Origin of the sequence: Sphaerotilus hippei (genome assembly GCF_003201595.1) — a bacterium.
Classification (GTDB): domain Bacteria; phylum Pseudomonadota; class Gammaproteobacteria; order Burkholderiales; family Burkholderiaceae_C; genus Sphaerotilus; species Sphaerotilus hippei.
In genome coordinates, this window is the sequence record NZ_QJJS01000005.1 from 56,273 (window position 1) to 165,267 (window position 108,995).

A 108,995-nucleotide genomic window follows, 5' to 3' on the forward strand; every position below is an offset into this window, starting at 1 on the left:
TCTCGACCAGCGGGGCGGCCGGGCGGGCCGCCTGCACCGGCCAGGCCAGCACGCCGAACAGGGCGGCCGAGCCGGCGCGCAGCAGGCGGCGCCGTGAAGCCGTCGGGGGGATCGCCACGGCGCAGGGGGTGGTGGGGTGGGTCATCGTGGGCTCACCTGGATCTGGCCGACCATGCCGGCCTGGTAATGCCCGGCCATCAGGCAGGCAAACTGGAAATCACCGGGGCGGTTGAAGGTCCAGACGATTTCGGCCGAGCCGCCGGGGGCCACGTGGGCCATGTAGGGCTCGTCGTGCTCCATGTCCGGGAACTTCAGCATCAGCGCCGCATGCTGCTCCAGCGCGGTCGGCGTGCCGATCACCGCCTCGTGCTGGAGCCGGCCGGCGTTGCGGATCACCAGGCGCAGCGTCTCGCCTTCCTTCACCTCGATGCGGTCGGGGTGGAAGCGCATGTCGTCGCCCATGCGGATCTGCAGCGTGCGGCGGGCCTCGCGGCGCTCGCCGGCGATGCCCCAGTCGGTCTGTTCCTTGCGGACCGGTCCGCCCGCGTGGGTCTTCTCGCCATGGGCCCGGGCGTCGGGGCCGAAGGCCAGGCCACCCAGCAGGGTGCCGCAGAGGGCCGCCGCGCCGAGGCGGGAGCCGAAACGGGTCAGGTTTCGAGAGGTCATCGGGGGACTCCTGTGTGATTCAGTGCTGCGAGTGATCGGTCGGCTTGCGGGCGCGCACGCTGGCATCCCCGGCCGGGGCGGTGGCCTTGACCGGTTCGGGCAGCGGGGCGCCGGTCCATTCCCGGGCGACCGTGCCGGGCGGGTGCCTGAACCAGCCGGGGTCGCTGTAGTCGCCCGGTTTCTGGTCGCGCCTCACCTTCAGCACGCTGAACATGCCGCCCATCTCGACGCCGCCGAACGGGCCCTGGCCGGTCATCATCGGCGCGGTGTTGTCGGGCAGCGGCATCTCCATCTCGCCCATGTCGGCCATGCCACGTTCGCCCATCACCATGTAGTCGGGGATCAGCTTCGTGATCTTCTTTGCCAGGCCGCTGTGGTCCACGCCGATCATCGTCGGCACGCCGTGGCCCATCGCGTTCATCGTGTGGTGGCTCTTGTGGCAGTGGAAGGCCCAGTCGCCTTCTTCGCTGGCGATGAACTCGACCTGGCGCATCTGGCCGACGGCAACGTCGGTGGTCACCTCCGGCCAGCGCGCCGACTTCGGCACCGGCCCGCCGTCGGTGCCGGTCACCGTGAACTCGTGGCCGTGCAGGTGGATCGGGTGGTTGGTCATCGTCAGGTTGCCCACGCGGATGCGCACGCGGTCGCCCTGGCGCACGTTGAGCGTGTCGATGCCCGGGAAGACGCGGCTGTTCCAGGCCCACAGGTTGAAGTCGAGCATGGTCATGACCTTCGGCGTCGCGCTGCCGGGCTCGATGTCGAAGGCGTTGAGCAGGAAGCAGAAGTCGCGGTCGACCTCGTCGATCAGCGGGTGCCGCGCCTTCGGGTGCGTGATCCACAGGCCGTACATGCCCATGGCCATCTGCACCATCTCGTCGGCGTGCGGGTGGTACATGAAGGTGCCGGGGCGGCGGGCCTCGAACTCGTAGACGAAGGTCTTGCCCGGCGGGATGGAGGGCTGGGTCAGGCCGGCCACGCCGTCCATGCCGTTGGGCAGGCGCTGGCCGTGCCAGTGCACCGCGTGGTGCTCGGGCAGCCGGTTGGTGACGAAGATGCGCACCCGGTCGCCTTCGACCACCTCGATCGTCGGGCCGGGCGACTGGCCGTTGTAGCCCCACAGGTGGGCGTTGAAGCCGGGGCTCATCTCGCGCACCACGGGTTCGGCCACCAGGTGGAACTCCTTGACGCCGGCGTTCATGCGCCAGGGCAGGGTCCAGCCATTGAGGGTCAGCACCGGGCGGTAGGGCCGGCCGTCGGGGGGCAGCAGCGGCGGGGCGGTCTGCGCGCCGGCCCGCAGCACCGGCTCGGGCAGCGCGGCCAGCGCCACGCGGCTGACCGAGGCCGCGGCCACGGCGGCGCCCGCCTGGAAGAAGTTGCGTCGGGAGACCATGTCAGGTTCCTGTTCGGGGATTCAGTGGCCGGCGCCGGAATCGGCGGCGGCGGACGAGGGGGACGGGGCGCTGCCGCCGGCCAGCGCGGGGCGGCCCAGCATCGCCATCTGCAGGTCGGCGTCGGCCAGCCAGAAGTCGCGCCGCGCGTCGATCGCGCCGCTGACGCTGGTGATCTGCGAGCGGGCATCGGCCAGCAGCTCGAACACGCCGATCAGCATGCCGTTGTAGCGCAGCAGGTTCTCGCCGCTGATGCGCTGCTTCAGCGGCACGATGCCGGCCTGCACATGGCGGGCGATCTCCCAGGCGTGGTGCCAGTTCCGGTAGGCCTCGCGCACCTCGGAGCGGGCGTCGATCGCGATCGACGCGGTGCGGTGCAGGCTCGCGGTGTAGACCGCCTGCGAGCGGGCCACGCGGGCATCCCCCCAGTCGAACAGCGGCAGCTCCAGGCTCACTTCCCAGGCGCGGCTGCGGTGGCTGTCGCTGGTGTTGGCGCGGGTCAGGCCGAGCTCGAGCACGTTGACGAAACGGGTCGTGCGCGTCAGGCCCAGGCTGCGGGCGGTCTGCCCGGTGGCCACCTTGGCGGCCTGCACATCGAGGCGCTGGGCGAGCGCACGCGCCTCGATGTCGGGCTGTTCGAGCGGCTGGGCCGGCAGGTCGGGCAGGCGCTCGGGCAGGGCGACGTCGAGCTGCTCGCCCCACAGGCCCAGCGCACGGTTCATCCGTTCGCGGGCGGCGTCCCGGGCGCGTTCGCCGCGGGCGACCGCCAGCACCGCCTCGGCCTCGAAAGCCTGCTCGCGGGCCAGGGCCAGCCGGTTGAAGTTGCCGGCCAGGGCCATGCGGCGGGCCAGTTCGGCGCCGGCCTCGGCCGCTTCATGCACCTGCCGCAGGTAGCGCAGGCCTTCTTCGGCGGCCACCGCCTCGACCCAGGCGCGGCGCGCCGTGGCGAGGTGCTCGATGACCTGCAGCGTGGTCTGCGCCTGCTGCGCGGCCAGGCGCTGGTTCTCCAGCGACTTCGCCAGCGGCATCAGCAGCAGCCGACCCAGGCCGAAGTGCAGGCCGCGCTCCCACTCGATCTCGTCGCCGCTGTTCGTGCGGCTGAACGAGAAGCCGAGGTTGGGCAGCCGGGTGACCTGGGCGAGCTCGGCCTGGGTCACGCCCAGGTCGGCCAGCGAGGCCTGCAGCCCCCGGTGGTTGAGCAGCGTGACCTCGACGGCGGCCTCCATCGTCAGCGGGGCGGCGAGCAGCGTGCGCAGCCGCTGGCGCGCTTCGGGCGAGGGCGCCTGGGCGTCGGGCCAGCGGCTCAGCGCTGCTCCGGTGTGCTGCTGCAGTCGCTGCTGCACCGGCTCGATCGCCGCGTCGGGCGAGGTGCTGGCGCAGCCGGCCAGCGTGGCCGCCGCGATCAGGCCCAGCAGCAGAGGGGTCGATCTCATCGTGCCCCCTCCGGTGCCTGCACCTGCTTCAGGTAGGCCTTCCAGCCACCGACGCGCATCACCTGCTCGTTGGCGGCACGCCAGTCGCCGGTCGGCGTGTCGACCGGGGCCGTGCGCGCCTGCAGCGTCGAGCGGTGGTGCAGCGGGCGCACGCCGGCCCGGGGGTCGGTCGGGTGGGTGGCGCCGGCGTCGGTGCCGTGGTGGGCCGCATGGTGGGTGGCGTGATGGGTCGGCTCGGCGCTGGCCGCGGTCGCCGGCGTGGCGGGGGTGGCCTGGGCGCCTGACGGGGTCTGCGCGAGGGCCAGTGCCGACGCGAGCAGCGCCGGCACCAGCGCAGGCAATGACCCCACCTGCCGTTGGCAGGGGTCTGGACGATGGGACATGGCGGATCCTGATGCACCGGGCGCGATCACGCCCGGCGGCTCACCGCAGTGAGCGGGTGATGACGGCAGGCGGGCGCGAGCGCACCTCGCCTGCGGTGGACCGGATCAGGTCAGGGGGCGCGGTGGGCGGAACGGTTCGGAAGGCGGCCCGTCGGGCAGGCCGAGGGGGGTGGCGGCGCAGGGGGCCGCCTCGGGCAGCGGCGCCAGGTTCAACTCGACCGGTGCCGCCAGGCCCAGGCTGGCGTGGCACACGTCGCACAGCGAGCAGCTGCCATGTCCGGCCGCGGCGGCCTCGGGCACCTCGTCGTGGCGGTCCGTCGTGTGGCAGGGGGCGGGCGTGGCGTCCGCCGGCAGCCCGGCGTGGTCGCTGGCGTGGGCCACGACCGTGAGGGGCGCGCCTGCCGGCAGGCTCATCTGCGTCAGCGTCCACCCGCGCAGCGGCAGCAGCGCGATCACCAGCCAGAGCAGCCAGTGCAGGGTGGGGCGAGGCAGAGTTCGCATGGCCGCAGTATAGAAGGGAGCCGGGCCCGCGGGCATTCCCTAGAATCGCCGGATTGCATCCCGACCCCCACCTTCCGGAGTCCGCCCCATGACCCAAGCGCCCACCGACCTGTCGCACATCGCCCCGCGTGACCAGGCCGAGATCCTGGCCCAGGCCCTGCCCTACATCCGCAAGTTCCACGGCAAGACGCTGGTGATCAAGTACGGCGGCAACGCGATGACCGACCCGGCGCTGCAGCAGGACTTCGCCGAGGACATCGTGCTGCTCAAGCTGGTGGGCATGAACCCGATCGTCGTGCACGGCGGCGGCCCGCAGATCGACTCGGCGCTGGCCAGGATCGGCAAGAAGGGCACCTTCATCCAGGGCATGCGCGTCACCGACGAGGAGACCATGGACGTGGTCGAGTGGGTGCTGGGCGGCGAGGTGCAGCAGGACATCGTCGGCCTGATCAACGCCGTGGGTGGCAAGGCCGTGGGCCTGACCGGCCGCGACGGCGCGATGATCCGCGCCCGCAAGCTCAAGCTGATGGACAAGGACGACCCGACCAAGGAACACGACATCGGCCAGGTCGGCGAGATCGTCTCCATCGACCCCAGCGTGGTCAAGGCGCTGCAGGACGATGCCTTCATCCCCGTCATCAGCCCGATCGGCTTCGGCGAGAACAACGAGAGCTACAACATCAACGCCGACCTGGTCGCCTCCAAGCTGGCCGAGGTGCTCAAGGCCGAGAAGCTGATGCTGCTGACCAACATCCGCGGCGTGCTCGACAAGGCCGGCAACCTGCTGACCGACCTGACTGCCCGCCGCATCGACGAGCTGGTCGCGGACGGCACGATCAGCGGCGGCATGCTGCCCAAGATCGCCGGCGCGCTGGACGCGGCCAAGAGCGGCGTCAACGCGGTGCACATCGTCGACGGTCGCGTGCCGCACGCGATGCTGCTGGAGATCCTGAGCGATCAGGCCTACGGCACGATGATCCGCTCGCACTGATGGGGTCCCCAGGCGGGTCGCGGCGCGACGTCGCCCCTGCCCGAGGGCGCGCGCGCCGGGCGCCGCCGGTGTGGCTGTTCGATCTGGACAATACGCTGCACAACGCCTCGCGCTCGGCCTTCGGCCCCATCAACCAGGCGATGACCGACTACATCGAGCGGGAGCTCGCGGTCGACCGGTCCGAGGCCGACCGGCTGCGGGGCCACTACTGGCAGCGCTACGGCGCCACGCTGCTCGGGCTGATGCGCCACCACGGCGTGGCGGCGCGCCATTTCCTGCACCACACCCACGTGCTGCCGGGGCTGGAGGCGGCGCTGCAGGCCCATCCGCACGACGTCGCGGTGCTCGCCCGCCTGCCCGGGCGCAAGTTCGTGCTGACCAATGCACCGCGGGCCTATGCCGAGCGGGTGCTGCAGGCGCTCGGGCTGGCGCGGGCCTTCGACGGTGTCATCGCGATCGAGCAGATGCGCATGTTCGGCCACCTGCGGCCCAAGCCCGATGCCCGCATGCTGCGCCAGCTGGTGGCGCGCCTGCGCGTGCCGGCCTCGCGCTGCGTGCTGGTCGAGGACACGCTGGAGCATCAGAAGGCCGCCCGGCGCGTGGGCATGCGCACCGTGTGGATGCAGCGCTGGGTGCGCCGTCAGTCGTTCGGCCCCGAGGCCGGTGCCCGGCTGCACCGCCGGCCGGTGTATGTGTGTGACAGAATCCGCAGCCTGCGCATGCTGGACCGGTACGGCAGCGCCCCGTCCTGAAACTGCTTGATGACAGCCACTTCCCCTGCTGACCCCGATCTGGACCTCGCGCCCGAACCGACCTCCGCCGAGGCGGCGGCGGTCGACGAGGCCGCGCCATCGGCACCCCCTGCGCGCAAGCGGCCACGACCGGGCGAGCGGCGCGCGCAGATCCTGCAGACGCTGGCCCACATGCTCGAGCAGCCGGGCACCGACCGCATCACCACCGCGGCGCTGGCGGCCCGCATCGGCGTCAGCGAGGCGGCGCTGTACCGCCACTTCGCCAGCAAGGCGCAGATGTTCGAGGGGCTGATCGAGTTCGTCGAGACCAGCGTCTTCTCGCTGATCAACCAGATCGTCGCCCGCGAGGCCGATGGCCGCGTGCAGGCCGCCCGCGCGATCGCGGTGCTGCTGCAGTTCGGCGACCGCAACCCGGGCATGACCCGGGTGATGGTCGGGGACGCGCTGGTGTTCGAGCACGACCGGCTGCAGGCGCGCATGAACCTGTTCTTCGACCGGATCGAGTCGACCTGCCGCCAGAGCCTGCGCCAGGCCGCCGAGCTGCGTGGCTCCAGCACGCCGACGGTCGACGCCACGGCGCAGGCCTCGGTGCTGGTGAGCTTCGCGCTGGGCCGGCTGCAGCGTTACGCCCGCTCCGACTTCAAGCGCAGCCCGATCGAACACCTCGAACCCGCCCTGCAGCTGCTGCTGGGCTGACCTTCACCATGTCCCTGCCTGAACTGACCTCCCTGCTGGTGCGTGCCGAGGCGCTGCTGTCGCGCCTCGAGTCCGTGCTGCCGCGGCGCCTGGAAGCGCCGGACTGGGGCGCCGCCGTCGCCTTCCGCTACCGGCAGCGCCGCAGCGGGCCGGTGCTCGAGCCGGTGCGCCACCTGGCGGCGATGTCGCTGCAGGCGCTGCGCGAGGTCGATGCGCAGAAGGAGCGCCTGCGCCGCAACACCGCCCAGTTCGTCGCCGGCCAGCCGGCCAACAACGTGCTGCTGACCGGCGCTCGGGGCACCGGCAAGAGCTCGCTGATCAAGGCCTGCCTGGCCGAGTTCGCCGCCCAGGGCCTGCGCCTGATCGAGGTCGACAAGGCCGACCTGACCGACCTGCCCGACATCGTCGAGCTGGTGGCCGAGCGGCCCGAGCGTTTCATCATCTACTGCGACGACCTGAGCTTCGAGGAGGGTGAGGCGGGCTACAAGGCGCTGAAGTCCATCCTCGACGGCACGGTGGCGCAGGCCAGCGACAACCTGCTGATCTACGCGACCAGCAACCGCCGCCACCTGCTGCCCGAGCAGGCCCGCGACAACCTGTCGGTCCGCTACACCGACGATGGTGAACTGCATCCCGGCGAGGCGATCGAGGAGAAGATCTCGCTGTCCGAGCGCTTCGGCCTGTGGATCAGCTTCTACCCCTTCAGCCAGAACGAGTACCTGGCCATCGTGGGCCAGTGGCTGGGCCACTTCGGCCTGTCGCCGGCGGCGATCGCGGCGGCCCGGCCCGAGGCGCTGGTCTGGGCGCTCGAGCGCGGTTCCCGCTCCGGCCGGGTGGCGCAGCAGTTCGCCCGCGACTTCGCGGCCCGCCACGGCACCGAGGCGTTCACGCCGGCCGCCCCCGAGGCCTTGGCGCCGGCGGCTCGGGCCGTGCCCGACGGGCTGGACCATGTCTGAGGGCCGGGTCGACCGGGTGGCCCCCGGCGCCGAGGACCTGCCGCCGCGCCCGGCGGTCGACGTGGCCGTCGGCGTGCTGATCCGCCGCGATCCGCAGGGCCGCGAGGGGCAGTTCCTCGTCACCTCGCGCCCGCAGGGCAAGGTCTACGCCGACTACTGGGAGTTCCCCGGCGGCAAGCTCGAGGCGGGTGAGACCGTCGAGCAGGCGCTGCGGCGCGAGCTGGTCGAGGAGATCGGCGTGACCATCGGGGCGGTCCTGCCGTGGCGCGAGCTGGTGATGGACTACCCGCACGCCCGGGTGCGGCTGCATTTCTGCAAGGTCTTCGACTGGAGCGGCGAGTTCGAGATGCGCGAGGCCCAGCAGATGGCCTGGCAGGACCTGCCGGTCGAGGTGACGCCCGTGCTGCCCGGCACGGTGCCGGTGCTCGAATGGCTGGCCGAGGAGCGTGGCCATTCGGGCCGGACCCACACGCCGGTGGCGGACGGCACCGGCACCTGAGGCGCTTCAGCCCTCGATGCCGTCGTCCGGCGGCTCGACCGCCTGGACCCGGTAGCTCTCGCTGGCCCAGGCGCCGAAGTCGCGGGTCTTGCAGCGCTCGCTGCAGAACGGCCGCCACGGGTTGGCGGGCTCGAAACGGGTCTTCGTGCCGCAGGCCGGGCAGGGCACGACCGGCGTCGGCCGGGACGGCGACGGGTCGTCGCTGGGGCGGGGTTCGTGGTTCATGCGCACAAGGTCATTTCAAGTCGGACATCCTCGGGCACCGGCTTGAGGCGCCGGTCCGCGTCGGCCCGCATCAGCCGCACCGACACCAGCAGCCGGTTGCCGCTGACCTCGGGCACCAGGCGCCGGGCCGGATCGACGGCGATGCGCACCAGCTGGAAGCTGCGGCTGTTGCCCAGGCTCTGCTGGAACTGGCCCCCGTGCACGACGATGTACTGCGGCACGCCCCCTTCACGCAGCAGCGCCAGGCAGACCGTCAGCGCGTCGGCCAGCGGGTCCAGCGTGGTGATCCAGCGCTGCAGGTCCTCGCGCCGCACCTCGGGCGCCTCGTGCTGCCAGGCGAAATAACCGGGCAGGTCGAAGGAACAGGTGCCCCCGGGAATGCTGATGCGGCTGCGCACGTTCATCAGCCACTCGTTGCCGGCCAGGGACTGGCCGGCCTTGCCGGGCAGCCGCAGCAGCTGCTGGTGGGCGTGGTCGATCTGGCCGATTGCGCGCTCGAGCACCTGTTCGGCGATCGACGGGTTGCCGCGGTAGGTGCTCAGCTGCTGGCGCTGGCGGTCGAGCTCGAGCAGCAGGTCGCTCTTGAGGTCCGCCCGCGACGCCACGTCGAGGATCTCGAACAGCGTCACCAGCGCATGGTGGTGGTCCAGCGCGGCCTCGCGGGGCAGCAGCGCGGCCAGGCGCGCCAGCAGGTGTTCGAGCCGAAGCATCGTGCGGATGCCTTCGTTGAACGGATATTCGTAGAAGATCAAGGCTGGGGCTCCATGGCGGCCGGAGGCTGTGAATCACAGCGGCCGGATTGTTTCACAGCCCCGTGCCGCGCGCGATGCCTGGATGGCGGCGGGGTCGCCGGCGAGCCGGCTTTTTCAGCCGACCGTGCCGTCCGTCGCACCGGCGGCCTGCCAGCGCCGCCAGAGGGCGTGCACCTCGTCGCGCAGCGTGTCCAGCGTCCGGGCGTCGTTGAAGATCACGTCGTGAGCCACCGCCAGGCGCTGCTCGCGGCGGGCCTGCTGGTCGATGACGCGGCGCACGGCAGCCTCGTCCCAGCCGTTGCGCTGCATCACCCGCCGCACCTGGGTCTCGACCGGGCAGTCGACCACCAGCACGCGGTCGACCCGATCGAGCCAGCGACCGGACTCGACCAGCAGCGGCACGTCGAACACCAGCAGCGCCCCGGCCGGCGCCGCCCGGGCGGCCGCTTCGGTCTGCGCACCGATCATCGGGTGCAGGATGGCCTCGAGCCGCTGCCGTGCCGCGGGGTCGGCAAAGACCTGCTCGCGCATGCGGGCGCGATCCATCGCGCCGCGGGCGTCGATCATGCCGTCGCCGAACTGCCGGCGGATCGCCTCGATCGCCGCGCCCCCCGGGGCGGTCAGCCCGTGGGCGATCGCGTCGGTGTCGATGACGTGGGCGCCCAGGTCGCGCAGCAGGCCGGCGACCGTGCTCTTGCCGCTGCCGATGCCCCCGGTCAGGCCGATGCGCATCTCAGGCCCAGCCCATCCAGCGCAGCACCTGCTGCTCGCCCGCCAGCAGCACCATCGCGCCGCCGCCGGCGAGGAAGGGGCCGAAGGGCACGTAGCGCCCCTCGCGCAGCGAGCCCTGCAGCTTCATGCCGATGCCCACCACCGCGCCGCACAGCGAGGCCGCCAGCACGACCGGCAGCAGCATGCCCGCCCCCAGCCACGCCCCGAGCGCGGCCAGCAGCTTGAAGTCGCCTTCGCCCATGCCGTCCTTGCCGGTGGCGAGCTTGAAGGTGGCGGTGATCAGGTAGAGGCTGAGGTAGCCCGCCACCGCGCCCCACAGGGCGTCGGCCAGCGGCTGGGTCCAGCCCAGCGCCGCGGCGATCAGCCCGGCCCACAGCAGCGGCTGGGTCAGGCTGTCGGGCAGCAGCGTGGTGTCCCAGTCGATCAGCGCCAGCGTCAGCAGCATCGCGGCGAAGCCGCACCAGGCCAGCGCGGCCGGCTGGGCACCGAAGTGCTGGCCGATCCAGGCGAACAGCGCCGCGCAGCCCAGCTCCACCAGCGGGTAGCGCAGCGCGATGCCGGCGTGGCAGGCCGAGCAGCGTCCGCGCAGCAGCAGCCAGCTGAGCACGGGCAGGTTCTCGAACCAGCGGATCCGGTGGCCGCAGTGCGGGCAGCGCGAGCGCGGCGAGGCCAGGCTCAGCGCCGCGGTCTCCGGCGTCTCGGCCGGGGCTTCGGTGCCGAGGATCGCGGCGCTGTCCTGGCGCCACTGCCGCTCCAGCATGATGGGCAGGCGGTGCACCACCACGTTGATGAAACTGCCGATGCACAGGCCCAGCAGGCCGAGCGTCCACGGGGAGAACCAGAGCGCGGACAGCTCCGTCGTCGATGCCATGCCCACGTTCAGACCACCTGACCCAGCTTGAAGATCGGCAGGTACATCGCCACGACGATGCCGCCGATGATCGTGCCCAGCAGCACGATGATGAACGGCTCCATCAGCGTGGACAGCCCCTTGACCGCGTCGTCGACCTCGGTCTCGTAGAAGTCGGCCACCTTGCCCAGCATCTGGTCGAGCGAGCCCGACTCCTCGCCGATCGAGCTCATCTGCAGCACCATGTTCGGGAACACGCCGGTGGTCTGCATCGAGCTGGTCAGCGCCGAGCCGGTCGCCACGTCCCGCTGGATCTGCTCGGTGGCCTTGGCGAAGACGGCGTTGCCGGCCGCCCCGCCCACCGAATCCAGCGCCTCGACCAGCGGCACGCCGGCGGCGAACATGGTCGACAGCGTGCGGCTCCAGCGCGCCACCGCCGCCTTGTGCACCAGCGGGCCGAACACCGGCACCCTCAGCAGCAGCTTGTCCATCGTCATCTGCAGCGACGGCGAGCGCCGCCAGCTCTGGATGAAGGTGTAGATGCCCAGCCCCAGGCCGCCGAAGATGGCCCACCAGTACTGCACGAACAGGCCCGACAGCGCGATCACCAGCAGCGTGGGGGCGGGCAGGTCGGCGCCGAAGGACTTGAAGATGTCCTGGAACGAGGGCACGACGAAGATCATGATGATCGCGATCACCACGAAGGCCACCGCCAGCACCGCCACCGGATAGACCAGCGCCGCGCGGATCTTGCCCTGCAGCTCGATGCTCTTTTCCTGGTAGGTGGCCAGGCGGTCGAGCAGCGTCTCCAGGATGCCGGCGGCTTCGCCGGCCTCGACCAGGTTGCAGTACAGCGCGTCGAACTGCAGCGGATGCTTGCGGAACGAGGCCGACAGGCTGGTGCCGGTCTCGACGTCGTTGCGGATGTCGGTGAGCATGCGGGTCAGCCGCGGGTTCGAGCTGCCGCGCGCGACGATGTCGAAGGACTGCAGCAGCGGCACGCCCGCGCGCAGCATCGTCGAGAGCTGGCGGGTGAAGACGGCGATGTCCTTGCCCCGGATGCTGCGCCCGCCCGAGCTGCGGCGCTTGCGCACCTTGGTGACCAGCACGCCCTGGCGGCGCAGGCTGGCGTTGACCATGGCCTCGCCGCCGGCGCGCAGCTCGCCCCGCACGATGCGGCCGTTGCGGTCCTTGCCTTCCCATTCGAAGACATAGTCCTTGATCTTCTTCGCCGCTGCCGCGCCTGCTGTGGCCATTGCGCCTCCTGTAGCCGTGTCCGTCCGCGGATCGCGGCGTTCACTGGTTGGTCACTGAAATCACTTCCTCGAGCGTGGTCACGCCCAGCCGCACCTTGATCAGCCCCGACTGGCGCAGGTCGCGCACGCCTTCGCGCGCGGCCTGCTCGGCGATGTCCATCGCCGTGCCCTGCGAGAGGATGCAGCGCTGCAGCGCCTCGGTGATCGGCATGACCTGGTAGAGGCCGAGCCGCCCGCGGTAGCCGTTGCTGCAGGCCGAGCAGCCCACGGCACGGTAGGGCTTCCAGGAGCCGTCCACGTCCTCGGGCCGGAAACCGGCGCGCAGCAGCGCCTCGCGAGGGTAGTCGGCGGGCGCCTTGCAGTTCTCGCACAGGCGCCGCGCCAGCCGCTGGGCCGTGATCAGGATCACGCTGGCGGCGATGTTGAACGGCGGCACGCCCATGTTCAGCAGCCGGGTCAGCGTCGTCGGCGCGTCGTTGGTGTGCAGCGTCGACAGCACCAGGTGGCCGGTCTGGGCGGCCTTGATGGCGATGTCGGCCGTCTCCAGGTCGCGGATCTCGCCGACCATGATCACGTCCGGATCCTGCCGCAGGAAGGCCTTCAGCGCGGTGGCGAAGTTCATCCCCGCCTTGTCGTTGACGTTGACCTGGTTGATGCCCGGCAGGTTGATTTCGGCCGGATCCTCGACCGTCGAGATGTTGATGCCCGGCTGGTTGAGGATGTTCAGGCAGGTGTAGAGCGACACCGTCTTGCCCGAACCGGTCGGGCCGGTCACCAGGATCATGCCGTAGGGGCGCCGGATCGCCTGCATCAGGCGATCCTTCTCCTCGCGCTCGTAGCCCAGCGCGTCGACGCCCAGCTTGGCCGAGGACGAGTCCAGGATCCGGATCACGATCTTCTCGCCGAACAGCGTGGGCAGGGTGCTGACGCGGAAGTCGATCGACTTGCTGCCGAACTTCAGCTTCATACGGCCGTCCTGCGGCACCCGCTTCTCGGCGATGTCCAGCCGGCTGATGACCTTGATGCGCGACGCCAGCTTGTCCTTGATCACCACCGGCGGCTGCGTGATCTCGCGCAGCTCGCCGTCGATGCGGAAACGCACCCGGTAGGTCTGCTCGTAGGGCTCGAAGTGCAAATCCGACGCACGCATGTTGATCGCGTCGATCAGCATCTTCTGCAGGAAGCGCACCACAGGCGCGTCCTCGACGTCGGAGGTCACCTCCTCGTCGGGCCGGGCGCCGGTGTCGGGCTCCTCGACGTCGAAGTCGAAGTCGCCCGAGACGATCGACTCCAGCGCCTCGGCGGCCGAGGTCGACTTGGCGTCGACGATCTTCTGCAGCTTGTCGTACTCGACGATCACCCACTCGGGCGTGAGCTGCGTGGCGAACTTGATGCGGTCGACCGCCTCCTGGTCGGTCGGGTCGGCCCCGCCGATGAACAGCCGGTTGCCGCGCCGCCCCAGCACCAGCACCTGGTACTGCGACAGCGTGCGCGCGTCGACCAGGTTCTGCGGCAGCTTCTGGGTGTCGACGGCGTCGAGGTCCAGCAGTGGCACCGACAGCGCCTGCGACAGCGTGTGCGCCAGCGCACTGGGGGTCAGCGCATTCGTGCCGATCAGCGCCGCGACGAAGCTGCGGCGCTGGTCCCGGGAGGTGCGCACCAGCTCCTCGGCCACCCGCGTGCTGAGCTGGCCGGAGTGGACAAGGATGCGAGCCACCCCCGAGAGGGTGTTCTGCGGGACATCTGCAACGGAGTCGGCGGCCACGTCTTCTCGGGATGGAGGGTTCAATGGAAAGGGATCCGGCCGGCCACCGCGGCGGCCACCGGGCGCCAATGGCGCAGGGGGCTCTATTGTGTGACGTTCTGCCGCCTCCGGTGCCCGCTGATTGGGCAGGAAACCGCGCCGTATTGGCCCGATGTCGGGCACCCCGCCGCATGGCAGGCCGTGGCCGCACAAGGTGATTCGTGCACCGGGGCCGCCCCGTGCCCCGGCATCGCCTCTGGCGGCTGGTTTCATTTTCTTACCAAGCCGGAGCCCGCCGACCCGTCACGACCGGGGCATGCCTGCCCTTGAATCCTCGCGCAGGCCCCCCATCTCTGGCCCATCCGGGGGATGGGCGGTGCTCCGCTCCCCCTGTTTCCCTTGAACTTCCTCTTGCGTGCGCACATGGAAAAACAGACCCTGTCCTTCCAGGCCGAAGTGAAGCAGCTGCTTCATCTCGTGACCCATTCGCTGTATTCGAACAAGGAAATCTTCCTGCGCGAGCTGGTCTCCAACGCGTCGGACGCCTGCGACAAGCTGCGTTTCGAGGCGCTCAACGACAACACGCTGTTCGAGGACCAGCCCGATCTGGCCATCCGCGTCAGCTACGACAAGGCCGCCCGCCGCATCGTCATCAGCGACAACGGCATCGGCCTGTCGGCCCAGGAAGCCATCGACCACCTCGGCACGATCGCCAAGAGCGGCACCAAGGAGTTCATGAGCAAGCTCGAGGGCGAGAAGGCCAAGGACGCGAACCTGATCGGCCAGTTCGGCGTCGGCTTCTACTCGGGCTACATCGTCGCCGACCGCATCACGGTCGAGTCGCGCCGCGCGGGCGCCGCGATCACCGAAGGCGTGCGCTGGAGCAGCGAGGGCACCGGCGACTTCGAGGTCGAGACCATCCGCCGCGAGAGCCGCGGCACCGACGTCATCCTGCACCTGCGCGAGGGCGAGGACGAGTTCCTCAGCACCTGGAAGCTCAAGTCCGTCATCAGCAAGTACAGCGACCACATCTCGCTGCCGGTGCTGATGCGCAAGGAGTCGTGGGACGCCGAGAAGAGCGAGAACGTCATCTCCGACGAGTGGGAGTCGGTCAACAAGGCCGCCGCCCTGTGGGCGCGCAGCAAGAGCGAGGTCACCGACGCCGAGTACAAGGCGTTCTACGAGCAGCTGACCTACGACACCACGCCGCCGCTGGCCTACACCCACAACCGCGTCGAGGGCCGCACCGAATACACCCAGCTGCTCTACCTGCCGGCCAAGGCGCCGATGGACCTGTGGAACCGCGACAAGCGCGGCGGCGTCAAGCTCTATGTGAAGCGCGTCTTCATCATGGACGACGCCGAGGCGCTGATGCCCACCTACCTGCGCTTCGTCAAGGGCGTGATCGACTCGGCCGACCTGCCGCTGAACGTCAGCCGCGAGCTGCTGCAGGAAAGCCGCGACGTGAAGGCCATCCGCGAAGGCTCGACCAAGCGCGTGCTGAGCATGCTCGAATCACTGGCCGACAGCGAGAGCGCCGACGACAAGGCCAAGTACGCCGATTTCTGGAAGGAATTCGGCACGGTGCTCAAGGAAGGTGTCGGCGAGGACCACACCAACCAGGAGCGCCTGGCCAAGCTGCTGCGCTTCGCCTCCACGCACGCCGACGAGGGGGTCTCCTTCGCCGACTACGTCTCGCGCATGAAGGAAGGCCAGGAGGCGATCTACTACATCACCGCCGACACGCTGGCGGCCGCGAAGAACAGCCCGCAGCTCGAGATCTTCAAGAAGAAGGGCATCGAGGTCCTGCTGTTCACCGACCGGGTCGACGAGTGGATGCTGGGCCACCTCTACGAGTTCGAGGGCAAGAGCCTGCAGAGCGTCGCCAAGGGGGCGGTCGACCTGGGCAAGCTCCAGGACGAGGAGGAGAAGAAGCAGGCCGAGGCGGCGGCCGAAGGCTTCAAGCCGACGCTCGAGCGCCTGAAGGCCGCGCTGACCGGACGGGCCAAGGACGTGCGCGTCACCACCCGCCTGGTCGACTCGCCGGCCTGTCTGGTGACCGAGGAGGGTGACATGAGCGGCCACCTGGCCCGCCTGCTCAAGCAGGCCGGCCAGAGCGCGCCGACCAGCCTGCCGGTGCTCGAGGTCAACGCCGACCACGCGCTGGTGGGCCAGCTCGCCGCACTGCCGGAAGGCTCGCCCCGCTTCGACGACCTGGCGCAGGTGCTGTTCGGCAACGCGCTGCTGGCCGAAGGTGGCCAGCTCGACGACCCCGCGGACCATGTCCGCCGCATCCAGGCCCTGATCCTGGGCTGAGCCCCGCCTGAACCGCCCTCGAACGCCGGACTCGCTCCGGCGTTTTTCATCGGGCCACGGCCTTCAGGCCTCAGGCGACCAGCGGCTCGTCCTGCATCGCCTCGATCTGCTCGTGCAGCTGCATCGTCTGCTGCGCCCAGTACGACGGGCTCTCGAACGACGGGAAGGCGATCGGGAAGGCCGGGTCGGCCCAGCGCCGGGCGATCCACGCGCTGTGGCCGATCAGGCGCAGCGTGCGCAGCGGCTCGATCAGCGCCAGCTCGCGGCGGTCGAACTCGCGCAGCGTCTCGTAGCCGTCGAGCAGCGCACCGAGCTGGGCCTGCATCTCGTGGCGCTCCCCTCCCAGCAGCATCCACAGGTCCTGCACCGCCGGTCCGTTGACCGCGTCGTCGAGGTCGACGAAGTGCGGCCCGCTGCCGGTCCACAGCAGGTTGCCGGCGTGGCAGTCGCCGTGCAGGCGCATGAGCTCGAGCGGGCCGTGGCGCTCGAAGCGGGTGTCGACCGCGTCGAGCGCCCGCAGGCAGGCGCTGTGCCAGCCGCCCAGTGCGTCGGGAGGCAGCACGTCGCCGTCGATCAGCCAGGCCACCGCGGCCCGGGCCGCGCGGCTGCCGTCGAGCGTCAGCCGGTGCTCGAAGGGTCGCTGCCGGCCCACCAGGTGCAGCCGGGCGAGGAAGCGGCCGATCCACTCCAGCGTCTCGGGCTGGTCCAGCTCGGGCGCCCGGCCGCCGCAGCGCGGGCTCACGCCGAAGCGCCAGCCGCCGACCCGCGCCAGCGTGGGCGGCTGGCCCGTCAGCGTGGCCACGGGCTGCCCGGCGGGCAGGTCGACCGGCGGCTGCAGCACCAGCGGCGGCACGGCCGGCACCTCGGCGGCGGCCAGCTCGAGCGCGAAGTGGTGCTCCTCCAGGATCTGCGCATCGCTCCAGCGGCCGTCGCGGTAGAACTTGGCGACGACGATCGGCGGCTGGGCCGCCCCGGGGTCGAGCGACTCCTCCAGGTGGACCTGGAAGACCCGGTTCTCGTAGGAGTTGAGCTGCAGGATGCGGCCGTCGCCACGCAGTCCGGCGGCGTCGAGTGCGTCGAGCACCGCGTGGGGCGTCAGGCCGGCATAGGGCTGTTCGGGGTCATGATCGGTCATGGCCGATGGTAGATCAGCGCCGGATCCCGGCGCTGGCGGCCCGGGTTCAGTGGCGGCCGATGATGTTGCCGGCGGCGTCGCCCGAGGCACCGAAGGGCTCGCTCGGCCGGCCGGCCCACAGGCCGTACGGATCCGGACGGGCCTGGGCGCTGTCTTCCTCCTTCGGGCGGCTCACCACCTTCAGATCGGGGCGCTCGCCGCTGGCGGGCGGCTCGCGGAACGGGTCGCGCAGCGTCTCGGGCGAGAAGAAGGAGTCCTGCGCGAAGCCGGAGTCGTACCACTGGCTCTCCGCCGCATAACGGCTGCGCGCGGCCTGCGCCACGGTCGAGTGCGGGGCCTTCAGGTCACGCAGCATGTCGGGCACGACCGGGCGCAGGTTGTCGCCGACCGAGGGCACCAGCATCTGCAGCTCGGCCGCGCTGGGCAGCTGGTCGGAGCGGCAGGTCACGTAGCGGATGCGGCAGGCCTCCAGCACCGACTGCTTGATGGTCGCCACCCGCGGGGTGCTCGGCCGGCTCGGACGCTCGATGTCGATGGCCGCCAGGATGCGGCCGTTGTCCGAGCAGACCACGAAGCTGACGTGGATCGGGCCCAGCAGGTTGAACCAGTAGCGCAGCGTCTCGCGGTCGCTGGGCTGGCAGATGCGCACCAGCGGCAGCTTGGCCAGCACGGTGTGGTGCGGCAGCGCGGCGCGCAGCTGGCGGTAGAGGGCGCGCTCTTCCGGCGTGAAGATGGGGCGCTGGACCAGCGGCCATTCTTCGGGCAGCGCTTCGCTGCCGCGCGGGCGCGGCGGCTTCTTCAGCAGCAGCGTGGCAAAGCCCGCCAGCACGGCGGCGGCCAGAGCAAGCGTGATCCAGACGTGTGTGGTCATGAGGCGGTGAAGGAGGCGACAGGTGGCTGACGACCCGTGACGGGTCGGACAGGTCCGATGTTACGGAATACTGTAACCACTTGTGAATCCCCCGCGCCGGTGGCGTCCGTGGGCGCGCCGGCTCCCCGCAGCACGAAAATCCGCAGGCTCAGGCGCTCAGGCGCTCAGCCGGTCGACCAGGCGGCAGATCTGGCGCGTCTGCAGCTTGTAGGCGTAGTTCAGCTGGGCCAGGTGGCGGGCCAGCAGCGCCTCGGCGCGGGTGCGCAGCGTGACCGGTGGCAGCTGCAGCCAGGCTTCGGACTCGCTGCCTTCCCGCTGCACCGACGCGCCGGCCTGGCGGGCGATGCGCAGCATCACGGTGTTCTCGCTCAGCGCGTGGATGAACAGGCGGTCGACGCCGCGGTTGCGGCCATGGCGGGTGGCGTGGGCGAACAGGCGGTTGCCCAGGCCGCGTCCCCGCGCCGTGGCGCGCACCGAGACCGCGAACTCGGCCATGCGCAGCACCCGGCCGGCGGTCGTGTCCTGCAGGTAGGCCAGGTGGGCGATCGCGATCAGCTCCAGCCGGCGGTTGAAGATGCCGAACACCTCGTCACCCTCGAAGTCCAGCGACTGGGCGTACTGCCGGATGCGTTCGTCGCTGGCCGGGTAGCCGAAGCGCAGGTAACGGTCGTGCGAGCCGAGGCTGAGCAGGTGGCGCTCGACCCGGCTGCGGTGCTGCGCACCGAGCTGGATGATCGGGGCCCAGCGCCACAGGCGCACCGGCAGCTGCGCGCCTTGCCGCACCAGTTCACGCACGCGGGCGGTGCCACGCTCGCGCAGCGTGCCCCATGAAAAGCAAGTCTCGGCAGGATCGGCCATGGCGCAATTTTAGGTGTTAACCCTGATCGGTACGCGTCGCCCCTCCAGACCCGGGCGCATGGCCGGGATTTTGTCCCGCTCTGCCGCGCTTCCCGTGGCGGGACCCGCCGCAGGGGAGCACCGCCCCTGTGGGGCTTCCCGCCACAGCCGCCGCGGTGCCCCGTGAAGCTTTTGCCAGAATGATCAGATTTGAGGGCCGATCCCGTACCAGATGTGAAGAACTTGACGATCATCCGGGACGGCCGTGCCCCGGCGGGTGCAGGTTCCGTCGTCCCCATGATCCCCTCAGAGAGCAGAGCGCCATCTTGAAGTCCCTGATCGGCATCCTGATCGCTCTGCTGGCCTGGCTGGTGTCACCGGGGGTGGCCGCCCAGGACCTGATCCTCGAACGGGCCATGCTCGAGGACGTGGCCGGCACGCTGACGATCGAGCAGGTGAGCCAGCTCGAGTTCCAGCCGGTGGCCCGCTCGCTCAGCCGCGGCTACACCGACTCGGTCCACTGGCTGCGCCTGACGGTGCGGGCTCCGCAGCAGGGCCGCGAGGTGGTGCTGCGCATCTATCCGCCCAACCTCGACGAGGTCCGCCTGTTCGAGGCCGGCCCCTGGGGATGGCAGACCCGCGTCACCGGCGATCGCCATCCTTATGTCGATCGGGACCAGCCCGCCATCGCCCTGGGGTTCGTGGTCCACGTGAGCGAGCCGCAGGTGACCTACTACCTGCGGCTGAAGACCACCAGCATCTCCTGGCTCAACGTCGAAGCCCTGATGCCGCAGGCGGCCCAGCGACTGGAGCGCCAGGTCGACCTGATCGAGGACGTGTTCATCGCCCTGATGCTCTGGACGCTGGTGTGGGCCTTCCACCACTGGCTGCTGCATCGCGAGCGGCTGGTCGGGCTGCTGGCGCTCAGCCAGGCGCTGTTCATCCTCTATGACATGGCGCTGATGGGCTATCTGGCGCCGTTCATGCCGACCGGCCATCCCGAGTGGGCCGACATGGCGACCAATGTGCTCGTCTGCGCCTGGCAGCTCCCCTGCCTGCTCTTCACCCGTGCGCTGTTCCAGCGTTATGCGCCGCCGCCCGCGCTGATGCGCGGCTTCGACCTGCTGATGCTCGTCTTCCCGGTGCTGATGCTGCTGATGGCGCTGGGCTTCACGCGGATCGCCCTGCAGGCGAACTACCTGCTGTTCATCGCCGCGCGGGCGTATTTCCTGCTCGTGTCGCTGACCCTGCGGGAGGAGGGCATGCCGAGCCGGCGCTTCCTGCGCACCCTGCATGTCGTGCTGGCCCTGGTGGTCGCGGTGCTGATCGCCTCGCACATCGGCTGGCTCGACGACGCCAGTGACGGGCTGCGCTACGTGCTGGTCCTGGTGGTCTACGCCACCGTCAACAGCCTCATGCTGATCGTCCTGGTGCATGCCCGGCTGAAGGCGCTGCACCACGAGGCCCGGCAGTCGTCGGTGGACCTGGCCCTGTCGCAGCAGGCCCTGGCGCTGGAGCGCGCCCACAAGGAAGAGGCCCGCTACCTGGCCTACACCGATCACCTGACCGGCCTGGCCAACCGGCGCCACTTCGTCGAGCAGGCGGGCCTGGCCATCCAGCGCGCGCTGCACGAGCGCCGGCCGCTGGCCCTGCTGATGATCGACCTGGACCACTTCAAGGCGCTCAACGACACCCTGGGCCATGCGGCCGGCGATGTCGTGCTGCAGGGCGTGGCCCGGCGCCTGCGGGACACGCTGCACCGGCAGGACCTGGTCGGGCGCATCGGCGGCGAGGAGTTCGCCGTCGTGCTGATGGACACCGACGCGGAGCAGGCCGCGGTTCGTTCCCAGGCGCTGCGCCGTGCCGTCGCGGACACGCCATTCGACTTCCAGGAGGCCGCCCACGGCATCCACGCCACGATCTCGCTCGGGCTGACCCTGCTGAAGGGCCGGCCGGTCGATCTGGGCTGCCTGCTCAAGGAGGCCGACCACGCCTTGTACATCGCCAAGGCCAGCGGGCGCGACGCCCTGAAGGTGCATGACGACGAACTGGGCCAGCGCGCGCAGCTGCGCGCGCAGATCACCCACGAGCTGGCCTCGGCCCTGGAGAGGGGCGAGCTCAGCCTGCACTACCAGCCCGTCTTCGGCGCCGATGGCCGCCAGCCGGTCTGTGCCGAGGCCCTGCTGCGCTGGCAGCATCCCCGCCTGGGGCTGGTGCCGCCGCAGGCCTTCGTCGACGTGGCCGAGGACACCGGGCTGATCGTGCCCATCGGGGCCTGGGTGCTGCAGCAGGCCTGCCGGGACGCGATGACCTGGTCGGCGCCGCTCCAGGTCGCCGTCAACCTGTCGGTGCGCCAGCTGCACAGCCGCGGCATCGTCGACGACGTGCGCCAGGCCCTGGCGCTGAGCGGGCTGCCGGCCCACCGCCTGGAGCTGGAGGTGACCGAATCGGCGCTGGCCCAGGAGGCCGCCGCGGCCGATGCGCTCGATGCGCTGCGTGAGCTCGGGGTCGGGCTGGCGCTGGACGACTTCGGCACCGGGTTCTCGTCGCTGGCCTATCTGCAGCGTTTCCGCTTCGACCGCCTCAAGATCGACCGCGCCTTCGTGCTGCCGCTGCAGCAGCTCGAGAACAGCGCCCCGGTGGCGCTGGTGCGTGCCGTCATCGAGCTGGCCCGGGCACTGGACCTGGCCTGCACCGCCGAGGGCATCGAGAACGCCGGCCAGCTCAAAGTGCTGTGCGAGCTGGGCTGCAGCGCGCTGCAGGGCTTCCACCTGGCCCGGCCGATGGCGGATGCGGCGCTGCGCGACTTCCTGGCCGGCCGGCACGATCCGGTCGGCACGCCGACCTGAGGCGAGTGGCCGCAGTCATCCCGCACTCCACCTCCGTGGTGCTGACCGCGCAGCTCTTCGGCGCCAGCACGCTGGGCGCAGCACACCCCCTGGCGCTCAGCCTGGCCTGGCCCTGCTGACGGGCCACCTCTGCGGCGCCCAGTCTCACGTGGTCGGCCTCGTCTGGAACCGCCGCTTCGTCGCCACCACCTTCCTGATGTCGGTGGCGGTGGTGCTGGGGGCGTATCTGCTGGGGTTCTAGGGGGAGGGGCGGGAGCCCTGCGCGAAGGGCGCCGGTGCTCCTCGGCCATTGCCGCGGCGAGGATGGGTGTGGGAATCGCCCCATTGCGGTCCTTCGCCGCATTTGCATGAGCGACGGCAAAGCAGCATTCGCCGTCAGTCAAGCTGATCGTCCAAAGCGGCCGCTTCCGGCCATTACCTGATGCTGGTCCCGATCCCAGACAGCCGACAGTCGATCCGCAGTTTCAGCGACGATTCGACGGGTTGCGGCCGGCACACACGACTAAAAGCTTGCCTGCATTGCCCGACGGGGCGAGTTGATTCACATCGACGGAATTCCGATCGAGTGCGTCGAGGTCCACGAAAACTGCATCGCACCATTGCGGAATGTGGCTATCCCCGTAGGCGACGTTGAGCCTGTCGGTGGACACAAGGTCCACGACGCGGACTTGCGCACCCTGGGCCGCCAGCTGTTCATCGAGCGACTGGTCGTTCAGAAAGGTATTGCGGATCGAGGCGATGCCAGCGAGGGGGTCACGCAAAAAAGCGGCGAGCACATCGTTGCGGAGTCGGAGGGTCGATTGGATGTTCAGTCCTATCGAGGTGAAGTGGATGCCCAGAGCAGCGGGCAACCGATTTCCACTCCGGCATCGAAAGTGACTGTAGAAACCGCACGCCAACAGCCATCGAACGGGACCATGACAGCTTCATCAGGTTCGCCGCGGGACGAACCTTGCTCGCGACAGAAGGGGCTCAGTGCGTACCGCGGATGTGGCGGAGCGGAGGCGCCGTGGCGGATTGGGCGGCCGCGGTGTTGAGTTCGCTCAGGATGCCGCACTGCTCCATCGCGTGCGGCGTACCGCACCTCGCGCGCAGCGCCTTCAGATCCTTGTGCAGCGTCCGCAGCTCACGGATGCGATGGGTGACGTGCTCGATGTGCTCGTCGAGCAGTGCGTTGACCTCGCCGCAATCCTGCAAGGGCGCATCGCGCAGCCGCAGCAGCGTCCGGATCTCGTCCAGCGTCATGTCAAGGTTGCGGCAGTGGCGGATGAACGCCAGCCTCTCGGCATGGCCGGCCGTGTACACGCGGTAGTTGTTGTCGGCGCGCTGCGCCGCCGGGATCAGGCCTTCGCGCTCGTAGAACCGGATGGTCTCGACCGAGGTGCCGGTCGATTCGGCCAAGTCGCCGATGCGCATGAACGTTTCCTTGGCGTGTCTGGGGACTTGACTCTACACCGACTTCAGGGTTTTCAATGGCGGCCATGAGTCAAGGAAAACACCCGTGAGCACCCCCCACACCCACGCCCCTTCCGCTGCTGCCGGCGCGCCCACCGACACCTGCGGCGCCTGCGATGGGCCGGCCTGTGCCACGCCGGTGTCGCCGGGCGCCGCCGCGCCTGCCGGCTGGGCCCGGTACCGCGTGCCGACGATGGACTGCGCCAGCGAGGAGTCGGAGATCCGGCACGCGGTCGCGCACATCGCCGACATCCGCGCGATGACGTTTCAACTCGGGCAGCGCACGATGGCCATCGATGCCCCGATGGCTTCTGTCGAGCAGGCCATCGCCGCGATCCGCAAGGCTGGCTTCGACCCGCAGCCGGTGCCGGAGAAGGGCGCCGTCTCGACGAGCGACACGGAAGCCGGATCGGAGGATCACGACCATGACGCCGTGTCGGAAGGAGCGTGGCGGCTCGGTGGCGCCCTGCTGCTGGCCCTGGGCGCAGAGGTGCTCGGCTTCTTCGCCCCGGACACGCAGGTCTGGAAGGCTGCGGGGCTTGCACTGTCGGCCGCAGCGATCTGGCTGGCGGGCTTCGACGTCTACCAGAAGGGTCTGACGGCGTTGTGCTGCGGGCGGTTGAACATCAATGCCCTGATGACCGTGGCCGTCACGGGCGCGTTCGTCATCGGTCAATGGCCCGAGGCGGCCATGGTGATGGCGCTGTACGCCATCGCCGAAGCGATCGAGGCACGTGCGGTCGATCGCGCCCGAAACGCGATCAAGGGCCTGCTCGCCATGGCGCCGGAGGTGGCCTCGATGCGCCAGGCCGACGGCAGCTGGGTGACGATGCCGGTGGCGTCGGTAGCACTCGGCGCCATTGTCCGTGTGCGCCCCGGCGAACGCGTGCCGATGGACGGCGTGGTCTCCGCCGGGAACTCCAGCATCAACCAGGCGCCGGTGACCGGCGAGAGCATCCCGGTCGACAAGGCGCTCGGCGACCCGGTGTTCGCGGGGACGATCAACGAGACCGGCACATTCGAGTTCGAGGTGAGTGCGCTGGCCTCGAACTCGACGCTCGCGCGCATCATCCACGCGGTGGAGGAAGCGCAGGGCACGCGCGCGCCCACGCAGGGCTTCGTCGATCGCTTCGCTGCCCTCTACACACCGGCGGTCTTCGTCATCGCGCTAGCTGTGGCGCTGCTCGGACCCTGGCTGCTCGAATGGACCTGGATGCAAGCGGTCTACAAGGCACTGGTGCTGCTGGTCATTGCCTGCCCCTGCGCTCTGGTGATCTCGACCCCGGTGACGATCGTCAGCGGTTTGGCCGCCGCCGCTCGGCGCGGCATTCTCATCAAGGGCGGGATCTATCTGGAGGAGGCGCGCAAGCTCAAGGCCATCGCGCTGGACAAGACCGGCACGATCACCGAGGGCAAGCCCAAGCTGGTAGCCTGGGAGGCATTCGGTCCGGGGACCGATGCCGCCGCCGCCGAACACATTGCTGCGGTGCTGGCAGGGCACTCCGACCATCCGGTCTCGCGTGCCATCGCTGCGGGCCTGGGGTCCAACAGCGTCGAAGCGAAGGACTTCAAGGCTATCGCCGGTCGAGGTGTCCAGGCCGAGATCGGCGGTACCGTCTACGTGCTGGGCAACCATCGGCTGATCGAGGAGCGGGGCCAATGCTCCCCGGCGCTCGAGGCCACGCTGCGTACGCACGAGGAAGCGGGCCGCACGGTCAGCCTGCTGGCCTCCGAAACAGGCCCCATCGCCTTGTTCGCTGTCGCCGACACGATCAAAGTCTCGTCCCGAGAGGCGGTCGCGTCGTTGAAGGCCCTTGGCATCACGCCGGTGATGTTGACCGGCGACAACCAGGCCACGGCCACGGCCATCGCGCACGAGGCGGGCATTGACGAAGCGCACGGGAATCTGCTGCCCGAGGACAAACTCGAAGCGATCAAGGCTTTGCAGGCAAAACATGGCCTGACCGCGATGACCGGCGACGGCATCAACGATGCGCCGGCGCTGGCACAGGCCGACATCGGCGTGGCGATGGGGGCCGCCGGCACCGACACCGCGATGGAAGCGGCGGACGTGGTGGTGATGAACGATGACCTGCGCCGCATTGCAGAAACGGTACGGCTGTCGCGGACCACGCACGCCGTGCTGTGGCAGAACATCACGCTGGCGCTGGGCATCAAGGCGGTGTTCCTGGTCATGGCTGTGTTCGGCAACGCCTCGATGTGGATGGCGGTGTTCGCCGACATGGGCGCCAGCTTGCTGGTCGTGCTGAACGGCCTGCGCTTGTTGAAGAAGGGGGAGCGCAAGTGACGACGACAGGATCAAGGCGGATCGAGGCCTTCGAGTCCGCGATGTCCGAGGCTGCCCGGCACCTCGCCACCGGTGACGCCAAGAGCGCTTTCGCCTGCCTTGAGCGGGCGCATGTGCTCGGGCAACTCGATTTCGTGCCGCACCTGCGCGTGCACTGGCGGATGCTGCGGGTCGGCTGGGCCGCAGGCGACCGACGCGAGGTGGCGGGCCAGTTGATGCGCATCGCACTGGTGCCGGTCGGCCATCTGGTCGGGCGACTGCCGGTTGGCAACACGGGCGGTGCGAACGTCAGCGCGTTCAAGCCGATGGCCATCCCGCCCGATCTCGAGCGGCTGATCGAGAATTGCGACCGATGACGCCCGTATCCGTCGGCCTTGTGGAACCAGGCGCGGTGACCGCCGCATCGCGCGGCCGCTGGTGGCTGCTGATGGGCGTCGCTGGCTTGCTCCTCGTTCTGGACCAGGGCGTCAAGTGGGTGGTCGCCGCGAATCTGCCCCTGGGCGATGTCCTCACCGTCACCGCCTGGTTCAATCTGGTCCATGTCCTCAATCCCGGCGCGTCGTTCTCATTCCTCGCCGACGCGGGCGGCTGGCAGCGCCACGCGTTGACCGCGTTCGGCGCGGCCGTCAGCGTTGCGCTCGCCGTGCTGCTGTGGCGCGGCGTTCGCAGCCGACTCGAAACGGCCGCCTACGTCGGCCTGATTGGCGGTGCGCTCGGCAACGTCGTCGACCGGCTGCGTATCGGTGCCGTGGTCGACTACCTCGACCTGCATTGGCGCGGCATGCACTGGCCCGCATTCAATCTGGCGGACATCGTCATCGTAGGCAGCGCGGTACTGCTCGTGCTGGCCTCGTTCGGAACTGAAACCGCCGCGCGCGGGACCGATCGAGGAGACGGGACGTGAATCCACAAGCCCAACGTGCGAGTCTTCTGTCGAGAATGAGAACGATGAACTTCCCAGGTCCGAAAAGCATCCTGGCCCGCTACGGCTTGGCGGCGCTGCTGGCTGTTGGCGCGGCGTCGGCCGTCCATGCGCAGGTGCGGGTCGACCGCGCCTGGGTACGTGCCACCGTGCCGAACCAGTCAGCCACCGGCACCTTCATGCGTCTGACCGCCCAGAAGGATGTGGTGCTGACGGGAGCGCACTCCCCAGCCGCGGGCATCGCAGAAGTGCACTTAATGTCGATGGACAACGGCATCATGCGGATGCGCGCGGCCGAGCGTGTGCCTTTGAAAGCCGGCCAGACGATCGAACTGAAGTCGGGTGGCCTGCACATCATGATGATGGACTTGAAAAAGCAGATCAAGACGGGGGACAGCGTGCCCTTGACCCTCTCGTTCGCGGCGGCCGACGGTACCCTGTCGAGGGTCGAGGCGAGCGCGACGGCGGGCTTCGCGCCTCCGACACGATGAGCACGGAACGCTCCGCAGCACCGCACGGCGATGACTCGTCGGCTACGTTCTGGACCCCGTTGTTCCTGGCTTGGCTACTGGCGTTGCTGGCCGCCGCCGGTGCCTTGTTTCTGGGCGAGGTGATGGGCAAGCCGCCCTGCGTGTTGTGTTGGTACCAGCGCATCGCGATGTTCCCGCTGGTGCTGGTGCTCGGCATGGGCCTGCTCTCTTCGGACGCGCGCAGCGTGCGCTACGCCATGCCGCTGGCCGGCGTGGGATGGGGTATCGCCGCCTACCATCTGCTGGTCTTCTGGGGGGTGGTGTCCGAAGGGCTCGTGCCTTGCGGCAAGGGATCGTCCTGCGCTGACGCCGATGTCCAAGTGGCGGGCATGGTACCGATTCCTTTGCTGTCGCTCGCGGCGTTCACGGGGATCCTGGTTGCGTTGTGGATGGCTAGAAGGAGAGCAAAGGCATGAGCAAGAAGTGGATCGTTTTGGGAACCGTCGTGGCGGTGGTTCTTGCCTTCGTGGCCGGCGTCGCGGTCTTCACGAACCGCTCGAATCAAGAGGTGAAGCAGGCGGCCCGGGCGAACAGTGATGCGCTGGTCAGACCTCACTCCCCGGTCTTCGGCAATCCGGCGGCGAAGACGACGATCGTCGAGTTTGTCGACCCGTCGTGCGAAACCTGCCGGGCCTTCCATCCGATCGTCAAGCGCATGGTCAGCGCGAGCTTCGGCCAGGTCAGGCTCGTGATGCGTTATGCGCCGCTGCATCAAGGATCCGACAAGGCAGTCAAGATCCTTGAGGCGGCACGTCTGCAGGGCAAGTACTGGGAGGTGCTGGAGCGGGCACTGGCCACTCAGTCGCAGTGGGCCGCGCATGATCGTCCCCAGCCCGAGATGATCTGGAATCTCATCAGTGACATGGGTCTCGACATGGCAAAGGCCAGGGCGGATGCCAATGGGCCGGCCATCGACCAGCTGCTGCGGCAGGACATCGCCGACATGCAGACCCTGAAGGTGGATCGGACCCCCGGGTTCTTCGTCAACGGCACGCCGCTGCGCGACTTCGGAGAGGCTCAGTTGAGGGCGCTCGTCGAGCAGGAACTCAAGAAGGCTGGCGCTCCGTGAACGGGCGCCGGCTCAAGGACTGATCGGCATCCGGATGCGAAGGCTCGGTGGCTGCCTTGGACCGCCAAGCGCTTAGGCCGCGCTACTTGGCCGGGGCGGGCGGTTGGATCATCCACATCTGATGCCACATCATCTGCTGCATCAGCAGGTGCTGATCCAGCATGCATTGGCGCTGCCGAAGTTGCTCCGGCGTCAAGCCTGAGTAGTAGTCGCGCATGTGGCCCCAGCCCATCATGGAGACGGGCCCATCATGCCCTTGCCTCCGCCGCCGCAGCAGCCAGCGCCGCCGTTTCCCCACATGCCGTGCATGACCGACATCGCCCCTGCATCGACGCCCAGTGCTCCTCCAGCAGGCGCTGACGTTCCTGCGGATCTTGTGTCTTGGCGATCTTGTCCATCTGCGCCTGCATCGCCTGCATGTGCTCGCGCGCCTGCGCGAGTTGCTTGTCGAACTCCGCCGGGTTCGGGGGCTGGGAGCTGAGACTGCGCAGCCTTGTCTCCCGGCTTGGCAAGGCGATGTAAAAAATCATAGTGCTCGCTGCGTCGACTTTCCAGTTGAGCCGGGTCAAGCGCGTCGCTGTGCGCATTCAAGCTGCGCGCGGTGGCTGCCAGCAAGCAGTCGCCAGCGCGCGAACGACTCCGGCACCATGTCGCCGGCCGGCGCTCCTACGCGTCCGACGGGCGTGTCGGGAGCATGAAGCGCACGGTGGGTTTTGTCGCCGCTGGTGTCCACGGTCGCGAACGTCCGTTCAGTGGATTAGTGAGTTTCTGGTGCGGGTCGCAAGCCGCCGGACACCACGTTGGTTGCCAGCGACCGCAACCAGTCTTGATCTGCCGTTCAGGCTGCTGGATTCAGGGCTGCTCCCAGCCGATGGCCGTCCGTCCGCCAGACCCTACCGGGTTATCCACGTTGTGGATGGTTTGGCCACATGATCCAGCTTCCCGGTGCTTCAAAGGGACCTGAAATGGCAACCCGCAAGCTCGCCCACAACAAAAAAGGCCCCAGGTGACCAGCGCCTGGGGCTCTTGCTTGACCGATCCTGGGTCGGGTTAGAACGGGATGTCGTCGTCCATGTCGTCGAAGCCGGTCGACGAGCGGGGGGCGGGGGCCGGGGCGGACGGGGCGGGGCGGGCCATCGGGGCGCGGGGGGCCGGGGCGGCTGCGCGCGGGGCGGGGGCGCGGCTGGTGTAGCCGGCGGGTTCGCCGCCGCCCATGTCGTCGCCGGCACCACCACCACCGCCGCCGCCTTCACGGCCGCCCAGCAGCTGCATCTGGTCGCCGACGATCTCGGTGGTGTAGACGTCCTTGCCGTCCTTGTCCTGCCACTTGCGGGTCTTCAGGCGGCCTTCGATGTAGACGGGGCGGCCCTTGCGCAGGTATTCGCCGGCGATCTCGGCCAGGCGGTCGTACAGCACGACGCGGTGCCATTCGGTCTCTTCCTGGCGCTCGCCGGAGTCCTTGCTTTTCCAGTTCCGGGTGGTGGCGACCGAGACGTTGCAGACGGCGGCTCCGCTGGGGGTGTAGCGGACTTCCGGGTCGCGCCCGAGGTTGCCGATGAGGATGACTTTGTTGACGGAGGCCATGAGGGTCCGCTCCTGAAACGAGACGAGAAGAAGGGGCGCGGCGCTCGGTCCGGGGCCGGCCTGGAACAGGCGGTGCCGGCGACGCGTGAGGCGGCCGATTGTGCCGCATGGCCGCCCGCCCGGCCACCGCCCTTCGGAGGGGGCGGGGTGGATCCGGTCGGCCTCCATCGCCCGCAAGGGGGGCCGATGGGGGGCCGATGGGGGATGGGCCGCGTGAACCGGCCGGCGCTGGCTTACCATCGCGACGCCCCCTATGAGCACCGCCAACCCACCCCGAACCGCCGCCGTCGCCTCGACCGACGCCCTTCACGTGCTGCAGGAAGTCTTCGGCTATCCGGCTTTCCGGGGGCTGCAGGCCGGCATCATCGACCGGGTCGTCGCCGGCGGGGACGCGCTGGTGCTGATGCCCACCGGCGCGGGCAAGAGCCTGTGCTACCAGGTGCCGGCCATCGTGCGCCACCGGGCGGGGCAGGGGGTGGCGGTGGTGGTCAGCCCGCTGATCGCGCTGATGCAGGACCAGGTCGGGGCGCTCGACGAGGTGGGGGTGCAGGCGGCCTTCCTGAACTCGACGCTCAGCCTGGAGCAGGCCCAGCACATCGAGCGCGAGCTGCTGGCCGGCCGGCTGACCATGCTGTATGCGGCCCCGGAGCGGCTGACCACGCCCCGCTTCATGGCGATGCTGAGCTCGCTGCACGAGCGCGGCCAGCTGTCGCTGTTCGCGATCGACGAGGCGCACTGCGTCAGCCAGTGGGGCCATGACTTCCGCGAGGAGTACCTGCAGCTGTCGGTGCTGCACGAGCAGTTCCCGGACGTGCCGCGGGTGGCGCTGACGGCCACGGCCGACGACCACACGCGCGCCGACATCATCGAGCGGCTGCAGCTGCAGGACGCCGAGCTGTTCATCAGCAGCTTCGACCGGCCCAACATCCGCTACACCATCGTCGAGAAGGACAACCCGCGCCACCAGCTGCTGCGTTTCGTGCGCGACGAGCACGAGGGCGACGCCGGCATCGTCTACTGCGGCAGCCGCAAGAAGGTGGAGGAGACCGCCGACTGGCTCAGCGCCGAAGGGGTGCCCGCGCTGCCCTACCACGCCGGCCTGGACGCCGAGGTGCGGCGCCGCCACCAGGACCGCTTCCTGCGCGAGGACGGGCTGGTGATGGTGGCCACGGTCGCCTTCGGCATGGGCATCGACAAGCCCGACGTGCGTTTCGTGGCCCACCTCGACCTGCCCAAGAACATCGAAGGCTATTACCAGGAGACCGGCCGGGCCGGCCGCGACGGCCAGAGCGCGGACGCCTGGATGGCCTATGGCCTGGCCGACGTGGTCAACCAGCGCCGCATGATCGACGAGAGCCCGGCCGGCGACGAGTTCAAGCGGGTGCAGCGCGGCAAGCTCGACGCGCTGCTGGCGCTGGCCGAGGCGCACACCTGCCGCCGCGTGCGCCTGCTCGACTACTTCGGCGAGACCAGCCGGCCCTGCGGCAACTGCGACAACTGCCTGAACCCGCCGGCGGTCTGGGACGCCACCGACGCGTCGCGCAAGCTGCTCAGCTGCATCTACCGCTTCGCCCAGCAGGGCCGGGAGAAGGGCGGGGCCCGCAGCTTCGGCGCCGGCCACCTGATCGACGTGCTGCGTGGCAAGGCCTCCGACAAGGTGGAGCAGTACGGCCACCGCCAGCTCAGCACCTTCGGCGTCGGTGCCGACCTGAGCGAGTCGCAGTGGCGCGCGGTGCTGCGCCAGCTGATCTCGCTGGGCCACGTGGTCAGCGAGGGCGAATACAACACGCTGGCGCTGACCGACAGCGCCCGCCTGGTGCTGCGCGGCGAGATCCACCTGCAGATGAAGGTGGCGAGCGAGCCTTCGCCGCGCAGCCGCCGCGGGGCGCGCGGCAGCAGCGCGGGCAGCGGGGCGCCGCGGGTGCCCAAGGCGGTGCCGTCCGACCTCAGCGCCCACCAGGTGGGTCGCTTCGAGGCGCTGCGGGCCTGGCGGGCCGAGGTGGCGCGCGAGCACAACGTGCCGGCCTACATCGTCTTCAACGATGCGGCGCTGGTCGAGATGGCCCGCCAGCAGCCGTCGACGCTGGTCGAGCTCGGCGGCATCAGCGGCGTGGGGGCCAAGAAGCTCGAGGCCTACGGGCTGGCGATCCTGCGGGTGCTCGACGACGAGTGAGTCGGCGGGCGGGGCCGGGGCGGGCTGTCGTGCCCGCGCGTCGGTCGGGGCGGTTTTCACGGTTCTGTCATCGCCGCTGCTGACCATGCGGCGGTTGCGGACCGTGTTCCGCTGATCCGACCCCGCAGGAGTGCGCCCGATGGCCAAGGACTTTTCGAAGATGGAAGACAGCAACCGCTCTTCCAACCCCAGCATCCACGACCTGTCGGACCCGGCGCGCCGGGTGCTGCTGCGCGGCGGCCTGGGCACCCTGCTGGGCGGGCTGTTCGCGCCGCTGGGCGTGGCGGGCCTGGCCGGCTGCGCGACGGTCGGCGGCGGCTCGTCGCTGCTGGGCTTCGGCAGCGTGCCGGTGTCCACCGCCGATGCGGTGAGCGTGCCCGAGGGCTACGTGGCCGAGGTCATCGCCGCCTGGGGCGAGCCGGTCGGCCTGTCGGGCGACATGCCCGCCTTCAAGTGGGACGCGAGCAACACCGCGGCCGAGCAGGCGGCGCAGCTGGGCATGCACCACGACGGCATCCACTTCTACGCGCAGGGCCCGGACAGCGGCCTGCTGGTGATGAACCACGAGTACGTGGACGACGGGCTGCTGCACCCCGACGGCATGAAGACCTGGACGGCCGAGAAGGTCAGGAAGTCGCAGGCGGCGCACGGCGTCTCGGTCATCGAGGTCGAGCGCAAGGACGGGCGCTGGCAGCAGGTGCTGCCGTCGCCCTGGGCACGGCGCATCACCGCGACCACGCCGATGACGGTGCAGGGCCCGGCCGCCGGCCACGCGCTGCTGCGCACCGCGGCCGACCCCAAGGGCACCCAGGTGCTGGGCACGTTCAACAACTGCGCCAGCGGCATCACGCCCTGGGGCACCTACCTGACCTGCGAAGAGAACTTCATCAACTATTTCAACGGCCCCGAGAAGCCGTCGGCGCACGAGAAGCGCTGGGGCCTGAAGAAGGTCGATGCCACGATGTACCGCTGGCACGAGTTCGACGAGCGCTTCGACGCGGTCCGGCATCCCAACGAGATCAACCGCCATGGCTGGGTGGTCGAGATCGATCCGTTCAACCCGAGCTCCACGCCGGTCAAGCGCACGGCCATGGGCCGCGCGGCGCACGAAGGCGCGACGGTGGCGGTGACGGCCGACGGCCGGGCCGTGGTCTACATGGGCGAGGACTCGCGCTTCGAGTACATCTACAAGTTCGTCAGCCGCGACCGCATCCAGCCGGGCGGCGCGCGCGCCAACGCCACGCTGCTGGACCACGGCACCCTGTACGTGGCCAGGTTCAACGCCGACGGCAGCGGCGACTGGCTGGCGCTGGTGCACGGCCAGGGCCCGCTGACCGCGGCCAACGGCTTCGCCGACCAGGGCGAGGTGGTGGTCAAGACCCGCCAGGCCAGCGACCTGCTGGGCGCCACGAAGATGGACCGGCCCGAGTGGATCACCGTCGACCGCAACGGCTGGGTCTACTGCACGCTGACCAACAACAGCAACCGCGGCGGCGACCAGCAGCCGGGCGTGGATGCCGCCAACCCGCGCCGCAACAACACCATGGGCCACATCATCCGCTGGAAGGAGGCGGGTGGTTTCGAGCAGGCGGCCTTCCAGTGGAAGCACTTCGTGCTGGCCGGGGACCCGGCCAACGAGCGGGCCGAGGCCAAGGGAGCCGTCCACGGCGACGCCTTCGCCTGCCCGGACGGCCTGTGGACCGACGCACGCGGCGTGGTGTGGATCCAGACCGACATGTCCACCTCGGCGATGGGCAAGGGGGACCTGGCACGCCTGGGCAACAACATGATGCTGGCGGCGGACCCGTCCACCGGCGAGGTGCGGCGTTTCCTGGTCGGCCCGGCCGGGTGCGAGATCACCGGGGCGACGGCCACGCCCGATGGCCGCACGATGTTCGTCGACATCCAGCACCCGGGCGAGAGCCCGAGCGAGCGCAGCGATCCGGCCGCCCCGACGAAGATCTCCAACTGGCCGCACCACCGCGCCGGCGGGCGGCCGCGTTCGGCGACCGTGGTGATCCGCCGACGCGACGGGGGCGTGATCGGGACCTGAGCCCTGCCACGCTGGGGTATGGTCCGGACACGTCCACCCGACCCACCGGCCATGCCCACCCGACGCTCGACCGCTCCTGCCACCCCGCCTGCCCCGTCGCTTTCCGACCCGCTTTCCGACTCGCCTGCCGACCCGACCCGCCCCCCGGCCCCCGCCGCCGCGCCCGTCCGCCCGCCCATCGACCTGGCGCTGCAGGGCGGCGGCTCGCACGGGGCCTACACCTGGGGCGTGCTCGACGCGCTGCTCGAGGACGACACGCTGGCGCTCGACGGGGTCTCCGGCACCAGCGCCGGGGCGCTGAACGCGGCCGTGCTGGCCACCGGGTACGCCCGGGGCGGCGCGACCGGTGCGCGCCAGGCGCTGCGCCGGCTGTGGGAGGACATCGGCCGCAGCGGCGCGTGTTTCGGCGGGCTGCCGGCCGGCCCGCTGCCGGCGGTGCCCGAGGCGCTGCAGCCCTGGGTGTTCAACCCCGGGCGCTGGCCGGCCTACCAGTGGCTGGAGGCCTGGGGGCGGATGTTCAGCCCTTACCAGACCAATCCGGGCGGGCAGAACCTGCTGCGCCCGCTGCTCGAGCGCCACGTCGAGATCGACGCGCTGCGCCAGGGCCCGCTGTCGGTGTTCATCACGGCCACGGCGGTGCAGACCGGCCACGCCCGGGTGTTCACCCGCGAGGACGTGTCGATCGACGCGCTGCTGGCGTCGGCCTGCCTGCCGCAGTCCAGCCAGGCGGTGCAGATCGATGGCGAGCCCTACTGGGACGGCGGTTTTGCCGGCAACCCGGCGCTGTGGCCGCTGATCTACGGCACGCCGGCGCTGGACGTCGTGCTGGTCCAGATCAACCCGCAGTTCCGGGCCGGCACGCCACGCACGGTCACCGAGATCGACGACCGCCTCAACGAGATCACCTTCAACGCCAGCCTGGTCAGCGAGCTGCGCGCGATCGCCTTCGTGCGCCGGCTGGTCGAGCAGGAGCGGCTGGACCCGACCCGCTACAAGGCGCTGCGCATGCACCGCATCGCCGACGAGGCGGGGCTGGCGCCCTTCGACGCCTCGAGCAAGCTCAACACCGATCCGCGCCTGCTGACCACGCTGTTCGAGCTGGGCCGGGCCGCCGCGGCCCGCTGGCTGGTCGAGGACCGGCCGCAGGTCGGGGTGCGCCCGACGCTGGACATCGAGCGCGTGTTCCTGCAGGCGCCGACGACGCCGCCCGGCATTCAGTCGAAGTGACGCTCGTGCACGTAGGCGCCCGGGGCGGCCCCCAGGCCCTCGCCGGGCTGCCGCGAGGCGGCCTCGACCCGCACGCCGCTGCCCTGCTGCAGCAGCCAGGCGTGCCAGGCTTCCCACCATGAACCTGCGGTGAGCGGGGCGTCCTGCACCCAGCGCTCGGCCGCCACCCACGGGGCGTCCGCGCCGGTGGTGAGCAGGCGGTAGTGCCGGCCCGGGTGGCCGGGCTCGCTGACGATGCCGGCGTTGTGGCCGCCGCTGGTCAGCACGAAGGTCAGCGCCGTCTCGGTCAGCCGGTGGATCTTGTAGACCGACTTCCACGGCGACACGTGGTCCTTCTCGGTGCCGACGCAGAACATCGGCCAGCGCATGTCCGACAGCGACACCGGCTGGTCCTCGACCTCGTAGCGGCCCTCGGCCAGCGCGTTGGCGAGGTAGCACTGGCGCAGGTACTCGCTGTGCATGCGCGCGGGCATGCGGGTCACGTCGGCGTTCCAGGCCATCAGGTCGTTGGGCTGGACCCGCTCGCCGAGCAGGTACTCGCGCATGCGGGTCGACCAGAACAGCTCGCGCGAATGCAGGAACTGGAAGGAGCCGGCCATCTGGCGGCCGGTCAGGAAACCGCGCTGGGCCATCAGCGCCTCGATCATGCGCACCTGCGCCTCGTCGATCAGCACGCCCATCTCGCCGGGCTCGCTGAAGTCGGTCTCGGCGGCCAGCAGCGAGACGCTGGCCAGCGGCGCCAGCCGGTCGGCGTCGCGGACCCGCTGCGCCCGGGCCAGGGCGGCGGCGGCCATCGACAGCAGCGTGCCGCCCAGGCAGTAGCCGCCGGCGTGCACCGGCCGGCCGGGGATCAGCCGGGCGATGGTCTTGAGCGCGTCGAACACGCCCAGCTGCAGGTAGTCGTTGAGCGCGGTGCCGGCATCGGCCTCGGTCGGGTTGTGCCAGCTCAGGATGAAGACGGTGTGGCCCTGCTCGACCAGCCAGCGCACCAGCGAGTTGTGCGGGCTGAGGTCGAGGATGTAGTACTTCATGATCCACGACGGCACGAGCAGGATCGGCTCGGCGTGCACCTCGGCCGTCCGGGGCTGGTACTGGATCAGCTCGGCCAGGCGGTTGCGCATCACCACCGTGCCGGGCGTGATCGCGACGTCCGTGCCGGGCTGCCAGGCGTGGTCCTGCGGCTGCAGCGCCGCCAGGCCATGGTCCTCGCGCCAGTCGTCCAGCGCGTTGCGCGCGCCGGCCATCAGGTTGGCGCCCAGCTGCTGCACGGTGGTGCTGGTGACTTCCGGGTTGATCGGCAGGTTGCTCGGGCTGAGCATGTCCAGCCACTGCTGGGCGAAGACCCGCACCATCTCGCTGTGGTGCGGCGTCATGCCGTCGATCCTCGTGGCGTCCTGCCACCAGCGGCCGGCCTGCAGATAGGCCTGCACCACGCCGGGCCACGGCCACTGCTGCCAGGCGGGGGCGGCAAAACGCGGGTCCGCGGCCGGCGCGGCCGGTGCGGCGGAAGGCGCCCCCGTGGCGGGCGCGTGTCCGTCATCGGTGCCCAGGCCGTCCAGGCTGGCGCCGAACCAGTCCATCGCCCCGGCCTGGGCCTGGGCGGCCAGCCGCAGCGCCTGGGCCGGCTGGAACATCAGGTGCTGGGCCCAGTCCTGCATCGCCAGACCCAGCGACACGGGCGACAGCCCCGAGCTCAGCCGGGCGATGCCGGCCAGCAGCGCCTGGTCGAAGGCCCGCGCGGCGGCCGCCCCGTCCCGGGCACGTGCTTCCGGCGGGATCGCCGGCCGGGCCGAGTGGGGATGCTGGTACTGCATGGCGTGATGGAACATGGACACTCCAGGAAAGAATGGCTGGCGGGCCGATCGCGGTCATGCCGTGCGGGCCGCGCCGTCGCGGGCGTCGAGCAGCGCCCAGGCGGCCTGGGCGGCGACCCGGCCTTCGTCGGTGGGCACGACCCACACCTCGACCGCGCTGCCCGGGCCGTGGATGGGCTCGATGCGGTCGCCGCGGGCGGCCTGGTTGGCCGCCTCGTCGAGCTGCACGCCGAGGTGGACCAGGCCATGGGCCAGCTCGGCCCGGATCCGCGCATCGTGCTCGCCGATGCCGCCGGTGCAGGCCAGCAGGTCCAGCCCGCCCAGCACCGTCGTCAGGCCGCCGGCCTCGCGCCGCAGCCGGTAGACGAAGACCTCGATCGCCCGCCGTGCCGCCACGTCGCCGGCGTCGGCCAGCCGGTGCAGCTCGCGCATGTCGGCCGATCGGCCGGACACCCCGAGCAGGCCGCTGTCGCGGTAGAGCAGCCGCTCGACCTCGGCCAGGCTCCAGCCCTGGCGCCACAGGTGCAGCAGCACGCCGGCGTCCAGCGTGCCGCAGCGGGTGCCCATGACCAGGCCGTCCAGCGCCGAGAAGCCCATCGACGTGGCGATGCTGCGTCCGCCGCGGGCGGCGCACAGGCTGGCGCCGTTGCCCAGGTGGGCCATCAGCACCCGGCCCTGGCTGCGGATCGGGCTGGTGTGCAGCAGCGAGTGCATCACGAAGTCGTAGGACAGGCCGTGGAAGCCGTAGCGGCGCACGCCCTGCTCGTGCAGCGACTCGGGCAGCGCGAACCGGTGCTCGACCTCGGGCATGCCGGCGTGGAAGGCGGTGTCGAAGCAGCCGACCTGCAGCAGCGCCGGCTCCCGCCGGCGCAGGGCCCGCACCCCCGCCAGGTTGTGCGGCTGGTGCAGCGGGGCCAGCGGCTCCAGCGTCGCCAGCTCGGCCAGCACCGCGTCCGTCAGCACCACCGGGGCCCGGAAGTTCGGGCCGCCATGCACGATGCGGTGCGCCACGGCGGCCACCGCCACGCCGGGCGCGGCGTGCTGCACGTGCTGCAGCATCGCGTCGAGCGCCAGCGCGTAGCGGTCGTGCTCGTCGGCCGGGCTGTCGAGCACCCGGACCGGCCCGTCGGCCGGGCACAGGCGCAGCTGGCCCCCCGGCTGCAGGCCCTCGAGCTGGCCCGCGGCCAGGGCGGCGCTGGCCGCGGCGTGATCGGCCTCGCCTCCCGGGCCGACCGGCGCCTCATGCGGGTAGAGCGCGAACTTCAGCGACGACGAGCCCGCATTGACCACCAGGACGGCACGGTCGCTCATGGCCGCTCCGTGCGCCAGGCCAGGGCCAGCCGGGCGGCCAGCGCGGCCGAGGCCAGGCGCGAGGCCTCGCTGTCGGCCCTGCTGGTCAGCGCGATCGGCACCCGCGCGCCCAGCACGATGCCGCAGCCGGCGGCGCCGGCCAGGTACTCGAGCTGCTTGGCCAGCATGTTGCCGGCCTCCAGGTCGGGCACGACGAGGATGTCCACGTCACCGGCCACCGGCGACTGGATGCCCTTGATGCGGGCGGCCTCGGCCGAGATCGCGTTGTCGAAGGCGAGCGGCCCGTCCAGCACCGCTCCGGCGATCTGGCCCCGATCGGCCATCTTGCAGAGCGCGGCGGCGTCGAGCGTCGAGTTCATCGTCGGCGTCACGGTCTCGACCGCGGCCAGCAGCGCGACCTTGGGTGCGGCGATGCCCAGCGTGTGCGCCAGCGCGACCGCGTTGCGCACGATGTCGGCCTTGTCGGCCAGCGACGGGGTGATGTTGATCGCCGCGTCGGTGATCAGCACCGGCTTCGGGTAGGCCGGGATGTCGAAGCGGAAGACGTGCGACATGCGCTGCTTGGTGCGCAGCGCGGGCGTGGCGATCACCGCGTGCATCAGCTCGTCGGTGTGCAGGCTGCCCTTCATCAGCACCTCGACCTGGCCGGCGGCGGCCAGCTCCACCGCGCGCTGGGCGGCGGCGTGGCTGTGCTCGACCGACTCGATGTGCACGCCGGCCAGGTCCAGCCCGAGGCTGTCGGCCAGCGAGCGGATGCGCGCCTGCGGGCCGATCAGCCACGGCGTGATCAGCCCCAGGCGCCCGGCGGCCAGCGCGCCGGCCAGCGAGGTCGCGTCGCAGGGGTGCACGACCCCGCAGATCACCGGCGGCGCGCCGGCCAGCAGCGTGCGCATCTCGCCGCCCCACTGGTCGATCCAGGCGGCCAGGCGGGCGGCGGGGTCGAACAGGTGCAGCTCCGGCATCGTGGTGCGCGGGCGCACGATCTTCTCGCGCGGCGCCCGCACCAGGGCCTCGCCGCTGACCACCAGCGCGCCGGTCTGGTTGTGCACCTCGCAGTCCAGCGTCAGCTGGTGCCGGGTCTCGTTGCGGTCGCTGACCCGGACCTTCACGGTCAGCGTGTCGCCCGCGCGCACCGGCAGGTGGAAATGCAGCACCTGACCTTCGTAGATCGTGCCCGGCCCCGGGAAGCGGGTGCCCAGCAGGCTGGAGATCAGCGCGCCGGCCCACATGCCGTGTGCGATGGTGCCGTGGAAGCGGCTGGCGTTGGCGTACTCGATGTCGACATGGGCCGGGTTGACGTCGCCGGAGACGATCGCGAAGGCCTGGATGTCGGCCTGGGTGATGGTGCGCACCATCGTGGCGCTGGACCCCACGGGCAGCTCGTCCCAGGTGAGGTTGCTGATCATCGAATCTTGGGTGCTCATCGTGGTCTCGGTGGCAGGCAGGAAAAGGGGCAGGGTGGGGAGGGGGCTCGTCAGCGCACGGCGTGGAAGCCGCCGTCGACGTAGAGCGTCTGGCCGCTCATGCCGGCGCCACCGGGGCCGGCGAGGAATGCGACCAGCGCGCCGACCTCGTCGAGCGTCACCAGCCGGCGCAGCGGCGACTGCTCGCAGGCCCGCGCCATCAGCGCGTCGAAGTCCTGGATGCCGGAGGCCGCGCGCGTGGGCATCGGCCCGGGCGAGACCGCATGGACCCGCACGCCCTGCGGCCCCATCTCGAGCGCGAGGTAACGCACCATCGACTCCAGCGCGGCCTTGACCGGACCCATCAGCCCGTAGTTCGGGACCGCCTCGTCGGCGCCCAGGTAGGTCATCGTCACCAGCGTGCCCTGGCCGGCCAGGTGCGGCTCGCACAGCCGTGCCAGCTCGGCCAGCGAGTGGCAGGACACCGTCATGGCGCGGGCGAAGCCGGCGGCGGTGCTGTCGATGACCCGGCCGTGCAGTTCGGCCAGCGGTGCCCAGGCGATCGAGTGCACGACGAAGTCCAGGCCGCCGAGCCGCTCGACGGCCTGCTGCACCAGCGCGGCGAGCTCACCCTCGGACTCGACGTTGCAGTTGAGCAGCGGCGCGTCGATCGACTGCGCCAGCGGCTCGACGAAGGGGCGGGCCTTGTCGTTGAGGCAGGACAGCACCAGCGAGGCCCCCTGCGCATGCGCCACCCGGGCGCAGCCCCAGGCGATGCTGTGCTCGTTGGCCACGCCGAGGATCAGCCCCCGGCGGCCGGACAGGGGGAGTGAAGAAGAGGACATGAGCGGTTTTCCCTGGAACGATTGGAGGAGCGCCATCAGCATTCCGTGTGGGCATGACCATGCCATGACGCGGTGCAGCAATGATGATGTACATCAAGTCGGCCGGTGATCCCCGACACCCTGCACCCTGCGCGGTCTTGTCGCCGTGCAGGGCGGCGCATGCGGGCCGGGGCCGGGCCGCGTGCGGCCTCGCCGGCTGCCTATGATGGCGTCCCGCGCGCCATGGGGCGCGCCTGTCCATCGATCCGATGGGAGGAATCACGATGAGCATCCCTGTGTCTGCCCTGGTCGCGGTTGCCGCGATCGCCCTGTCCGCCTGCGGCACCGTCTCCGACAAGCTCGCCGGCAAGGGCGCGAGCGCCGAGCCGGCCGCCGCCTCGAGCGCCAGCCCCTACGGCCCGGCGCGGCTGGTCAAGTCGCGTGACGGCCGCTTCGACGGCGAGGTGTTCGGTCAGGCCTCGGCCGGCGGCAAGTTCGCCAAGGTCCAGATCGGCATGGAGTTCAGCGAGGTCACGAACCTGATCGGCGCGCCGGCCAACATGTCGCGCTACGAGACCGGCAAGCGCTGGATCCCGTTCTACTACGGCAACGACGTGCAGCGCATGCAGACCCTCTACAAGGGCGACGGCTGCCTGGTCTTCACCGGGGGCAACCACTGGGGCGGCGGTGGCAACGAGCTGATCGCGATCTATCACGACGCCGCGGGCAAGTGCTTCGAGTGAGGCCGCGGTCCTGAGGCCCGCGCCGTCCGTGTGACAATGCGCGGGTGAAGCAAGCCAGACCGCCGCTGGTGCAATTCCGCAAGGACGGGGCGCAAGCCCCCGGGTCGAAAGGCCGCACTGGAGGAAGGTCCGGACTGCACAGGGCAGCGTAGGAGGTAACACCTCTCCGCCGTGAGGCGAGGATCAGAGCAACAGAGACGAGCCGATTCAGTTCGGGTGAAACGGGCAATCTCTACGCGCAGCAACACCAAATAGGCACACATTGACCTGGCCCGGGGAGTGTGCGGGTAGGTGGCATCGAGCCGTTCTGGTGACAGGCGGCCCAGAGGAATGGCGGTCACGCCGGGCATCCTTCGGGATTCCCCGGTGCACAGAATCCGGCCTACCGGCTTGCTTCACACTTTATTCATCCATCGTTTTGACCCGGTCGCCGGCCGACCGGCGTGCCGGAGGTGTTCCCTGTCTGCGTCCCGTGCTGCCCATCTGGATACCCCGGCCGTGCTGTGGCTGCTGCTGTGCTGCGCGCTCTGGGGCCTGAACCAGGTCTCGATCAAGGTGGTGCTGCCGGAGGTGCCTTCGCTGGTCCAGCTGGCGCTGCGCAGCGTGATCGCCGCCACGCTGGTGCTGGGCTGGATGCGCCTGCGCGGTCAGCGCTGGTCGCTGCGCCAGGAGCGCGCATCCGGTTGCTGGTGGCCCGGCCTGCTCGCCGGCGCGCTGTTCACGCTCGAGTTCGCGATGGTCTTCGTCGGCCTGCAGCACACCACGGCCGCGCGCTCGGTGGTGTTCATCAACACCTCGCCGTTCATCGTCGCGCTGCTGCTGGCGCTGATGCTGCCGGCCGAGCGCCTGCGACCGGTCCAGGTGTCTGGCCTGGTGCTGGCGTTCGTGGCCATCGCCTGGGCCTTCGGCGAGGGTTTCGGGGCGGCCCACGAGGCCGGCAGCCGCTGGTGGATGGGTGACGCGCTGATCCTGGGGGCCGCCGCCCTGTGGGGCCTGACCACGGTCGTGATCCGGCTGTCGGCGCTGAAGCAGGCGCCCGCGGAAAGCATCCTGGCCTACCAGCTCGGGGTGTCGGCGGTGCTCGCGCCGCTGGCGGCGCTGCTGTCGGGCGAGGCCTGGCCGGCCCAGTGGAGCGGGCTGGCCATCGGATCGATCCTGTACCAGGGGGTGGTGGTGAGCTTTGCCAGCTATCTGCTGTGGTTCTGGTTGCTGACCCGTTATCCGGCCACCCAGGTCCAGGCCTTCGTCTTCCTCAGCCCGGTGTTCGGGACCGTGCTGGCCGGGCTGCTGCTGGGCGAGACGGTGACCCCGCGCCTGATCGTCGCGCTGGTGGGCGTGGGCCTCGGGCTGAGCCTGCTGGGACGCCGCCAGCGCCCATGAAAAAGGCGCTGCCCCCTGAGGGGGCAGCGCCGGTCGGTGCGGAGGTCGGCTCAGTTGTGGCGGGCCGGGTCCGTGCCTTCGGGCAGCTCGGCGCGCCGGCCGGCCGGGTCGACGTCCGGATAGCCGCTGTCGGCCGCCGCCCCACGGTCCGCCGCGACGGAGAAGGCGACCCCGTCGTCATCGCGCCGGGCCCGGCTGCCGCCCCGCAGGTAGCGGTTGTGGTGGTGCGCACGCGGCAGGAAGCGGGCGAGCTCGGTCAGCGCCATCTCGTAGACGCCCCGCTTGAACTCGATGACCACGTCCAGCGGCACCCAGTAGTCGTGCCAGCGCCAGGCGTCGAACTCCGGATGGTCCGAGGCCCGCAGGTTCATGTCGGTATCCCGCCCGGTCAGCTGCAGCAGGAACCAGATCTGCTTCTGGCCGCGGTAGTGCCCACGCGCATCCCGGCGGATGTAGTGGTCCGGCACTTCGTAGCGCAGCCAGTCGCGTGTGCGGGCAATGATGCGCACGTGTTCGGGAAACAAGCCCACTTCTTCGTGGAGCTCGCGAAGCATCGCCTGCTCGGGCGACTCACCATATTTGATGCCGCCTTGCGGGAATTGCCAGGAGTGGGTGCGGATGCGTTTGCCCCAGAACACCTGGTTCTTCTGGTTGAGCAGGATGATGCCGACGTTGGGCCGGAAGCCTTCACGGTCAAGCATAATCAGACCCCAATTTTCAAGTTGAAATCATTATTGCACCGACCCTGTCGGCTGCAACCCCGCGGATCTCCCGGATCGCGGCCCTGATTTCGAGGCACACCCCACCAGACCCCCATGAAAGCATCACAGTTTTTCATTTCCACGCTGAAAGAGGCGCCTTCGGACGCCGAGGTGGTGAGCCACAAGCTCATGATGCGAGCCGGCTTCATCAAGCGGCTGGGGGCCGGCATCTACAACTACATGCCCATGGGCCTGCGGGTGATCCGCAAGGTCGAGGCCATCGTGCGCGAGGAGATGAACCGCGCCGGTGGCGTCGAGCTGCTGATGCCCGTGGTGCAGCCCGCCGAGCTGTGGCAGGAGACCGGCCGCTTCGACAAGATGGGCCCGGAGCTGATGCGCGTGAAGGACCGGCACGACCGTGACTTCATCATCCAGCCGACCAGCGAGGAGGTGGTGACCGACATCGCCCGCCAGGAGCTGCGCAGCTACAAGCAGCTGCCGAAGAATTTCTATCACATCCAGACCAAGTTCCGCGACGAGCGCCGGCCGCGCTTCGGCATCATGCGCGGGCGCGAGTTCACGATGAAGGACGCGTACTCCTTCGACCGGGACGCCGCGGGCGCGGCGAAGACCTACGAGGCGATGTTCGCGGCCTACAAGCGCATCTTCGACCGTTTCGGCCTCGAGTACCGCGCGGTCGCGGCCGACACCGGTGCCATCGGCGGCGACCTGTCGCACGAGTTCCAGGTCATCGCCGAGACCGGCGAGGACGCGATCGTCTACTGCCCGACCAGCGACTACGCGGCCAACATCGAGCTGGCCGAGGCGGTGAGCCTGCTGGCCGAGCGCGCCCCCGCGGCCCAGGCCCTGGTCAACACGCCCACGCCGGGCAAGGCCACCTGCGCCGACGTGGCTCAGCTGCTGGGCCTGCCGCTGTCGCGCACGATCAAGTCGCTGGTGCTGGCCACCGACGAGCTCGACGAGGCCGGCGACATCGTCAAGTCCACCGTCTGGCTGCTGCTGCTGCGGGGCGACCACTCGATGAACGAGATCAAGGTCGGCAAGATCGAGGGCCTGAAGGCGGGCTTCCGCTTCGCGACCCTGGCCGAGATCGAGGACCACTTCGGCAGCAAGCCGGGCTACCTCGGCCCGATCGGGCTGAAGAAGCCGGTCAAGGTGGTGGCCGACCGCACCGTCGTGAACATGAGCGACTGGGTCTGCGGCGCCAACCTGGAGGACTTCCACTACACCGGCGTCAACTGGGGCCGTGACCTGCCCGAGCCCGACCTGGTCGCCGACATCCGCAACGTCGTCGAGGGCGACCCGTCGCCCGACGGCCAGGGGGTGCTGGCGATCCAGCGTGGCATCGAGGTCGGCCACATCTTCTACCTGGGCACGAAGTACTCGAAGGTGATGAACGCCACCTTCCTCGACGAGAACGGCAAGCCCGCCTTCATGGAGATGGGCTGCTACGGCATCGGCGTGACCCGCATCGTCGGCGCGGCGATCGAGCAGAACCACGACGCCCGCGGCATCGTCTGGCCCGATGCGCTGGCGCCGTTCACCGTCGTCATCTGCCCGATCGGCTACGACCGTTCGGCCGACGTCAAGGCGGCGGCCGACGCGCTGCACGACGAGCTGCAGGCGGCCGGCATCGACGTGATGCTCGACGACCGCGGCGAGCGCCCGGGCGCGATGTTCGCCGATTGGGAGCTGATCGGCGTGCCGCACCGCGTGGTGATCTCCGACCGCGGCCTGAAGGAAGGCAAGGTCGAGTACCAGGGGCGCCGTGACGAGGCCGCGACCTCGATGGCGGCCTGCGGCATCGCGGCCGAGCTGAAGGGCCGCCTGAGGGGCTGATGATGAAGGGGCGGCGCCGCTGCTTGCGTGCCAGCCTGGCGCTGTGGCCCGGCTTCGGCGCCGGGCTGGGCCTGCTGGCCGGTGCGGCCCCGGCCCGTGCCGGCCGCCAGGCCGAGGAGCCGCTGGCCGACTCGGTGCGCACCGCGCTGGCCGCGTCGGTGGCCGACGGGGCGCCCCCGCGCATCGAGTTCGACCGCATCGAGGAGCGGCTGGGTTATCTGCGCTGGCTCGGTGCCATGAGTCCGCGCCTGACCCGCCGCAAGGCCGATTTCGACGTGCGGCGCGAATTCCTCGAGACGGTCTGGTACGAGAGCCGGCGTGCCGGGCTCGAGCCCGCGCTGGTGCTGGGCCTGGTCGAGGTGGAGAGCGGGTTCCGCAAGTACGCCATCTCCAGCGTCGGTGCGCGTGGCTACATGCAGGTCATGCCCTTCTGGGCGCGCCTGATCGGTGACGGCGACCCGAGTCGCCTGTTCCACCTGCAGACCAATCTGCGCTTCGGCTGCGTGATCCTGCGGCATTACCTCGACCGCGAGAAGGGCGACCTGTTCATGGCGCTCGGCCGCTACAACGGCAGCCGCGGCAAGGCGGCCTACCCGGACATGGTGCTGGCCGCCCGCCGGCGCTGGCTGCACCAGGATCCGGCCGGACCCGCGGCCACCACGACCGCCCGCTCGGGCCCCTGAAGGCCGCGGGCCGGTGCGTGCGGGCTCAGAGCCCGCGCCACTCCCGGGGCGACGCCCGGTCGATGCCGCACAGCGCCAGCGCCCGCTCCACCGTCTCGTCCACCAGCTCGGCGATGCTCTGTGGCCGGTGGTAGAAGGCCGGCAGCGGCGGGAAGATGATGCCGCCCATCTCGGTCACCGCCGTCATGTTGCGCAGGTGGGCGAGGTTGAAGGGCGTCTCGCGCACCATCAGCACCAGCCGGCGCCGCTCCTTGAGCGTGACGTCGGCCGCGCGGGTCAGCAGGTTGTCGCCCATGCCGTGGGCCACGGCGGCGAGGGTCTTCATCGTGCAGGGGGCGACGATCATCGCGGCGGTGTCGAAACTGCCGCTGGCGATGCAGGCGCCGATCTCGCCCGGGGCGTGGGCGTGGGCGGCGAGCGCCTCGAGCGCACGCCGGTCCAGGCCGGTCTCGTGGTGCACGTTCTGCACGCCGGCCGAGGTGACGACCAGGTGGGTCTCCACCTCCAGCGTGCGGCAGCGTTCCAGCAGCCGCACGCCGTAGGCCGCACCCGAGGCGCCGGTGATGCCGACGATCAGCCTCGGCCGCGTGCGGCCGGCCGTCCCCGTGGTGTCCAAGCGATCAGCCCTGCTGGGGCAGCAGCGGCTGCAGTTCGCCCGACTGGTACATCTCGGTCATGATGTCCGAGCCGCCGATGAACTCGCCGTTGACGTAGAGCTGCGGGATGGTGGGCCAGTTCGAGTAGACCTTGATGCCTTCGCGGATCTCGGGGTCCTCGAGCACGTTGACGGTGCTGATCTCGGAGACGCCGCAGGCCTTGAGGATCTGGATCGCGCGGCCGGAGAAGCCGCACATCGGGAACTGGGCGGAGCCCTTCATGAAGAGCACCACCGGGTGGGTCTTGACGATCTGGTCGATGCGTTCCTGGGTCGTGGTCATGGTGAGCAGGGCCTGGGTGGCCGGTCTGAGTGGATGGGCGGAGTTATACGGCAAAGTGGGCATCGGGGCGGCCCGAAGGGCCAAGCTCGACTGCCATGCTGCGGCGTGCGCCGGTGCAGCGGCGGTGGCCGGCCAGATCGTGGCGGTGCCCGATGTCCCGGTAGCCCCGGGTCTCGAGCAGCGCGGCGACCGCATCGGCCTGGTCCCAGCCATGTTCGAACAGCAGCCAGCCGTCCGGCGTCAGGTGGGCGGCGGCGGCCTGCACCAGGTGGCGGATCGCGTCCAGGCCATCCGGCCCCGAGGTCAGCGCCAGACCGGGCTCGTGGCGCAGCGCGCCCAGGTGCGGATCCCCTTCGGCGATGTAGGGCGGGTTGCTGACGATCAGCTCGAAGCGCTCGCCGGCGACCGGGGCCAGCCACGAACCCTGCAGCCAGCGCACCGGCAGGCCCAGCCGTTCGCCGTTGCGCCGGGCCACGGCCAGCGCCGCGGCGCTGAGGTCGATCGCGCTCACCTCGGCGGTCGGCGCCCCGTGGCGCAGGGCCAGCGCGACCGCGCCGCTGCCGGTGCCGAGGTCGAGCGCCCGTGGCCGGCCCGGGCCGGCGGCGGCCAGCCGCTCCAGGCCCCAGTCGACCAGCGTCTCGGTGTCGGGCCGGGGGTCGAGCACGTCGTGCGTGACCTCGAGCCGCAGGCCGTGGAATTCATGCCAGCCGGTCAGGTAGGCCACCGGCACGCCGTCGGCGCGGCGCGCCAGCAGCTCGGCCCAGCGGGCCTGCTGCGCCGGGTCCAGCGCCGTGTCGTCGTGGCAGATCAGCCAGGTCCGGTCGCGCTGCAGCAGGTGGCCGAGCAGCGCGTCGAGGTCCGCCCGGTCCAGCCCCCGGGCGCGCCCTTGCCGCATCGCGTCGGCGACGGTGCACGGCGCGCTCATCCCTGGGCCTCCAGTTCGGCCAGCTGCTCGGCGGCGCGCGCCGAGCGCAGCGCGCCCAGCACGTCGTCGAGCTCTCCCTCCATCACCGCGCCCAGCTTGTAGAGCGTCAGGTTGATGCGGTGGTCGGTCAGGCGACCCTGCGGGAAGTTGTAGGTGCGGATGCGGTCGCTGCGGTCGCCCGAGCCGATCAGGCTCTTGCGCGCGGCGGCGTCCTTGGCCTGGCGCTCCAGCCGGTCCTTGTCGCGCAGCCGTGCGGCCAGCACCGCCAGCGCCTTGGCCTTGTTGCGGTGCTGGCTGCGGTCGTCCTGGCACTCGGCGACCAGGCCGGTGGGCAGGTGGGTGACGCGCACGGCCGAATCGGTCTTGTTGATGTGCTGGCCGCCCGCGCCGCTGGCGCGGTAGGTGTCGATGCGCAGCTCGGCCGGATTCAGCGTCACCTCCTCGGCCTCGTCGGGCTCGGGCAGCACCGCCACGGTGCAGGCGCTGGTGTGGATGCGGCCCTGCGTCTCGGTGGCCGGCACGCGCTGCACGCGGTGGCCGCCGGACTCGAACTTGAGTGCCTCGTAGACGGCCTCGCCCTCGATGCGGATCACCACTTCCTTGTAGCCGCCCAGGTCGGAATCGCTGGCCGACATGATCTCGGTCTTCCAGCCCTGGCGCTCGGCATGGCGCAGGTACATGCGCGCCAGGTCGCTGGCGAACAGCGCCGATTCGTCCCCGCCGGTGCCGGCGCGGATCTCGAGGAAGGCGTTGCGGTCGTCGTCCGGGTCACGCGGCAGCAGGGCGGTCTGCAACTCGGCGTCGATCTGCGCCAGTTCGGCCTGGGCCGCGCCGATCTCCTCGCGCGCCATCTCGGCCATGTCCGGATCGGCCAGCAGGGCCTGCGCCTCGGCCAGGTCCTGTTCACGCTGCAGGAAACGCTGCCAGCGCTGGGCCACGGCGCTCAGCCGGGCGTGGTCGCGCTGCAGCGTGCGCAGCGTGGCCAGGTGGCTCATCACCTTCGGGTCGGCGAGGGCGGCATCCAGCTCGGCCAGGCGTACGCCCTGGCGTTCGAGTTGCTGGCGGAAGAAGGGGCTCATGCGGAGGCCTCGTTGGCAGGTGCCGCGAGGGCGGCTCGGATCGTTCGGGGCGGCTGGCGGGCCTGCAGGCCCGCCGGGTCGGGGCGCGGCGCGGGGGGCGCGCTGGCTCCCGGGGCAAGCGAGGTCGTCGCTAGGAGCCGCTGCGCTCCGGCCGGGTGTCGGCCGGTCGATCGAGGCGTGATTCGTTGGCCGCCGCCACGGCGGCCGGCGCGCGGGCTTCGCCGCGCAGGAACAGCCGCCCGACCGCGTCGGCCATCTGGCGGCGCTGCTGCGGATCGGCGTTGTGCAGCTCGGCCATCGCGCCGTGCATCATCTTCTGCGTCAGGCCGCGGGCCAGGGCCTCGAGCACCTCGTCGACGTCGACGCCCCTGGCCAGCAGCTTGCGCGCCCGGGCCAGCTCGGTGCTGCGCCAGGTGTCGGCCTGGCCGTTGAGCGCCTGGATCAGCGGCACGGTGGCGCGCTGGTCGAGCCAGTGCACGAAGTTCTGCACCCCCGACTCGATGATGGCCTCGGCCTGCGCGACCGCCGCCAGGCGCTTCTCGCCGGCGGTCTGCACCAGGGCCGACAGGTCGTCGACGGTGTAGAGGTAGACGTCGTCGAGCTGGCCGACCTCGGGCTCGATGTCGCGTGGCACGGCCAGGTCGACCATGAACATCGGCCGGCGCTTGCGCGCCTTCAGCGCCCGCTCGACCGCGCCCAGGCCGATCAGCGGCAGGCTGCTGGCGGTGCAGGACACCACCGCGTCGAACTCGTGCAGGCGCGAGGGCAGGTCGGCCAGGCGGATGGTCTCGGCGCCGAAGTGGGCCGCGAGCTTCTCGCCCCGCTCGATCGTGCGGTTGGCGATGGCGATGTGGCGCGGCGCCTTGGCCGCGAAGTGCGTGGCGGCCAGCTCGATCATCTCGCCGGCCCCGACGAACAGCACCCGGATCTTGCCCAGGTCCTCGAACAGCTGGGCCGCCAGCCGCACCGCGGCGGCGGCCATGCTGATCGAGTGCGAGCCGATCTCGGTGGAGGTGCGCACCTCCTTGGCCACCGAGAACGAGCGCTGGAACAGCTGGTGCAGCGTCGTGCCCAGCGTGCCGGCCGAATCGGCCTCGCGCACCGCCTGTTTCATCTGGCCCAGGATCTGCGGCTCGCCCAGCACCATCGAATCGAGCCCGCTGGCCACGCGGAAGGCGTGGCGCGCGGCCTCCTGGCGCTGCAGCACATGGGTGTGGCGCAGCAGGTCGTCGGGATTCACGCCGCCGTAGGTCGCCAGCCACTCGACCGCCGGGCGCACCAGCTGGCCGCTGCGCGCCGGGTCGGCGGCGATGTAGAGCTCGGTGCGGTTGCAGGTCGACAGCAGCGCGGCCTCGGGCGTCAGGCGGTGCAGGCCCTCGCGCAAGGTGCGCAGCGCCGGCGAGAGCTGCTCGAGCGAGAACGCAAAACGGCCACGCAGGTCGACCGGCGCGGTGTGGTGGTTCAGGCTCAGGGCGATGACGCTCATGGCGTGATTGTAAGATTGCCGGCTGTCCGGAGTCTCCGGACCGTTCCGGGACTTGCCGCGTGATTGATGTCCGTCAAGCTGCGGCGGGTCCCCGACCCTCACTCCTCGTGCATCCATGGGCCTGCTGGACGTCCTGTTCCACCTCACCAACCTGCTCCTGCCTGCGGCGGGCGTGGCCGCGCTGGCCGCGGGGCTGGCCAAGCTGTTCTGGTGGCGCGAGCTGCGTGACCAGCCCTGGCACCGGCTGGCCGGACATGCCGCCGCCGGGGCGGCGCTGGTGCTGCTGCTCGGCCTGGTGTTCACCGGACGCGACGGTCGCATGTCCACCTACGGCCTGATCGTGCTGACCGTGGCGCTGCTGCTCTGGTGGTCGGGCTTCGGGCCGGGCCGGCGCCGCTAGGCATCCACCACCCAGCTGCCTTCGCGGCGCAGGTGGCCGGCCGTGCACAGCTCCTCGGCCAGTGCGCCGGTCCAGCCGGCCAGCGGCAGCGGGCTGTCGGCCCGCTGGTGGCAGCTCGCCAGCAGCGGGGTGTCGAGCATCCAGCGCAGCAGGTCGGCGGCCGGTTCACGCCGCCGCTCCATCAGGTGGAACTTGATCAGCACCTTCGCGGCATGCCGGGCGTGGCGGGCCGGTTGCCGCTCGAACACCGCCAGCCGCTCGTGCGCCCGGGCCAGCGCGCCGGCCACGTCGCTGAACACCCGCCCGTGGCCGGGAATGACCTGACGCACCGGCAGCGTGGCGATCAGCTCCAGCACCGCCCGCACGTCACGGAAGGCCGATTCGCCTTCCAGTTCCGGAAACACGACGCCGAAGCCATGCTCCCACAGCGCGTCCGCCGAGATCAGCAGCCCGTGCTCACGCTGGAACAGCATCACCGAGTCCGGGTCGTGGCCGGGGGCGGACAGCACCTCCCAGCCCATCGTGCCGATCTCGAGCTCGCCGCCGGGGATCAGCACCCCCTGCAGCGTGAACGGCTCGCACTGCTGGCCGGTCGGGCGGTAGCTCAGCGCCGTCTCGTCCCAGCGCACCACCGCATCGGCCTGCCCGGGGGGTGTCCAGACGGTGCAGCCATGCTGGCGCTGCAGCCGGGCGTTGCCGCCGCAGTGGTCCGAGTGCAGGTGGGTGTTGAAGATGCGGCCCAGGCGCTGGCCGCCCAGCGCCTGCTGCACCAGCGCCAGCGTCTGGTCGGCGTGGCTGCAGTGGCCGGTGTCGATCAGCGTGGCCCCCTCGCCGGGGCGCCCGGCCAGCAGGACATTGTTGGCGGACAGCCAGCCGCGTTCCAGCACGGTCAGGCCAGCGGGCAGGGCAGCGATGGTCGGGCTCATGCCACCACTCTAGTGGGCGGCCGGCCCGATGCCATCGGGGATGACGTCAGTCGTCAGCGCACCACCACCTCGCCGCGCAGCGAATGGGGCAGCGCGCTGACGATGGTCACGTCGATCATCTGCCCGATCAGGCGCGCCGGGGTCGGCCCGCCGGGGAAGTTGACGATGCGGTTGCACTCGGTGCGGCCCATCAGCTCGCTGCTGTCCTTGCGGCTGGGGCCCTCGACCAGGATGCGCTGCACGGTGCCCACGCGCGATTCGCTGATGCGGCGCAGGTTGTCCTCGATGGCGGCCTGCAGCTGCTGCAGGCGCGCGAGCTTCACGTCCTGCGGCGTGTCGTCGTGCAGCGCGGCGGCCGGCGTGCCGGGGCGGGCGCTGAAGATGAAGCTGAAGCTGGCATCGAAGCCGATGTCCTCGATCAGCTTCATCGTGCGGGCGTGGTCGTCCTCGGTCTCGCCGGGAAAGCCGACGATGAAGTCGGTCGACAGGCTGATGTCCGGGCGCACCGCGCGGATCTTGCGGATGATGCTCTTGTACTCGAGCGAGGTGTAACCCCGCTTCATCGCCGAGAGGATGCGGTCCGAGCCGTGCTGCACCGGCAGGTGCAGGTGGTTGACCAGCTGCGGCACGCGGGCGTAGATGTCGATCAGGCGCTGCGTGAACTCGTTGGGATGGCTGGTGGTGTAGCGGATGCGCTCGATGCCGGGGATCTCGGCCACGTACTCGATCAGCATCGCGAAGTCGGCGATCTCGGTCGTGCCGCCCATCCGGCCGCGGTAGGCGTTGACGTTCTGGCCCAGCAGCGTCACTTCCTTGACGCCCTGGTCGGCCAGGCCGGCGACCTCGGTCAGCACCTCCTCGAAGGGCCGGCTGAACTCCTCGCCGCGCGTGTAGGGCACGACGCAGTAGGAGCAGTACTTGCTGCAGCCTTCCATGATGGAGACGAAGGCCGAGGCCCCTTCCACGCGGGCCGGCGGCAGGTGGTCGAACTTCTCGATCTCGGGGAAGCTGATGTCGACCTGCGGGCGGCCCAGGCTCTGGCGCTTCTCGAGCAGCTGCGGCAGCCGGTGCAGCGTCTGCGGGCCGAAGACCACGTCGACGTAGGGCGCGCGCTCGATGATCGCCGCCCCTTCCTGGCTGGCCACGCAGCCGCCCACGCCGATCATCACGCCGCGGGCCTTGAGGTGCTTGACGCGGCCGAGGTCGGAGAACACCTTCTCCTGCGCCTTCTCGCGCACCGAGCAGGTGTTGAACAGGATCAGGTCGGCCTGCTCCGGGTCGTCGGTGGGCGTGTAGCCCTCAGCGGCACGCATCACGTCGGACATCTTGTCCGAGTCGTAGTCGTTCATCTGGCAGCCGAAGGTGCGGATGTAGACCTTCTTGCCCGCGGGGGCTTCGGTGATCGTGGCGGGGGTGGTCGTGTCGGTGCTCATGGCGGCGTCCTGGCAGGGGGTGGCCCGTGGCGTCGGCACGCCCGGGACCGGAGCAGTGGAGAGGAGGAGGGGCGGACCGGTGTCAGGACGACAGCCGGGTCCAGGTCTGGGCGACGGGGTCGAACTGGTAGAGCGCCGCCTCGGCCGCGGAGCCGGGCCAGAAGCGGGCGATCTCGTCGCTGCGCAGCATCCAGAGGTCGCGCAGCTGGCCGAGCAGGTCGATCGTGTAGTGCACGACCGCCGTCTGGCCGTCGAGCGCGCCGGTCAGCACCAGCAGGTTGCGGGCATCGCGGATGCGGGCCCCCGGCGCGAGCCGGGCGGCCACGCCGTTCAGCACGACGTCGGGTGGCGAGGAGAAGGTGATCACCCCGCGCAGCGCGTGGGCGGGGAACGATCGGCTGACGAGCTCCTGGGCCCGCACGGGCATCAGGGCGCTGCACAGGCCGGCCAGCAGCAGCGCGCGGCGAGGCCTCGAGGCGGGACGAACGACACAGCGGGTCATGGTGTGGATCCAGGGGCTGCGGAATGGGGCAAGGCGTGATTGTGGCCCGAGTCGACGGCATCGTCCGGACCATGAAAAAAGCCTTCCCGGCCATGGACCTGGAAGGCTTTTCTGAATTTTTGGTGGCGCTTCACGGACTCGAACCGCGGACCTGTGGATTATGATTCCATCGCTCTAACCGACTGAGCTAAAGCGCCAACAGCCCGCTATTATGCTGATGGAATTCGAGGTTTGCAAGCCTTTCTTGAAGAAATCTTCCGGCCCGCTACGATGCGCACGGATCGGACCTGCCCGGCATGCCAGTTGCTGATCGGGTCCGGACCGGCTTGCTGCCGTTTCCCCCTCACCCCAACCGAGATCCGATCCATGAGCGCTCTGCATTCCATCCCCGGTCGCACCCGGAAACTGCCGCCCCTGCGCGTGGGCGTGGGCGGGCCGGTCGGCTCGGGCAAGACGACGCTGGTCGAGATGCTCTGCAAGAGCATGCGCGAGAAGTGGGACCTGGTGGTCGTCACCAACGACATCTACACCAAGGAAGACCAGCGCCTGCTGACGGTGGCCGGCGCGCTGGAGCCCGAACGCATCATGGGCGTGGAGACCGGCGGCTGCCCGCACACGGCGATCCGCGAGGACGCGTCGATCAACCTCGAGGCGGTCGACCGCATGCTCGAGAAGTTTCCCGATGCCGACATCGTCTTCATCGAGTCGGGCGGTGACAACCTGGCGGCCACCTTCAGCCCCGAGCTGTCCGACCTGACGATCTACGTCATCGACGTGGCCGCCGGCGAGAAGATCCCGCGCAAGGGCGGACCGGGCATCACCAAGAGCGACCTGTTCGTGATCAACAAGGTCGACCTGGCGCCGCATGTGGGCGCCGATCTGGCGGTGATGGAGGCCGACACGAAGCGCATGCGCCCGAATCGCCCCTTCGTCATGACCAACCTGAAGACGAAGCAGGGGCTCGACGAGGTGATCCGCTTCATCGAGACCAAGGGCCTGCTGACGACCTGAGGTCGCTCAGGCGGTCGCGGCCGGCGCCTTCAGGGTCGCCGCGGCCCGGGCGAGCAGCTGCTGCACGCAGTCCAGCTTGGCCAGCACCGCGTCGGGCATCAGGAAGGGATAGCTGTCACGCTCGCCCAGGCTGCGGTTCATCGCGTTGAGGAACTGCGCGATCGGCAGCCACTGGTTCAGCGCCAGGTGGCGCGCCGGGGTCGTGGTGTCCGTGCGGTCACCGCCGGGCTGCGCATCGGCCGGTCCGTCCAGGCTCAGCCCCCAGGCCGAGGCGGTCTGGACCGCATCGAGCATCAGCAGGTAGTGGGCGCAGGTCTCGGCCCAGTCCTCCCAGGGGTGGGCGCCGGCGTAGGCGCTGACGAAATGCTGCGGCCAGTCGTCGGCCGGTCCGCGGGCGTAGTGGGTGGCCAGTGCCGCGGCGTAGTCGGCCCGTTCGTCGCCGAAGACGGCCCGGCAGTCGTCGATCGCGGGAGTGCCGTCGATGTGGCGCTGCTGCAGGTAGTGCGAAACCTCGTGGCGCAGGTGGCCGAGCACCGTGCGCACGGATTCGTGCATCGACACCCGTGCCGTCTCGCGCAGCACGTCGTCGGTCTCGGCCAGGTTCAGCGTGATCACCCCGTTGTCGTGGCCGGTCAGCACCGGCGGCTCGCCGGGCAGCGAGGCCAGCAGCCGGAAGGACAGGCCCCGCGGGTCGTCCGGACCGGCCTTGGGCTCGGGTGCCAGGCCGATGCCGATCAGCGTGAACACCAGGCGGCGCTTGGCCTGCTCGAAGGCCCGCCAGGCGTTCAGGTGCAGCGACAGGTCGGGGATCATCTCGGTCAGGCGGCAGCTGCGGCACCGCGGCTGGGGATCGTCGGCCGCCACCATCCAGTTGCAGGCCTCGTGCAGGCTGCGGTTGAGGCAGGCCCGCAGGGGCCGGCCGCCGTCATCGGTGCGGATGTCCGGCCCGTCGATGCGGCCGGGAGCGTCCGGCGGGAAGGCGGCCATCCGGCCTTCGTCCGGCACGAAGCCGAGCGTGGCGCCACAGGTGTCGCAGCGGATGTTCTCGAAGAACACCGTCGTGCCGCAGTGGCCACAGGAAAAAGGGTGCATGGAGGGCCGGTCGGGCGTCGTGTCAGCGTGAGGCGGGGCTGAGCGCCGTCAGTCCGCTGCGGGCGACGACGATCGCGCTCTGCTCCAGCGCACTGCCCAGGTGAGGCTGCAACGTGGCGAACACCAGCGAGGCCAGGGTGATGACGACGTAGGCGATGGTGTGCGGTCGTTTCATGTCGGCTCCTGGCTCACGGGTGGAGGTGTCACGGCGGTCAGCTCATGGGGTCCAGCATAGGACGGGCCGCGCCGGCCCGGTTTCAGACATCGGCGCGGCCGGGTGTCGGCGTTGTCCTACGGCACGCCGTCCGGGCTCAGGCATGGGGCCCGCGGCGGGCCGACAGCCACCCGGCGACGGCGGCCAGGGCGGCGCCCGCGGTCACCGCGATCAGCACCGATTTCAGCGGCTCCCTGCGGACTTGGTCCGCGGTGCGCTCGCCGGCCTGAGCCACCTGATGGCGCATGTCGATGCCGGCCTGGCGCACCCGTGCGGCGCTGCGGCGGGCGAGTTCGTCGGCCTGTGCCGCCGCCCGGCTGATGGTGCCGGGTGCCGTGTCGCGCAGCGTGTCCACGCCGTCCTGCAGCACGTCGAGGGTGTCGTTGGCCACCCGCCGGGTGGACTGGATCACCTCTTCGGCCTTGCCGGTGGTGCGTTGCGCGAGGCTGTCCAGCGTGGAGGCGGGCTGCAGGGAAGGGGTCTGGATCGGGTTCAGCATGACAGGTGCTCCTGAGGGGGTGGATGAGGTTCGGTGCGCTGACCGTGCTGACGCTTCGTCAGGACTTCCTGATGATGCTCATCACGAAGCTGATCAGGGCCATGATCACGAAGACGAAGAACAGCACCTGGGCGATGCTGGCGGCGCCGGAGGCGATGCCGCCGAAACCGAACAGGGCGGCGACGAGCGCGATCACGAAGAAGACGGCGGCGTAGTGCAGCATGGTGTGCTCCTCAAGGTTGGCTTCGATGTCTTCACTCTAGGGATCGCGGGTGCCGCGGGCCAGCGGTGGGGGCCGCATCGTGCTGTCGGCGCGAGGGGGGCGTGGCCGTAGGCACAGGCCTACAGCACATCGTGCGGGGGTGACGGCGGGTTCCTCCCCTACACTGTCCTGCTCCCGACGTCCATGAATGCAGCCATGATCCGAATCGCCATCGTCGATGACCATGCGATCGTCCGCACGGGCCTGAGGCAGTTCTTTTCCGAGCAGGTGGACCTGCGCGTGACGGGCGAAGCCGCCACGGGTCGCGAGGCGCTCGACCTGGTGCGGGCAGGCGACATCGACGTGATGGTGATGGACCTGTCCATGCCCGACCAGAGCGGCGTCGATGCGCTGGCGGCGATCAAGGCACGCGCACCGGCGCTGCCGGTGCTGATCCTCAGCGGTTTTCCGGAGGCGCACTACGCCACCACGCTGCTGCGGCAGGGCGCCAGCGGCTACCTGAACAAGGAATGTGACCCGGAGGAGATCGTCAAGGCGATCCGCACGGTGTTCCGCGGGCGCCGCTACATCACGCCGGCGGTGGCCGAGCTGCTCGCCGACGGCCTGTCGGGCGACGTGGACAAGCCCCCGCACGAGCAGCTCTCCGAGCGCGAGTTCCAGGTCTTCCTGCGCCTGGCCCGGGGCGAGACCATCAGCCACATGGCCGACAGCATGTCGCTGAGCGTCAAGACCGTCAGCACCTACCGCACCCGGGTGATGGACAAGATGAAGCTGTCGTCCAACAGCGACCTGACCTACTATGCGCTCAAAAACGGGCTCATCCAGTGAGCCCGTCGTGAATGCGCCGGGGCCCTGCGGGCTCAGCGCCTGAACCACTGCTCATCGGCCTTGGCCTGCCAGCTGTCGACCTGCTTTTCCGCCTCTTCCCGGGCGATGCCGTAGCGGTCCTGGATCTTGCCGGCCAGCTGGTCACGCTTGCCGGCGACGATGTCGAGGTCGTCGTCGGTGAGCTTGCCCCACTGCTCGACCATCCGGCCCTTGAGCTGCTTCCAGTGGCCTTCGATGCGATCCCAGTTCATGGTGTGTCCTTTCGGGGTTTGGAGGGAAGGAGAGGGTGCGGTCCGGTCCGGTCCCGGTCAGTTGCGCACCGTGATCTCGTTGCGGATCGACTTCACGCCCGGCACGCCCCGGGCAATCTTCTCGGCCATGTCCTTCTCGATCGAGCTCTTGGCAAAGCCCGACAGCATCACCGTGCCGTTGAGCGTCTCGACGCTGATGGCCGAGGCGTCGACCGACTTGTCCTCGATGAAGCGGGTCTTGACCCGGGTCGTGACGGTCGTGTCGTCGACGTATTCACCGACGGTGGACTGGCCGCGGCTGACGGCGCAGCCCGGCAGCACGGTCAGGGCGGCGAGGGCGGTGACGACGGCGGCGAGGGTGGTGCGTGCAATCATGGAAAGCTCCTTGTGGATGGTTCGGGACGGGAAGGGCGCGATCATTTCTTCAGTGCGCCGTAGCCCAGCAGGGCCAGCGCGATCAGCGCCAGGAAGATGACCAGGCAGACCACGAACAGCAGCTTGGCGACGCCTGCAGCGCCTGCGGCGATGCCGCTGAACCCGAGCACTCCGGCCACCAGCGAGATCAACGCGAAGATGAGGGCCCACTTCAGCATGTCGTGTCCTTTCAGTGCATCAGCCGCATCGCAGGGGTGATCGGCATGGTTCCACTGTAGGCAGCGCCCCGCGTCGGCTCCATCGGCCGGCGGCGCCTCGTGCTGTAGGACGTCAAGCCGTGCCGGATGTCGACTTCCGGACGGTCGTGCCGGACGTTTCCTACCGTGGCGAGGCCGGGGCCGCTGTCAGCCGATGCCCACAAGGGCACGGGTCTTCGGCCGGCAGACCCGGGGCACGCCGACGGGCAGCATGGTCAGTCCTCCACTTCGGGACAAGCGCGTGCTGCTGGACGATCTGCTGCCTTCACTCCGGAACTCGCTCGACCTGTCCGTCTGGCTGGGCCTGGCCACGGCCGCGGCCGTGGCCGCTCTGAGCGGCCTGGCCCTGTGCTGCGCGCTGCGCATCGCCCTGGCTCGGGCAGAGCGCTTCACCCGCCGCACCAGCAGTCCCTGGGACGACCTGCTGGTCGAGGTGCTGTCGGGCACCCACCGCGGCCTGATCCTGCTGGCGTCCCTGCTGATCGGCGCCGGTTTCCTGGACCTGGACGACCGCTGGCATCACCGCGTGAGCCAGCTGTGGTTCGCGGCGCTGGCCTTGCAGCTGGCGCTGTGGGGCCAGCGGGCGATCTCGGCCGGCATGCGCCACTACCAGACGCGGCAAGGGGAGGGCCTTCCGGTCTCGGCCTCGGCCACGCTGCTGTCGTGGGCCCTGCGCACCGTGCTGTGGACGGTGGTGGTGCTGGCGGTGCTGTCCAATCTGGGCGTGAACATCACCGCCTTCATCGCCAGCCTGGGCGTGGGCGGCATCGCGGTGGCGCTGGCCGCGCAGAACATCCTCGCCGACCTGTTCGCCTCGCTGGCGATCGCCGTCGACAAGCCGTTCGAGGTGGGCGACTCGATCGCCGTGGGCGGGGTGTCTGGCACGGTCGAGCAGGTCGGCCTGAAGACCACCCGCATCCGCAGCCTCAACGGCGAGCAGATCGTCATGGCCAACACCGACCTGCTGCGCCAGACCGTCTCCAACTACAAGCGCCTGCAGCGCCGGCGGGTGCAGTTCGGCTTCGGCATCACCTGCGAGACGGCGCCCGGGCAGGTCGAGGCCGTGCCGGCCCTGGTGCGCCGGATCATCGAGGCCCAGCCGCAGCTCAGCTTCGGGCGCGCGCACTTCAAGGCCTTCGGCGAGAGCTCGCTGGACTTCGAGGTGGTCTACCACGTCGATGACCCGAGCTACGAGCTCTACATGGACATGCAGCAGCTCATCAACCTGGCGCTGATGCGGGCGCTGGCCGAGCAGGGCATCGGCTTCGCGTACCCGACCCGCACGCTGCTCCTCAGCCGCGGTGCGGCTCAGCGATCGCCGTCCGCCGAGGCGGCGGGTCCGATCACGCCCGCGGCCCTGAGGTCGGCCAGTTCGCCCTCCCGGTAACCCAGGCGCAGCAGCAACTCGTCGGTGTGCTCGCCCAGGCGTGGCGGGTCCAGGCGCAAGGGCGGGCGCCGGCCGTCGAGCGTCAGCGGCAGCAGCGGCGTGCGGGTCACCCGGCCGTCGGGCAGCGTGACCGGCACCAGTCCGCCCGAGGCCAGCAGGTGCGGGTCGTCGAGCAGCTGGTCGGGGCGGGTGATGGGCGCGAACGGCAGGCCCTCGCGCTCGAAGATCGTGCCGATCTCGGCGGCGCTGCGCCCGGCCAGGCGCTCGCGCAGCAGCGGCAGCATCCAGTCGCGTGCCAGCACGCGCTGGTTGTTGCTGCCCAGCCGCGGGTCGTCGATCAGGTCGGCCCAGCCGAAGGCGTCGCAGAAGACCCGCCACTGCTTGTCGCTGACCACCGCCAGGAAGATCTGCTCGCCCGCGGCGACGGTGAACACGTCGTAGATCGCCCAGGCGCTGATGCGGCTGGGCATCGGGCTGGCGGCCTGGCCGGTGACCGCGAACTGCATCATGTGCTGGGCCACCAGCAGGATGTTGTTCTCGAACAGCGCGCTCTGCACCTCCTGGCCGCAGCCGGTCCGCTCGCGCTGGCGCAGCGCGGCCAGTGCGCCGATGGCGCCGAACATGCCGCCCATGATGTCGTTGACGCTCGAGCCCGCCCGCAGCGGCCGGCCCTCGGGCCCGGTCATGTAGGCCAGCCCGCCCATCATCTGCACCACCTCGTCGAGCGCGGTGCGGTGGTCGTGCGGGCCGGGCAGGAAGCCCTTGTGGGCGACGTAGACCAGCCGCGGGTTGAGCCGCCGCAGCGTCTCGTAGCCCAGGCCCAGCCGGTCCATCGCCCCGCCGCGGAAGTTCTCGCTGAAGACATCGGCGGTCGCCGCCAGCCGCAGCACGATCTCCAGCCCGCGCGGATCCTTGGCATTGACCGCCAGGCTCTTCTTGTTGCGGTTGAAGGTCGGGAAGAAGCCGGCGCCCGAACCCAGCAGCGTGCGGGTGTTGTCGCCTTCGAGCGGCTCGATCTTGATGACCTCCGCCCCCAGGTCACCCAGGATGAGTCCGCAGGTCGGTCCCATCACCATGTGGGTGAACTCGACGACCCGCAGGTCGGCGCAGGGCAGGGCGTCGGGCTCAGTGGACATCGGCGTGCTCCTGGCGGGTGGCGGGCAGGAAGCCCAGGGGCAGGCCGGCTTCCGGGGTCATGCCGTAGAGCGGCTCGCCGGGCAGGCCCTCGCGCAGCGGTGCGCGGGCGGCGAACAGCCGCTCCAGGTCGATGCCGGTGTCGATGCCCATGGCCTCGAACATGAACACCAGGTCTTCGGTGACGACATTGCCCGAGGCCCCCGGCGCGTAGGGGCAGCCGCCCAGCCCGCCCAGCGAGGCGTCGAAGGTGCGCACCCCTTCGTCCCAGGCCGCCAGGCAGTTGGCCAGGCCCAGGCCGCGGGTGTTGTGCAGATGGGCCGCGCCGGTGCGTGCGCCGATGGCCGCGCGCACCCGCCGGAACAGCCGCCGCACCTGGGCCGGATGGGCCATGCCGGTGGTGTCGGACAGGCCGCACTCGTCCACGCCGGCGGCCACCAGCGCCTCGGCCAGCCGCACCACGTCGTCCTCGGCGACGGCGCCCTGCAGCGTGCAGCCGAAGGCGGTCGACAGGCCGGCCTCGACCAGCACCGCCGGCGCCCGCTCATCACGCAGCCGCACGATGGCGGCGGCCTCGTCGACCATCTGCGCCGGGGTGCGGCGCACATTGGCCAGCGAATGGGCGGTGCTGGCCGAGACCGGCAGCGTCAGCTTGTGCACGCCCGCATCGAGCGCCGCCTGCGCGCCCTGCAGATTGGGCACCAGCGCCATCACCGTCACGCCCGGATGGCGCCGGGCGTGACGCACCACCTCGGCCGTGTCGGCCAGCTGGGGCAGCCGCCGCGCCGGCACGAAGGAGCCGACCTCGATCTCGCGCAGGCCGGCGGCGACCAGGGCGTCGATCCAGGCGAGCTTGTGCGGCGTCGACATCGTCGCCCGCACGCTCTGCAGGCCGTCTCGCGGGCCGACCTCGCTGATCAGCACGGTGGGGTGGTTCATCCGGGGCTCCATGGAGGGCTTCGAGTTTATTCGTGCCGGCCGGGCCGATGGCGACCTGAGGGTCAGGGGGCCGGGGCGAGCCGCGCCAGCTGAGCCTGGAGCTCGGCGGCGGCCTCCTGCAGCGCACGGCCGTAGAGCTCGCTGAGCGGGTTGCTGCTGCGCAGCGTCGGCCGCACCAGCATGACCCGGAAGGGGATGGACACCGTCAGCGGGCGGATGTGCAGGCCGCGTCCGGCCCACTCCATCGCGGTGAGCGGGTTGATGATGGCCAGGCCCAGGCCCTGGCGCACCAGCGCGCAGACCGACACGGCGCTGCGGGTGTCCAGGGCCATCGCGCGGGGCACGCCGTGGCGGGCGAACAGCGCGTCGATCTGCTGGCGGTAGGGGTCGGCCGGCGAGAAGCTGATGAAGGGCTGGTGCGCCAGGTCGGCCAGCGACAGCCTCGGGCGCTCCAGCAGCGCATGGCCGTCGGGCAGCACGACCACCTCGTCGACCTGCAGCAGCGGCTCCAGCACCGTGGCCGGTGGCGCCCGGTCCTGCTCGATCAGGCCGAGGTCGTGGCGCTGCTCGCTCAGGGCCTGTTCCAGCAGCGGCGACTCCAGCGGCACGATCGACAGGCTGGCCTGCGGCCGCAGCGCCAGGAAGCGCCGCGTGGCCTGCGGCACCAGCGCGTGGGCCAGGGCCGGCAGGCAGGCGAGGCCGAGCCGCCCGGCGGCGAAGTCGCGCAGCGACAGCGCGGTGGCCTCGATGCGCTCGAGCCCGATGTAGGAGCGCTCGACCTCCTCGAGCAGCGCCACCGCCCGGGCGGTGGGCCGCAGCCGGCCGCGCACCCGCTCGAACAGCGCCATGCCCAGCACCTGCTCGAGCCGGGCGATCTCCCGGCTCACCGTGGGCTGGGAGGTGTGCAGCAGCTCGGCGGCCCGGGTCAGGTGGCCGGTGCCCATCACGGCCCGGAAGACCTCGATCAGTCGGTGGGTCAGCTGCATGGATGCAGCATATCAATGTTGAATGGAGAGCTGAAAAACATGCACTTGCATGAATGAGTCGAGGGCGGCAGGATCGCCGCTTCCTTGTCTGCCGACCCTGTTGCCGCCATGTCCACCTTCGATGCTTCCGTCCTGCGCCAGATCGCGACCACCCACGGCACGCCGGTCTGGGTCTATGACGCGGCCACCATCCGCCAGCGCATCGCCGACCTGAAGGCCTTCGACACCATCCGCTTCGCGCAGAAGGCCAACTCCAACATCCACCTGCTGCGCCTGATGCGCGAACAGGGCGTGGTGGTCGACGCGGTGTCGCTGGGCGAGATCGAACGCGCGCTGGCGGCGGGTTACCAGGGCGGTGGCGACGGCCCGTCGGGCATCGTCTTCACCGCCGACCTGCTCGACCGCGCGACGCTGGCCCGCATCGTCGAGCTCGACATCCCGGTGAACGCCGGCTCGATCGACATGCTGCGCCAGCTCGGCGAGGCCGCGCCCGGCCACCGCGTCTGGCTGCGCATCAACCCCGGCTTCGGCCACGGCCACAGCAACAAGACCAACACCGGTGGCGAGCACAGCAAGCACGGCATCTGGCACGCTGACCTGCCGCTGGCGCTGGAGGTGATCCGCGAGCGCGGCCTGAAGCTGGTCGGGCTGCACATGCACATCGGCTCGGGCGTCGACTACAGCCACCTGCAGCAGGTCTGCCAGGCGATGGTCGAGCTGGTCCGGCGCGCGGGCGCGCCGATCGAGGCGATCTCCGCGGGCGGCGGCCTGTCGGTGCCTTACCGCGACGGCGAGCCGCGCATCGACACGGCCCACTACTTCAGCCTGTGGGATGACGCCCGCCGCCAGATCGCCGCCCACCTGGGCCACGCCGTGCACCTCGAGATCGAGCCGGGGCGTTACCTGGTGGCCGAGGCCGGGGTGCTGCTGGGCGAGGTGCGGGCGACCAAGCAGATGGGCAACAACCACTTCGTGCTGGTCGACGCGGGGTTCAACGACCTGATGCGCCCGTCGATGTACGGCAGCTACCACGCCATCAGCGTGCTGGGCGCCGCCGCGGACGCGCCGCTGCAGCCGAGCGTGGTGGCCGGCCCGCTGTGCGAGTCGGGTGACGTGTTCACCCAGGGTGAGGGCGGTGTGGTGCTGACCCGCGACCTGCCGGCCGCCCGGGTCGGCGACCTGCTGGTGTTCCACGACGCCGGGGCCTACGGGGCCTCGATGTCGAGCAACTACAACAGCCGCCCGCTGATCCCCGAGGTGATGGTCGACGGCGCCGAGGTCCGGCTGATCCGCCGCCGCCAGACGGTGGCCGAGCTGCTGGCGCTGGAAGCCTGCTGAACACCGGGGCCGCCGCGGCGGCCCCGCAGGCGCTCAGCGCATCGCCGGCAGCGAGCGCAGCGCGTGGGTGGCGCTTTCGCCCATGGCCGCGCCGAAACGCTTGGCCAGCCGCTCGGCGACGTTCTCCTTGGGCGTGTAGTCGATGATCTCCTCGGCCTTGACCACCTCGCGGGCGACGTAGTCGAGGTTGCCCAGCGCGTCGGCCAGGCCCAGCCGCACGGCTTCCTCGCCGTTCCAGAACAGGCCGGAGAAGGTGTCCGGCGTCTCCTTCAGGCGCTTGCCGCGGCCGGCCCGCACGGTGTCGATGAACTGGCGGTGGATCTGGTCGAGCATGTCCTGGGCCAGCGCGCGGTGCTTGTCCGACAGCGGGGAGTAGGGATCGAGCATGGCCTTGTTCTCGCCGGCGGTCAGCAGCCGGCGCTGCACGCCCACCTTGGCCATCACCTGGTCGAAGCCGAAGCCGTCCATCAGCACGCCGATCGAGCCGACGATCGAGGCCTTGTCGACGTAGATCTCGTCGGCGGCCACCGCCACGTAGTAGGCCCCCGACGCGCAGGACTCCTCGACCACCGCATAGACCTTCTTGTCGTGCTTGGCCTTCAGACGGCGGATCTCGTCGTTGATGATGCCGGCCTGCACCGGGCTGCCGCCCGGCGAGTTGATGCGGATCACCACCGCCCGGGCGCCCGCATCGGCAAACGCGTCGCGCAGGCCCGAGAGCATGAACTCGGCGCTGGCCTCGGTGTCGGAGGCGATCTCGCCCCGCAGCTCCACCAGGGCGGTGTGCGGGCCGTTGGGCGCGGCGCTGTGCTGGTTCTGCGTGTTCACCAGCCAGGCCAGCGCCACGAAGATCAGCAGCCACGAGGCCCGGAAGAAGATGCGCCAGCGCCGTTCGCTGCGCCGGTCGCGCAGGTAGTCCCGGGCGAAGCCGGCGAGCAGCTGTTCGGTGGTCGGTGCGGTGCGGGCGGGTGGCTCCGCGCGGCTCGTGGCGACCGCAGCCGCGGCAGGGGGAGTCGGCGGGGCGTCGGGATCGGGCGTGGCTTGGGGGTCCGGCTCGTGTGTGCTCATGGTGGCGACGTCGGCGTGACGTTCTGCAGTTCGTCTTCAGGATACCAACAGACCCGGCCGGCCTGCTCGGCCACGTGCAGCGGCTTGAGCCGCCGGCCCCGGCAGGGCCCGGCCACGCAGTGGCCGTCGACCGGGTCGTAGGCGGCGCCGTGGATGGCGCAGAGGATCCAGCGGCCGGTGTCGTCCATGAACCGGCCGGGCTGCCAGTCGAGTTCGGCGGGCACGTGGGCGCAGCGGTTCAGGTAGGCCCGCGGCCGGCCCTCGAAGCGCAGCACGAAGCCCCGAACCGGCTGGCCGTGCTCGAGCAGGTCGAACACATGGGCGGGGCCGCCCTCGACCAGGTCGGTCGAGGCGCACAGCACGATGCCCTCCGGTGCCGCCGCGGCCGTGGCGGGAGTGTCGTCCATCGCCACCTCAGGCGTTCTGCTGCAGCCAGGCGTGCAGCTCGGCCACGTTGCCGGCGGTGTAGAGCGGCTGGTGGTCGGCCAGGCGGGCCAGCTCGTGGGCGCCGTAGCTGACGGCCACGCCGTGGGCGCCGGCGTTGCTCGCCAGCAGCAGGTCGTGGGTGGTGTCGCCGATCATCAGCGTGCGGTCGGGTTCGACCCCGAACTCGCGCATCAGCTCCTGCAGCATGCGCGGGTCGGGCTTGGAGGCGGTCTCGTCGGCGGTGCGGGTCGAATCGAACATCGGCCGCAGGCCGCTCAGGCGCAGCGCCTCGTCCAGGCCCTGCCGGCTCTTGCCGGTGGCCACGCCCAGCCAGTGGTTGCGTGCGCGCAGGGCCTCGAGCATCACCTCGACCCCGTCGAACAGCGTGACGTGCTGCTGGTCGCGGAAGTAGTGCTGCCGGTAGCGGCGACCCAGCTCCGGGTACATCGCCTCCGGCAGGCCGGGCACGGCGTGCGCCAGCGCATCGTGCAGGCCGAGGCCGATCACGTAGGACGCGCGCTCGTCGTCCGGTTCGGGCACGCCCAGGTCGCGGCAGGCGGCCTGGATGCTGCGCACGATCAGCGCGGTGGAATCGAACAGCGTGCCATCCCAGTCGAAGACGACCAGGTCGTAGCGGCGGGGGCGGGGGGCGGAGTGGCTCATGGGTGCTGGAGGAGTGTCTCGCATTCGGGCGGCAGCGGGGCGCGCAGCTCGATGCGCTCGCCCGTGGCCGGGTGGTCGAAGGCCAGCTGGCGGGCATGCAGGAACATGCGCTCGAAGCGCACGCCCGGACAACGCTCGCCGCGGGCATACGCCCGGTTGACGGCGAAGTCGCCGTACTTGTCGTCGCCGACGATCGGGTGGCCGGCGTTCTGCAGGTGCACCCGGATCTGGTGCGTGCGCCCGGTCTTGATGGTCACGTCCAGCAGCGTGCCGTGCGTGTAGGTCTTCACGATGCGCACCAAGCTGATCGAGCGGCGCCCGTCGGGGTGGTCGGCCGCGACCGCCCGCACGCGGCGTTCGCCTGCCGCATCCAGGTACTTGTGCAGCGCCACGTCGATCACCTTGGTGGCCGCCGGCCAGGCCCCGATGACCAGGGCGGCGTAGGTCTTGCCGGTCTCGCGCTGGCGGAACTGGTCCTGCAGCGCGGTCAGCGCGCTGCGCTTCTTGGCCACCAGCAGGATGCCGGAGGTCTCCTTGTCGAGCCGGTGCACCAGCTCGAGGAAACGTGCGCCCGGCCGCGCGCGGCGCAGCTGCTCGATCACGCCGTGGCTGACGCCCGAGCCGCCATGCACCGCCACGCCGGCCGGCTTGTCGATGGCCAGCAGGTGCTCGTCCTCGAACAGGATCGGGAACTCCCGCGCCGGCACGGCCGCCGCGAGGTCGGGGTCCTTCTCGGTCAGTCGCAGCGGCGGCACCCGCACGTCGTCTCCGCTCTCCAGGCGCGTGTCGGCCTGGGCGCGCCCCTTGTTGATGCGCACCTCGCCGCTGCGGATGATGCGGTAGACCAGCGTCTTGGGCGCACCCTTGAGCTCGCGGATCAGGAAGTTGTCCAGGCGCTGGCCGGCGCTGCCTTCATCGACGATGAGGTGCCTGACCTGGGCGGCGCAGGGGCTGGATTCCCCTGCTTTTCCCGGGCTGGGCGGCCGGGGCTTTGCCCCTATAATGGGTTGCACCACGTTCACGTTGTAAGTGTTTGATTTGCCTGAGTTTAGCGGGCAACTCGCCAGACGCATGCAGTGGATGTGGTGGAGACGGTGGTTCGTGCTTGACAGCGCGGGCCACGGTCACAGGCTGATGTAGTGCACGCCATGGTCATGGTGCGGGCTCCCAAGGTGAGCTAGCGGATGGTCGGGGCGTGTGCAAGAGACCACGCTGCCAGAGCCCCCAAACAAGGTTTTTCGGCTGCAGCTTCACGGTCCGTTCCCGCAGCGCGAGCAGCGCGGGGAGCGGCATCGCGGGGCTCCAGCTCGCGTCCGGACCGAGACGCTGTTGCATGTTCGAGATCTTCATTCCTTTCTGCCCGATACCGCTGCGCCCCGTGTTCCGGATGGTCAGTGTCTGGCTGCGCGTTTGTTCGTGCGCGGCGGTGAAGGGTGGTCTGAGGATGAACGGCGCCATGGCCCGCAGGTGCAGCTTGCACCGCCGCCAGGTGCTGCCACCGGAACGACCGGACTCGACCTTCCTCCAGCCGATCCTCGCGTTCACGCACGCGCCAACGCTGCGCTTCTGAGGCCTTCGGGTCCCGTGCGCAGTCCAGGGCGATTCCTTCACGGTTCTGCCGCGCTGTTCTCGTGCATCAACGTCATGTTGCAGGCAGGTCATCGACCTGCCGGCGAAGCCAGTTGAGGAGAACGCATGAAACGCATGCTGATCAATGCCACGCAGCCCGAAGAACGGCGCCTGGCGATTGTCGATGGCCAGAAGCTGCTTGACTTCGAGACCGAGATCGAAGGGCGCGAACAGCGCAAGGGCAACATCTACAAGGCGGTCGTCACCCGCGTCGAGCCCTCGCTCGAGGCCTGTTTCGTCGACTACGGCGAAGAGCGCCACGGTTTCCTGCCGTTCAAGGAAATCTCGCGCAGCTATTTCAAGGAAGGTGTCGGGGTCCGCGACGCCAAGATCTCCGACGTCATCCACAACGGCCAGGAGCTGCTGGTCCAGGTCGAGAAGGAAGAGCGCGGCAACAAGGGCGCGGCGCTGACCACCTTCGTGTCGCTGGCCGGCCGTTACCTGGTGCTGATGCCCAACAACCCGCGTGGTGGTGGCGTCAGCCGCCGCATCGAGGGCGAGGACCGCGAGGAGCTCAAGGAGAACCTCGAGCAGCTCGAGTACCCCAAGGGCATGAGCCTGATCGCCCGCACCGCCGGCATCGGCCGCACTGCGGCCGAGCTGCAGTGGGACCTGAACTACATGCTCAAGCTCTGGAGCGCGATCGACGACGCGTCCCGGGGTGGCAAGGGGGCGTTCCTGATCTATCAGGAGTCGTCGCTGGTGATCCGCGCGATCCGCGACTACTTCACCGCCGACATCGGCGAGATCCTGATCGACACCGACGACATCTACGAGCAGGCCAAGCAGTTCATGCTGCACGTGATGCCGGACACGGCGAACCGCGTGAAGCGTTACCGCGATGACGCGCCGCTGTTCAGCCGCTTCCAGATCGAGCACCAGATCGAGACCGCGTTCTCGCGCACGGTGCACCTGCCCTCGGGCGGCGCGATCGTGATCGACCACACCGAAGCGCTGGTGGCCATCGACATCAACTCGGCGCGTGCCACCCGTGGCGGCGACATCGAGGAGACCGCGACCCGCACCAACCTGGAAGCCGCCGACGAGATCGCCCGCCAGTGCCGCCTGCGCGACCTGGGCGGCCTGATCGTGGTCGACTTCATCGACATGGAGGAGAGCAAGAACCGCCGCGAGGTCGAGCAGCGCCTGCGTGACGCGCTGCGCCAGGACCGGGCGCGTGTCCAGTTCAGCTCCATCTCCAAGTTCGGCCTGCTCGAGCTGAGCCGCCAGCGCCTGCGCCCGGCGCTGAGCGAAGGCAGCCACATCACCTGCCCGCGCTGCAACGGCACCGGCCACATCCGCGACACCGAATCTTCCGCGCTGCAGATCCTGCGCATCATCCAGGAAGAGTCGATGAAGGAAGGCACGGCCGCCGTGCACGTGCAGGTGCCGGTGGAAGTGACCTCGTTCCTGCTCAACGAGAAGCGCACCGAGATCACCAAGATCGAGCTCAAGCAGCGCTGCACCGTGCTGCTGGTGCCCAACAAGCACCTTGACACGCCGAACTACAAGCTCGAGCGCCTGCGCCACGACGATCCGCGTCTGGAGAACCTCTCGGCCAGCTACACGATGATCGAGGAGCCGGAAGACGAGGTCGGCATCACGCGCCGCGAGAAGAACGTCAAGCCGCGCCAGGAGCCGATCATCAAGGGCGTGCTGCCCGACCAGCCCGCACCGGTCGCGGCGCCCAAGCCCGAGCCGGTGGCCGAGGTGGCCGCGCCGGCCCCGGCTCCGGTGGTGGCACCTGCCCCCGCTCCCGCGCCGGTGGCGGCACCGGCTGCCGGTGGCGGCCTGTTCGGCTGGATCCGTCGCATCTTCGCGTCGACCCCAGAGGCAGCACCGGTCGTGGCCGCGGTCGCGCCGAGCGTCGAGGCTCCGGTGGCGGCGCCTGCCGCCCCGGTCCGCGAGGCGGGTGCCCGTGGCGAGCGCCGCGAGGGCCGTGAAGGTCGTCGTGACGGCCGCCGTGAGGGCGGTCGTGAAGGGGGCCGGGATGGCAATCGCCGCGGTGAGCGTGGCGAGCGTGCTGAACGCGGTGAGCGCACGACCGAGGGCCGCGCGCCCGAGGCCCGTGCCGAAGGCCAGCCGGCCCGCGAGGGCGGCGAGTCCCGCCGCCAGGGTCGTGATCGTGGTGAGCGCGGCGAGCGCAACGAGCGGGGTGAGCGCGCCCAGGGCGAGAACCGCCGCGAGCGCGCGCTGGACGCCGCCGTGGCCGAATCCGCCGCCCCGGTCCGTGCTCCGCGTGAACGCCGCGTCAGCGCACCGGAGGCCGTCGAGGCCGCTGCGGTGTCTGGCGAGGTGAACGCCGCTTTCGTCGACAGCCAGTCGCCGGTCGACGGGGATGCGGCCCAGGCCGAACGTGACGGCCGCCGTCGCCGCCGTGGTGGCCGTGGCCGCCGCGACCGCGACGAGCTGCGTGCCGACGGTTCGCCGGCCGACGGCGTGTCGACCGAGGACCAAGGTGCGTCCGAGCCGGAGTCGTCCGAGCGGATGGCCCCGGTGGTCGAGGCCGCTGACGCGACCCCGGTCGAGGCGGGCGAGCCCGTCGAGGGCGAGGCCCAGGACGGCGCCCGTCGTCGTCGCCGTGGCCGTGGCCGCGGTGCCCGCGACACGGTCGAAGGCACGATCGAGTCGACCGAAGGCGCTGACGTGGCCGCGGTGCCGGTCGAGGCCGCCGTCGCCGAGGGAGTGACCGAGGTGGTCGCCGAGCTGGCTGCACCCGAGGTCGTCGAGCTGGCCCCGGTGGTGCGGGTCGAGGCTGCCGTCGCCGAGTCGTCGGCTGAAGCTGTCGTCGCCCCCGTGGCCGTCGAGGTCGTGGTGGAGACGCCGGTGGTGGAGACGCCGGTGGTGGCCGAGCCGGAAGCGGCACCCGCTGTCGCTGCCGTGGCGGTGACCGTGGCCGAACCGGTCGTGGCGGTCGTGGACGTGCCTGCAGCCGCTCCGGCGCCGACGGCGGCTGCGGCGACCTCGTTCGAGCTGCCGCTGTCGCAGCTGAACGCGCTGGCCGGTGAGGTCGGGCTGGAATGGGTGCACAGCGACGCCGACAAGGTGCGCGCGGTGCAGGCGGCGATCGCCGCCGAGCCCAAGCCGGTGCACGTGCCGCGTGAGCCGCGTCCGGTGGTGCTGATCGACGAAGGTCCGCTGGTGCTGGTCGAGACCCGCCGGGATCTGGCGGCCGTCACGCTGCCGTTCGAGCAGTCGACCCCCGCCTGACCGGTCGCGGTTCGCACCGCGACCCCCGATGCCACGGGCCGATGCGTCGGCTGGCATCATGAGCGCCGCCCCGGTCCTGGACCGGGCGGCGTTTTTTCTTGGGCGTTCGACATGGATGAAGCTGTTTTTGCGTTGCTGGACGATGGGTTGTCCGCTCCGGACGAGGTGTGCAGCCGGCTGTGCACCGGCTGGCTGGGCGACTTGATCTGCAGCGACCCCGACGATCTGCCGGCCCTGTGGCAGCAGGCGCAGGGGGCGCTGGCCGCCGGCGAGCACCTGGTGCTGCTGGCCGACTACGAATGGGGCGTGCGGCTGCAGGGGGTGCCGGTGCCCGATCACCTGGCGGCGCCGATGCCGTGGCCGGGCTGCACGTCCGACACCGGCGGGGCGCTGCGGCTGATGCGTTTCCGGCACCTGCAGCGCCTGCGGCCGGCCGAGGTGCGGGCCTGGCTGCAGGCGCGTGACGGCGGGCAGGCGACGCCGGGGCCGGCCGGGGTGATCGCCCTGTCGCCGGTGGCGGCCGGTGCCGGTGCCGAGGCCGAGTTCGAGGCCGCGATCGAGCGCATCCACGAGTGGATCCGCGCGGGCGACACCTACCAGATCAACCACACCCACCGCCTGACCGGCCAGGCGATCGGCTCGCCGGTGGCGCTCTACCGGCGCCTGCGCGAGCGCCAGCCGGTGCCTTATGGCGCGCTGATCGTGCTGCCCGGGGATCGCTGGGTGCTGTCGTGCTCGCCCGAGCTGTTCGTGCGCCACGGCGCCGGACGCCTGACGGCCCGGCCGATGAAGGGCACGATCGCCCGCCGGCCCGATGATGCAGCCGCCGATGCCGCCGCGGCCGTCTGGCTGGCCGCCGACGTGAAGAACCGGGCCGAGAACCTGATGATCGTCGATCTGCTGCGCAACGACCTGGGCCGCATCGCGCGCACCGGTTCGGTCCGGGTGCCGCGGCTGTTCGAGGTCGAGCCCTACCGCACCGTGCACCAGATGACCTCGACCGTGCAGGCCGAGCCCGCGCCCGAGGTCGACCTGCCGGCGCTGTTGCGGGCGCTGTTTCCCTGCGGCTCGATCACCGGGGCGCCCAAGCACCACACGATGGCGCTGATCGGTCGCCTCGAGACCAGTCCGCGCGGGCTCTACACCGGCGCGATCGGCTGGATCGAGGCGCCGGCCGAGGGCAGCGGCGGCCGGCTGGGCGACCTGTGCCTGTCGGTGGCGATCCGCACGCTGCTGCTCGAGCCGCCGATGCCTGGGCAGCCCTCGCTGCGCGCGATGAGCGTGGGCGTGGGCGCGGGCATCGTGCTCGATTCGGTCGCGGCCGACGAGGCGCAGGAATGCCGCGTCAAGACCCGCTTCGTGACCGACCTCGACCCCGGTTTCACGCTGTTCGAGACGATGCGCATCGAGGCCGGCGAGGTCCGGCGCCTGGCCGACCACCTGGCCCGCCTGTCGGCCAGTGCGCAGGCGCTGGGCTGGACGCCTCCCGACGTCGGCCCGCTGGCCGACCGGTTGCGGGCGCAGGCCGTGGCGCTGCAGGCCGAGGCCCCTGGTGTCGTGCACCGGCTGCGGCTGGACCTGTGCCATGACGGCTCGACGCACCTGCGCTGCGGCGTGCTGGCGGCCTTGCCCGACGGGCCGGTCGGTCTGGGCTGGGCGCACGGGCGGGCCTTGCCGGATGGGGAGCGGGCGCTGCTGCGCCACAAGACCTCGCTGCGCACGGCCTACGATGCAGCCATCCAGGCCGCCGAGGCCGGGGGCCTGTTCGACCTGCTCTTCGTCAACGAGCGGGGCGAGCTCACCGAAGGCGGGCGGTCCACGCTGCTGGTGCGGCTGGAGGGCCGCTGGTTCACGCCGCCGCTGCAGTCCGGCGTGCTCGCCGGGGTCACGCGCGCGGCGCTGATGGCCGATCCGCAGTGGCGTGTGGCCGAGCGGGTGCTGCATCGGTCCGACCTGGCCCGCGCCGAGGCGCTGGCCGTCTGCAATGCGCTGCGCGGCGTGCTGCCGGCGCGGCTGGTGCCGCCCGGCGGCTGATCAGCCCAGCGTGCTGATGCGCCGCAGCGCCTGCAGGTAGGGCGCGTGGTGCATCAGCTCGTCCCAGGGCAGCGGCGGGGTCTGCGGCAGCAGCGCGAGGCGGCGCTGCTCGCTGTCCGGGTCGGTCTGCCAGCGACCCTGGGCGAGACCGGCTTCCAGGCTGTCGAGCAGCTCGTCGACCGCACGGCCGCCGTCGAGCGACTGGTTGCACAGCAGCACCAGATCGCAGCCGGCCTGCAGCGCCAGCGTGGCGGCCTCGGCGTAGCTCAGCACCGCGCCGTCCTGCACGTCGGCCACGCGGCGGGCGCCTTCCATGCTCAGGTCGTCGCTGAAGACCGCGCCGGTGAAACCCAGGCGCTCGCGCAGCACGTCACGCAGCCAGCGCGGCGAATAACCTGCCGGGCGGGCGTCGACCTTCGGGTAGATCACGTGGGCGGGCATCACGCCGGCCAGGCTGGTGGACAGCCATTCGTAGGGCCGTGCGTCGTCGGCCAGGATCGCGCTCAGCGAGCGGCTGTCCTTCGGCACGGCGACATGGCTGTCGGCGGCGGCCCAGCCGTGGCCGGGGAAGTGCTTGCCGCAGTGGCCCATGCCGGCCTGCAGCAGGCCGGTCATCAGGCAGCGGGCCAGCGTCGTCACCACCCGGGCATCGCGGTGGAAGGCCCGGTTGCCGATGACGGCGCTGCGGCCGTGGTCCAGGTCCAGCACCGGAGTGAAGCTCAGGTCGACGCCGCAGGCGCGCAGCTCGGCGGCCAGGATGTAGCCGGCGGCCGTGGCCATGTCGCAGGCCAGCATCGCGCCATGTCCCTCGGCGCGGGGCTTGCCCCCTTCGCTGTCGTCCATCCAGCGCTCGCCGAGCGTGGCCATCGCGGGCAGGTGGGTGAAGCCGTCGGTGCGGAAACGCTGCACGCGCCCACCTTCGTGGTCGACGCTGACCAGCACGTCGGGGCGGATCGACTTGATCTCGGCCACCAGTTCGGTGAGCTGGTGGCGGTCCTGCCAGTTGCGGGCGAACAGGATCAGGCCGCCGGTCAACGGATGCTGCAGGCGCCGGCGGTCGTCGTCGTCCAGCGCCAGGCCGGCGATGTCGAGCACCACCGGGGCGTGGGCGTGGTGCACGGGGGCCGGGCGGGCGGCGGTTCGGCGGGGGGTCTTGGTGGGCATGTCAGGCTCGGGTTTCGACCACCACGAAGCTGGTGGCGTAGTCGGTTTCGTCGGTGATGCTGACGTGGGCGCTCAGCCCGCGTGCGGTGAACCAGGCCGCCAGGTCGCCATGCAGGCGGATCTGCGGCTGGCCGCCCGGTGCGTTCAGCGTCTCGCAGTCGCGCCAGGTCATCGGGTGGTGCAGGCCCAGGCCGATGGCCTTGGAGAAGGCTTCCTTGGCCGAGAAGCGGGTGGCGAGGTAGGCGATGCCGCGGGCCTCGACCCGGGCGCGCCGGTGGTGGAAGACCTGCAGCTCGTTCGGCCCCAGCACCCGTTCGGCAAAACGGTCGCCGCGCCGCGCCAGCACGGCCGCGATGCGCCGGATGTCGCAGAGGTCGGTGCCGACGCCGTAGATCATCGTGCCGCGGGAACGCCGGCCCGCTGGATGCAGCGCTGGTAGTCGCGGACGGTCTCGGCGTAGCCCAGCTCCAGCGCGTCGGCGATCAGCGCGTGGCCGATCGACACCTCCATCACCCCCGGCACCGCGCGCAGGAAGTCGCTCAGGTTGTCGCGGTTCAGGTCGTGGCCGGCGTTGATCTCCAGGCCGGCGGCCAGGGCCGCCTCGGCGGTGCGCACGTAACGCTGCAGCACCTCGTCCTGGCGCGGCGTGCCCCAGGCGCTGGCGTAGGCCTCGGTGTAGAGCTCGACGCGGTCGGCGCCCAGCTCGGCGGCTGCCCGCATCATGCCGGGTTCCGGATCCATGAACAGGCTGACCCGCACGCCCAGCACACGGGTCTCGTCGATCACCGCCTTCAGGCGCCCGGCGTCCTCGGGCAGGCTCCAGCCGTGGTCCGAGGTGAACTGCCCGACCGTGTCCGGCACGAAGGTGGCCTGGTGCGGGCGCACGGCGCGGATCACGTCCATCAGGTTGTGGAAGGGGTTGCCCTCGATGTTGAACTCGATCCGCGGCCAGGCGCGCAGCAGCTCGGCCAGCTCGGTCACGTCGGTGGCGCGGATGTGGCGTTCGTCGGGGCGCGGGTGCACCGTGATGCCCTGGGCGCCGGCCTCGAGCACCTGCTGCGCCGCGCGGGTCACGCTGGGGATGCCCAGGTGGCGGGTGTTGCGCAGCAGCGCGACCTTGTTGAGGTTGACCGACAGGGCGGTGCGTCCGCCGTGGACCAGCGGTTCGGGGGCGACGAGAGGGTTCATGGCGGCGGCGACACGGTTCACGGTTCGATGAGTTTCTGGACTTCGACCATCAGCGCGCGGGTGCGCAGCGCCGAGGTGCCGAGATGATAGTGAAGCATCTGGCGCAGCTGGTTGCGCAGCTCGACCGGTGCGCCCAGGCAGGCGCTGCGCAGACCGGCCAGGTCCCGGGCGTCCAGCGCCACCTGCAGGGCGGTCAGCACGGCGCCGGGCAGGCCGGTCTCGCCGTCGCGCAGCGGCTGCACGCCGGTCTCGGGGTGCAGCAGGTGGCGGGCGCCGGTGTCCACCGGACGCTGCGTGGCGGTGACCACGTGCAGCTCGGGCAGCACGCCGGTGTCGGCCAGCAGGTGCAGCTCGAAGGCCCGCAGCGCGGCGGCCGTCCCGGCGTCGTCGCCCGAGGCGAGCACCGGCAGCGTGGCGGCATAGGTGTCGAACAGCGTGGCGTGCGGATCCTGGCGCGCCAGGCCACGCAGCAGCAACTCGTTGAGATGGAAGCCCGCCAGCAGCCCGGCGCCTCCGGGCATCGCGCCGCCCCCGCCCCATTCGGCGCTGCGCAGCAGCTGCACCTCGGTGCCTTCCTCCTGGCGCTTGCTGCCCAGCTGCACCAGCAGGCGCTGGAAAGGCAGCAGCACGCAGCGCAGCTGGGAGTAGGGCCGCTTGGCCCCCTTGGCCACGACGACGATGCGCCCGAGTTCCCGGGTGAAGAGGTCCAGGATCAGGCTGGACTCGCTCCAGTCGTGGTGATGCAGCACATAGGCGGCCAGCGGCGCCGCCGCATTGCGACGCGTGGCCATGCCCGGGGCTTATTCGTAGCCGTAGCTCTTGAGGCGCTGCTCGTCGTCGGCCCAGCCCGAACGGACCTTGACCCACAGTTCCAGGAACACCTTGCCGCCGGTCAGGCGCTCGAGCTCGGTGCGTGCTTCCATGCCGATGCGCTTGAGGCGTTCGCCCCCTTCGCCGATCACGATGCCCTTGTGGGAGTCGCGCTCGACGATGACGGTCGCTGCGATGCGGCGCAGCCGGCCTTCATCCTCGAACTTGTCGATCTGCACGGTCGAGGTGTAGGGCAGCTCGTCGCCGGTCAGGCGGAACAGCTTCTCGCGGATCAGCTCGGCGGCGAGGAACTTCTCGCTGCGGTCGGTCAGCGCTTCCGAGTCGTAGAACCAGCCCTGCTCGGGCAGGTAGGGGCGCAGGATGCCCAGCAGGCGCCGGGCATCGTCTTCCTTCTTGGCCGTCAGCGGCACGAACTCGGCGAACGGATGGCGGTCCTGCATCTGCTTGAGCCAGGGCATCAGGTCGGCGCGGCGCTGGATCAGGTCGAGCTTGTTGGCCACCAGCACCGTCGGCTTGCCCGGGGGCACCAGCGACAGCACCTTGGCATCGTCGAGCCCGAAGCGGCCGGCCTCGACCACGAACAGCACCACGTCCACGTCGCTGAGCACGCCCTGGACGGTCTTGTTCAGGTTGCGGTTCAGCGCCGCCGTGCCCTTGACCGTGTGGCGGGTCTGGAAGCCTGGCGTGTCGACGAAGACGTACTGCGTGTCGTCCTGCGTGCTGATGCCGGTGATGCGGTGGCGGGTGGTCTGCGCCTTGCGCGAGGTGATGCTGACCTTCTGACCGACCAGCGTGTTGAGCAGCGTCGACTTGCCCACGTTGGGGCGTCCGACGATGGCGATCAGGCCGCAGCGCGGGTCGCTGATGACCCGCACCTCGGCCGGTGCGGCCGTCGGCAGCTGGCCCACGGGGGTCTCGTCGTCATCGACCGGATCCGGCCCGGCCTCGATGCCGGGGGCGTCAGCCTCGTGCGTTTCAGGCTCGACCGGCGCGACCGAGGTCGGGGCGGCGGCCCCGCCGGTGCCGGAGGCGAAGAACGCGTCCAGCAGCGCCTGGGTCGAATCGTTGCCGCCGGCGGCGGGCGAGGGGGTGCCGGTCGATGCCGGCGTGCGTGTCTTGGATCGTGTCATCAGTCGTGGCTTGCGTGCAGACGTTCCAGCACCAGTCGGGCGGCTTCCTGCTCCGCCGCCCGGCGGGAGCGGCCTTCGCCGCGGCCTTCGACACCAAAACCGGCCACCGAGCACACGACGACGAAGGTCTGGTCGTGGGCGCGGCCGCGCGTGGCTTCGATGCGGTATTCGGGAACGGTCTGGCGACGGGCCTGGAGCCATTCCTGCAATTGGGTCTTCGCGTCCTTGGCCCAGGCCTGGGTCACCGTCTCGACCACCAGCGGCTCGAACAGGCGCTGCACCAGCGCCTGCGCGGCGCCGTAGCCGGCATCGCGGTAGACCGCGCCGATGATGGCCTCCATCGCGTCGGCGAGGATGGACGGGCGCTGCGCGCCGCCGCCCCGCGCCTCGCCCTCGGACAGGCTCAGCACCGTGGGCAGCTGCAGCGACAGCGCGATGCGGTGCAGCATGTCCTGGCGCACCAGGTGGGCGCGCACGCGTGTCAGGTCGCCTTCGGGTGAATCGTCGAACTGGGTGAACAGCAGGTCGGACACGGCCAGGTTCAGCACGGCGTCGCCCAGGAATTCAAGGCGTTCGTTGTGGTCCGAACCGAAGCTGCGGTGGGTCAGGGCACGTTCGAGCAGGTCGTGCTGCCGGAACACATGACCGATGCGTTGCTGGAGGGCTTCGAGGTTGGGGTTCAAGGTGTGTCGGGGGCTCAGTGGGAGCGGCCCTGGTATTTGATCAACAGGTGGACCGGCCCGAACAGCTCGATCTCTTTCGAGTAGGCGAAGCTCACCACGATGCGGTCGTTTTCCTTGGTGATGTCCAGGTCCCGGCCGGTCAGCGAGGTGATGCCGTACTCGATCTGGCGGTAGCGGTCGAAGGCGATGCGGATCTCGGGCACCGTGCCGCCGCCCTCACGCGCCACCTTGTCGACCGTGCGGGCGATCGTGTAGTACTCGTTGACCGTCGGCACCACGCGCAGCGCCACGATGGCGACGAAGGTGATGAGCGTGGCCCAGAAGATCAGCCCGATCAGCGTGATGCCGCGCTGCTGGCGGGGCCATGCGCGCGTGGCGGGTCGAAGCTCGTTGGTGCTCATCGTCATCCTCCGGATTCTGGGGGCTCGGGTCCTTCAGTGGAACGCACCGATGCGTTTCAGGTTGCCGAAATTCATCCAGACAAAAAACGCGCGTCCCACGATGTTCTCGTCGGGCACGAATCCCCAGTAGCGCGAGTCCTCGGAATTGTCCCGGTTGTCGCCCATCATGAAATAGTGGCCGGGCGGCACCGTGCAGGTCACCCCTTCGGCACTGTAGCGACAGTTCTCGGCGCCGGGGAAGTTGCGGGCCCGCATCCCGTAGGACGACGGCAGGCTCGGATCCACCAGGATGCGGTGGCTGTCGCTGCCGACCTTCTCCGAGAACTGCTTCGAGAACAGGCGACGGTCCTCGTCATAATAATCGTCCAGCGTCTGCAGTTCGACCGGCTTGCCGTTGAGGCTCAGCTTCTGGTTGATGTAGGACACCTCGTCGCCCGGCACGCCGACCACGCGCTTGATGAAATCGATGCCGGGGTCCACCGGGTAGCGGAACACCATCACGTCGCCGCGCTTCGGGTCGTTGTTGGCGATGATCTTCTTGTTGATCACCGGCAGGCGCACGCCGTAGTGGAACTTGTTCACCAGGATCAGGTCGCCGATCTCGAGCGTCGGGATCATCGAGCCCGACGGGATCTTGAACGGCTCGAACAGGAAGGAGCGCAGCACGAACACCAGCACGATCACCGGGAACAGGCCGGCCGTCCAGTCCAGCCACCAGGGTTGGGCGAGCAGGCGGGACTGCGCCTCGTCGAGCTGATGGCCCTGGTCGTGCTGGATGCCCAGCCGCTCCAGTTCCTGGCGCCGCTGCTGCGCGTTGCTGGCCAGGGCCCGCGCGTCGGCCCGGCGGCGCGGCAGGAACACGAAGCGCTCGGCCATCCAGTACAGGCCGGTGACGACCGTCAGGATGAAGAGCAGCAGCGAGAAGTTGCCGGTCCAGTAGCCGAAGTACCACCCCAGGCCGAAGGAGATCAGACAGGCATACAGGATGCCGGTGAGGGTTGCCATCAGAGATCCGGTAGTGATTTAGTCTTCGACCCGAAGGATCGCGAGGAACGCTTCCTGAGGCACCTCGACGGAGCCGATCTGCTTCATGCGCTTCTTGCCCGCCTTCTGCTTCTCGAGCAGCTTGCGCTTGCGGCTCACGTCGCCGCCATAACATTTTGCCAGCACGTTCTTGCGCAGCGCCTTGATGTTCTCGCGGGCGATCACGTTGGCGCCGATGGCGGCCTGGATGACCACGTCGTACATCTGGCGCGGGATCTGCTCGCGCATCTTGGCGGCCACCGCACGGCCACGGTAGAGGCTCTGCGCCCGGTGCACGATGATCGACAGCGCGTCGACCCGGTCGCCGTTGATCAGCAGGTCGACCTTGACCACGTCCGAGGCGCGGTACTCCTTGAACTCGTAGTCCATCGAGGCGTAGCCGCGCGACACGCTCTTGAGCTTGTCGAAGAAGTCCAGCACGATCTCGGCCAGCGGCATCTCGTAGGTCAGCATGACCTGGCGGCCGTGGTAGGCCATGTTGAGCTGCACGCCACGCTTCTGGTTGGCCAGCGTCATCACCGGGCCGACGTAGTCCTGCGGCATGTACAGGTGCACCGTGACGATGGGCTCGCGGATCTCCTGGATGCGGCCCAGATCGGGCATCTTCGACGGGTTCTCGACCTGGATCACCTCGCCGCCGTTGAGCACGACCTCGTAGACCACGCTGGGCGCGGTGGTGATCAGGTCCTGGTCGAACTCGCGCTCCAGTCGCTCCTGCACGATCTCCATGTGCAGCAGGCCGAGGAAGCCGCAGCGGAAGCCGAAGCCCAGCGCCTGCGACACCTCGGGCTCGTAGCGCAGCGAGCTGTCGTTGAGCTTCAACTTCTCGAGCGCGTCGCGCAGCTGGTCGTACTCGCTGGCTTCGGTCGGGTAGAGCCCGGCGAAGACCTGCGGCTGGATTTCCTTGAAGCCGGGCAGCGCCTCGGTGGCCGGGCCGGCGTTGTTGGGCAGCTTCTTCTCGAGCGTGATGGTGTCGCCGACCTTGGCCGCCTGCAGCTCCTTGATGCCCGCGATGATGAAACCCACCTCGCCGGCCTTGAGCAGGTCGCGGTTCTCGGACTTGGGCGTGAACACGCCCAGGTGCTCGACCGGATAGATGGCGTTGGTGGCCATCATGCGGATGCGCTCGTTCTTGCGCAGCACGCCGTCGACCACCCGCACCAGCATCACGACGCCGACGTAGTTGTCGAACCAGGCGTCGACGATCATCGCGCGCAGCGGGCCGTCCGGGTTGCCCTGGGGCGGCGGCATGCGGGTGATGACGGCCTCGAGGATCTCGTCGATGCCCATGCCGGTCTTGGCCGAGCAGGGGATGCCGTCGGTCGCGTCGATGCCGATCACGTCCTCGATCTCGGCCTTGGCGTTGTCCGGATCGGCCTGCGGCAGGTCCATCTTGTTGAGCACCGGCACCACCTCGACGCCCAGGTCGAGCGCGGTGTAGCAGTTGGCGACGGTCTGGGCCTCGACGCCCTGGCTCGCGTCGACCACCAGCAGCGCGCCTTCGCAGGCCGACAGCGAGCGGCTGACCTCGTAGGAGAAGTCGACGTGTCCGGGCGTGTCGATCAGGTTCAGGTTGTAGACCTGTCCGTCGCGTGCCTTGTACTGCAGCGAGGCGGTCTGGGCCTTGATCGTGATGCCGCGCTCACGCTCGATGTCCATCGAATCGAGCACCTGGGCTTCCATCTCGCGGTCGGTCAGCCCTCCGCAGCGCTGGATCAGGCGGTCGGCCAGCGTGCTCTTGCCGTGGTCGATGTGGGCGATGATGGAGAAGTTGCGTATGTGGTTCATGTCGGAAACAAAAAAAAGGCACGTCGAACCGATGACGCGCCTTCCAACAAAAAGGTTGGGCAACTGCTTTGTTGGGACTTCATTGTAGCCAGAACACCCGGGTGGCCGGATGATGGGGCGGGCATCGAACGGGCGTTGCCGGCGCCGACAGGCAGTGCTTATTCACAGATTGTACACAGATTGAATCCGGCCCCTGCACGCCGTCCGACGCTCAGGGGCCGTGCCCGCCGCCTCAGCGTTCCGGCCGGATCAGCACGTACTGGGCCCACTCGCCGCGCCGCACCAGCAGGTTCACCGGCTTGGAGCGATCGATCCGGCCCACCAGCTGCTCGAACTGCCGGGCCGAGCCGACCTCGCTGTTGGCCACGCTCAGGATCAGGTCCCCTTCACGCAGGCCGGCCTTGGCCGCGGGGCCGTCGGCCGCGGTCACGCGCACGCCCCCCTTGATCTTGAGCTGGCGGCGCTGCGCATCGCTCAGGTCGGCGACGGTCAGGCCCAGGACGCCGATGCTGGTGGCGGCCTCGGCGCTCGACGGGGCGTCGGGCTTCGACGCCTTGGCCGTGCCTTCGGGCTCGAGTTCGGCCACCACGAGGGTCAGGTCCTTGGTGGCGCCGCGGCGGAAGACCTGCAGCGCGGCCTTGCTGCCGGGCTTGGTGGCGCCGACCAGGCGGGGCAGGTCGTTCCACTTGTCGACCGGCTTGCCGTCGAAGCGGGTGACGATGTCGCCGGCCTCGAGTCCGGCCTTGTCGGCCGGGCTGCCACTCTCGACTCCGCGCACGAGGGCCCCGCTGGCCTTGGGCAGGCCCAGCGATTCCGCCACCTCGCGCGTGACCTCGCCGATCTGCACGCCGATGCGCCCGCGCACCACCCGTCCGGTGCTGCGCAGCTGCTCGGCGATGCGGCCGGCCTCGTCGATCGGGATCGCGAAGGAGATGCCCATGTAGCCACCCGAGCGGCTGTAGATCTGCGAGTTGATGCCCACCACCTCGCCGCGCATGTTGATCAGCGGGCCGCCCGAGTTGCCGGGGTTGATGGCCACGTCGGTCTGGATGAAGGGCACCAGGTCACCGGTGTCACGCGCCTTGGCGCTGACGATGCCGGCGGTGACCGTGTTGTCCAGGTCGAAGGGCGAGCCGATCGCGATCACCCACTCGCCCACGCGCAGGCGATCGACGTTGCCGAAGCGCACGGCCGGCAGGCCGGTGGCGTCGATCTTCAGCACGGCTACGTCGGTGCGCTTGTCCGCACCCACCACGCGGGCCTTGAACTCACGCTTGTCGTTGAGCCGGACGATGACCTCCTGGGCGCCGTCGACGACGTGGGCGTTGGTCATCAGGTAACCATCGGACGAGACGATGAAGCCCGAGCCCACGCCGCTCGGGCGCGGGGTCTCCTGCTCCTCGGCATCGGGGGTCTGTCCGCGGCGCTGCTGGCCGTCCGGGCGCGGCACCGGCACACCGAAGAAGCGCCGGAAGAATTCCTGCATCTCCTCGTCGGCCGGGTTGTCGCTGCGGGCGACCTGGGTCTTGGTGGTGGTGCGGATGTTGACCACCGCCGGGCCGACCTGCTCGACCAGATCGGCAAAGTCCGGCAGCCCGCGCTGGGCGGCGCTCGGTGCGGTGACCGCGGCGGCCTGTCCGGTCCCCATCGGAGGCCCGGACGACTGCGCCGTGGCGCTGAAGTGGGAGGTCAGTGACAGACCGATGGTGGTGGCGGCCGCCAGGCTGACGCCGGCGAGCAGCCAGCGGCGAGAGGTGGTGCGGCGGCTGGACAGGAAACGATCAGGCATGGAGTTCCTCAGGGCAACAGCGTCCGGGCAATCCCGGATCGATGCGCTTGGAGCGGTTCAGGGCTTCAGGCGTTCCATCGCGTTGACGAATTTCAGCAGCGTCAGCGCCGGGGCGTCTCCCACGGCGGTGATCCACCAGTCGGCCTGACGGCGGCTGAGGGCGTAGGTCGCCCCCATGGCCGCGTGGGATTCACGCTGGTGCTGCAGCGGATCGAAGGGCTCGATGTAGACGGAGACCTGGGTCAGTCCGTCGGAGAACACCGTCTGCAGCATCGTCGATTCGGGTGCCGGAGCCGAGGTCGCGCTGGCCGCCACCGGCGTGGCATGGTGCTCGCCGATCGGCCGTCGGACCGAGCGCACCAGCTGGAAGCCCGCGGGCAAGCCGCGCAGCGACCACCCGGCACGGGCCAGGTCGGTGCGCTCGACCTGCAGCCGGGTGACCTGGTAGCCCGTCAGTCGCCGCATCTCCTGCACCAGCACCTGGGTCTGGGGGCGCACGCTGGCCTGCAGGTCGGAGTAGGCGGTCGATTCCAGCAGCTCACCCCGGTCGTTGAGCACGTCGGCGCGCAGCAGCAGGCTCGACTGGGGCTCCAGCCACAGGCGGAAGGCGTAGCGCAGCGCATCACGGGGCTTGAATGTCCAGACCAGCGCGTCCAGGCCGGCGATGCGGTCGCTGCCGCCCTGCACGAGCTCGTAGCGCTCCGTGTCCAGTTCGAGATCGGCCGGCCAGGGGGTCGGGAAGGCCCCCACCGGCTCACGCGGCTCGATCGAGGCGATCTGGGTGGCCGGCCAGAACACGTGGACCACGTTGTTGTGGCGGTAGATGCGCCGCGCCCGGCCGTCGAGGATGTCCAGCCGTTCGATCTGCTCGCGGCCATCGTTGAAGTGCACGATGCGCGAACTGCTCATCGAGCGGCCGAGGTTGATCACGAAGGTGCCGGCGTAATTGCGGTGGCGGGCGGCCTCCTGGGCCCGGCGCAGCAGCCGGGAGCCTTCCGTCGGGCCGAAACTGCCGAGCGTGAGCGGTGCCGTCGCCGCCGGGGCCGCCTGGGCCGGGGCGCCGAGCAGCGCGCCGATGCAGCACAGGCTGCAGGCCAGCTGTCGCGCCTGGCGCAGGGCCGTCGAGCGCAGTGCCGTCATTGTCCGACGGCCACGGGCTGGGTCTGCTGGAAGGTGGCGCTGCGCAGGTAGGACGCCTGCCCCACCGGCACACCGGAAAACTGCTTGTGGGGCGTCAGGTAACGGGCGAGCTGGGCGTCATCCATTGATGCGGCGTCCATGGCAGGCATCGACGCCGCACCGGCTGCCGCCAGGCTGGAGCCGAAGAACAGGGCGTCGCTGCCCTCCTGGCCCCGGTTGAGCAGCACGACCCCGGCCACCAGGGCCACGCCCGCGGCCATGCCCAGCGGTGCGCTCCAGCGGCGCAGCGCCGATCGGCGCCGGGTCGGGGCGAGCGAGCCGGTCTCGGCCCGGGTCGGGAACTCGACCAGCAGGGCGCTGTCCTGTCCGGCCTCCGTCGCCGTGGTGCTCGGCTCCGGCGGCGTCGGGGCGAGCACCACCGGTTCTTCAGCGAGGCGCGAACGCAGGGCCTGCAGGAAAGCCTCGTCGCGGGAGGGCGGGCTCGACAGCTCGTCCGAGCGCAGTACGTCGCCGATCAGGTGGTAGGCGTGCCAGGACGTGCGCTGTCCGGCGTCCTGTCGCCAGGAGCGGCAGGCCCGCGCGACGATCTGGGCGTCGACCTCGCCATCCATCAGGGCCGACAGTTCTTCATCGGCGGGGCGGGCAGGCAGAAAGGGCTCATTCATTGATCACTCCATGCCGGGGCGTCACCAGCGTTGCCCCTCTTTGGTATCCAGCAGCGGTCGCAACCGAACGGCAATGGCCTCGCGCGCCCGGAAGATGCGCGAGCGCACCGTTCCGATCGGGCAGGCCATGACCTCGGCAATCTCTTCATAGGACAGCCCCTCCACCTCGCGCAGCAAGATGGCCTGGCGCAGATCCACCGGCAAGGCCTCGATGGCCGCATTGACCGTCGTCGCGATCTCGCGGCTGGCCAGCACGGACTCGGGGGTCTCGCCGTCGGTCAGACCGTTCTCGGGGCGATAAGTTTCGTCGTCGTCGTCACGCGAGGACGCCAGGGCCGACTCGGTGATCACCGGGTCGCGGCGCATGTCGGCCAGCGCCTTCTTGGCGGTGTTGACGGCGATGCGGTAGAGCCAGGTGTAGAAGGCGCTCTCGCCGCGGAACTTGGGCAGGGCGCGGTAGGCCCGGATGAAGGTCTCCTGCGCCACGTCCTGCACCAGATCGGTGTCGCGGATGATGCGGCCGATCAGCCGCTCGATGCGGCGCTGGTACTTGACCACGAGCATCTCGAATGCCTGGACCTCTCCGCGTTTGGCGCGTTCGATCAGCAGGGCGTCGGCATCAGCGGTCATGGGAAGCGGGGGCGGCCGGATCGTCGGGGACCGGCAAGGGAGCAGCAGGGCGGGGTGAATATACCGCACAGCGCAACGGATGCCAGGCGTCGCCCAGTGCCGCTGCGCTCATCGGTAGCCACCAGGTCGTTGCCCGAGCGTGCGGGAGCGTCGAGGCCTGCGTGCGCAGGCGCAGCAGCATCCAGCGGCCGAGGTCGATCGTGACCACCAGCCGGGCGCACGGTCCGCTGTCGGCGGGATCGGACTGCAGCCGCAGCCACCAGTCCTGCCCGTCCCAGCGCAGACGGCCCTGAAGAGGTGGACGGCGCCACCAGGACCACGCGCAGCCGAGCCAGCCGAGCAGGGCGACACCCAGCACGATCGGTTTCAGGATGTGGCCACGATGCGGCATGGCCGCCCAGGCGAGCAGCGCGGCGGCGCTGCCCAGCAGCAGCAGGATCTGCAGCACGGACCAGCAGCGGTCCGCGGCCAGGGGAACCTCGACGGGCGGAGCGCCGCGCATCGTCTCAGCCTGGCGTGGTCCGGTCCATCGTGATCGACCGGACCTGCCGCCGTGTCAGTGACGGCGGAAGACCAGCGTGCCGTTGGTGCCGCCGAAGCCGAAGTTGTTCTTCACGGCCACGTCGATGCGCATGTCACGTGCGGTGTTGGCGCAGTAGTCCAGGTCGCACGCCGGATCCTGATCGAAGATGTTGATCGTCGGCGGGGAGATCTGGTGGTACAGGGCGAGCACGCTGAACACCGACTCGATGCCGCCGGCGCCGCCGAGCAGGTGCCCGGTCATCGACTTGGTCGAGTTGACGACCAGCTGCTTCGCGTGGTCGCCGAACGCCAGCTTGAGCGCATTGGTCTCGTTGACGTCGCCCAGCGGCGTCGACGTGCCGTGTGCGTTCAGGTACTGCACGTCGGAGGCGTTGATGCCGGCGTTGCGCAGGGCATTGACCATCGAGCGGCGCGGACCGTCCACGTCGGGGGCGGTCATGTGATAAGCGTCCCCGCTCATGCCGAAGCCGGACAGCTCGGCATAGATGCGGGCGCCCCGCTTGCGGGCGTGTTCGTATTCCTCGAGCACCATCACGCCGGCGCCTTCGCCCAGCACGAAGCCGTCACGGTCCTTGTCCCAGGGGCGGGAAGCCGTCTTCGGATCGTCGTTGCGGGTCGACAGGGCGCGTGCGGCCGCGAAGCCGCCCATGCCCAGCGGCGAGATGGTCGATTCGGCCCCGCCGGCGACCATCACGTCCGCGTCACCGCATTCGATCAGGCGCCCGGCCAGGCCGATGCTGTGCAGGCCGGTGGTGCAGGCGGTCACGACACCCAGGTTCGGGCCTTTGAAGCCGCACTGGATGGAGACGTGGCCCGAGATCATGTTGATGATCGATGCCGGCACGAAGAACGGCGAGATCCGCCGTGCGCCGCGCGCGGTGTATTCCACGTGCGTCTGCTCGATCATCGGCAGGCCGCCGATGCCCGAACCGACCATCACGCCGATGCGTTCGGCTTGCTCACCGAGGTCCGCCCCCATGGACAGGCCGGCATCCTTGACGGCCTGCAGCGACGCTGCGATGCCGTAATGGATGAAGGCGTCCATGTGACGCGCTTCCTTGGCGGGGATGTAATCCTCGATCCGGAAGCCCTTGACCTCGCCTGCAAAATGCACGGCGAGGCCAGAGGCGTCGAAGCGAGTGACGTGATCGATGCCGGATTTCCCGGCGACGAGGTTGGTCCAGGAGTCAGCGACGTTGTTCCCCACGGGGGTCACGAGGCCGAGGCCGGTCACGACGATGCGACGACGGGTCATGCTGAGGCTTGTTGCAGGCGATCTGGTTCAGGAACGGGCAAGGTCAGGGCGCTCAGGCCTTGACGTGGCTCTTCGCGTAATCGATGGCGAGTTGGACGGTGGTGATCTTCTCCGCCTCTTCGTCAGGGATTTCAATGCCGAACTCGTCTTCCAGTGCCATCACCAGTTCGACGGTGTCCAGGGAGTCGGCACCCAGATCGGCCACGAAGGCCTTCTCGATGGTGACTTCCGCTTCTTCAACGCCCAGTTGTTCGGCAATGATTTTCTTGACGCGTGCTTCGATGTCGCTCATGACTCTCCTCCAGGAGGGTTGGTGCAAAAAACAGCCTGCGATTCTAAGGCGTCCGGAAGACAGTTCTTCCGGACTTGCCCGGCCGGCCCGCGCAGGTCGGGATCCGGGCCGCACGGGCAGGACGGTTCAGGGACTCGTGCATGGGCATCAGCCCATGAACATGCCCCCGTTGACGTGCAGTTCCGTCCCGGTGATGTAGCCGGCCTGAGGCGAGGCCAGGAACAGCACCGCCTGTGCAATATCCTCCGGATTGCCCAGACGGCCCAGAGGAATCTGGGCCATCAGCGCAGCTTTCTGTGCCTCCGGCAGGATTTCGGTCATGTCGGTGGCGATGAAGCCCGGGGCCACGCAGTTCACCGTGATGTTGCGGCTGCCCAGTTCACGGGCCAGCGAGCGTGTCATTCCCGCCACACCGGCCTTCGAGGCGCAGTAGTTGGCCTGGCCCGGGTTGCCGGAAGCCCCTACCACCGACGTGATGTTGATGATGCGGCCGTGGCGCTGTTTCATCATCGGCTTGATGGCGGCGCGGCAGGCCCGGAAGACCGCCTTCAGGTTGGTGTCGACCACCGCATCCCAGTCCTCGTCCTTCATGCGCATGGACAGGGTGTCGCGGGTGATGCCGGCGTTGTTGACCAGCACCTGCAGACCGCCATCGGCCTTGACGATGCCGTCGATCAGCGCGTCGAGCGCGCCGGCGGCAGTCACGTCGAGCACCTCGCCACGGCCGCCGTGCGGGGCCAGGGCTTCACTGATGCTGGCTGCGCCACTGGTGCTGGTGGCCGTGCCGATGACCCGCAGGCCCGCCTGGGCCAGGGTCAGGGCGATCGAGCGGCCGATGCCGCGGCTGGCGCCGGTGACGAGTGCGATCTGGGGGGAGGCGGTCTGGCTCATGCGACAAGTTCCTTGGCCTGCACGAGGCTGGCCGGGTCGAGGACGGTGGTGGTGGTCAGCTGGCCGTCGATGCGCTTGACCATGCCGGCCAGCACCTTGCCCGGGCCGCACTCGATCACGTGGGTCAGGCCGCGGGCGGCCAGCGCCTGCACCAGCTCGACCCAGCGCACCGGCCCGAAGGCCTGGCGGTACAGCGCATCGCGGATCGCGTCGGCGTCGGTCTGCACGGTCACGTCAATGTTGTTGATCACCGGGATCTGCGGCGAGGCCAGCGTGATCGACTGCAGGCGTTCGCGCAGGCGCTCGGCGGCCGGCTTCATCAGGCTCGAATGGAAGGGGGCCGAGACCGGCAGCGGCAGCGTGCGCTTGGCGCCCATCGCCTTCAGGATCTCGCAGCCCTTCTCGACGCCGGCCTTGCTGCCGGCGATCACGGTCTGCTTCGGGTCGTTGAAGTTGACGGCCTCCACGGCCTGGCCGCTCTCGACGGCGGCGCGGGCACAGCCTTCGATGACCTGTGCGGCCTCCAGGCCCAGGATGGCGGCCATGCCGCCGGTGCCCACGGGCACCGCGTCCTGCATCGCCTGGGCGCGCAGGCGCACCAGCGGCAGCGCATCGGCCAGCGTCAGCACGCCGGCGGCGACCAGCGCGGTGTATTCACCCAGCGAATGGCCGGCCACGGCGGCGGGCAGGGCGCCCCCTTCGGCGATCCAGGCGCGGTAGTTGGCGATGCCCGCCGTCAGCATGACCGGCTGGGTGTTGGTCGTCAGGTCCAGCGTCTCTTTCGGACCGCCGGCGATCAGGCGGGCCATGTCCTCGCCCAGGGCGCTGCTGGCTTCTTCCAGCGTCGTGCGCACGGCAGGGTGGTCGCCCCAGGCGTCGAGCATGCCGACGGACTGGGAGCCCTGTCCCGGGAAGATGAACGCGAATGCAGTCATGGTGTGGTCCGCAGTGGCAATGGCCATGGCAATGGGTTGTCGGGTCGACCGTGCCGCCGCGCATGGGGCGGCCGGCCGGTCGGTCGTGCCGTCGTCAGTAGTCGAGCAGCACCGCGCCCCAGGTGAAACCGCCGCCCACTCCTTCGAGCAGCAGGGTCTCGCCACGCTGGATGCGGCCCTGGCGCACGGCGGTGTCCAGCGCCAGCGGGATCGAGGCGGCCGAGGTGTTGCCGTGCTCGTGCACGGTGACGATCACCTTGTCCATCGACATCTTCAGCTTGCGGGCCGTGCCCTGCATGATGCGGATGTTCGCCTGGTGGGGGATCAGCCAGTCGATGTCGGCTTCGCTGCGCCCGGACTTGCCCAGCACCGCCCGGGCCGCGCTCTCGAGCACGCCGATGGCGAGCTTGAAGACGGCCTGGCCATCCATGCGCAGCAGCGGGCTGCCGATCACCTCGCCGCCCGAGACCGTGCCCGGGGTGCAGAGGATGTCGACATGCTGGCCGTCGGCATGCAGGTCGGTGGCCAGGATGCCCGGCGTGTCGCTGGCCGACAGCACCACGGCGCCGGCGCCATCGCCGAACAGCACGCAGGTGGTGCGGTCGTTGAAGTCGAGGATGCGCGAGAACACCTCGGCGCCGATCACCAGCGCGTTGCGGGCCGTGCCGGTGCGGATCATCGCGTCGGCCACGGTCAGGCCGTAGATGAAGCCGGCGCAGACCGCCTGGACGTCAAAGGCCGGGCAGCCCTGGATGCCCAGCTTGTGCTGGACGATGCAGGCGGTCGACGGGAAGACCATGTCGGGCGTCGAGGTCGCCACGATGATCAGGTCGATGTCGGCGGCCTGCACGCTGGCGGCTTCCATCGCCCGGCGGGCGGCCAGCACCGCGAGGTCGCTGGCGTTCTGCCCGGGGGCGACGAAGTGGCGGGCCCGGATGCCGGTGCGCTCGACGATCCATTCGTCCGACGTCTCGACGCCGTGCTGAGCCAGTTCGGCGGTCAGTTCGGCGTTGGTCAGTCGGCGTTCCGGCAGCGCGCTGCCGGTTCCGCCGATGCGTGAGTAGCGGGGAGGAGAGGATGAGGTCATGCAGCTTGGTGCGATCCGACAACCTCGCGCGGCTCACCGGAGCCGCCTGCGGACCCTTCACGGGCCTGCAGGGTCGCGAGGATGCGCTCATGCACCCGGTCGAGCAAACGATTGCGGGAAGCATCATACGCGCGGTTCAGCGCGTTCTCGAACGCGTAGGCGTCGGCCGAGCCGTGGCTCTTGAACACCAGTCCGCGCAGGCCGAGCAGGGCGGCGCCGTTGTAGCGGCGGTGGTCGACCCGCTGCTTGAAGTGCTTGAGCACCGGCATCGCGATCAGGGCCGCCAGCTTGGCGTACGGACTGCGCGTGAATTCCTGCTTGATGAAGTTCGACAGCATCGCTGCCAGCCCTTCGGCGGTCTTCAGTGCCACGTTGCCGACGAACCCGTCGCACACGACCAGATCGGTCGTGCCCTTGAAGATGTCGTTGCCTTCGACGTTGCCGTGGAAGTTGATCAGGCCGGCCTGACCTGCGGCACGCAGCAGCTCACCCGCACGCTTGATGATCTCGTTGCCCTTGATCGCCTCTTCGCCGATGTTGAGCAGCCCCACGGTGGGTTGCGGCTTGCCATCGACGGCAGCCACCAGCGCGCTGCCCATCAGGGCGAACTGCAGCAGGTGCTCGGCCGTGCAATCGACGTTGGCGCCCAGGTCCAGCATGGTGGTGTAACCATCGAACTGGTTGGGCATCACCGAGGCGATCGCCGGGCGGTCGATGCCGTCCAGCGTCTTGAGCAGATAGCGTGCGACCGCCATCAGCGCGCCGGTGTTGCCCGCCGAGATGCAGGCATCCGCAGCGGCCACGCCGTCGACCCGCTTGACCTGCTGGATCGCCACGCGCATCGACGAATCGCGCTTCTTGCGAAGGGCGATCTCGACCGGGTCGTCCATCAGGACCACTTCGGTGGCGTGGACCAGCTGGCAGCGTTCCCAGTGTTCGGCCGGTGCCAGCGCTTGCGCCTGGCCGACGAGCACGAGCTCGGCATCCGGATGACGATCGAGAAAACTGCGGCAGGCGGGCAGCGTGACAGACGGGCCGTGGTCGCCACCCATGCAATCCACGGACAAGCGCACCGGACGAACCAGTGCCTTGCTGCCATCTTGGGATGTGGCGTCCAAGTGTGAGACCGTTCGATCAGCAATCAGGCGACGCGCAGGGCGTCAGGGGGTCCGAGCGCCGCTGTTCCCGAGGGGCAGCGGCGACTGCGGACGCAGCCGCCGGTCAGGCGTCTGCTTTGGTCTTGAAAATCTTGCGGCCGCGGTAGAAACCGGTGGCGCTGATGTGGTGACGCAGATGCACTTCACCGGTGGTCGGCTCGATCGCGGTGCCCGGGGTATTCAGGGCGTTGTGCGAGCGATGCATGCCACGCTTGGAAGGCGACTTCTTGTTTTGTTGAACGGCCATGGCGGACTCCTGTTTTTCCGGTTGGAAAAGCCTTTGACTATAACACGCTTGCCTGAAAGCTTCCAAGCAAAGCCGTGCGACGGTGTCGGATTCAGGCCGACGACTTCGTTTTCTTCAGTGCGGCGAGGGCGGCGAAGGGATGTTCCCGCTCGGGTGGTGCGCCGTCGGCGGGGGTGTCGATGTCGCCGGTGCTGAGCACCACCGGGACCGGGCAGATCTCGTGCCGGGGCACCAGAGGCACCTCCATCAGCAGCTCGTCCTCGATCAGCGCGAACAGGTTGAAGTGGTGGCTGATGACCAGCACGTCCTCCTCATGTTCGCCGTCCCACTGCGCGGCCTGCTCCTCGGTGGCGGCGAACAGGAAGGAGCGGTCGACCTCGAGCGGCTCGGCCACCGCCTCCAGGCAGCGCTGGCATTCCAGCGGCGCGGCGACCTGGGCGTGCAGGTGCAGCCAGATCTCCTTGCGGCCGCCCTCGGCGCGGCGCACCTCGCCTTCGGCATGCCAGTGCACGGCTTCGGTCGTGCTGCCCTGCGAGCCTTCGTGCAGGCAGGTCACCAGGCGTTCGAACTGCGTCAGGGGCTCGTCGCCCTCCAGCGTGGCGGCCTGCTCGGCGAACAGGCCGATGTCGAGGTGGCGGGGGTGGAAGTCGCGGGCTTTCATCGCCGGGAGTGTAGCGGCGTGCCGTCGGCGCGCAGGGGCGGCAGCGGCAATGGAACAATGGCGACATGAGTCGTCCTTCTTCTGCCGCACATCCGGCCTCCGGTCCCTGGCCCCTGCTGGTCCTGGGTTCCACGTCCCGCTACCGCCGCGAGCTGCTCGAGCGCCTGCGCCTGCCTTTTGTCGTCGCTTCGCCCGAGGTCGACGAGCAGCCCCTGCCGGGCGAATCGCCGGCCGAGCTGGCCTTGCGCCTGGCGCTGGCCAAGGCCGAGGCGGTCGCCGCGCTGATGGCCGTGCGCGAGCCGGGCCGGGACGTGGTGGTGATCGGCTCCGATCAGGTCGCCGAGCTGGATGGCGAGCCCATCGGCAAGCCGGGCACGCACGAGCGGGCCGTCGCCCAGCTGCGCCGCATGAGCGGGCGCAGCGTCGTCTTCCACACCGCCGTCAGCGTGGTGCGGCCCGACCGTGGCCTGCGTCACACGGTGATCGTGCCGGTGCAGGTCCGTTTCAGGGAACTCGGCGACGCCGAGATCGAGACCTATCTGCGCCTGGATCGGCCCTACGACTGCGCCGGCAGCGCCAAGTGCGAGACGCTGGGCATCAGCCTGCTGGCGGCCATCGAGTCGGATGATCCGACCGCGCTGATCGGCCTGCCGCTGATCGCCACCTCCCGCCTGCTGCGTGAGGCCGGTGTCGATCCGCTGCAGATGCTGGCCACGACCGGCGAGGCTCGGCCATGAGCGCGCCCGACACGCCCGCGGGCAGCCTCTACCTGGTGCCCAACACCCTGGACATGGGCACCTGGCCGGCCGACGGCACCCCGCCCGACATCGGCGAGGTGCTGCCGGTGGGGGTGCTGCGCACGGCGGCGCGCCTCGAGCACTGGGTGGCGGAAAACGCCCGCAGCGCCCGTGCGCTGCTCAAGCGGGTGGGCGCACAGGTGCCGCTGGCGCGGCCGCTGCAGGCCATCCAGATCCAGGAGCTGCCGCGTCCGCCCAAGGGGGGCAAGGCGGCGGCCGGGGCGCAGCAGCAGCGTGAGGCCATGGGCCTGCTGCTGGCGCCGCTGCTCGACGGGCATGACGTGGGGCTGGTGTCCGAGGCCGGTCTGCCGGCGGTGGCCGATCCCGGGGCGGCGCTGGTGCGCGAGGCCCATCGCTGTGGCGTGCGGGTGCTGCCGCTGTCGGGGCCGAGTTCGCTGATCCTGGCGGTGGCCGCGGGCGGGTTGAACGGCCAGAGTTTTGCGTTCGTCGGCTACCTGCCCACCGAGGCGGCCCAGCGGGCGCAGCGCCTGCGCGAGCTGGAGACCCACTCGCAGCGCTGGCAGCAGACCCAGTTGCTGATCGAGACGCCTTACCGCAACGCGGCCATGTTGCAGGCGCTGCTGCAGCACCTGCGCCCGACCACCTGGCTGAACGTCAGCTGTGGCCTGACGCTCGAGCGCGGCTGGACCCGCACGCTGACCGTGGCCCAGTGGCGCCACGCGACCGTCGAGCTGCCGGCACAGGTGCCGGCGGTCTTCTCGTTCCTGGCCTGACCGAGCGGCCAGCTCAGGTCGGCAGTTCGCCGCCCAGCAGCGTGGCGATCTTGCGGCGCGGCTTGAGCGGGCGGCTCGGAGCGCCGTGACCGGCGTGTGCCGGCGCCGGGGCCGATTCCCAGACCGGCGCCGCCTTGCTGTCGGCCTCGTAGGGGCGATCGAAGAACGGATCGCCAGCCGGTGCACGTGACGAGCGCACCGGCGGCCGGGCCGCCGGACGTTCCCGCTCGGAGGACGGGGCGGCGCGCTCGGGTGCCCGTTCGCTGCTGCCGTCGGCCCACTCGCGGCGCGGCGGGCGGCGCGGGCGCAGGTCCTCGACGACCAGCGTCTCGAGCTCGATCTTCTTCTTGATCAGCTTCTCGATGTCGCCGACCAGGCGGGCATCGTCCTTCGTGGCCAGCGAGATCGCCACGCCCGACGCGCCGGCGCGGCCGGTGCGGCCGATCCGGTGCACGTAGTCCTCGGCGTTGAAGGGGATGTCGTAGTTGAACACCGCCGGCAGGTCGGCGATGTCCAGGCCGCGTGCGGCCACGTCGGTGGCCACCAGCAGATCGACCTCGCCGGCCTTGAAGGCGGCCAGCGACTTCAGGCGCTCGTCCTGCGACTTGTCGCCGTGCAGTGCGGCCGTGCGCAGGCCGTCACGCTCGAAGACCCGGGCCAGCCGGGCGGCGCCCAGCTTGGAGTTGACGAAGATGATCGCCTGTCGGATGCCACGCTCGCGCAGCAGGTGGGTGATCGTGCGGTGCTTGTCCTCGTCGGCGACACCGTAGAAGCGCTGCTCGACGTTGGTGGCGGTCGCGTTCGGGCGGGCCACCTCGACCAGCAGCGGATCCTGCAGGTAGCTCTGCGCCAGCTTCTTGATCTCGGGCGAGAACGTGGCCGAGAACAGCAGCGTCTGGCGCGCCTTGGGCAGGTAGCTCAGGATGCGCTGCAGGTCGGGCAGGAAGCCGATGTCGAGCATGCGGTCGGCCTCGTCGAGCACGACGTACTCGACCTGGCCGAGCTGGCAGTTCTTCATCTGGATGTGATCCAGCAGCCGCCCCGGCGTGGCGATCAGCACCTCGACGCCACGCTTGAGCTCGGCGGTCTGCGGGGCGATGTCCACGCCGCCGAACACGCAGGCCACCCGCAGGTGGCAATGCTTGGCGTAGGTCTTGATGTTGACGGCCACCTGATCGGCCAGCTCGCGCGTCGGCGCCAGCACCAGTGCGCGCACCGGGTGACGTGCCGGCGAGGCGCTGGCGTTCTCGTGGCGCATCATCTTCTGCAGCAGCGGCACCGAGAACGCCGCCGTCTTGCCCGTGCCGGTCTGGGCCGCTCCCATCACGTCGCGGCCTTCCAGGACGATCGGGATCGCCTTGGCCTGGATGGGGGTCATCATCGTGTAGCCGGCATCGACGATCGCTCTGAGGAGCTTCGCATCCAGCGGCATGGTGTCGAAACGAGCGGGCTCGGCAGGCGGCTCGATGGCGGATGGGGCCTCGACGGCCGCGTCATTGGGGAGTGTCATCACCGCCGCATTATCGTGCGGAAGCGGTCCGGAGCGCAAAGTCGCCTGCCTTTGGGCGTCAGGTTTGTCAAGACTTTGCCGCCTTGGCTGGGCTTGTATCGCTGATGAGGGCTGTGGGCGGTGGGGGCTCACCCTCGTTTTCGGGGGGTGTCAGGCCCCGGTTGGCAGGAATTCTCACGACTTGGCACACGATGCGCATCGCGATGTGATCGGGTTGTTACCTAGCGGCGGCACAATCGTCGGTTGGCAGCGCCTATTTTGTTCCTGTCTATCAGTTTCCCGTCTTCAATGAATCCTGAGAGGATCCCAGCACCATGAGCAGCAGCCCGATTTCCGTTCAACCCGTCGTGATGGCTGGCGGCAGCGGCACGCGCCTGTGGCCGCTGTCGCGTGCCGGCTACCCGAAGCAGTTCCTGGTGCTGACCGGCAACCAGAGCCTGTTCCAGGAAGCCACCCAGCGCCTGGCCACCCTCGGGGCATCGGACATCGCGCTCAAGGCGCCGCTGATCGTGGGCAACGAAGAGCACCGTTTCCTGGTGCTCGACCAGCTGCGCGAGACGAAGCAGGATCCGGCAGCCGTGCTGCTCGAGCCGTCCGGGCGCAACACCGCCCCGGCGCTGACGCTGGCGGCGCTGCAGGCGCTCGAGGGGGGTGAAGACCCGGTGCTGGTGGTCACGCCGGCCGACCAGACCGTCACCGATCCCGCCTCCTTCACCGCGGCCCTGCAGCAGGCCGTGCGCGTGGCGACCACCGGTGCCATCGTCATCCTGGGCATCACGCCCGACAGCCCCGAGACCGGCTACGGCTACATCCGCTCGACGCCCGAGCTGGGTGCGGCCCGCGTGGCCCAGTTCGTCGAGAAGCCTGACCTCGAGACCGCCAAACGCTACCTGGCCGAAGGCTGCTACAGCTGGAACAGCGGCATCTTCGTGCTGCGCGCCTCGGTGTGGCTGAAGGCGCTGGAGCTGTTCCGCCCCGACATCGCCGCGGCCACCCGCACGGCCTTCGCCGCCCGCAAGGTCGACGACAAGTTCGTGCGTCCGGGCAAGGCCGAGTTCGCGCTGGTGCCCAGCGAGTCGGTCGACTACGCGGTGATGGAGCGCTGCCCGGGCAGCGAGATCGACATCCGTGTCGTGCCGCTGTCGGCCGGCTGGAACGACCTGGGTGCCTGGGATGCCGTGTGGCAGGTTGCCGGCAAGGACGACAGCGGCAACGCGGCCATCGGCGACGTCATCCTGCGCGACAGCAGCAACGTGCTGGTGCACGCCAGCAGCCGCCTGGTCAGCGTGGTCGGCCTGGAAGACGTGGTCGTGGTCGAGACTGCCGATGCGGTCATGGTCACCGACCGCAGCCGCAGCCAGGAGGTCAAGAAGATCGTCAACGCGCTGGACGCGAGCGGGCGCACCGAGCACACGCTGCATCGCAAGGTGCACCGCCCCTGGGGCTGGTACGACAGCATCGACCACGGCCCGCGCCATCAGGTCAAGCGCATCATGGTCAAGCCGGGCGCGTCGCTGAGCCTGCAGATGCACCACCACCGTGCCGAGCACTGGATCGTCGTCACCGGCACCGCCGAGATCACCAACGGCGACAAGGTGCTGCTGCTGAGCGAGAACCAGTCCACCTACATCCCGCTGGGCCAGACCCACCGCCTGGCCAACCCGGGCAAGGTGCCGCTCGAGATCATCGAGGTGCAGTCGGGCTCCTACCTCGGCGAGGACGACATCGTGCGCTTCGAGGACACTTACGGGCGAAACTGACCCGACCATGCCAAGCACCCTCCGGGGTGCTTTTTTCTGATCATCGAAAGCGACAACCCATGATTCTGGTCACCGGCGCCGCCGGCTTCATCGGCGGCAACTTCGTACACCACTGGCTGGGTCTGCACGACGAGGCGATCGTGGTGCTGGACAAGCTCACGTACGCGGGCAACCCGGCCACCATCGCCGAGCACCTGCAGTCCGGGCGGGCGATCCTGGCCCAGGGCGACATCTGCGACCGCGAGTTCGTCAAGGGCCTGCTGGCGCGGCACCGCCCGCGCGCGGTGCTGCACTTCGCCGCCGAGAGCCACGTCGACCGCAGCATCCACGGCCCGGGCGAGTTCATCCAGACCAACATGGTGGGCACCTTCAGCCTGCTCGAGGAAGTGCGCAGCTACTGGGGCGCGATGGACGCTGACGCCAAGGCCGCCTTCCGCTTCCTGCACGTGTCCACCGACGAGGTCTACGGCTCGCTCGGCGACACCGACCCGGCCTTCTCGGAGACCACCGCCTACCAGCCCAACAGCCCGTACTCGGCCTCCAAGGCGGGTTCCGACCACCTGGTGCGCGCCTACCACCACACCTACGGCCTGCCCACGCTGACGACCAACTGCAGCAACAACTACGGCCCCTACCACTTCCCCGAGAAGCTCATCCCGCTGATGATCCTCAACGCGCTGGAAGGCAAGCCCCTGCCGGTGTACGGGGACGGTCTGAACGTGCGCGACTGGCTGTACGTGCGCGACCACTGCGAAGCCATCCGCCAGGTGCTGGACAAGGGCCGCCTGGGCGAGACCTACAACGTGGGCGGCAAGAACGAGATCCGCAACATCGACGTCGTCACCACCATCTGCCGCAAGTTGGATGCGCTGCGCCCGAAGGCCGACGGCACGACCTACGAGAGCCAGATCACCTACGTGGTGGACCGCCCCGGCCACGACCGCCGCTACGCGATCGACCCCACCAAGATCGAAGCCGAGATCGGCTGGAAGCCGGCCGAGAGCTTCGAGAGCGGCATCAACAAGACCGTGGCCTGGTACCTTGAGAACACCGCGTGGATCGACTCGGTGCGCACCGGCGCCTACCGCGACTGGGTCGACCAGAACTACGCCACCCGCTGAAGACCGCACAGGGAGAGCCCTACACATGAAGATCCTCCTGCTGGGCAAAGGCGGCCAGGTCGGCTGGGAGCTGCAGCGTGCGCTCGCGCCGCTGGGCGAGCTCGTCGCGCTGGACCACGACCGCAGCCACAACCCCCAGGGCCTGCACGGCGACTTCAGCCAGCCCGAGCGGCTGGCCGAGACCGTCGCCGCCGTGCGCCCCGACGTCATCGTCAATGCCGCGGCCCACACGGCCGTCGACCGCGCCGAGAGCGAGCCCGAGCTCGCGCGCGCCCTCAACGCCACCAGCCCCGGCGTGCTCGCGCGCTGCGCGGCCGAGACCGGCGCCTGGCTGCTGCACTACAGCACCGACTACGTCTTCGACGGCAGCGGCAGCGCGGCCCGCGACGAAGACGCGCCCACCGCCCCGCTGAGCGTCTACGGGCGCACCAAGCTCGAAGGCGAGCAGCTCATCCGCGCCAGCGGTTGCCGCCACCTCATCCTGCGCACCAGCTGGGTGTACGGCGCGCGCGGGGGCAACTTCGCCAAGACCATGCTGCGCCTGGCCGCCGAGCGCGATCGCCTGACCGTCATCGACGACCAGATCGGCGCGCCCACCGGCGCGGACCTGCTGGCCGACCTCAGCGCCCACCTGCTGCGCCAGGTGCGCCAGCAGCCCGAGCTGGGCGGCACCTACCACGCGGTGGCCGCCGGCGAGGTCAGCTGGCACGGCTACGCCAGCTTCGTCATCGACTGGGCGCGCCGCCACGGCCGCGAGCTCCGGGTGCAGGCCATCGACGCCGTGCCCACCAGCGCCTTCCCGACCCCCGCGCAGCGCCCGCACAACTCGCGCCTGTCGACCGCGCGGCTGCAGGCCGCCTTCGGGCTCGTGCTCCCGCCGTGGCAGCAGGGCGTCGAGCGCATGCTCGCCGAAGTGCTCGGCTGAAGAACAAGCAACACCAGGATCACAGGGGAATCCCACTCATGCAGGCACGCAAAGGCATCATCCTCGCCGGAGGCTCCGGCACCCGGCTGCACCCGGCCACGCTGGCCATCAGCAAGCAGCTGCTGCCGGTCTACGACAAGCCGATGATCTACTACCCGCTGAGCACGCTGATGCTCGCGGGCATGCGCGACATCCTCATCATCAGCACCCCGCAGGACACGCCGCGCTTCCAGGCGCTGCTGGGCGACGGCAGCCAGTGGGGCCTGAACCTGAGCTACTGCGTGCAGCCCAGCCCGGACGGCCTGGCGCAGGCCTTCATCCTGGGCCGCGACTTCGTGGGCAACGCCCCCAGCGCGCTGGTGCTGGGCGACAACATCTACTACGGCCACGACCTGCAGGGCCTGCTGCACCACGCCACCCACCGCACCGAAGGCGCCAGCGTGTTCGCCTACCACGTGGCCGATCCCGAGCGCTACGGCGTCGTCGAGTTCGACGCGGACAAGCGCGCGCTGAGCATCGAGGAGAAGCCCCATGCGCCCAAGAGCAACTACGCGGTCACCGGGCTGTACTTCTACGACAACCAGGTCTGCGACATCGCCGCGAGCATCGCGCCCAGCCCGCGCGGCGAGCTCGAGATCACCGACGTCAACGCCACCTACCTCGAGCGCGGCCAGCTCAGCGTGGAGATCATGGGCCGGGGCTACGCCTGGCTCGACACCGGCACGCACGACAGCCTGATGGAGGCCGGCCAGTTCATCGCCACGCTCGAGAAGCGCCAGGGCCTGAAGGTGGCCTGTCTGGAAGAGATCGCCTTCCGCAGTGGCTGGATCGACGCGGCGCAGCTGGAAAAGCTCGCCCGGCCCCTGCTCAAGAACGGCTATGGCCAGTACCTGATCAAGGTGCTCAACGAGCGCGCCTGGTGAAGCGGCATGAACGTCATCCGAACTGAGATCCCCGAGGTGCTGATCCTCGAGCCCAGAGTCTTTGGCGACGAGCGCGGCTTCTTCATGGAAAGCTGGAGCCAGAAGACCTTCAACGCGGCGGTCGGCCACGAGGTGAACTTCGTGCAGGACAACCACTCCCGCTCGGCCCGGGGCGTGCTGCGGGGCCTGCACTTCCAGCTGCCGCCCCATGCCCAGGGCAAGCTGGTGCGCTGCACCCAGGGCGCGGTGTTCGACGTGGTGGTTGATCTGCGCCGCAGCAGCCCGACCTTCGGCAAGTGGGTGGGGATGGAGTTGACCGGCACAAACTATCGCCAAGTCTGGATCCCGCCGGGCTTTGCCCACGGTTTTGTCGTCACCAGCGAGCGGGCCGACTTCCTCTACAAGACCACCGACCTGTACGCGCCCGAGTGCGAAGGGGCCGTGCGCTGGGACGATCCCGCCATCGGCATCACCTGGCCCGACCTCGGCATGGCGCCGCTGCTGTCCGCCAAGGACGCCGTGGCCCCGCTGCTGGCCGACGCACGCCACTTCGGCTGAGCATTGACCTCGCGATGTGCATGCTTTGATACTCAAGGCATGCGACTCACTCCCGATGAACAACAGGCGGTACGGCTGGCCAGCCGCGAAGCCTTCCCGACCGGTACCCGTGTCCTGCTGTTCGGCTCCCGGGTGGATGACCAGAAGCGAGGAGGGGACATCGACCTGCTCGTCGAGCTTCCCCAGGCCCTGAGCGCTGCCGACATGGTGCAGCGCCGCACCCGGTTTTCTGCCCGCTTGTATCGGCTGCTGGGTGAGCAGCGCATCGATGTGGTCATGACGCCGGCTGCGGGCGGCGATCCGGTGTCACCGGTGGTCCGGTCCGCGCGTGAAACCGGTGTTCCGCTGGCCCTTGTATGACGAGGCCCCCTGACAAGCTCACTGCCGCCTTGTGGGAGGCTGATCGGCACGCTGCTGCATTGGAGCGGGCGCTGGCCGATTGGCATCGTGTTCAGGTCACTGCGTTGGCGCAGCTGGAAAGTGATCCTGATCTTGTCCGTCTGGTGGATCAGATCCTGTTTCGTTTCACCAAGCTGCAGGATTGCATGGGTGAGCGGCTGACGGTGGCGACCCTGGCCTCGCTGGCCGAACCTTACGAAGATTGGCCGATGCGCGATCGGCTTCACCGGCTGGAGAAGCTGGGGTTCATCGATACGGACGATTGGCTGCGCTGGCGCGCCTTGCGCCACCGCCTGGCGCACGAGTACCCGGGCCAGGATGACCTGCGCTTCGCCACCCTGCTGGAAGGCATCCGGGGTGCTGCCGAACTTCTGGCGGCTTGCCGGCACTGGATGCTCCAGCTCGCCGCACGCTGAGTTTGCGTGATCCGGCGGTCAGGTCAGCACAGGGCGGACCAAGGCTGTACCTCGGGTTAGCCCTGTGCCGCTCGCTGTGTTCTGAACGCCCGGCTTCTGCGCCGTTGTTCACATTTTGTTGCGAGCGCCCCCCCTACAATCGTTCGCTTCCGCCCATCAACGGGGGGCATTGCTGCCCTTATTGAAAATTTATGCTCGTTTCGCGCCCGACCTCCCTCCCTGTTCGGTCGAGTCTTGTGACCGTGGCCGCCTGTCTTTCGTGCCTGATGGGGCCAGGAGTCGCTCAGGCTCAATCGGACGATGGTGGCGCGAGCGTGACCTCCGGTCCGATCCGCCTGCGTCAGAGCCAAAGTCAGCAGGCCAACCAGACCACCCGCAGTGACGATCGGCAGGATCTGGGCGAAGAGCGCAGTGAGGGTGATGCCGCCGATGAGCGGCGTTCGTCCTCGCGCAGCACCACGTCCGTGGTGTCTGCAGCCCCGGCGCCTGCCCCGCTCGACGAATTCGAGCGCTATGTGGCCACGCTGAACGTCAGTGCCAACTCGTCGGCGCCGGTGTCTGCACCGCCGCCGCCCGTGCGCCGTTTCGGCAGCGACCTGTTCACCGGGCGCAACAACTACGACGCGGCCGAGAACAACGCGCTCGTGCCGGCCGACTACGTGGTGGGTCCGGGCGACGAACTGCAGATCAGCCTGTGGGGTTCGGTCGATGCCGACCTGCGCACCATGGTCGATCGCAGCGGCCGCATCAGCATTCCGCGCGTGGGCACCATCATGGTGGCCGGCACCCGCTATGCCGAGCTGCCCGACCTGATCTCGCGTCGCGTCAGCCAGTCGTTCCGCAACTTCCAGCTCAGCGTGTCGCTGGGTCAGGTGCGCAGCGTGCGCATCTACATCACCGGCTACGTCAAGCGGCCGGGCGCCTACACCGTCAGCAGCCTCTCGAGCGTCGCGGGTGCGCTGATGCGCAGCGGTGGCCCCACCAGCGCCGGCAGCATGCGCCGCATCGACCTGCGCCGCGGCAAGGACACCGTCACCCGCTACGACCTCTACGACCTGCTGCTCAAGGGCGACCGCAGCGCCGATCGCATCGTCCAGGCGGGCGACGTCATCCACGTCGGCCCCATCGGCCCTCAGGTGGCGCTGATCGGCAGCGTCAACAAGCCCGCCATCTTCGAGCTCGGCGAGGGCGAAAAAGTCGCCGATCTGGTCAACATGGCCGGCGGCTTCACCGCCGTGGCCGACCGCAGCCGCCTGGCCATCGAGCGCCTGAACGACCGCGCCAGAACCCGGATCACCCAGCTGAACCTGCCCGACGACCAGAACCAGCAACCCGCCAGCGGCGACGTGCTGCGCGCCTTCAGTGCCGTCGATTCCATGCAGCCGCTCGCGCGCCAGAACAAGCGCGTGCGCATCGAAGGCGAAGTGGCCAAGCCGGGTGAATATGTGCTGCCCCCGGGCGTGAGCACCCGTGCGGCCATCGACATGGCGGGTGGCTACACCCCCAACGCCTATATCTACGGCACCGAGTTCAACCGCGAGAGCGTGCGGGTGGTCCAGCAGCAGAACTACGAGCGTGCGCTGCGCGACATGGAGACCGAGTTCACCCGCGCCACTGCCACCCAGCGCGCCATCAATGCCGACGAGGCCGCGGCCTTCGAGCAGCGCAGCGCCGCCACGGCCCGCCTGATCGAGAACCTGCGCAAGGTGCGCCCGACCGGCCGCGTGGTGCTGCAGCTCAACCCGGGCGCCAGCGACATCCCCGACCTGCCGCTGGAGGAGGGTGATCGCATCTACGTGCCCACCCGGCCCACCACGGTCGGCGTGTTCGGTTCGGTGTTCAACGCCGGGGCTTTCCTGCTGGAGCCGGGCGCGACCATCGGCGACTTCTTGTCCCAGGCCGGGGGGCCGACGCGGGGAGCCGATGCCGGCAGCACCTTCGTGCTGCGCCCGAACGGCAGCGTGCTGAGCCAGTTGCAGAAATCCACGTTCTTCGGAATGGTGGGTGGAATCAACGGCGCCGCCGCCGAACCCGGTGACACCGTGTTCGTGCCCGAGTTGATGAACAAGACCACTTGGGTCCAAGACCTGAAGGAATGGACGCAGATCATGTACCAGTTTGGTCTGGGTGCGGCGGCTTTGACGACTTTGAAGAACTGAGATGAGTAACTCAAATAACGGCCGGGCCGATCAGGATTGGGACGGCGAGGACGACGGCATCAGTCTTGGTGAACTGGCCTCGATGATCGGGGCGCAGTGGAAGACAATTGCGGTTGGAACCGTTCTGGCTGGTGTTGTGGGGTATGGCGTGGCGTTGATGCTGCCATCCATTTACACCGCTCGGACGGTGATCATGCCGCCGCAGCAACAGCAGAATGCCGCCGCGGCGGCGTTGAGTTCTTTGGGGGCACTCGCTGGTTTGGCTGGTGGCGGCGTGAAGAGCCCGGCCGATCAGTACATCGCACTGATGCAGAGTGCGACGGTGTCGGATCGTCTCATCGACCGGTTCAAGCTGATGGAGGTCTACGCGGCCAAGTTCCGCGTAGACGCCCGCAAGACCCTGGTGAAGAACGCTCAGATCTCGTCCGGGAAGAAGGACGGTCTCCTGACGGTGGAAGTGGACGACACGGACCCCAAGCGTGCGGCAGACATCGCCAATGCCTACGTGGACGAACTGCGGTTCATGACCAACACGCTGGCGATGAGTGAGGCCCAGCAGCGCCGCAAGTTTTTCGAGGGCAAGCTGGAGGAAACGAAGGCCAAGTTGACGCAGGCTCAAATTGAACTGCAGTCGAGTGGATTCACTTCCGGCGCCCTTCGGGCCGAGCCCAAGGCTGCGGCTGAAGGATATGCCCGGGCTCGGGCGGGGCTGACGGCGGCAGAGGTGAAACTCCAGACGTTGCGTGGGATGTTGGCGGATGGGACGCCGGAAATCGGGCAGCAGCAGGCGTTGGTGGCAGCACTGCGTGCGGAGGTTTCCAAACTGGAGCAGAAGGAACCTGGCCGGGATGCGGACTCCGGCTACGTCAACAGATACCGCGATTTCAAGTATCAGGAGACGCTGTTTGAGCTTTATGCCAAGCAGTTTGAGCTGGCTCGTATGGATGAGAGTCGAGAGGGGGCGTTGATTCAGGTGGTGGATGCGGCAACTCCCCCGGAGCGGCGTAGTAAGCCAATGAGATTTATCATCGCAATAGGAATAGCGACGGCGGCATTCGTTCTGTTGGGTGTTCGCTCTGTATGGGGTGGGATGCGTCGTCTGGCAACTGGCTGAAAACGGACAGAGTACCGGCAAGAAATTTTCGTGCCCTGCCTATGAGTGGCTCGTTGACCTTGTTCGCCTTCTAAGTGCAAACTGTATCTTTTGGGATGCGTGTCACTGAACTTAATTGGCTAACTGCTTTTGACTGATTGGGGTAATTGTGGCATTTTTAAATGAGCAGGCGTTGCGTGGTATTGGGTTTAAGCGGCTTGGTTGTAATGTGCGCATCAGTGATAAGGCCTCGATCTACGATCCGGAAAAAATTGAGATTGCAGATAATGTTCGCATAGATGACTTCTGTGTGATCTCCGGCCGAGTGAATTTCGGTAGAAATGTACATGTGGCGGTTTTTTGCAATGTGGCCGGCGGTGATGTAGGTATTATTTTTGAGGATTTTTCGGGCTTGGCTTATGGGTGTCAGGTTTTTACGCAGAGTGATGACTATACTGGCCGCTCTCTTACGAATCCAACCGTTCCAGATAAATACAAAATAGAAACAAAAAAGGCGGTCGTGATTGGTCGACACGCTATTGTGGGTACTTCATCGATCATTCTTCCTGGTGTCGTTTTGGGGGAGGGTACGGCTGTTGGTGCTATGTCCTTGGTGAATCACTCGACGGAGTCGTGGTCTGTATATTTTGGCTGTCCCGCTAAGCGGTTGAAAGCTAGAAAAAGAGATTTGCTGAAACTTGAGGCGGAATATGTGTCCGGGATTTAATTGGTTGGGTATTGGTTTGATAATTGATGCTTGCAAAGTGCGGCGTCTGGAAATTATTTTCCTGGCATGGTAGTTCTTGATTTGAAGCATAGTTGCCGATAGATCGAATCCGCGGTTGGTGCGTAATGACTGGCGTCACTGATGGTGTTGTTGAGTATATTCCGGAGCATGGAGGTATTTTCTTTGTGCGTCAATGGATGTATTGCTTTGGATGCAAGTGCTCTCGCGATATGCTTTTGTGTGCCTCGAGTTCCAATCGAAGTGCTTCAGTCGGCTTTAAAAAAGAAGTGTTGCTATGATAAAAATTCCTTTTAACAAACCTTATCTTCATGGTCGCGAACTGGTTTATATAGCGCAAGCTGTTGCGTCCGGAAAAATCTCCGGGGACGGTATTTTCACAAAAAAGTGCCACGCGTTCTTTGAGGGGCGCTACGGCTTTTCTAAAGCTCTGATGACTACATCCTGCACTGACGCGCTGGAAATGAGTGCGTTGTTGCTAAATATCAGGGAAGGGGACGAAGTAATCGTCCCGTCGTTTACCTTTGTCTCCAGTGCCAACGCTTTCGCTCTACGCGGCGCGAAGTTGGTTTTCACCGACAGCGAGGCAAACAACCCTAACATCGATGCGGAACAGTTAGAAGCGTTAATCACGCCGCGGACCCGTGCGATTGTGGTGGTGCACTATGCGGGCGTAGCTTGCGATATGGACCGTATCAATGCCATAGCTGATAGATACGGTGTGATAGTGATTGAAGATGCTGCGCAGGCGATCGACTCATTTTACAAAGGTCGACCACTGGGAAGTATTGGTGCTATGTCGGCTTTCTCCTTCCACGAAACCAAGAACGTTATTTCTGGCGAAGGTGGCCTTTTAGCAATAAATCAACCTCAGTATGCCAACCGGGCAGAAATAATTCGAGAGAAGGGCACCAACCGTAGCTCGTTCTTCCGCGGTGAGGTAGACAAGTACGGCTGGGTGGACATTGGGTCGTCTTTTTTGCCCTCGGACATCGTCTCGGCCTATCTCTTCGCGCAACTGGAAACGCTCGACGAGATACAGGCACGGCGCAAGGCTATATGGCAGCGCTATTGGGACCGATTGGCCCCGGTGCTGCCGGAGTTCGACGTGCACCTCCCATTTCTACCAGAGTTCGCAACGAACAATGCCCACATGTTTTACTTGGTGTGCCGGGATCTGGCGCAGCGAACGAAGCTGATCGCGGCGCTAAAAGCGCAGGGAATCCACGCGGTGTTCCACTACCTGTCTCTGCATGACAGCCCGTACTTCCAGCGCAAGCATGACGGACGGCCGCTGCCCAACAGTGACCGCTTCTCCAATTGTCTGGTGCGGCTGCCGATGTTTTATGAATTGGGTGACTCAGATGTCGATTACGTCTGTAATTCCATCCTCTCCCACCTGTCTGCGTCCTGATCGCCAGCGTGGTCGTGCTTCTCAAAGCGCCCGGCGCGCGCGCGCTATGTCACTTCTAAAAGCCAGCGCTGTTTCTGCGATCGGTGCCGGCATCAAATTGCTTTTCGGCCTGCTGCTCATCAAGGTCGTCGCGAACTCGCTCGGCCCCAGCGGGCTGGGGTTGATGGGACAGCTAATGTCCATGACGACGATACTGGTGTTATTGGCGGGCGGTGGTATCGCGACGGGCGTCGTCAAGTACGTCGCAGAGTATCGTGAGGCGCCGGTGCGCTTGCATGAGTTCCTGTCGGCCGCGCGCGGCTACTCGCTAATCGCTTCATTGATCCTGCTGATCGTCGGCTTGTTGGTGGCCCAGCCGCTCGCCCTGTGGATCTTCAAGGAGCCCGGATACGGATACATCGTCTACATCCTGAGTTTTGCGCAGTTGGGCATCGCTATAAACACCTTCGCCCTGGCCGTTGTGGGTGGCTACAAGGATGTCGTCACATCGAATGTCGTCAGCACCGTGGGCTCGCTGTTGGGTGTGCTGGCGCTGGTGCTGCTGATCTACTGTTTCGGTAACACTGGCATGCTGATCGGCCTGACGGCACTGCCGGCCTTGCCTGTGCTGATCTCCCTGTGGATCGTCAGAAAGAAATATCCGGAAGTCCTGCGCAGAAGATTCTGGATCAACAAAAGAGACACACGACTCCTGTTCCGCTTTTCGTTGATGATGGCGGCTTCAGCGATTACCATGCCCGTTGCCCAAATGTTACTCCGTAGCCATCTGGTGGATCAATTCGGTTGGACCCAGGTTGGGTATCTGCAGGCGACGATCCGTCTCTCGGATGCCTACCTGTTGTTCGTTAACATGGTCTTGGCTGGATATTATATGCCAAAGCTCTCCGAACTGGGGCCGGGGCGGCAGCAACTGCGCTATATGATGGATGCAATGACACGGTTGCTCCCGCTGGTCGCTGTCTGCATTGCGATCATATGGTTGCTCGGTACGCCATTGATTTCACTGCTTTTCTCGGAGGAATTTCTGCCGGCGCGCGAGTTGCTGACCTATCAGCTGATTGGGGACTTCTTCAAGATTGGTAGCTTCATCATGGGCTACGTCGTCGTTGCAAACGCATGGTTGCGTTTAAGCATTCTGGGCGACATTGTCCAAGCAACGTTATTCTTCAGCTTGGCTTGGTACCAGTCCTCCCATTATGGGATGCTGGGGGTCTCCATCGGCTATGCGGTTTGCTACATCGTCTATTTCGCTGCGCTCAGCGCCCTCTTCTATCGCTCATGGCGGATCCAGATCAATGAATAAGCGCATCCTGTTCATCAATCTGTACTTCGAGATGGGTGGCGTTGAGACGCTCCTACTCAGGCTCATCCGAGAGCTTCAGGCTAAGGGTTTTTATTCCACAGTGCTGTTGCTGAGAAAGGCCTACGACCCAGTGCTTCTCGCCCAATTGCAGCAGCATGCCACCGTCTTTTTCCTATCAGACATCGCAACCCCGATGCCCTCCCGTATGCGAAATCGTCTGGGAGGCGATTTTGACTACATCTTTGTGACGATCAATTACGCGCTGATCTTGGGTGCGTTATTGCAGCAGTTCGTATACAGGAGCGCCCACCTGCTAGCGGGGGTCTATCAGACTGAGCTCTTTTGCGCGCCGGTCACGGCGGGATTTCGTCATCACCAAGCGATTCGCGACATCTTCCGCGACGGACTCCCCGACCGGAACAAGGTGTTCGGCAACGACGCGGCCAAGGCCCACCACGAGCTCCTGCTCGGGCGTGCCTTTCCGGATGCGCC

General features: G+C 69.3%; 113 protein-coding genes, 1 tRNA gene and 1 other RNA gene (2 of these 115 running past the window's edge). 44 read left to right on the forward strand and 71 right to left on the reverse strand.

The genetic code is table 11. The annotated features are described in order from the left end of the window. The 6 genes from C7444_RS06890 to C7444_RS06915 all read right to left on the reverse strand — a co-directional run. Nucleotides 1-145 carry the 5' end (the start) of a DUF411 domain-containing protein gene (locus tag C7444_RS06890; protein ID WP_110400112.1) on the reverse strand. It extends 365 nt beyond the left edge of the window, so only the first 145 of its 510 coding nucleotides appear in the window; its start codon is at nucleotides 143-145; its stop codon lies off the left edge, out of view. Further along, a complete protein-coding gene (locus C7444_RS06895; RefSeq protein ID WP_110400113.1) occupies nucleotides 142-666 on the reverse strand; it encodes a cupredoxin domain-containing protein in 525 nt (174 codons plus the stop codon). Before C7444_RS06895 ends, C7444_RS06890 begins: the two co-directional genes overlap by 4 nt. A gap of 19 nt (nucleotides 667-685) precedes the next feature. After that, nucleotides 686-2,056 (reverse strand): multicopper oxidase family protein, encoded by a 1,371-nt coding sequence (locus C7444_RS06900; protein ID WP_110400114.1) that lies wholly within the window; start codon nucleotides 2,054-2,056, stop codon nucleotides 686-688. Nucleotides 2,057-2,077: 21 nt separating this feature from the next. Then, nucleotides 2,078-3,487 carry a TolC family protein gene (locus tag C7444_RS06905; protein ID WP_110400115.1) on the reverse strand — a complete coding sequence of 470 codons (1,410 nt, stop codon included), beginning with the start codon at nucleotides 3,485-3,487 and terminating at the stop codon, nucleotides 2,078-2,080. Next, a complete protein-coding gene (locus C7444_RS06910; RefSeq protein WP_146219356.1) occupies nucleotides 3,484-3,870 on the reverse strand; it encodes a hypothetical protein in 387 nt (128 codons plus the stop codon). Before C7444_RS06910 ends, C7444_RS06905 begins: the two co-directional genes overlap by 4 nt. 105 nt (nucleotides 3,871-3,975) lie before the next feature. Beyond that, nucleotides 3,976-4,371, reverse strand: a complete 396-nt coding sequence (locus C7444_RS06915) for a hypothetical protein (protein ID WP_110400117.1) — start codon at nucleotides 4,369-4,371, stop codon at nucleotides 3,976-3,978. Between the two features lie 88 nt (nucleotides 4,372-4,459). Between C7444_RS06915 and argB the strand changes: the two genes are divergently transcribed. Genes argB through C7444_RS06940 form a run of 5 tightly spaced genes read left to right on the forward strand, consistent with a single transcriptional unit; the run spans nucleotide 4,460 to nucleotide 8,265 of the window. Further along, on the forward strand, nucleotides 4,460-5,362 hold the full coding sequence (gene argB / locus C7444_RS06920; RefSeq protein WP_110400118.1) for an acetylglutamate kinase: 903 nt from the start codon (nucleotides 4,460-4,462) through the stop codon (nucleotides 5,360-5,362). Beyond that, the gene (locus C7444_RS06925) at nucleotides 5,362-6,114 is read left to right on the forward strand and encodes a pyrimidine 5'-nucleotidase (protein WP_110400119.1); all 753 of its coding nucleotides are present in this window, start codon (nucleotides 5,362-5,364) and stop codon (nucleotides 6,112-6,114) included. Before argB ends, C7444_RS06925 begins: the two co-directional genes overlap by 1 nt. A 9-nt stretch (nucleotides 6,115-6,123) precedes the next feature. Further along, on the forward strand, nucleotides 6,124-6,810 hold the full coding sequence (slmA, locus tag C7444_RS06930) for a nucleoid occlusion factor SlmA (protein WP_110400120.1): 687 nt from the start codon (nucleotides 6,124-6,126) through the stop codon (nucleotides 6,808-6,810). Nucleotides 6,811-6,818: 8 nt separating this feature from the next. After that, nucleotides 6,819-7,766 (forward strand): ATP-binding protein, encoded by a 948-nt coding sequence (locus C7444_RS06935; RefSeq protein WP_110400121.1) that lies wholly within the window; start codon nucleotides 6,819-6,821, stop codon nucleotides 7,764-7,766. Beyond that, complete coding sequence (locus C7444_RS06940; protein ID WP_110400122.1) at nucleotides 7,759-8,265, forward strand: NUDIX domain-containing protein; 507 nt, start codon at nucleotides 7,759-7,761, stop codon at nucleotides 8,263-8,265. The genes C7444_RS06935 and C7444_RS06940 overlap by 8 nt, the downstream gene beginning before the upstream one ends. Nucleotides 8,266-8,271: 6 nt before the next feature. Here the strand turns inward: C7444_RS06940 and C7444_RS06945 are convergent, their stop codons facing one another. The 6 genes from C7444_RS06945 to pilB all read right to left on the reverse strand — a co-directional run bounded on the left by C7444_RS06945 (nucleotide 8,272) and on the right by pilB (nucleotide 13,845). Beyond that, nucleotides 8,272-8,490, reverse strand: coding sequence for a DNA gyrase inhibitor YacG (locus tag C7444_RS06945; RefSeq protein ID WP_110400123.1), 219 nt, complete (start codon nucleotides 8,488-8,490; stop codon nucleotides 8,272-8,274). Next, the gene (gene zapD / locus C7444_RS06950) at nucleotides 8,487-9,242 is read right to left on the reverse strand and encodes a cell division protein ZapD (protein ID WP_110400124.1); all 756 of its coding nucleotides are present in this window, start codon (nucleotides 9,240-9,242) and stop codon (nucleotides 8,487-8,489) included. The genes C7444_RS06945 and zapD overlap by 4 nt, the downstream gene beginning before the upstream one ends. Before the next feature lie 114 nt (nucleotides 9,243-9,356). Continuing rightward, entirely contained in the window at nucleotides 9,357-9,974 is a 618-nt protein-coding gene (coaE, locus tag C7444_RS06955; RefSeq protein ID WP_110400125.1) for a dephospho-CoA kinase, read from the reverse strand. Between the two features lies 1 nt (nucleotide 9,975). Continuing rightward, entirely contained in the window at nucleotides 9,976-10,845 is an 870-nt protein-coding gene (locus C7444_RS06960) for a prepilin peptidase (protein ID WP_110400126.1), read from the reverse strand. Nucleotides 10,846-10,853: 8 nt separating this feature from the next. Continuing rightward, nucleotides 10,854-12,080 (reverse strand): type II secretion system F family protein, encoded by a 1,227-nt coding sequence (locus tag C7444_RS06965; RefSeq protein ID WP_110400127.1) that lies wholly within the window; start codon nucleotides 12,078-12,080, stop codon nucleotides 10,854-10,856. Between the two features lie 40 nt (nucleotides 12,081-12,120). Then, a complete protein-coding gene (gene pilB / locus C7444_RS06970) occupies nucleotides 12,121-13,845 on the reverse strand; it encodes a type IV-A pilus assembly ATPase PilB (RefSeq protein WP_110400128.1) in 1,725 nt (574 codons plus the stop codon). A gap of 402 nt (nucleotides 13,846-14,247) precedes the next feature. On the opposite strand from pilB, the gene htpG reads away from it, so the two are divergent. Then, complete coding sequence (gene htpG / locus C7444_RS06975; protein WP_110400129.1) at nucleotides 14,248-16,140, forward strand: molecular chaperone HtpG; 1,893 nt, start codon at nucleotides 14,248-14,250, stop codon at nucleotides 16,138-16,140. A gap of 70 nt (nucleotides 16,141-16,210) precedes the next feature. Here htpG and C7444_RS06980 read toward each other — a convergent pair whose 3' ends face one another. The 3 genes from C7444_RS06980 to C7444_RS06990 form a co-directional block, all read right to left on the reverse strand. Beyond that, complete coding sequence (locus C7444_RS06980; RefSeq protein WP_110400130.1) at nucleotides 16,211-17,275, reverse strand: serine/threonine protein kinase; 1,065 nt, start codon at nucleotides 17,273-17,275, stop codon at nucleotides 16,211-16,213. A 46-nt stretch (nucleotides 17,276-17,321) separates the two neighbouring features. Further along, nucleotides 17,322-18,146: a DUF2726 domain-containing protein gene (locus tag C7444_RS06985; protein ID WP_110400131.1), complete on the reverse strand. Its 825-nt coding sequence runs from the start codon at nucleotides 18,144-18,146 to the stop codon at nucleotides 17,322-17,324. 156 nt (nucleotides 18,147-18,302) lie between these two features. Then, nucleotides 18,303-19,004, reverse strand: coding sequence for a GNAT family N-acetyltransferase (locus C7444_RS06990; protein WP_110400132.1), 702 nt, complete (start codon nucleotides 19,002-19,004; stop codon nucleotides 18,303-18,305). 305 nt (nucleotides 19,005-19,309) lie between these two features. Between C7444_RS06990 and C7444_RS06995 the strand changes: the two genes are divergently transcribed. Beyond that, nucleotides 19,310-21,832, forward strand: a complete 2,523-nt coding sequence (locus C7444_RS06995; protein WP_170130656.1) for an EAL domain-containing protein — start codon at nucleotides 19,310-19,312, stop codon at nucleotides 21,830-21,832. Between the two features lie 464 nt (nucleotides 21,833-22,296). On the opposite strand, the gene C7444_RS19965 is transcribed toward C7444_RS06995, so the two are convergent. Next, on the reverse strand, nucleotides 22,297-22,683 hold the full coding sequence (locus C7444_RS19965) for a hypothetical protein (protein ID WP_146219357.1): 387 nt from the start codon (nucleotides 22,681-22,683) through the stop codon (nucleotides 22,297-22,299). Nucleotides 22,684-22,804: 121 nt separating this feature from the next. After that, nucleotides 22,805-23,248, reverse strand: coding sequence for a Cd(II)/Pb(II)-responsive transcriptional regulator (cadR, locus tag C7444_RS07000; protein ID WP_110400134.1), 444 nt, complete (start codon nucleotides 23,246-23,248; stop codon nucleotides 22,805-22,807). A 232-nt stretch (nucleotides 23,249-23,480) separates the two neighbouring features. Here cadR and C7444_RS07005 point away from each other — a divergent pair, with 232 nt between their 5' ends. The 6 genes from C7444_RS07005 to C7444_RS07030 are packed head-to-tail and all read left to right on the forward strand — an operon-like array spanning nucleotide 23,481 to nucleotide 28,116. Then, a complete protein-coding gene (locus C7444_RS07005; RefSeq protein ID WP_110400301.1) occupies nucleotides 23,481-25,595 on the forward strand; it encodes a heavy metal translocating P-type ATPase in 2,115 nt (704 codons plus the stop codon). Continuing rightward, nucleotides 25,592-25,951 (forward strand): DUF3703 domain-containing protein, encoded by a 360-nt coding sequence (locus C7444_RS07010; RefSeq protein WP_245909434.1) that lies wholly within the window; start codon nucleotides 25,592-25,594, stop codon nucleotides 25,949-25,951. Before C7444_RS07005 ends, C7444_RS07010 begins: the two co-directional genes overlap by 4 nt. Next, a complete protein-coding gene (gene lspA / locus C7444_RS07015; RefSeq protein WP_245909435.1) occupies nucleotides 25,948-26,499 on the forward strand; it encodes a signal peptidase II in 552 nt (183 codons plus the stop codon). The genes C7444_RS07010 and lspA overlap by 4 nt, the downstream gene beginning before the upstream one ends. Before the next feature lie 44 nt (nucleotides 26,500-26,543). Further along, nucleotides 26,544-27,008 (forward strand): copper chaperone PCu(A)C, encoded by a 465-nt coding sequence (locus C7444_RS07020; RefSeq protein WP_110400136.1) that lies wholly within the window; start codon nucleotides 26,544-26,546, stop codon nucleotides 27,006-27,008. Then, entirely contained in the window at nucleotides 27,005-27,463 is a 459-nt protein-coding gene (locus C7444_RS07025; RefSeq protein ID WP_110400137.1) for a disulfide bond formation protein B, read from the forward strand. Before C7444_RS07020 ends, C7444_RS07025 begins: the two co-directional genes overlap by 4 nt. Further along, nucleotides 27,460-28,116, forward strand: a complete 657-nt coding sequence (locus C7444_RS07030) for a DsbA family protein (protein WP_110400138.1) — start codon at nucleotides 27,460-27,462, stop codon at nucleotides 28,114-28,116. Before C7444_RS07025 ends, C7444_RS07030 begins: the two co-directional genes overlap by 4 nt. 82 nt (nucleotides 28,117-28,198) lie before the next feature. Here the strand turns inward: C7444_RS07030 and C7444_RS20865 are convergent, their stop codons facing one another. From C7444_RS20865 to ssb, 3 genes are all read right to left on the reverse strand, one after another. Beyond that, nucleotides 28,199-28,333, reverse strand: a complete 135-nt coding sequence (locus tag C7444_RS20865; RefSeq protein WP_310732622.1) for a hypothetical protein — start codon at nucleotides 28,331-28,333, stop codon at nucleotides 28,199-28,201. A 31-nt stretch (nucleotides 28,334-28,364) separates the two neighbouring features. Continuing rightward, entirely contained in the window at nucleotides 28,365-28,685 is a 321-nt protein-coding gene (locus C7444_RS20870; RefSeq protein ID WP_310732623.1) for a hypothetical protein, read from the reverse strand. 481 nt (nucleotides 28,686-29,166) lie between these two features. Beyond that, entirely contained in the window at nucleotides 29,167-29,700 is a 534-nt protein-coding gene (gene ssb, locus C7444_RS07040; RefSeq protein WP_110400139.1) for a single-stranded DNA-binding protein, read from the reverse strand. Between the two features lie 253 nt (nucleotides 29,701-29,953). On the opposite strand from ssb, the gene recQ reads away from it, so the two are divergent. From recQ to C7444_RS07055, 3 genes are all read left to right on the forward strand, one after another. Then, nucleotides 29,954-31,873, forward strand: coding sequence for a DNA helicase RecQ (gene recQ, locus C7444_RS07045; RefSeq protein WP_110400140.1), 1,920 nt, complete (start codon nucleotides 29,954-29,956; stop codon nucleotides 31,871-31,873). A 139-nt stretch (nucleotides 31,874-32,012) separates the two neighbouring features. Beyond that, nucleotides 32,013-33,926, forward strand: coding sequence for a PhoX family protein (locus tag C7444_RS07050; protein ID WP_110400141.1), 1,914 nt, complete (start codon nucleotides 32,013-32,015; stop codon nucleotides 33,924-33,926). Between the two features lie 51 nt (nucleotides 33,927-33,977). Further along, the gene (locus C7444_RS07055) at nucleotides 33,978-35,153 is read left to right on the forward strand and encodes a patatin-like phospholipase family protein (protein WP_110400142.1); all 1,176 of its coding nucleotides are present in this window, start codon (nucleotides 33,978-33,980) and stop codon (nucleotides 35,151-35,153) included. On the opposite strand, the gene C7444_RS07060 is transcribed toward C7444_RS07055, so the two are convergent. The 4 genes from C7444_RS07060 to fabI are packed head-to-tail and all read right to left on the reverse strand — an operon-like array spanning nucleotide 35,141 to nucleotide 40,526. Beyond that, complete coding sequence (locus C7444_RS07060; RefSeq protein WP_245909436.1) at nucleotides 35,141-36,982, reverse strand: alpha/beta fold hydrolase; 1,842 nt, start codon at nucleotides 36,980-36,982, stop codon at nucleotides 35,141-35,143. The genes C7444_RS07055 and C7444_RS07060 overlap by 13 nt on opposite strands. Before the next feature lie 39 nt (nucleotides 36,983-37,021). Beyond that, on the reverse strand, nucleotides 37,022-38,278 hold the full coding sequence (locus tag C7444_RS07065) for an acetate/propionate family kinase (RefSeq protein WP_110400143.1): 1,257 nt from the start codon (nucleotides 38,276-38,278) through the stop codon (nucleotides 37,022-37,024). Continuing rightward, nucleotides 38,275-39,702, reverse strand: coding sequence for a bifunctional enoyl-CoA hydratase/phosphate acetyltransferase (locus tag C7444_RS07070; RefSeq protein ID WP_110400144.1), 1,428 nt, complete (start codon nucleotides 39,700-39,702; stop codon nucleotides 38,275-38,277). The genes C7444_RS07065 and C7444_RS07070 overlap by 4 nt, the downstream gene beginning before the upstream one ends. A gap of 50 nt (nucleotides 39,703-39,752) precedes the next feature. Then, the gene (gene fabI / locus C7444_RS07075) at nucleotides 39,753-40,526 is read right to left on the reverse strand and encodes an enoyl-ACP reductase FabI (protein WP_110400145.1); all 774 of its coding nucleotides are present in this window, start codon (nucleotides 40,524-40,526) and stop codon (nucleotides 39,753-39,755) included. Nucleotides 40,527-40,789: 263 nt separating this feature from the next. Here fabI and C7444_RS07080 point away from each other — a divergent pair, with 263 nt between their 5' ends. The 3 genes from C7444_RS07080 (at nucleotide 40,790) to C7444_RS07090 (ending at nucleotide 42,628) form a co-directional block, all read left to right on the forward strand. After that, nucleotides 40,790-41,248 (forward strand): hypothetical protein, encoded by a 459-nt coding sequence (locus tag C7444_RS07080; RefSeq protein ID WP_110400146.1) that lies wholly within the window; start codon nucleotides 40,790-40,792, stop codon nucleotides 41,246-41,248. A gap of 46 nt (nucleotides 41,249-41,294) precedes the next feature. Beyond that, nucleotides 41,295-41,649, forward strand: an RNA gene (gene rnpB, locus C7444_RS07085) — RNase P RNA component class A. 97 nt (nucleotides 41,650-41,746) lie between these two features. Then, on the forward strand, nucleotides 41,747-42,628 hold the full coding sequence (locus C7444_RS07090; protein ID WP_245909437.1) for a DMT family transporter: 882 nt from the start codon (nucleotides 41,747-41,749) through the stop codon (nucleotides 42,626-42,628). 50 nt (nucleotides 42,629-42,678) lie between these two features. Here C7444_RS07090 and C7444_RS07095 read toward each other — a convergent pair whose 3' ends face one another. After that, complete coding sequence (locus tag C7444_RS07095; RefSeq protein WP_110400148.1) at nucleotides 42,679-43,329, reverse strand: RNA pyrophosphohydrolase; 651 nt, start codon at nucleotides 43,327-43,329, stop codon at nucleotides 42,679-42,681. A 114-nt stretch (nucleotides 43,330-43,443) separates the two neighbouring features. Between C7444_RS07095 and C7444_RS07100 the strand changes: the two genes are divergently transcribed. Both C7444_RS07100 and C7444_RS07105 read left to right on the forward strand, forming a co-directional pair. Next, nucleotides 43,444-45,189 (forward strand): proline--tRNA ligase, encoded by a 1,746-nt coding sequence (locus C7444_RS07100; protein WP_110400149.1) that lies wholly within the window; start codon nucleotides 43,444-43,446, stop codon nucleotides 45,187-45,189. Between the two features lie 2 nt (nucleotides 45,190-45,191). Further along, nucleotides 45,192-45,872 carry a lytic transglycosylase domain-containing protein gene (locus C7444_RS07105; protein WP_375136914.1) on the forward strand — a complete coding sequence of 227 codons (681 nt, stop codon included), beginning with the start codon at nucleotides 45,192-45,194 and terminating at the stop codon, nucleotides 45,870-45,872. Nucleotides 45,873-45,897: 25 nt separating this feature from the next. Here C7444_RS07105 and C7444_RS07110 read toward each other — a convergent pair whose 3' ends face one another. The 5 genes from C7444_RS07110 to hemA all read right to left on the reverse strand — a co-directional run bounded on the left by C7444_RS07110 (nucleotide 45,898) and on the right by hemA (nucleotide 50,300). Beyond that, the gene (locus tag C7444_RS07110; RefSeq protein WP_110400151.1) at nucleotides 45,898-46,488 is read right to left on the reverse strand and encodes a UbiX family flavin prenyltransferase; all 591 of its coding nucleotides are present in this window, start codon (nucleotides 46,486-46,488) and stop codon (nucleotides 45,898-45,900) included. A 4-nt stretch (nucleotides 46,489-46,492) separates the two neighbouring features. Continuing rightward, nucleotides 46,493-46,810: a Grx4 family monothiol glutaredoxin gene (grxD, locus tag C7444_RS07115; RefSeq protein ID WP_110400152.1), complete on the reverse strand. Its 318-nt coding sequence runs from the start codon at nucleotides 46,808-46,810 to the stop codon at nucleotides 46,493-46,495. Between the two features lie 43 nt (nucleotides 46,811-46,853). Next, nucleotides 46,854-47,735, reverse strand: coding sequence for a peptide chain release factor N(5)-glutamine methyltransferase (gene prmC / locus C7444_RS07120; RefSeq protein ID WP_110400153.1), 882 nt, complete (start codon nucleotides 47,733-47,735; stop codon nucleotides 46,854-46,856). Continuing rightward, nucleotides 47,732-48,814 carry a peptide chain release factor 1 gene (prfA, locus tag C7444_RS07125; protein WP_110400154.1) on the reverse strand — a complete coding sequence of 361 codons (1,083 nt, stop codon included), beginning with the start codon at nucleotides 48,812-48,814 and terminating at the stop codon, nucleotides 47,732-47,734. Before prfA ends, prmC begins: the two co-directional genes overlap by 4 nt. A 130-nt stretch (nucleotides 48,815-48,944) precedes the next feature. Then, nucleotides 48,945-50,300, reverse strand: coding sequence for a glutamyl-tRNA reductase (gene hemA, locus C7444_RS07130; protein ID WP_110400155.1), 1,356 nt, complete (start codon nucleotides 50,298-50,300; stop codon nucleotides 48,945-48,947). A gap of 115 nt (nucleotides 50,301-50,415) precedes the next feature. Between hemA and C7444_RS07135 the strand changes: the two genes are divergently transcribed. Continuing rightward, a complete protein-coding gene (locus C7444_RS07135; protein ID WP_110400156.1) occupies nucleotides 50,416-50,700 on the forward strand; it encodes a hypothetical protein in 285 nt (94 codons plus the stop codon). On the opposite strand, the gene C7444_RS07140 is transcribed toward C7444_RS07135, so the two are convergent. The 4 genes from C7444_RS07140 to C7444_RS07155 all read right to left on the reverse strand — a co-directional run bounded on the left by C7444_RS07140 (nucleotide 50,697) and on the right by C7444_RS07155 (nucleotide 53,758). Next, nucleotides 50,697-51,626, reverse strand: a complete 930-nt coding sequence (locus C7444_RS07140) for an MBL fold metallo-hydrolase (RefSeq protein ID WP_110400157.1) — start codon at nucleotides 51,624-51,626, stop codon at nucleotides 50,697-50,699. The genes C7444_RS07135 and C7444_RS07140 overlap by 4 nt on opposite strands. Nucleotides 51,627-51,679: 53 nt before the next feature. Next, nucleotides 51,680-53,059, reverse strand: coding sequence for a tRNA (N6-isopentenyl adenosine(37)-C2)-methylthiotransferase MiaB (gene miaB / locus C7444_RS07145; protein ID WP_110400158.1), 1,380 nt, complete (start codon nucleotides 53,057-53,059; stop codon nucleotides 51,680-51,682). An 82-nt stretch (nucleotides 53,060-53,141) separates the two neighbouring features. Then, nucleotides 53,142-53,561: a hypothetical protein gene (locus C7444_RS07150; RefSeq protein ID WP_245909438.1), complete on the reverse strand. Its 420-nt coding sequence runs from the start codon at nucleotides 53,559-53,561 to the stop codon at nucleotides 53,142-53,144. A 120-nt stretch (nucleotides 53,562-53,681) separates the two neighbouring features. After that, nucleotides 53,682-53,758 (reverse strand) — tRNA-Met (locus C7444_RS07155). Nucleotides 53,759-53,927: 169 nt separating this feature from the next. On the opposite strand from C7444_RS07155, the gene ureG reads away from it, so the two are divergent. After that, nucleotides 53,928-54,572 carry an urease accessory protein UreG gene (gene ureG / locus C7444_RS07160; protein WP_110400159.1) on the forward strand — a complete coding sequence of 215 codons (645 nt, stop codon included), beginning with the start codon at nucleotides 53,928-53,930 and terminating at the stop codon, nucleotides 54,570-54,572. Between the two features lie 6 nt (nucleotides 54,573-54,578). On the opposite strand, the gene C7444_RS07165 is transcribed toward ureG, so the two are convergent. The 4 genes from C7444_RS07165 to C7444_RS07175 all read right to left on the reverse strand — a co-directional run bounded on the left by C7444_RS07165 (nucleotide 54,579) and on the right by C7444_RS07175 (nucleotide 56,600). Continuing rightward, a complete protein-coding gene (locus C7444_RS07165) occupies nucleotides 54,579-55,664 on the reverse strand; it encodes a zinc-binding metallopeptidase family protein (RefSeq protein ID WP_110400160.1) in 1,086 nt (361 codons plus the stop codon). 22 nt (nucleotides 55,665-55,686) lie between these two features. After that, entirely contained in the window at nucleotides 55,687-55,839 is a 153-nt protein-coding gene (locus C7444_RS20205; protein WP_170130657.1) for a hypothetical protein, read from the reverse strand. Nucleotides 55,840-55,975: 136 nt separating this feature from the next. Beyond that, on the reverse strand, nucleotides 55,976-56,377 hold the full coding sequence (locus C7444_RS07170) for a hypothetical protein (protein WP_110400161.1): 402 nt from the start codon (nucleotides 56,375-56,377) through the stop codon (nucleotides 55,976-55,978). Nucleotides 56,378-56,435: 58 nt separating this feature from the next. Beyond that, nucleotides 56,436-56,600 (reverse strand): DUF1328 domain-containing protein, encoded by a 165-nt coding sequence (locus tag C7444_RS07175; RefSeq protein WP_110400162.1) that lies wholly within the window; start codon nucleotides 56,598-56,600, stop codon nucleotides 56,436-56,438. 195 nt (nucleotides 56,601-56,795) lie between these two features. On the opposite strand from C7444_RS07175, the gene C7444_RS07180 reads away from it, so the two are divergent. Next, nucleotides 56,796-57,428 (forward strand): response regulator, encoded by a 633-nt coding sequence (locus C7444_RS07180; protein WP_110400163.1) that lies wholly within the window; start codon nucleotides 56,796-56,798, stop codon nucleotides 57,426-57,428. Nucleotides 57,429-57,460: 32 nt separating this feature from the next. Here C7444_RS07180 and C7444_RS07185 read toward each other — a convergent pair whose 3' ends face one another. The 3 genes from C7444_RS07185 to C7444_RS07195 are packed head-to-tail and all read right to left on the reverse strand — an operon-like array spanning nucleotide 57,461 to nucleotide 58,272. Continuing rightward, nucleotides 57,461-57,679 carry a CsbD family protein gene (locus C7444_RS07185; protein WP_110400164.1) on the reverse strand — a complete coding sequence of 73 codons (219 nt, stop codon included), beginning with the start codon at nucleotides 57,677-57,679 and terminating at the stop codon, nucleotides 57,461-57,463. A 57-nt stretch (nucleotides 57,680-57,736) separates the two neighbouring features. Beyond that, the gene (locus C7444_RS07190) at nucleotides 57,737-58,054 is read right to left on the reverse strand and encodes a BON domain-containing protein (RefSeq protein WP_110400165.1); all 318 of its coding nucleotides are present in this window, start codon (nucleotides 58,052-58,054) and stop codon (nucleotides 57,737-57,739) included. 41 nt (nucleotides 58,055-58,095) lie between these two features. Beyond that, the gene (locus tag C7444_RS07195) at nucleotides 58,096-58,272 is read right to left on the reverse strand and encodes a DUF1328 domain-containing protein (protein ID WP_110400166.1); all 177 of its coding nucleotides are present in this window, start codon (nucleotides 58,270-58,272) and stop codon (nucleotides 58,096-58,098) included. Nucleotides 58,273-58,522: 250 nt separating this feature from the next. Between C7444_RS07195 and C7444_RS07200 the strand changes: the two genes are divergently transcribed. Next, nucleotides 58,523-59,698 (forward strand): mechanosensitive ion channel family protein, encoded by a 1,176-nt coding sequence (locus tag C7444_RS07200; RefSeq protein ID WP_110400167.1) that lies wholly within the window; start codon nucleotides 58,523-58,525, stop codon nucleotides 59,696-59,698. On the opposite strand, the gene C7444_RS07205 is transcribed toward C7444_RS07200, so the two are convergent. The 3 genes from C7444_RS07205 to C7444_RS07215 form a co-directional block, all read right to left on the reverse strand. Beyond that, nucleotides 59,620-60,834, reverse strand: a complete 1,215-nt coding sequence (locus C7444_RS07205) for a CaiB/BaiF CoA transferase family protein (protein WP_110400168.1) — start codon at nucleotides 60,832-60,834, stop codon at nucleotides 59,620-59,622. The two genes, C7444_RS07200 and C7444_RS07205, sit on opposite strands and share 79 nt — an antisense overlap. Further along, entirely contained in the window at nucleotides 60,824-61,771 is a 948-nt protein-coding gene (locus tag C7444_RS07210) for a hydroxymethylglutaryl-CoA lyase (protein WP_110400169.1), read from the reverse strand. Before C7444_RS07210 ends, C7444_RS07205 begins: the two co-directional genes overlap by 11 nt. A 62-nt stretch (nucleotides 61,772-61,833) precedes the next feature. Then, a complete protein-coding gene (locus tag C7444_RS07215) occupies nucleotides 61,834-62,757 on the reverse strand; it encodes a LysR family transcriptional regulator (protein WP_110400170.1) in 924 nt (307 codons plus the stop codon). A gap of 108 nt (nucleotides 62,758-62,865) precedes the next feature. On the opposite strand from C7444_RS07215, the gene lysA reads away from it, so the two are divergent. After that, complete coding sequence (lysA, locus tag C7444_RS07220) at nucleotides 62,866-64,095, forward strand: diaminopimelate decarboxylase (protein ID WP_110400171.1); 1,230 nt, start codon at nucleotides 62,866-62,868, stop codon at nucleotides 64,093-64,095. Nucleotides 64,096-64,128: 33 nt separating this feature from the next. Here lysA and C7444_RS07225 read toward each other — a convergent pair whose 3' ends face one another. The 4 genes from C7444_RS07225 to C7444_RS07240 are packed head-to-tail and all read right to left on the reverse strand — an operon-like array spanning nucleotide 64,129 to nucleotide 67,265. Then, nucleotides 64,129-65,163: a S49 family peptidase gene (locus C7444_RS07225; protein WP_110400172.1), complete on the reverse strand. Its 1,035-nt coding sequence runs from the start codon at nucleotides 65,161-65,163 to the stop codon at nucleotides 64,129-64,131. Then, entirely contained in the window at nucleotides 65,160-65,570 is a 411-nt protein-coding gene (locus tag C7444_RS07230; protein WP_110400173.1) for a Rieske (2Fe-2S) protein, read from the reverse strand. Before C7444_RS07230 ends, C7444_RS07225 begins: the two co-directional genes overlap by 4 nt. Before the next feature lie 7 nt (nucleotides 65,571-65,577). Continuing rightward, nucleotides 65,578-66,252, reverse strand: coding sequence for an HAD family hydrolase (locus C7444_RS07235; RefSeq protein WP_110400174.1), 675 nt, complete (start codon nucleotides 66,250-66,252; stop codon nucleotides 65,578-65,580). After that, nucleotides 66,249-67,265: an RluA family pseudouridine synthase gene (locus C7444_RS07240; RefSeq protein ID WP_245909454.1), complete on the reverse strand. Its 1,017-nt coding sequence runs from the start codon at nucleotides 67,263-67,265 to the stop codon at nucleotides 66,249-66,251. Before C7444_RS07240 ends, C7444_RS07235 begins: the two co-directional genes overlap by 4 nt. Nucleotides 67,266-67,585: 320 nt before the next feature. Here C7444_RS07240 and C7444_RS07245 point away from each other — a divergent pair, with 320 nt between their 5' ends. The 3 genes from C7444_RS07245 (at nucleotide 67,586) to C7444_RS07255 (ending at nucleotide 73,125) form a co-directional block, all read left to right on the forward strand. Further along, nucleotides 67,586-67,822, forward strand: a complete 237-nt coding sequence (locus C7444_RS07245) for a hypothetical protein (protein ID WP_110400176.1) — start codon at nucleotides 67,586-67,588, stop codon at nucleotides 67,820-67,822. 125 nt (nucleotides 67,823-67,947) lie between these two features. Continuing rightward, nucleotides 67,948-71,091, forward strand: coding sequence for an Rne/Rng family ribonuclease (locus C7444_RS07250; RefSeq protein ID WP_110400177.1), 3,144 nt, complete (start codon nucleotides 67,948-67,950; stop codon nucleotides 71,089-71,091). Nucleotides 71,092-71,202: 111 nt separating this feature from the next. Next, the gene (locus C7444_RS07255; protein WP_110400178.1) at nucleotides 71,203-73,125 is read left to right on the forward strand and encodes a chorismate-binding protein; all 1,923 of its coding nucleotides are present in this window, start codon (nucleotides 71,203-71,205) and stop codon (nucleotides 73,123-73,125) included. Here the strand turns inward: C7444_RS07255 and nagZ are convergent, their stop codons facing one another. The 22 genes from nagZ to C7444_RS07365 all read right to left on the reverse strand — a co-directional run bounded on the left by nagZ (nucleotide 73,126) and on the right by C7444_RS07365 (nucleotide 92,646). Further along, complete coding sequence (gene nagZ, locus C7444_RS07260) at nucleotides 73,126-74,289, reverse strand: beta-N-acetylhexosaminidase (RefSeq protein WP_110400179.1); 1,164 nt, start codon at nucleotides 74,287-74,289, stop codon at nucleotides 73,126-73,128. A gap of 1 nt (nucleotide 74,290) precedes the next feature. Beyond that, nucleotides 74,291-74,686 carry a holo-ACP synthase gene (gene acpS, locus C7444_RS07265; protein ID WP_110400180.1) on the reverse strand — a complete coding sequence of 132 codons (396 nt, stop codon included), beginning with the start codon at nucleotides 74,684-74,686 and terminating at the stop codon, nucleotides 74,291-74,293. Beyond that, the gene (locus C7444_RS07270; RefSeq protein WP_110400305.1) at nucleotides 74,683-75,477 is read right to left on the reverse strand and encodes a pyridoxine 5'-phosphate synthase; all 795 of its coding nucleotides are present in this window, start codon (nucleotides 75,475-75,477) and stop codon (nucleotides 74,683-74,685) included. Before C7444_RS07270 ends, acpS begins: the two co-directional genes overlap by 4 nt. 17 nt (nucleotides 75,478-75,494) lie before the next feature. Further along, a complete protein-coding gene (gene recO, locus C7444_RS07275; RefSeq protein ID WP_110400181.1) occupies nucleotides 75,495-76,268 on the reverse strand; it encodes a DNA repair protein RecO in 774 nt (257 codons plus the stop codon). A 9-nt stretch (nucleotides 76,269-76,277) separates the two neighbouring features. Next, the gene (era, locus tag C7444_RS07280; protein ID WP_310732624.1) at nucleotides 76,278-77,438 is read right to left on the reverse strand and encodes a GTPase Era; all 1,161 of its coding nucleotides are present in this window, start codon (nucleotides 77,436-77,438) and stop codon (nucleotides 76,278-76,280) included. After that, the gene (rnc, locus tag C7444_RS07285) at nucleotides 77,438-78,121 is read right to left on the reverse strand and encodes a ribonuclease III (protein ID WP_110400182.1); all 684 of its coding nucleotides are present in this window, start codon (nucleotides 78,119-78,121) and stop codon (nucleotides 77,438-77,440) included. Before rnc ends, era begins: the two co-directional genes overlap by 1 nt. Before the next feature lie 14 nt (nucleotides 78,122-78,135). Beyond that, entirely contained in the window at nucleotides 78,136-78,522 is a 387-nt protein-coding gene (locus C7444_RS07290; protein WP_110400307.1) for a DUF4845 domain-containing protein, read from the reverse strand. A gap of 33 nt (nucleotides 78,523-78,555) precedes the next feature. After that, complete coding sequence (lepB, locus tag C7444_RS07295; protein WP_110400183.1) at nucleotides 78,556-79,527, reverse strand: signal peptidase I; 972 nt, start codon at nucleotides 79,525-79,527, stop codon at nucleotides 78,556-78,558. Between the two features lie 18 nt (nucleotides 79,528-79,545). Then, entirely contained in the window at nucleotides 79,546-81,354 is a 1,809-nt protein-coding gene (gene lepA, locus C7444_RS07300) for a translation elongation factor 4 (protein ID WP_110400184.1), read from the reverse strand. A 232-nt stretch (nucleotides 81,355-81,586) separates the two neighbouring features. Then, a complete protein-coding gene (locus C7444_RS07305) occupies nucleotides 81,587-83,002 on the reverse strand; it encodes a DegQ family serine endoprotease (RefSeq protein WP_245909456.1) in 1,416 nt (471 codons plus the stop codon). A gap of 198 nt (nucleotides 83,003-83,200) precedes the next feature. Then, nucleotides 83,201-84,283, reverse strand: a complete 1,083-nt coding sequence (locus C7444_RS07310) for a MucB/RseB C-terminal domain-containing protein (RefSeq protein WP_110400186.1) — start codon at nucleotides 84,281-84,283, stop codon at nucleotides 83,201-83,203. Then, nucleotides 84,280-84,948 carry a sigma-E factor negative regulatory protein gene (locus C7444_RS07315; RefSeq protein ID WP_110400187.1) on the reverse strand — a complete coding sequence of 223 codons (669 nt, stop codon included), beginning with the start codon at nucleotides 84,946-84,948 and terminating at the stop codon, nucleotides 84,280-84,282. The genes C7444_RS07310 and C7444_RS07315 overlap by 4 nt, the downstream gene beginning before the upstream one ends. A gap of 21 nt (nucleotides 84,949-84,969) precedes the next feature. Next, nucleotides 84,970-85,578 (reverse strand): RNA polymerase sigma factor RpoE, encoded by a 609-nt coding sequence (gene rpoE, locus C7444_RS07320; RefSeq protein ID WP_110400188.1) that lies wholly within the window; start codon nucleotides 85,576-85,578, stop codon nucleotides 84,970-84,972. Continuing rightward, nucleotides 85,568-86,026, reverse strand: a complete 459-nt coding sequence (locus tag C7444_RS07325; RefSeq protein WP_170130658.1) for a hypothetical protein — start codon at nucleotides 86,024-86,026, stop codon at nucleotides 85,568-85,570. Before C7444_RS07325 ends, rpoE begins: the two co-directional genes overlap by 11 nt. A gap of 108 nt (nucleotides 86,027-86,134) precedes the next feature. Beyond that, a complete protein-coding gene (gene fabF, locus C7444_RS07330; RefSeq protein WP_110400190.1) occupies nucleotides 86,135-87,376 on the reverse strand; it encodes a beta-ketoacyl-ACP synthase II in 1,242 nt (413 codons plus the stop codon). A 52-nt stretch (nucleotides 87,377-87,428) separates the two neighbouring features. Beyond that, on the reverse strand, nucleotides 87,429-87,668 hold the full coding sequence (gene acpP / locus C7444_RS07335) for an acyl carrier protein (RefSeq protein ID WP_110400191.1): 240 nt from the start codon (nucleotides 87,666-87,668) through the stop codon (nucleotides 87,429-87,431). 147 nt (nucleotides 87,669-87,815) lie between these two features. Further along, entirely contained in the window at nucleotides 87,816-88,559 is a 744-nt protein-coding gene (gene fabG, locus C7444_RS07340; RefSeq protein WP_110400192.1) for a 3-oxoacyl-ACP reductase FabG, read from the reverse strand. Further along, nucleotides 88,556-89,494: an ACP S-malonyltransferase gene (gene fabD, locus C7444_RS07345; RefSeq protein WP_110400193.1), complete on the reverse strand. Its 939-nt coding sequence runs from the start codon at nucleotides 89,492-89,494 to the stop codon at nucleotides 88,556-88,558. The genes fabG and fabD overlap by 4 nt, the downstream gene beginning before the upstream one ends. A gap of 94 nt (nucleotides 89,495-89,588) precedes the next feature. After that, the gene (locus tag C7444_RS07350) at nucleotides 89,589-90,581 is read right to left on the reverse strand and encodes a beta-ketoacyl-ACP synthase III (protein WP_110400194.1); all 993 of its coding nucleotides are present in this window, start codon (nucleotides 90,579-90,581) and stop codon (nucleotides 89,589-89,591) included. Continuing rightward, the gene (gene plsX / locus C7444_RS07355) at nucleotides 90,578-91,666 is read right to left on the reverse strand and encodes a phosphate acyltransferase PlsX (RefSeq protein WP_110400308.1); all 1,089 of its coding nucleotides are present in this window, start codon (nucleotides 91,664-91,666) and stop codon (nucleotides 90,578-90,580) included. Before plsX ends, C7444_RS07350 begins: the two co-directional genes overlap by 4 nt. 136 nt (nucleotides 91,667-91,802) lie before the next feature. Further along, the gene (gene rpmF / locus C7444_RS07360; protein WP_110400195.1) at nucleotides 91,803-91,985 is read right to left on the reverse strand and encodes a 50S ribosomal protein L32; all 183 of its coding nucleotides are present in this window, start codon (nucleotides 91,983-91,985) and stop codon (nucleotides 91,803-91,805) included. Nucleotides 91,986-92,076: 91 nt separating this feature from the next. Beyond that, nucleotides 92,077-92,646, reverse strand: coding sequence for a YceD family protein (locus C7444_RS07365; protein ID WP_110400196.1), 570 nt, complete (start codon nucleotides 92,644-92,646; stop codon nucleotides 92,077-92,079). Between the two features lie 65 nt (nucleotides 92,647-92,711). Here C7444_RS07365 and C7444_RS07370 point away from each other — a divergent pair, with 65 nt between their 5' ends. Together C7444_RS07370 and C7444_RS07375 are read left to right on the forward strand one after the other, a co-directional pair. Then, nucleotides 92,712-93,383: a Maf family nucleotide pyrophosphatase gene (locus C7444_RS07370; RefSeq protein WP_110400197.1), complete on the forward strand. Its 672-nt coding sequence runs from the start codon at nucleotides 92,712-92,714 to the stop codon at nucleotides 93,381-93,383. After that, nucleotides 93,380-94,177, forward strand: a complete 798-nt coding sequence (locus C7444_RS07375; RefSeq protein ID WP_110400198.1) for an SAM-dependent methyltransferase — start codon at nucleotides 93,380-93,382, stop codon at nucleotides 94,175-94,177. Before C7444_RS07370 ends, C7444_RS07375 begins: the two co-directional genes overlap by 4 nt. Before the next feature lie 13 nt (nucleotides 94,178-94,190). Here C7444_RS07375 and C7444_RS07380 read toward each other — a convergent pair whose 3' ends face one another. After that, a complete protein-coding gene (locus C7444_RS07380; RefSeq protein ID WP_211317500.1) occupies nucleotides 94,191-95,687 on the reverse strand; it encodes a DEAD/DEAH box helicase in 1,497 nt (498 codons plus the stop codon). Between the two features lie 314 nt (nucleotides 95,688-96,001). On the opposite strand from C7444_RS07380, the gene C7444_RS07385 reads away from it, so the two are divergent. The 13 genes from C7444_RS07385 to C7444_RS07445 form a co-directional block, all read left to right on the forward strand. Further along, a complete protein-coding gene (locus C7444_RS07385) occupies nucleotides 96,002-97,447 on the forward strand; it encodes a mannose-1-phosphate guanylyltransferase/mannose-6-phosphate isomerase (RefSeq protein ID WP_170130659.1) in 1,446 nt (481 codons plus the stop codon). 59 nt (nucleotides 97,448-97,506) lie between these two features. Beyond that, complete coding sequence (gene rfbB, locus C7444_RS07390; protein WP_110400200.1) at nucleotides 97,507-98,568, forward strand: dTDP-glucose 4,6-dehydratase; 1,062 nt, start codon at nucleotides 97,507-97,509, stop codon at nucleotides 98,566-98,568. A gap of 25 nt (nucleotides 98,569-98,593) precedes the next feature. After that, nucleotides 98,594-99,493, forward strand: a complete 900-nt coding sequence (gene rfbD, locus C7444_RS07395) for a dTDP-4-dehydrorhamnose reductase (RefSeq protein WP_110400201.1) — start codon at nucleotides 98,594-98,596, stop codon at nucleotides 99,491-99,493. A 38-nt stretch (nucleotides 99,494-99,531) separates the two neighbouring features. Beyond that, the gene (gene rfbA, locus C7444_RS07400) at nucleotides 99,532-100,416 is read left to right on the forward strand and encodes a glucose-1-phosphate thymidylyltransferase RfbA (RefSeq protein ID WP_110400202.1); all 885 of its coding nucleotides are present in this window, start codon (nucleotides 99,532-99,534) and stop codon (nucleotides 100,414-100,416) included. 6 nt (nucleotides 100,417-100,422) lie between these two features. After that, the gene (gene rfbC, locus C7444_RS07405; protein ID WP_110400203.1) at nucleotides 100,423-100,974 is read left to right on the forward strand and encodes a dTDP-4-dehydrorhamnose 3,5-epimerase; all 552 of its coding nucleotides are present in this window, start codon (nucleotides 100,423-100,425) and stop codon (nucleotides 100,972-100,974) included. Nucleotides 100,975-101,013: 39 nt separating this feature from the next. Beyond that, nucleotides 101,014-101,334 (forward strand): nucleotidyltransferase domain-containing protein, encoded by a 321-nt coding sequence (locus tag C7444_RS07410; RefSeq protein WP_110400204.1) that lies wholly within the window; start codon nucleotides 101,014-101,016, stop codon nucleotides 101,332-101,334. Then, entirely contained in the window at nucleotides 101,331-101,789 is a 459-nt protein-coding gene (locus C7444_RS07415; protein WP_110400205.1) for a hypothetical protein, read from the forward strand. Before C7444_RS07410 ends, C7444_RS07415 begins: the two co-directional genes overlap by 4 nt. Nucleotides 101,790-102,103: 314 nt before the next feature. Next, nucleotides 102,104-103,948, forward strand: a complete 1,845-nt coding sequence (locus tag C7444_RS07420; RefSeq protein WP_170130660.1) for an SLBB domain-containing protein — start codon at nucleotides 102,104-102,106, stop codon at nucleotides 103,946-103,948. Nucleotide 103,949: 1 nt separating this feature from the next. Further along, on the forward strand, nucleotides 103,950-105,062 hold the full coding sequence (locus C7444_RS07425) for a Wzz/FepE/Etk N-terminal domain-containing protein (protein ID WP_110400207.1): 1,113 nt from the start codon (nucleotides 103,950-103,952) through the stop codon (nucleotides 105,060-105,062). 148 nt (nucleotides 105,063-105,210) lie between these two features. Continuing rightward, entirely contained in the window at nucleotides 105,211-105,768 is a 558-nt protein-coding gene (locus C7444_RS07430; protein WP_110400208.1) for an acyltransferase, read from the forward strand. A 295-nt stretch (nucleotides 105,769-106,063) separates the two neighbouring features. Continuing rightward, a complete protein-coding gene (gene rffA / locus C7444_RS07435; RefSeq protein ID WP_110400209.1) occupies nucleotides 106,064-107,200 on the forward strand; it encodes a dTDP-4-amino-4,6-dideoxygalactose transaminase in 1,137 nt (378 codons plus the stop codon). After that, entirely contained in the window at nucleotides 107,151-108,503 is a 1,353-nt protein-coding gene (locus C7444_RS07440) for an O-antigen translocase (RefSeq protein WP_170130661.1), read from the forward strand. Before rffA ends, C7444_RS07440 begins: the two co-directional genes overlap by 50 nt. Next, nucleotides 108,496-108,995, forward strand: partial view of a glycosyltransferase family 4 protein gene (locus C7444_RS07445; protein ID WP_170130662.1) — the beginning only. It continues 682 nt past the right edge of the window; only the first 500 of its 1,182 coding nucleotides appear in the window; the start codon lies at nucleotides 108,496-108,498; its stop codon lies beyond the right edge, outside the window. Before C7444_RS07440 ends, C7444_RS07445 begins: the two co-directional genes overlap by 8 nt.

Excerpts from the sequence above, each read along its gene's own strand:
- C7444_RS06925 (WP_110400119.1), top strand. The coding sequence starts at position 5,362 with ATGGGGTCCCCAGGCGGGTCGCGGCGCGACGTCGCCCCTGCCCGAGGG.
- C7444_RS07150 (WP_245909438.1), bottom strand. The coding sequence starts at position 53,561 with ATGACCCGCTGTGTCGTTCGTCCCGCCTCGAGGCCTCGCCGCGCGCTG.
- C7444_RS07440 (WP_170130661.1), top strand. The coding sequence starts at position 107,151 with ATGTCGATTACGTCTGTAATTCCATCCTCTCCCACCTGTCTGCGTCCT.
- C7444_RS07350 (WP_110400194.1), bottom strand. The coding sequence starts at position 90,581 with ATGACCTCATCCTCTCCTCCCCGCTACTCACGCATCGGCGGAACCGGC.
- coaE (WP_110400125.1), bottom strand. The coding sequence starts at position 9,974 with ATGCGCATCGGCCTGACCGGGGGCATCGGCAGCGGCAAGAGCACGGTC.
- C7444_RS07410 (WP_110400204.1), top strand. The coding sequence starts at position 101,014 with ATGCGACTCACTCCCGATGAACAACAGGCGGTACGGCTGGCCAGCCGC.
- C7444_RS07095 (WP_110400148.1), bottom strand. The coding sequence starts at position 43,329 with ATGCTTGACCGTGAAGGCTTCCGGCCCAACGTCGGCATCATCCTGCTC.
- C7444_RS07070 (WP_110400144.1), bottom strand. The coding sequence starts at position 39,702 with ATGAGCACCCAAGATTCGATGATCAGCAACCTCACCTGGGACGAGCTG.
- C7444_RS07055 (WP_110400142.1), top strand. The coding sequence starts at position 33,978 with ATGCCCACCCGACGCTCGACCGCTCCTGCCACCCCGCCTGCCCCGTCG.
- C7444_RS07375 (WP_110400198.1), top strand. The coding sequence starts at position 93,380 with ATGAGCGCGCCCGACACGCCCGCGGGCAGCCTCTACCTGGTGCCCAAC.
- htpG (WP_110400129.1), top strand. The coding sequence starts at position 14,248 with ATGGAAAAACAGACCCTGTCCTTCCAGGCCGAAGTGAAGCAGCTGCTT.
- C7444_RS07385 (WP_170130659.1), top strand. The coding sequence starts at position 96,002 with ATGAGCAGCAGCCCGATTTCCGTTCAACCCGTCGTGATGGCTGGCGGC.
- rfbD (WP_110400201.1), top strand. The coding sequence starts at position 98,594 with ATGAAGATCCTCCTGCTGGGCAAAGGCGGCCAGGTCGGCTGGGAGCTG.
- fabF (WP_110400190.1), bottom strand. The coding sequence starts at position 87,376 with ATGACCCGTCGTCGCATCGTCGTGACCGGCCTCGGCCTCGTGACCCCC.
- C7444_RS06945 (WP_110400123.1), bottom strand. The coding sequence starts at position 8,490 with ATGAACCACGAACCCCGCCCCAGCGACGACCCGTCGCCGTCCCGGCCG.
- lepB (WP_110400183.1), bottom strand. The coding sequence starts at position 79,527 with ATGGCAACCCTCACCGGCATCCTGTATGCCTGTCTGATCTCCTTCGGC.
- C7444_RS07175 (WP_110400162.1), bottom strand. The coding sequence starts at position 56,600 with ATGCTGCACTACGCCGCCGTCTTCTTCGTGATCGCGCTCGTCGCCGCC.
- C7444_RS06935 (WP_110400121.1), top strand. The coding sequence starts at position 6,819 with ATGTCCCTGCCTGAACTGACCTCCCTGCTGGTGCGTGCCGAGGCGCTG.
- C7444_RS06980 (WP_110400130.1), bottom strand. The coding sequence starts at position 17,275 with ATGACCGATCATGACCCCGAACAGCCCTATGCCGGCCTGACGCCCCAC.
- C7444_RS06985 (WP_110400131.1), bottom strand. The coding sequence starts at position 18,146 with ATGACCACACACGTCTGGATCACGCTTGCTCTGGCCGCCGCCGTGCTG.
- C7444_RS06905 (WP_110400115.1), bottom strand. The coding sequence starts at position 3,487 with ATGAGATCGACCCCTCTGCTGCTGGGCCTGATCGCGGCGGCCACGCTG.
- acpP (WP_110400191.1), bottom strand. The coding sequence starts at position 87,668 with ATGAGCGACATCGAAGCACGCGTCAAGAAAATCATTGCCGAACAACTG.
- C7444_RS07365 (WP_110400196.1), bottom strand. The coding sequence starts at position 92,646 with ATGAAAGCCCGCGACTTCCACCCCCGCCACCTCGACATCGGCCTGTTC.
- C7444_RS07415 (WP_110400205.1), top strand. The coding sequence starts at position 101,331 with ATGACGAGGCCCCCTGACAAGCTCACTGCCGCCTTGTGGGAGGCTGAT.
- hemA (WP_110400155.1), bottom strand. The coding sequence starts at position 50,300 with ATGAGCGTCATCGCCCTGAGCCTGAACCACCACACCGCGCCGGTCGAC.
- C7444_RS07215 (WP_110400170.1), bottom strand. The coding sequence starts at position 62,757 with ATGCAGCTGACCCACCGACTGATCGAGGTCTTCCGGGCCGTGATGGGC.
- C7444_RS20205 (WP_170130657.1), bottom strand. The coding sequence starts at position 55,839 with ATGAAACGACCGCACACCATCGCCTACGTCGTCATCACCCTGGCCTCG.
- miaB (WP_110400158.1), bottom strand. The coding sequence starts at position 53,059 with ATGAGCACCGACACGACCACCCCCGCCACGATCACCGAAGCCCCCGCG.
- C7444_RS06940 (WP_110400122.1), top strand. The coding sequence starts at position 7,759 with ATGTCTGAGGGCCGGGTCGACCGGGTGGCCCCCGGCGCCGAGGACCTG.
- acpS (WP_110400180.1), bottom strand. The coding sequence starts at position 74,686 with ATGATCTACGGCGTCGGCACCGACCTCTGCGACATCCGGCGCATCGCG.
- C7444_RS07370 (WP_110400197.1), top strand. The coding sequence starts at position 92,712 with ATGAGTCGTCCTTCTTCTGCCGCACATCCGGCCTCCGGTCCCTGGCCC.
- fabG (WP_110400192.1), bottom strand. The coding sequence starts at position 88,559 with ATGAGCCAGACCGCCTCCCCCCAGATCGCACTCGTCACCGGCGCCAGC.
- C7444_RS07080 (WP_110400146.1), top strand. The coding sequence starts at position 40,790 with ATGAGCATCCCTGTGTCTGCCCTGGTCGCGGTTGCCGCGATCGCCCTG.
- C7444_RS06965 (WP_110400127.1), bottom strand. The coding sequence starts at position 12,080 with ATGGCCACAGCAGGCGCGGCAGCGGCGAAGAAGATCAAGGACTATGTC.
- C7444_RS07225 (WP_110400172.1), bottom strand. The coding sequence starts at position 65,163 with ATGAGCACACACGAGCCGGACCCCCAAGCCACGCCCGATCCCGACGCC.
- C7444_RS07060 (WP_245909436.1), bottom strand. The coding sequence starts at position 36,982 with ATGTTCCATCACGCCATGCAGTACCAGCATCCCCACTCGGCCCGGCCG.
- era (WP_310732624.1), bottom strand. The coding sequence starts at position 77,438 with ATGACACGATCCAAGACACGCACGCCGGCATCGACCGGCACCCCCTCG.
- C7444_RS06960 (WP_110400126.1), bottom strand. The coding sequence starts at position 10,845 with ATGGCATCGACGACGGAGCTGTCCGCGCTCTGGTTCTCCCCGTGGACG.
- C7444_RS07205 (WP_110400168.1), bottom strand. The coding sequence starts at position 60,834 with ATGTCCACTGAGCCCGACGCCCTGCCCTGCGCCGACCTGCGGGTCGTC.
- C7444_RS07230 (WP_110400173.1), bottom strand. The coding sequence starts at position 65,570 with ATGGACGACACTCCCGCCACGGCCGCGGCGGCACCGGAGGGCATCGTG.
- C7444_RS06895 (WP_110400113.1), bottom strand. The coding sequence starts at position 666 with ATGACCTCTCGAAACCTGACCCGTTTCGGCTCCCGCCTCGGCGCGGCG.
- C7444_RS07140 (WP_110400157.1), bottom strand. The coding sequence starts at position 51,626 with ATGAGCCCGACCATCGCTGCCCTGCCCGCTGGCCTGACCGTGCTGGAA.
- C7444_RS06910 (WP_146219356.1), bottom strand. The coding sequence starts at position 3,870 with ATGTCCCATCGTCCAGACCCCTGCCAACGGCAGGTGGGGTCATTGCCT.
- C7444_RS07135 (WP_110400156.1), top strand. The coding sequence starts at position 50,416 with ATGGGCCTGCTGGACGTCCTGTTCCACCTCACCAACCTGCTCCTGCCT.
- rpoE (WP_110400188.1), bottom strand. The coding sequence starts at position 85,578 with ATGACCGCTGATGCCGACGCCCTGCTGATCGAACGCGCCAAACGCGGA.
- C7444_RS07245 (WP_110400176.1), top strand. The coding sequence starts at position 67,586 with ATGTTCGAGATCTTCATTCCTTTCTGCCCGATACCGCTGCGCCCCGTG.
- C7444_RS07170 (WP_110400161.1), bottom strand. The coding sequence starts at position 56,377 with ATGCTGAACCCGATCCAGACCCCTTCCCTGCAGCCCGCCTCCACGCTG.
- C7444_RS06990 (WP_110400132.1), bottom strand. The coding sequence starts at position 19,004 with ATGGCCGATCCTGCCGAGACTTGCTTTTCATGGGGCACGCTGCGCGAG.
- lepA (WP_110400184.1), bottom strand. The coding sequence starts at position 81,354 with ATGAACCACATACGCAACTTCTCCATCATCGCCCACATCGACCACGGC.
- C7444_RS07290 (WP_110400307.1), bottom strand. The coding sequence starts at position 78,522 with ATGAGCACCAACGAGCTTCGACCCGCCACGCGCGCATGGCCCCGCCAG.
- rpmF (WP_110400195.1), bottom strand. The coding sequence starts at position 91,985 with ATGGCCGTTCAACAAAACAAGAAGTCGCCTTCCAAGCGTGGCATGCAT.
- C7444_RS07250 (WP_110400177.1), top strand. The coding sequence starts at position 67,948 with ATGAAACGCATGCTGATCAATGCCACGCAGCCCGAAGAACGGCGCCTG.
- C7444_RS07210 (WP_110400169.1), bottom strand. The coding sequence starts at position 61,771 with ATGAACCACCCCACCGTGCTGATCAGCGAGGTCGGCCCGCGAGACGGC.
- C7444_RS07050 (WP_110400141.1), top strand. The coding sequence starts at position 32,013 with ATGGCCAAGGACTTTTCGAAGATGGAAGACAGCAACCGCTCTTCCAAC.
- cadR (WP_110400134.1), bottom strand. The coding sequence starts at position 23,248 with ATGCGCATCGGCGACTTGGCCGAATCGACCGGCACCTCGGTCGAGACC.
- C7444_RS07305 (WP_245909456.1), bottom strand. The coding sequence starts at position 83,002 with ATGGGGACCGGACAGGCCGCCGCGGTCACCGCACCGAGCGCCGCCCAG.
- recO (WP_110400181.1), bottom strand. The coding sequence starts at position 76,268 with ATGGCCACGCGTCGCAATGCGGCGGCGCCGCTGGCCGCCTATGTGCTG.
- C7444_RS07255 (WP_110400178.1), top strand. The coding sequence starts at position 71,203 with ATGGATGAAGCTGTTTTTGCGTTGCTGGACGATGGGTTGTCCGCTCCG.
- C7444_RS06915 (WP_110400117.1), bottom strand. The coding sequence starts at position 4,371 with ATGCGAACTCTGCCTCGCCCCACCCTGCACTGGCTGCTCTGGCTGGTG.
- rffA (WP_110400209.1), top strand. The coding sequence starts at position 106,064 with ATGATAAAAATTCCTTTTAACAAACCTTATCTTCATGGTCGCGAACTG.
- prfA (WP_110400154.1), bottom strand. The coding sequence starts at position 48,814 with ATGAGCCCCTTCTTCCGCCAGCAACTCGAACGCCAGGGCGTACGCCTG.
- nagZ (WP_110400179.1), bottom strand. The coding sequence starts at position 74,289 with ATGCCCACCAAGACCCCCCGCCGAACCGCCGCCCGCCCGGCCCCCGTG.
- argB (WP_110400118.1), top strand. The coding sequence starts at position 4,460 with ATGACCCAAGCGCCCACCGACCTGTCGCACATCGCCCCGCGTGACCAG.
- fabI (WP_110400145.1), bottom strand. The coding sequence starts at position 40,526 with ATGTCCTCTTCTTCACTCCCCCTGTCCGGCCGCCGGGGGCTGATCCTC.
- rfbA (WP_110400202.1), top strand. The coding sequence starts at position 99,532 with ATGCAGGCACGCAAAGGCATCATCCTCGCCGGAGGCTCCGGCACCCGG.
- C7444_RS07195 (WP_110400166.1), bottom strand. The coding sequence starts at position 58,272 with ATGCTGAAGTGGGCCCTCATCTTCGCGTTGATCTCGCTGGTGGCCGGA.
- C7444_RS06900 (WP_110400114.1), bottom strand. The coding sequence starts at position 2,056 with ATGGTCTCCCGACGCAACTTCTTCCAGGCGGGCGCCGCCGTGGCCGCG.
- C7444_RS07270 (WP_110400305.1), bottom strand. The coding sequence starts at position 75,477 with ATGAACCCTCTCGTCGCCCCCGAACCGCTGGTCCACGGCGGACGCACC.
- lysA (WP_110400171.1), top strand. The coding sequence starts at position 62,866 with ATGTCCACCTTCGATGCTTCCGTCCTGCGCCAGATCGCGACCACCCAC.
- C7444_RS07235 (WP_110400174.1), bottom strand. The coding sequence starts at position 66,252 with ATGAGCCACTCCGCCCCCCGCCCCCGCCGCTACGACCTGGTCGTCTTC.
- C7444_RS07025 (WP_110400137.1), top strand. The coding sequence starts at position 27,005 with ATGAGCACGGAACGCTCCGCAGCACCGCACGGCGATGACTCGTCGGCT.
- C7444_RS07020 (WP_110400136.1), top strand. The coding sequence starts at position 26,544 with ATGAACTTCCCAGGTCCGAAAAGCATCCTGGCCCGCTACGGCTTGGCG.
- slmA (WP_110400120.1), top strand. The coding sequence starts at position 6,124 with ATGACAGCCACTTCCCCTGCTGACCCCGATCTGGACCTCGCGCCCGAA.
- fabD (WP_110400193.1), bottom strand. The coding sequence starts at position 89,494 with ATGACTGCATTCGCGTTCATCTTCCCGGGACAGGGCTCCCAGTCCGTC.
- rfbC (WP_110400203.1), top strand. The coding sequence starts at position 100,423 with ATGAACGTCATCCGAACTGAGATCCCCGAGGTGCTGATCCTCGAGCCC.
- recQ (WP_110400140.1), top strand. The coding sequence starts at position 29,954 with ATGAGCACCGCCAACCCACCCCGAACCGCCGCCGTCGCCTCGACCGAC.
- C7444_RS07180 (WP_110400163.1), top strand. The coding sequence starts at position 56,796 with ATGATCCGAATCGCCATCGTCGATGACCATGCGATCGTCCGCACGGGC.
- C7444_RS07380 (WP_211317500.1), bottom strand. The coding sequence starts at position 95,687 with ATGACACTCCCCAATGACGCGGCCGTCGAGGCCCCATCCGCCATCGAG.
- prmC (WP_110400153.1), bottom strand. The coding sequence starts at position 47,735 with ATGAGCGCGCCGTGCACCGTCGCCGACGCGATGCGGCAAGGGCGCGCC.
- C7444_RS07100 (WP_110400149.1), top strand. The coding sequence starts at position 43,444 with ATGAAAGCATCACAGTTTTTCATTTCCACGCTGAAAGAGGCGCCTTCG.
- C7444_RS07425 (WP_110400207.1), top strand. The coding sequence starts at position 103,950 with ATGAGTAACTCAAATAACGGCCGGGCCGATCAGGATTGGGACGGCGAG.
- C7444_RS07200 (WP_110400167.1), top strand. The coding sequence starts at position 58,523 with ATGGTCAGTCCTCCACTTCGGGACAAGCGCGTGCTGCTGGACGATCTG.
- C7444_RS20865 (WP_310732622.1), bottom strand. The coding sequence starts at position 28,333 with ATGCGCGACTACTACTCAGGCTTGACGCCGGAGCAACTTCGGCAGCGC.
- C7444_RS07105 (WP_375136914.1), top strand. The coding sequence starts at position 45,192 with ATGAAGGGGCGGCGCCGCTGCTTGCGTGCCAGCCTGGCGCTGTGGCCC.
- C7444_RS07185 (WP_110400164.1), bottom strand. The coding sequence starts at position 57,679 with ATGAACTGGGATCGCATCGAAGGCCACTGGAAGCAGCTCAAGGGCCGG.
- C7444_RS07310 (WP_110400186.1), bottom strand. The coding sequence starts at position 84,283 with ATGACGGCACTGCGCTCGACGGCCCTGCGCCAGGCGCGACAGCTGGCC.
- lspA (WP_245909435.1), top strand. The coding sequence starts at position 25,948 with ATGACGCCCGTATCCGTCGGCCTTGTGGAACCAGGCGCGGTGACCGCC.
- C7444_RS07065 (WP_110400143.1), bottom strand. The coding sequence starts at position 38,278 with ATGAGCGACCGTGCCGTCCTGGTGGTCAATGCGGGCTCGTCGTCGCTG.
- C7444_RS07005 (WP_110400301.1), top strand. The coding sequence starts at position 23,481 with ATGGACTGCGCCAGCGAGGAGTCGGAGATCCGGCACGCGGTCGCGCAC.
- ssb (WP_110400139.1), bottom strand. The coding sequence starts at position 29,700 with ATGGCCTCCGTCAACAAAGTCATCCTCATCGGCAACCTCGGGCGCGAC.
- C7444_RS07190 (WP_110400165.1), bottom strand. The coding sequence starts at position 58,054 with ATGATTGCACGCACCACCCTCGCCGCCGTCGTCACCGCCCTCGCCGCC.
- C7444_RS07030 (WP_110400138.1), top strand. The coding sequence starts at position 27,460 with ATGAGCAAGAAGTGGATCGTTTTGGGAACCGTCGTGGCGGTGGTTCTT.
- rfbB (WP_110400200.1), top strand. The coding sequence starts at position 97,507 with ATGATTCTGGTCACCGGCGCCGCCGGCTTCATCGGCGGCAACTTCGTA.
- grxD (WP_110400152.1), bottom strand. The coding sequence starts at position 46,810 with ATGACCACGACCCAGGAACGCATCGACCAGATCGTCAAGACCCACCCG.
- C7444_RS07165 (WP_110400160.1), bottom strand. The coding sequence starts at position 55,664 with ATGCACCCTTTTTCCTGTGGCCACTGCGGCACGACGGTGTTCTTCGAG.
- C7444_RS07315 (WP_110400187.1), bottom strand. The coding sequence starts at position 84,948 with ATGAATGAGCCCTTTCTGCCTGCCCGCCCCGCCGATGAAGAACTGTCG.
- ureG (WP_110400159.1), top strand. The coding sequence starts at position 53,928 with ATGAGCGCTCTGCATTCCATCCCCGGTCGCACCCGGAAACTGCCGCCC.